Here is a 115,343-nt window from a genome sequence, read left to right as displayed (position 1 = left end):
TTTAGCGGTTGCTGGCTATTTCACCGTTATAATTTCGCTTAGTGATTACAACGGGAAATAACCTTTCGCATTTTTCTTCAGGTCATGCGCGTTTTACGCAGCGCCATGAAATCGAGCACGCCTCCCGTCAGGATCCCGACGACGGCCAGCAGGGCGCCAGCGTCCAGCAGAAGGGCTTCCAGAGGGAGCACCAGCGACGTGCTGGCATTAATAATGAGCACGACCAGCCAGAGAGCCAGGGCGACACAGCCCGTCATTAACAGACGTAACGCAAAACGGTAGGCGCGATGATATTCGGTGCGCGGCATAAAGTGTTCTGTTCGCTGGGTATATTCCAGCGTCTGACGGCAGACCAGCAGTAATAAAATCCCCGGCACCGCCGCAACCACAGAGAAGAGATAAAACGTCGGCCAGCCGTGGGCTTCCACAAACCAGCCGGCAATCGGCCCCACGTAGACGCGGCCAACGGCAGAGAGTGCCGAGAGCAGTGCGAACTGCGTGGCAGAAAACGACTTGTTGCAGAGCGTCATCAGCAGGGCGACAAATGCCGCGGTCCCCATCCCGCCACAGAGGTTTTCAAAGAACACAGCTGTAGCCATGCTGACCATATGTTTGTCGGTGATCGACAGCAGCCAGTAACCTGCGTTAGACGCCCCTTGCAGAATGCCGAAAATCAACAACGCGCGGAACAGCGTCAGGCGCTGCATTAATACACCACCGTAGAGCGCGCCGACGATGGTCGCGAACAACCCCAGCGTTTTATTCACCACACCCACCTCGCCGGCATCAAAACCGACGCCCCGGATAAGGAAGGTGGTAGTCAGGCTCATCGCAAAGGCATCGCCAAGCTTATAAAGGACGATAAGCAGCAGGATCAGCCAGGCGTTGTTACGGCCAAAGAAATCACGCAGTGGTTCGGCGACGGCCTGCTCCAGCGTACGGGGAACCGGGATAACATCGCTTGGTTCGGGCGCAAACAGCGTCGCGATAATGCAGGGGATAAGCAGGGCAGCCATCAGCCAGTACATGCCCTGCCAGCCGAGGTAACGGTCGGCCAGCCAGAGAGCCAGCCCGCCGGAGACCAGCATCCCGAGGCGATAGCCCAGCACGCTGATGGCCGCACCAGCACCGCGCTCTTCCGCCGGTAAGACGTCCGTCTTCCAGGCGTCGAACACGATATCCTGGGAAGCGGAGCAGAAGGCAATCACCACCGCGAGCGCGGCCATCCAGCGTAACTGCGAGGTGGGTTCAAGAAAACCCATCCCCGCAATGGCCAGCAGCAGCAGGACCTGGGTCATCACCAGCCAGCCACGACGACGCCCCAGGAAGGGCGGCGTGTAGCGATCCATGACCGGAGACCACAGGAACTTAAAGACATAGGCCTGGCCCACCAGCGAGAAGAAACCGATGGTTTTAAGATCGATATTCTCGACCGTCATCCATGCCTGAAGCGTGCCGGAAGTGAGCGCGAGGGGTAAACCCGAGGCAAAGCCGAGGATCAGCAGAATGGCTGATTTCGGTTGCTGGAAAATACGTAAGTATTGACTGGACATGTTCTTAGCAACTGACCCGGTAACACACCGGGTCAGCCAGCAGGATTAACGCGCGTTCTGTTTGATGAAGTCGTGAATGCTGGTGTCCTGCGCCATGTCGGAGATAGTGTCCGTCAGCACGCTGTTAACCGCATCAGCAATATTTTTATTAGACGCCTGGAACGCGCCTTCTACAGAGTAGCTCGCACGGTAATTTTTGGTCATCTTGTTGCCATTCTTCGCGGTCGCGATGATGGCGATATCCGCTTTAGTGGCGATGTTGTAGCGCACGTTACCCTGGGAGACGTCAGCGTACAGGTTGTTCACGATGATCTGCAGATCCACCGCGCCGCTTGGGCCAACCATATAACCGCGAGAGGTCATCTGTTTTTCCAGCACTTCCTGCAGCAGGAAACGCAGGTCGCGGGACGCGGTCAATGTCACCAGCTGGTTGTCGCGGGTCACCTTCGCCAGAGCCTGATCCTGACGCTGATCGGCACCGTTAATGCTCACGGTGACGCCCATCAGGCTTGGGTCCTGCTGGGGCAGGGTGATTTTAGGTGAAACATCAATGGTGGTTGGCGGGGTTGCGCAGCCTGCCAGCATAAAAAGGGCTACCAACGGGAAGAAGAGTTTTTTTAACATTTTAAGGTTCTCACGAATCGTAAGCATAGAGAGAGAAAAAATTGCCGCCATCATAACATCGCCAACGGCCAGGGGAAGTGGTCAACGCATGTAAATTCATCGCCTTGTCTGAAAACTGACCAGCTCACCCTTTTTCTCCATCGAGGAATGACAAAACGTATGAGCCACACAGTAAACTTCATTCGTTTGGATGAGAAAATAAGACGAAAGCTAAATATTTGTTGTCAAGGTGTAATGGAAACGGTAAAAGCGGCTAATATTTAAAGGGATGGGTGACATCCTGGCGTTGTCGGAGGAGTAATTTCATGATGATACGTGAGCAGATAGAAGATAAATTAAGGGCAGCGTTCAACCCTGTGTTCCTCGAAGTCGTCGACGAGAGCTATCGTCATAACGTACCGGCAGGTTCTGAAAGCCACTTCAAAGTGGTTCTGGTTAGCGATCGCTTCACGGGAGAACGTTTCCTGAACCGACACCGCTTGATCTACAGCACCTTGACGGAAGAACTCTCCACAACCGTACATGCCCTGGCGTTGCATACCTACACCATTAAGGAGTGGGAAGGCTTGCAGGATACGGTTTTTGCCTCCCCGCCTTGCCGGGGAGCAGGCACCATCGCCTGATAAATCGGATTTGCAACCGCTGGAGTTTTTCCAGTATGTTGCTTACAGATTTCCTCAAAACGGCCTCCGGGCCGTTTTGTTTTGTCTGAGTTTTGAGCGGATGGTGCGTTTTTAAGGCTAAAAATAGCCTTAAAGTGTGAAAAAAGCCGCAGCAACATGCCCCAACCGTTCTCGACTCACCTAAGTGATGCCGCTATAATGCCGCGTCTTAATGAATGTCTTCGGGATGATTCTGGCGACAGGGAATGTGAATCTGCACTAAGAGAGCATCCCGGTATAACAGACAGATTCAGAGTTGACCGAGCACTGTGATTTTTTTGAGGTAACAAGATGCAAGTTTCAGTTGAAACCACTCAAGGCCTTGGCCGCCGTGTAACGATTACTATCGCTGCTGACAGCATCGAAACTGCTGTGAAAAGCGAGCTGGTCAACGTAGCAAAAAAAGTACGTATTGACGGCTTCCGTAAGGGCAAAGTACCAATGAATGTTGTTGCTCAGCGTTATGGCGCTTCTGTGCGTCAGGATGTGCTGGGTGAGCTGATGAGCCGTAACTTTATTGATGCGATCATCAAAGAAAAAATCAATCCGGCCGGCGCGCCGAACTACGTTCCAGGCGAATACAAACTGGGCGAAGACTTCACCTACTCTGTAGAGTTCGAAGTGTATCCGGAAGTCGAGCTGAAAGGTCTGGAATCTATCGAAGTTGAAAAACCGATTGTATCCGTGACTGACGAAGACGTTGACGGCATGCTGGACACCCTGCGTAAGCAGCAGGCGAACTGGAAAGAGAAAGAAGGCGCTGTTGCCGCGGAAGACCGTGTGACCATCGACTTCACCGGTTCTGTAGACGGCGAAGAGTTCGAAGGCGGCAAAGCGTCTGACTTCGTACTGGCGATGGGCCAGGGTCGTATGATCCCAGGCTTCGAAGACGGTATCAAAGGCCACAAAGCGGGCGAAGAGTTCACCATCGATGTGACCTTCCCGGAAGAGTACCACGCTGAAAACCTGAAAGGTAAAGCGGCTAAGTTCGTTATCAACCTGAAGAAAGTTGAAGAGCGCGAACTGCCAGAACTGACTGAAGAATTCATCAAGCGTTTCGGCGTGGAAGATGGTTCTGTCGCGGGCCTGCGTACCGAAGTGCGTAAAAACATGGAGCGCGAGCTGAATGGCGCGGTGCGTAACCGTGTTAAATCTCAGGCGATCGAAGGTCTGGTGAAAGCGAACGAAATCGACGTGCCAGCTGCCCTGATCGACAGCGAAATCGACGTGCTGCGCCGTCAGGCTGCACAGCGTTTCGGTGGCAACCAGCAGCAAGCGATGGAACTGCCACGCGAACTGTTCGAAGAGCAGGCAAAACGCCGCGTTGTTGTTGGCCTGCTGCTGGGCGAAGTGATTCGTACCCACGAGCTGAAAGCTGACGAAGAGCGTGTGAAAGGCCTGATCGAAGAGATGGCTTCTGCATACGAAGATCCATCAGAAGTGATCGAGTTCTACGGTAAGAACAAAGAGCTGATGGACAACATGCGCAACGTTGCCCTGGAAGAGCAGGCTGTTGAAGCGGTACTGGCGAAAGCGAAAGTGACCGAAAAAGCGACCTCTTTCAACGAACTGATGAACCAGCAGGCGTAATTTCGCCCTAACGGTTTAAAGTTTGAACAGAAAACCCGTTGCCTTGCGGCAGCGGGTTTTTTTTATCGCAGCTTAGCCCAGGAAGAGTGCTAAAACGCCCTTTCGGTGTTAGCGTAACAACAAAAGGTTGTTATGCTTGAAATAGGGCACTGTGAACCCCATAAGTACGTAATCATGATGAATGAGACTGGCTGATAATCCGTCCGTAAGGTTACAATCAGTACAGCAGGTGTTTTCAATTTTGATCCAGGAGACGGAAATGTCATACAGTGGCGAACGAGATAACTTTGCACCCCATATGGCTCTGGTGCCAATGGTTATTGAACAGACCTCACGTGGTGAGCGTTCTTTTGATATCTATTCCCGTCTGCTCAAGGAACGCGTTATCTTTCTGACAGGCCAGGTGGAAGACCACATGGCTAACCTGATCGTGGCGCAGATGCTGTTTCTGGAAGCGGAAAACCCGGAAAAAGACATTTACCTGTACATTAACTCCCCGGGTGGCGTGATTACAGCAGGTATGTCCATTTATGACACCATGCAATTCATCAAGCCTGATGTAAGCACTATCTGTATGGGTCAGGCTGCATCTATGGGCGCGTTCCTGTTAACAGCAGGGGCTAAGGGTAAGCGTTTCTGCTTGCCGAATTCCCGCGTGATGATTCACCAGCCGCTGGGCGGTTACCAGGGGCAGGCGACGGATATTGAAATCCACGCCCGCGAAATCCTGAAAGTAAAAGCGCGCATGAATGAACTTATGGCGCAGCATACGGGTCAACCCCTCGAGCAGATCGAGCGCGATACCGAGCGCGATCGCTTCCTCTCTGCTTCAGAAGCAGTTGAGTACGGCTTAGTCGACTCCGTGTTGACCCATCGTAATTGATGCCCGCGACGCGAGTGTGCCGCTATACTAAGGTAGGGCGGCACTCTGCCTGAGAGCAGCTTGCGTCTTAGAATGGCATTTGCGTCGTCATGTGCGGCACAAAGAACTTAAAAAGAGGTTTGGACTCATGACAGATAAACGCAAAGATGGTTCGGGCAAACTGCTGTACTGCTCTTTTTGCGGCAAAAGCCAGCATGAAGTGCGTAAACTGATTGCCGGGCCGTCCGTGTATATCTGCGACGAATGTGTCGATTTATGTAACGACATCATTCGCGAAGAGATTAAAGAAGTCGCGCCACACCGCGAACGCAGCGCGCTGCCAACGCCGCATGAAATTCGTCATCACCTTGACGACTATGTAATCGGTCAGGAGCAGGCCAAGAAAGTACTGGCGGTAGCGGTATACAACCACTACAAACGTCTGCGCAACGGCGATACCAGCAATGGCGTAGAACTGGGTAAAAGTAACATTCTGCTGATCGGCCCAACCGGGTCCGGTAAAACGCTGCTGGCTGAAACCCTGGCGCGTCTGCTGGATGTACCGTTCACCATGGCGGATGCCACCACCCTGACCGAAGCCGGTTATGTGGGTGAGGACGTTGAAAACATCATCCAGAAACTGCTGCAGAAGTGCGATTACGACGTACAGAAAGCCCAGCGCGGGATCGTTTACATCGATGAGATCGACAAGATCTCCCGTAAATCAGACAACCCTTCCATCACCCGTGATGTATCAGGTGAAGGCGTACAGCAGGCACTGCTGAAGCTGATTGAAGGGACGGTTGCTGCCGTTCCGCCGCAGGGGGGACGTAAACACCCTCAGCAGGAGTTCCTGCAGGTTGATACCTCCAAGATCCTGTTCATCTGTGGCGGTGCGTTTGCCGGTCTGGATAAAGTCATCTCCCACCGTGTTGAAACCGGCTCCGGCATTGGTTTTGGCGCAACGGTGAAATCAACGTCCGAAAAACCGAACGAAGGCGAACTCCTGGCACAGGTTGAACCAGAAGATCTGATCAAGTTCGGTCTGATCCCTGAGTTCATCGGTCGTCTGCCGGTGGTGGCAACCCTGAATGAACTGAGTGAAGAGGCGCTGATCCAGATCCTGAAAGAGCCGAAAAATGCGCTGACCAAGCAGTATCAGGCGCTGTTCAATCTGGAAGGCGTTGACCTGGAATTCCGTGACGAAGCGCTGGATGCGATTGCCAAAAAAGCAATGAGCCGTAAAACCGGCGCGCGTGGCCTGCGTTCTATCGTTGAAGCGGCTCTGCTCGACACCATGTACGATCTGCCTTCAATGGAAGACGTGGAAAAAGTGGTGATTGACGAGTCCGTGATTAGCGGTCAAACCAAGCCACTGCTGATTTACGGTAAACCGGAAGCACAGCAGGCGTCTGGCGAATAATTCACCAAATCATACAAGCAGTTAATCAAAAAGGGGGGATTTTATCTCCCCTTTACTTTTTCCTTATTCATAGCGTTGAATGTGTGGGAAACATCCCCATATACTGGATACATGTTAATGGTTATGTGAAGCACAGTGACATGACCAGCTTACCTGGCGGACACTAACTAAGAGAGAGCTCTATGAATCCTGAGCGTTCTGAACGCATTGAAATCCCCGTATTGCCGTTGCGCGATGTGGTGGTTTATCCGCACATGGTCATACCCTTATTTGTAGGGCGGGAAAAATCTATCCGTTGCCTCGAAGCCGCTATGGATCATGATAAAAAAATCATGCTGGTGGCGCAGAAAGAAGCATCAACGGATGAGCCGGGTGTAAACGATCTTTTCACCGTCGGGACCGTGGCCTCTATTTTGCAGATGCTGAAGCTGCCTGACGGCACCGTGAAGGTGCTGGTAGAAGGTCTGCAGCGTGCGCGTATTACCACTCTGTCAGACGATGGCGAACACTTCTCCGCGAAGGCAGAGTACCTTGATTCGCCTGAACTGGATGAGCGCGAGCAGGAAGTGCTGGTGCGTACCGCGATTAGCCAGTTTGAAGGCTACATCAAGCTGAACAAGAAAATCCCACCAGAAGTGCTGACGTCGCTGAACAGCATTGACGATCCTGCGCGTCTGGCGGACACCATCGCAGCCCATATGCCGCTGAAGCTGGCTGACAAGCAGTCCGTGCTGGAAATGTCCGACGTTAACGAACGTCTGGAATATCTGATGGCGATGATGGAGTCTGAAATCGATCTGCTGCAGGTTGAGAAGCGTATTCGCAACCGCGTGAAAAAGCAGATGGAGAAATCTCAACGTGAGTACTATCTGAATGAGCAAATGAAAGCCATTCAGAAAGAGCTCGGCGAGATGGACGACGCGCCGGACGAAAACGAAGCGCTGAAGCGCAAGATCGATGCGGCGAAGATGCCGAAAGAGGCGAAAGAGAAAGCGGAAGCAGAACTGCAGAAGCTGAAAATGATGTCTCCGATGTCGGCGGAAGCGACCGTGGTGCGCGGCTACATTGAGTGGATGGTACAGGTTCCTTGGAACGCCCGCAGCAAGGTCAAAAAAGACCTGCGTCAGGCACAGGAAATCCTGGATACCGACCACTACGGCCTGGAACGTGTGAAAGACCGTATTCTTGAATACCTTGCGGTACAGAGCCGTGTGAACAAAATTAAAGGCCCTATTCTGTGCCTGGTAGGACCGCCGGGGGTGGGTAAAACCTCTCTGGGCCAGTCCATCGCTAAAGCGACCGGCCGTAAGTATATCCGTATGGCGCTGGGTGGCGTACGCGATGAAGCGGAAATCCGCGGTCACCGCCGTACCTACATCGGTTCTATGCCGGGTAAACTGATCCAGAAAATGGCGAAAGTGGGCGTTAAAAACCCGCTGTTCCTGCTCGATGAGATCGACAAAATGTCCTCGGACATGCGTGGCGATCCAGCCTCGGCTCTGCTGGAAGTGCTTGATCCAGAACAGAACGTGGCGTTCAGCGATCACTACCTGGAAGTGGACTACGACCTGAGCGACGTCATGTTTGTCGCGACGTCGAACTCCATGAATATTCCGGCCCCGCTGCTGGACCGTATGGAAGTGATTCGTCTCTCCGGTTATACCGAAGATGAGAAGCTGAACATTGCTAAGCAGCACCTGCTGCCGAAACAGATAGAGCGTAACGCGCTGAAAGCCAACGAGCTGACCGTAGAGGACAGCGCGATTATTGGCATTATCCGTTACTACACCCGTGAAGCGGGTGTGCGTAGCCTTGAACGTGAAATCTCTAAACTGTGTCGTAAAGCGGTGAAACAGCTGCTGCTCGATAAGAGCCTGAAACACATTGTGATTAACGGCGATAATCTGCATGCCTATCTCGGCGTTCAGCGTTTCGACTACGGTCGCGCGGACAACGAAAACCGTGTGGGCCAGGTGACTGGTCTGGCATGGACGGAAGTGGGCGGCGATCTGCTGACCATTGAAACCGCTTGTGTCCCGGGCAAAGGCAAACTGACCTACACCGGTTCTCTGGGTGAAGTGATGCAGGAGTCCATTCAGGCGGCGCTGACCGTGGTGCGCGCGCGCGCGGAAAAACTGGGCATCAACCCGGATTTCTATGAAAAACGCGACATCCACGTTCACGTTCCTGAAGGGGCAACGCCGAAAGATGGCCCAAGCGCGGGTATTGCCATGTGTACCGCGCTGGTATCCTGTCTGACCGGCAACCCGGTGCGCGCCGATGTGGCGATGACCGGTGAAATCACCCTGCGTGGTCAGGTTCTGCCAATCGGTGGGTTAAAAGAAAAACTGCTGGCGGCACATCGCGGTGGGATCAAAACCGTATTGATCCCGTACGAAAACAAACGCGATCTGGAAGAGATTCCGGACAACGTGATTGCCGATCTGCAGATCCATCCTGTTAAGCGAATTGAGGAAGTTCTTAGTCTCGCATTGCAGAATGAACCTTCCGGAATGCAGGTTGTAACCGCAAAATAGTGACCTCGCGCAAAGAGCGTCAATAAAAACAAGGCTGGTAAGTGATTTCGCACTTGCCAGCCTTTTTTTGTATAGCTAATTTAGATTGCTGATTAGGTCAGCCATCAACAACGGGTGTTGTAAGGTCATGGCAGGCCTGATATAACTGCTGCGCGGTCGCGTTGTGAAGGATTCAGACGCGATATAAATTATAAAGAGAGGAAGAGAACAGTGAATAAATCTCAACTGATTGACAAAATTGCTGCTGGTGCTGATATTTCTAAAGCTGCAGCTGGACGTGCGTTAGATGCATTAATTGCTTCTGTTACTGAATCTCTGCAGGCTGGGGACGACGTTGCACTGGTAGGCTTCGGTACTTTTGCTGTTAAAGAGCGTGCTGCCCGTACTGGCCGCAACCCTCAGACCGGTAAAGAGATCACCATCGCTGCTGCTAAAGTGCCGGGTTTCCGTGCAGGTAAAGCGCTGAAAGACGCAGTAAACTGATTGCTTTCCCGTTTCAGGGAAGCCGGATAGTACAAGGGCGCATCGTTTGATGTGCCTTTTTTGTTTGTCCAGACCTGATTTGTACGAGTTTATGCGAGTTGTGGGCTGACAATCGCCCCGTTTTCTTGTCACAATAGGCCTTCACGCGCGACGGGCAGGATTTACCGTCAGCGTCAGGTAATCAGTCACCTACAGCGGAGTGTTGTTACACCATGATGGACAGCTTACGCACGGCTGCTAACAGTCTCGTGCTCAAGATTATTTTCGGTATCATTATCGTGTCGTTCATATTGACCGGCGTGAGCAGTTACCTTATTGGCGGTGGCGCGAACTATGCCGCAAAAGTGAATGGCCAGGAGATCAGTCGTGGTCAGTTCGAGAATGCTTTTGCCGGTGAACGTAACCGTATGCAGCAACAGCTGGGCGACCAATTCTCTGAGCTGGCGGCGAACGAAGGGTATATGAAGACCCTGCGCCAACAGACGCTGAACCGTCTTATCGACGAAGCGCTGCTGGACCAGTATGCCAAAAAACTGGGCCTCGGCATCAGCGACGAGCAGGTGAAAAAAGCCATTTTCTCCACGCAAGCCTTCCAGTCTAACGGCAAATTCGATAACGCGCGTTACAACAGCATCGTCAACCAGATGGGCATGACCGCCGATCAATACGCGCAGGCGCTGCGTAACCAACTGACTACCCAGCAGCTCATCAATGCTGTTGTGGGTACTGATTTCATGCTCAAAGGTGAAACGGACGAACTGGCCGCGTTGGTAGCGCAGCAACGCGTTGTGCGTGAAGCGACCATTGACGTGAACGCCCTGGCGGCGAAACAGCAGGTAAGCGACGCTGACGTTAACGCCTGGTACGAGCAGAACAAGAATTCCTTTGTTTCTCCGGAGCAGTTCCGCGTGAGCTACATCAAGCTGGATGCGGCTGCATTGCAGGAAAGCGCGTCTGACGCGGAGATCCAGTCTTACTACGATCAGCATCAGGATCAGTTCACTCAGCCGCAGCGCAACCGCTACAGCGTGATTCAGACCAAAACCGAGGCTGATGCCAAAGCGGTACTGGATGAACTGAATAAAGGCGCAGATTTCGCGACCATTGCGAAAGCGAAATCCACCGATATTATCTCTGCGAAAAACGGTGGGGATATGGGCTGGCTGGAAGAGGCAACGACCCCTGATGAACTGAAAAATGCCGGTCTGAAAGACAAAGGCCAGTTGTCTGGTGTTGTTAAATCTTCCGTTGGTTTCCTGGTGGTTCGTCTGGACGACATCATCCCTGCGAAAACCAAACCACTGGCTGAAGTTCGTGATGACATCGCGGCGAAAGTGAAGCAGGAAAAAGCGCTGGATGCCTACTACGCACTGCAGCAGAAAGTGAGCGATGCGGCCAGCAACGACAACGAATCTCTGGCGGGTGCAGAGCAGGCGGCTGGCGTGAAAGCGGTTGAAACGGGCTGGTTTGGCCGTGATAACCTGCCGGAAGAGCTGAACTTCAAACCGGTTTCAGATGCCATCTTTAACGGTGGGCTCGTCGGCGAGAACGGCACGCCAGGCAGTAACTCTGACATCATTACCGTTGATGGCGATCGTGCGTTCGTTCTGCGCGTTAGCGAGCACAAGCCAGAAGCGGTCAAACCGCTGGCGGAAGTGAAGGATCAGGTTGTCGCCCAGGTTAAGCACAATAAAGCGGAACAGCAGGCGAAACTGGATGCTGAAAAGATTCTGGTTGATCTGAAAGCGGGCAAAGAGGACGCGTTGAAAGCGGCTGGCCTGAGCTTCGGTGAGGCGAAAACGCTGAGCCGTACGGGTCAGGATCCTGTCAGCCAGGCTGCATTTGGCCTGAGCCTGCCTGCGAAGGATAAACCGAGCTTCGGCTCCACGACTGATATGCAGGGTAACGTCGTTCTGCTGGCGCTCGATGAAGTGAAAGCCGGCACTCTGCCAGAAGCGCAGAAGAAAGCGATGGTTCAGGGCATTACCCAGAACAATGCCCAGATCGCTTTCGAAGCGATGATGAGCAACCTGCGTAAAGATGCCAAAATCAAGCTGGGTGATGTGATGACTCAGCAGCAATAATTACGTATCTGCTCGCAGATTTTCGTAACGCTCTGCAAAAACTAAAGGCCGCTTTCGCGGCCTTTTCCATTTCTGCAATCTGCCGTTTGTGCCTGTTTTCATCGATGGCTATCGTGACGGGGCTGTCAACAAACAAGGAGATACAGCATGAAACGTGGAATCAAAGCACTGTTAATTACATTGGCTATTGCCACCACCGGGATGAGCGCTGGTGCGCAGGCGGCGACGCCTGCTGCTAAACCACAGACGGTACAGAGTAAGACCGACGCCGCTGCGCCAGTGCAGGGGCAAACCAAAGCGACGGATGCCGGTAAAAATGGGGACGATGACGGTACGCGGGTGAGTATCAATTCAGCATCGGCGGAAGATCTGGCCCGCGCGATGAATGGTGTCGGCCTGAAAAAAGCGCAGGCTATCGTCAGCTATCGCGAAGAGTACGGACCTTTTAAAACCGTCGACGATCTCAAACAGGTTCCGGGGATGGGAAGCGCGCTGGTTGAACGCAACCTCTCACACCTGACGCTGTAATCTCACAATTACTTGCGCTGCGGCGATAATTTGCCAGGATAAAGAGGTCATACCAGTGATGACCTCTGATCCTATAACAACGAAAGGCTATTGCGCTATGCAGACAAAAATCAAAGTACGCGGTTTTCACCTCGACGTTTACCAGCATGTGAACAATGCACGCTATCTTGAGTTTCTTGAAGAAGCGCGCTGGGACGGGCTGGAAAACAGCGAAAGCTTTCAGTGGCTGACCGCGCATAACATCGCGTTCGTGGTCGTCAACATCAACATCAACTACCGCCGTCCGGCCGTACTGGGTGATGTGCTCACCGTGACCAGCCAGGTTCAACAGCTAAACGGGAAGAGTGGTGTCCTCAGTCAGGTTGTCACGCTGGATCCTGAAGGGCAGGTGGTGGCTGATGCGCTAATTACCTTCGTCTGTATCGATCTGAAAACGCAGAAAGCGCTGCCGCTTGAAGGGGAGTTGCGGGAAAAGCTGGAGTTGATGATCGCGTAGGAATTTTGTCTTTTATAAAAGACAAAAAGTTTTTTCAGGGATAGAATAATGGACAGGGACTACGTTGTTGAACGTTACCGGACCCGCGACGGAAAAGTGCCGTTTGAGGAGTGGGTAGCGAAGATGAAGCGAAAGGATCCGGAGTTAGCGTTTCGGATCCTTCTGCGAATTGACCGTGCTGAGAAAGGGAATTTCGGCGATTACCGATACCTCAGAGAGGGTATTTGGGAATTGAAAATTGATTGTGGTCCCGGCTATCGAATCTATTTTGCGCTTCAACATCGGAAGATCCTGTTGTTGCTGATCGGCGGTGACAAAAAGAGTCAAAAGACGGATGTTAAGCTGGCAATAGATTACTGGAATGATCATCAAAAGGATAAATCCGATGAGCAAAAGCCAACAAGAATTTTCTAGTTCCGTCAGCCATGATGAAGCCGTTGTAAAAATGCTTCGTGAAAACCCTTCCTACGCTCAGCTATACCTGCAGGTGGCGTTAGATGAGATTTATGAAGATCAGGGAATCCCTGCATATTTAATCGCGTTAAGACGCGTTATCGAAGCCCGCGGTGGCATAGGTGAAATTGCTGCCAAAGCAGGCTTGTCCCGTCAGCAGCTATACCGAACCTTGTCTGCCAATGGCAACCCAACGCTGACAACCCTGATGAAAGTGACCCGTGCTGCCGGTGTCAAACTGTTCGACAGCACGGTCAAATAGCCCTATTTAAGCCCGGTCTTTTTCTGCATTGCGGCCATCACGCCGGCTTTATCGGCAAGATAGTGATTCAACCCGTTAGCGCGCAGGTTGCAGGCGGCACACTGGCCGCAACCGTCACCTTTGATGCCGTTGTAGCAGGTGAGGGTTTCACTGCGAACCAGATCCAGCTTGCCCCAGTAGTCCGCCAGCGCCCAGGTTTCGGCTTTATCCAGCCACATCAGCGGCGTTTCAAAGCGCGTCTCTTTCGCCATGCCCAGATTGACGGCGTGGTTTAACGCTTTCACGAACTCATCGCGACAGTCCGGATAGCCGGAGAAGTCGGTCTCGCATACGCCGGTTATCACCGCTTCGGCTTGTACCTGGTAGGCATAGATTGCCGTCAGGGTCAGGAAGAGGATATTACGGCCAGGAACGAAGGTGTTCGGAATACCGCTGGCGTCAGGTTGGTAGTCCGGGACAGGAATGCTGTCGCGGGTGAGGCTGCTGACGGCCAGTTCATTTAACAGCGTAACGTCCAGCACCTTGTGCGCGCGTGCGCCCAGTTTGAGGGCCAGTTCACGGGCAACGTCGATTTCAGCGCGATGGCGCTGACCATAATCGAAAGTGACACAGTGAACTTCATCGTACTGATGAAGGGCCTGGACCAGGCAGGTAGTAGAGTCTTGTCCTCCGCTGAACACGACGACGGCACGTTTCATAAATCATCTCGACAGTTACGTAAAAACGTTATGTTACCGTCTGACCACGACGGCGACCAGCTTCTTCACGATTTGGGGGCGGGCAGCCAGGCTTCGGTAAAGTCAAACCAGCCGCGGGTGTTAAGGCGTATGCCGTTGACCCCCGGCGGGGCGCTGATCTGGTATTGATAATTGAACAGTGGGGTGATGACCGCGTTCTCCATCAGCCGGCTAAATATCGCCTTCAAGCCCGCATGCCGGTCCTGTTCATTAGCCTGGGTCTGGACCGCATCCAGCGTCGCCTGCAGATGAGCATATTGCGGCGCGCTCAGCAGGTGTGGCCAGAGGGCATCACAACGCAGCCACTGCTCAAGCGTGTATTCCGGCGCTTCACCAATCAGTCTGTCGCCCATCATGATGTCCGCGTCCGCCAGTTGCTGGCATCCGTCCCAGGTTTTCGCATCATAAAAGATAACCGTAAGCGCGCAGCCCTGCTGGGCAAGATACTGTTTTAGCTGACGCGCCATCGTGTGTAGCTCGACGGGCAAATGGTACAGCAGGGTTAACCTCTCCGGCAGAGGGACATGGGTTAAATCCGGCCACTGAGGAATTGCCCAGCCGGGCAGTAACTCCTCTGTTGGGGTAATCAGCCCTTCATTGAGCGGGAGCGTATGCAGAAGCGTTGAGAGATGAATGATATTAATGAGTCGTCGCGCCTGCATTTCACTCAGGCGTGGGCTTTGCTTCAGGGTGAGATAACAAAAGCCCAGACTGGTGCTGTTAGTGACCAGACGCAGACTCTCAAGTTCATCCGGTTCGCCAATGGCTATCTGCACAGGATGACGGCAGCTGGTACCCAGCTCAGAGTCAAATAGCGTCGGGGTGATCCAGTATTCGATAGCCTTAAGCAGCGGGTGGCTGAGATGGTACTGTTCATGGCTCTCCAGACGAACCAGATCGGGTTCATACACGCTGAGTCTGAAAGGGCCGCAGCCCGTCATGGGCTGTTCGGGATGGGCAAGGCGGCTGCAATAGGTGGCCAGGCGGTGTGCCAGCCAGTAATCCGGCTTGTGCAGAGTAAATGTCAGACACTGAGGGTGAGTGACGTCAATACGCAAGACGCTCTGGAACAGTTTACGCAGGGCAGGCAGGCCAAGAAGCGCATTCAGGCTTTGCTGAAGCTGCCCGGTTTCGACCTTATCGCCATTATGCCAGTGCAGGGTGGAGCGAATATAAAAATGCCAGCGCAGACCGTCCTCCGACACCGCCCAGTGATGGGCGAGATCGCCTGTGGGTTCACTGGAGTTGCCATGAAAACGCGTTAACCCGGAAAAAATCTGTCCTGCCAGATGTTGCTCCGCGCGACCTGGCAGAAAACCGGGATGAAGCGGATCCAGTGCACGGTAATAGGGGATACGCAGCGTCGGCGTGTCGTTTTGCCACTGCCCGCCTAAAAACGGGTGCAGCAAAGACCGCAGTTCTTCGGGGGCAAGCTGGGCCAGTTCCAGCACGTTGTGCTGCTGTCCGCGCTTCAGCGCCTCTTCCATCATCGCATTACGCAGTGACTCCGGGGCGACATGGAACGTCAGCTCTCCCCGTTTGCCGCGACCCGACTGCGCTCGCCAGCTCAGCCAGCCCGCGTCCTGGGCCTGACGCAGCAGCGTGCGGACATGTCGTTCGCTGCAAAAACAGCGGGCAGCCAGTTCGCTGATGGTGACCTGCTGCGTTGCACCCTTTGAAGGCTGCCAGAGGCGGTGATACTGATTGAGTCGGTTGAGCTGTCGCATAAGAAACCCGGAACAATAATAATCATCTATTCACTATTACTTCCGTATATCTCACACGATACTGATGCACAAGTTAACCGCATCACATTTCGGGAGTAACCATGGCTCGGCTCGCTGCATTTGATATGGACGGTACGTTGTTAATGCCGGATCACCGTTTAGGGGAGAAAACCCTGAACACGCTGAAGCGCCTGCACGAGCGTAACGTCACCCTGACCTTTGCCACTGGCCGTCATGTGCTGGAAATGCGCCATCTGCTGGGCGCCTTTTCCCTCGACGCTTTTCTGATCACCGGCAACGGGACGCGAATTCACTCTGTAGAAGGGGAGATACTGCACCGTCAGGATCTCGACCCCGAAGTGGCAGATATCGTGCTGCACAGTACCTGGGACACGCAGGCCAGCATCCACGTCTTTAACGATCGGGGCTGGTTTACCGGGCATGATATTCCGGAGTTGTTGCATGCGCATGTCTACAGCGGTTTTAGATACCAGCTTATCGATCTGCGTAAGATCCCCGCCCATGCGGTGACCAAGATCTGTTTCTGTGGCGATCATGACGATCTGTGCCGTTTACGCGTTCAGCTCAATGAGGCGCTGGGGTACCGGGCGCATCTGACCTTCTCGGCAGTGGATTGTCTGGAGGTGTTGCCTGTGGGCTGTAACAAAGGTTCAGCCCTGGCGGTACTGAGCGACTACCTGGGCTTAACGCTTCAGGATTGCATGGCGTTTGGCGATGCCATGAACGACCGGGAGATGCTGGGCAGCGTCGGCCGCGGTCTGATTATGGGGAATGCGATGGCGCAGCTAAAAGCGGCGCTTCCTCATCTGCCGGTTATAGGACACTGCCGCAACGAAGCGGTGTCCCATTTTTTGATGCATTGGCTGGACAATAACACCCTCCCATATTCCCCCGAATAGTGAGACCCTTCCAGCAAGCCAGACTTCGGTCTGGCTTTTTTTTACTTCAGCAGCTGCGCAATCTGCGCTTTCCACGGGGCGATATCGCCGATGTTGGCCTGCACCCACTCCGCATTGTAGTAGGTCTCAAGGTAGCGCTCGCCGCTGTCGCACAACAGCGTGACGACAGAACCCGTGCGGCCCGCGTCGCGCATGCGTGCGGCAAGCTGCAGTGCGCCCCACATATTTGTGCCCGTCGATGCGCCGACTTTACGACCCAGCTGCGTCTCCAGCCAGTGCGCCGTTGCCACGCTTGCGGCATCCGGCACGCGGAACATTTCATCCACCACATCCGGGATGAACGACGGCTCCACGCGCGGGCGGCCAATCCCTTCAATTTTGCTTCCCACCGGGCTGCGCAGGCTGGCATCGCGGTTTTGCCAGTAGTCGAGGAATACGGAGTTTTGCGGATCCACCACCGTCAGTTGGGTATCGTAGCCCTGACAGCGAATGTAGCGTCCGATCGTGGCTGACGTGCCGCCGGTACCGGCGCTCATGACGATATAGGAGGGAACCGGATGCGGCTCGTGAGTCATCTGGCGGAAGATACTGTCGGCAATGTTGTTATTGCCGCGCCAGTCCGTCGCGCGCTCGGCGAAAGTGAACTGGTCCATATAGTGACCGTTGAGCTCACGGGCCAGCATTTCGGAGGCGGCGTAGATTTCGCAGGCGCTTTCCACAAAGTGGCAGCGACCGCCGTAAAATTCGATCTGTTCGATTTTGCGTTTTGCGGTGCAGGACGGCATTACCGCGATAAACGGCAGACCCAACAGGCGGGCAAAATAGGCTTCGGACACCGCCGTTGAACCGGATGAGGATTCAATAATGGTGGTGCCTTCTTTAATCCAGCCGTTACATAAACCGTATAAAAACAGTGAGCGCGCCAGGCGATGCTTCAGGCTACCGGTGGGATGAGTGCTTTCATCTTTCAGATAGAGCTGTATGCCGTCAAATCCCGGCAGGGAAAGGCGAATCAGGTGCGTATCCGCTGAGCGCTGATAGTCGGCATTGATTTCGCTGATCGCATGTTTAACCCAGGTGCTATTCATCGTAGTTATCCGTTTGTCATTTTGTGCCTAGCATAGCGAAAAGCACAGAAAAAATTGTTGCTATCTGGCCTTTAAAATAGAATCAAGGGAGAAAAATTTTCTCTGTGAGGTGGGTATGCTAGATAAAATTGACCGTAAGCTCCTGTCGTTACTGCAGAGTGACTGTACCCTCTCTTTGCAGGCGCTGGCCGATGCCGTTAATCTGACCACCACGCCGTGCTGGAAGCGCCTGAAGAAGCTTGAGGATGACGGTATTCTTCTGGGACGCGTCGCCTTATTAGATCCCGAAAAACTGGGGCTTGGGTTGACGGCTTTTGTCCTGATAAAAACGCAGCATCACAGCAGCGAATGGTATTGCCGCTTTGTCACGCAGGTCTCGGAAATGCCGGAGGTGCTCGGTTTCTGGCGGATGGCCGGCGAGTACGATTACCTGATGCGCGTTCAGGTGGCCGATATGAAGCGCTATGATGACTTCTACAAACGGCTGGTGAACAGCGTACCGGGATTATCGGACGTTACCTCGAGCTTCGCCATGGAACAGATTAAATACACCACAGCGTTACCTATTGAATAACTTCGTAAAATACCTTCAGGAACAAACCGCGTGCGATTATTTGCCCAACTAAGCTGGTACTTTCGTCGGGAGTGGCAACGCTACCTCGGCGCCGTATGCCTGCTTATTATCATTGCCATTTTGCAGTTGATCCCGCCGAAAGTGGTGGGATACGTCGTGGATGGCGTCACCGAACAGCATTACACCACCGCACGGGTGCTGATGTGGGTTGGCACGCTGGTGCTGACGGCCGTCATTGTTTATCTGCTGCGCTACGTCTGGCGCGTGCTGCTGTTTGGCGCGTCCTACCAGCTAGCCGTAGAGCTGCGTGAGGATTTTTATCACCAGCTGAGCCGGCAGCATCCCGAATTTTATCTGCGCCATCGTACCGGGGATCTTATCGCGCGCGCCACTAACGATGTCGATCGCGTGGTCTTTGCCGCCGGGGAAGGGGTGCTGACGCTGGTGGACTCGCTGGTGATGGGCTGTGCGGTGCTGATCGTCATGTCCACACAGATCAGCTGGCAGTTAACCCTGCTAGCCCTGTTGCCGATGCCGCTCATGGCGCTGGCGATCAACCGCTACGGCGAACAGCTGCACGAGCGTTTCAAGCTGGCGCAGGCGGCGTTTTCGTCGCTAAACGACCGCACCCAGGAGAGCATGACCAGCATCCGGATGATCAAAGCGTTTGGCCTGGAAGACAGACAATCGGCGCTTTTCGCGGCCGATGCCGCCGACACGGGGGCGAAGAACATGCGCGTCGCGCGTATCGACGCCCGGTTTGACCCGACCATCTATATCGCGATTGGCATGGCCAACCTGCTGGCGATTGGCGGCGGAAGCTGGATGGTGGTTCAGGGGACGTTAACCCTGGGGCAACTGACCAGCTTTGCCATGTATCTGGGGTTGATGATCTGGCCGATGCTGGCGCTGGCCTGGATGTTTAACATCGTGGAGCGCGGCAGCGCTGCCTATAGCCGCATTCGCGCCATGCTGGCCGAAGCGCCGGTGGTCAATGACGGTAGCGAAGTAGTACCAGAAGGGCGCGGCGTCATGAAAGTCGACATCCGCCAGTTTGTCTATCCGCAAACGGAACATCCGGTACTGGAGAACGTCAGCTTTACCCTTCAGCCCGGCCAGATGCTGGGCATCTGTGGCCCGACAGGATCCGGCAAAAGTACCGTGCTCTCACTGCTCCAGCGCCATTTTGACGTTACGCAGGGCGATATTCGCTTCCATGATATTCCCCTGACAAGGCTGATGCTGGATGAGTGGCGAGGCCGACTGGCGGTCGTCAGCCAGACGCCGTTCCTGTTTTCAGACACCGTGGCAAACAACATTGCCCTTGGACGCCCAAGGGCGACGCAGGAAGAGATTGAGCATGTGGCGAAGTTAGCCAGCGTACATGATGACATTCTGCGCCTGCCGCAGGGCTACGAAACGGAAGTCGGGGAACGGGGCGTGATGCTGTCCGGGGGACAAAAACAGCGTATCTCGATTGCGCGTGCGCTGTTGCTGAATGCGGAAATCCTGATCCTGGATGATGCCCTTTCCGCCGTGGATGGCCGTACCGAACATCAGATCCTGCATAACCTGCGCCAGTGGGGTGACGGGCGCACGGTGATTATCAGCGCCCACCGTTTGTCGGCGCTGACGGAAGCCAGCGAAATTCTGGTATTACAACATGGGCATATTGCCCAGCGCGGGCAGCACGAAACGCTTGCGGAGCAACCAGGCTGGTATCGAGATATGTATCGCTATCAACAGCTTGAAGCGGCGCTGGACGATGCGCCAGAACACGCTGAGGAGGCGGACAATGCGTAAGCTCGGAACAATGTGGCCGACGCTGAAACGTCTGCTGGCCTATGGCTCGCCGTGGCGTAAACCGCTGGCCGTGGCCGTGCTTTTACTGTGGATTGCTGCAGTGGCTGAAGTGAGCGGCCCGCTGCTCATCAGCTACTTCATCGACAATATGGTTGCCAAAAGCTACCTGCCACTGGGGCTGGTGGTGGGCCTGGGCGTGGCCTACGTAGGTTTGCAGCTGGCGGCCGCCGGTCTCCACTATGCCCAGTCGCTGCTGTTTAACCGGGCCGCCGTGGGCGTCGTACAGCAGTTGCGCACGGACGTCATGGACGCCGCGCTTCGCCAGCCGCTCAGCGAGTTTGATATCCAGCCCGTCGGGCAGGTGATTTCGCGCGTGACCAACGACACCGAGGTGATCCGCGATCTGTACGTGACCGTGGTGGCAACCGTGTTGCGCAGCGCAGCGCTGATTGGCGCGATGCTGGTGGCGATGTTCAGCCTCGACTGGCGCATGGCGCTGGTGGCCATCACTATCTTCCCGGCAGTGCTGATCGTGATGGTTATCTATCAACGCTACAGCACGCCGATTGTGCGTCGGGTGCGCACCTACCTGGCCGATATCAATGATGGCTTCAACGAAGTGATCAACGGCATGAGCGTCATCCAGCAGTTCCGCCAGCAGGCACGTTTTGGTGAACGGATGGGGGAAGCCAGCCGTTCGCACTATATGGCGCGCATGCAGACGCTGCGGCTTGATGGGTTCCTGTTGCGCCCGCTGCTGAGCCTCTTCTCCGCGCTGGTGCTTTGCGGGCTGCTGATGCTTTTTGGCCTGACCACACAAGGGACCATTGAGGTAGGCGTGTTATACGCCTTTATCAGCTACCTTGGCCGCCTGAACGAACCCTTGATCGAGTTGACGACGCAGCAGTCGATGCTCCAGCAGGCGGTGGTGGCAGGGGAGCGAGTCTTCGAGCTGATGGACAGGCCGCGTCAGACCTACGGTAACGATGATCGTCCTCTGCAAAGCGGGGCGATTGCCTTTGATAACGTCTCGTTTGCCTACCGCGACGACCAGCTGGTGCTGCAGGATATCTCGCTTGCCGTTCCGTCACGCGGGTTCGTGGCGCTGGTGGGGCATACCGGCAGCGGTAAGAGCACGCTAGCCAGCCTGTTAATGGGGTATTACCCGGTCAGCCGCGGTGAAATTCGCCTCGACGGACGCCCGCTGGCGTCTCTCAGTCACACCGTGTTACGCAAAGGCGTTGCGATGGTGCAGCAGGATCCGGTCGTCCTGGCCGATACCTTCTACGCCAACGTAACCCTGGGGCGAGACTACACTGAGGAGCAGGTCTGGGACGTGCTGGAAAAAGTGCAGCTGGCAGCGCTGGCGCGCGGGTTTAGCGACGGCATCAGGACGAAACTGGGCGAGCAGGGCAACAATCTTTCTGTTGGACAAAAACAGCTTCTGGCGCTGGCGCGCGTGCTGATTGAAACGCCGCAGATCCTGATTCTGGATGAAGCGACGGCCAGCATTGACTCCGGCACCGAGCAGGCCATCCAGCAGGCACTGGCTGCCGTACGCGACCATACCACGCTGGTGGTGATTGCCCACCGCCTGTCCACCATCGTCGACGCGGACACGATCCTGGTGCTACATCGCGGACACGCCGTTGAGCGCGGTACGCACCGCGAACTTCTGGAGGCCAAAGGGCGTTACTGGCAGATGTACCAGCTGCAGCTGGCGGGCGAAGAGCTGGCAGCCAGCGTGCGCGATGAAGAGTCGCTTAGCGCCTGATGCACTAAAATGAGGCGATGCGCTAACAGTCATTCCTGTTGGTGCAAAACTGAAACGCACCCTGCACCGGCATGGTGCGTTTTTTTTCGCCGGTTCGTTAATCAGGACCGTGTAATGCTCATCACACCGCTGTTCCCTCCGGTTTTCATTTCTGGCACACCCCTTGCAATAGCTTCTGCGTAAGCTGCGGCCATTACCGAATTCTGACTGGAGGGGATCTATGAAGCTGGTTACGGTTGTAATCAAACCATTCAAACTCGAAGACGTGCGTGAAGCGCTGTCTTCAATGGGTATTCAGGGACTGACTGTCACCGAAGTGAAAGGCTTTGGTCGTCAGAAGGGTCATGCCGAGCTTTATCGCGGGGCGGAATACAGCGTTAACTTTCTGCCAAAAGTAAAAATTGATGTCGCGATTGCTGACGATCAGCTTGATGAAGTCATTGATGTCATTAGCAAAGCGGCCTACACCGGCAAAATTGGCGACGGCAAAATTTTCGTTGCCGAACTGCAGCGCGTCATTCGCATCCGTACCGGCGAATCTGACGAAGCGGCACTGTAATTAACGCCTGGCACACAGTGATAGGGATCGAGAAAATGAAGATAGCAACACTTAAAACGGGTCTGGGTTCGCTGGCGCTGCTGCCGGGCCTGGCGCTGGCTGCGCCTGCGGTGGCAGACAAAGCCGATAACGCATTTATGATGATCAGCACCGCGCTGGTGCTGTTCATGTCCATTCCGGGCATTGCGCTGTTCTACGGCGGCCTGATCCGTGGCAAAAACGTTCTCTCCATGCTGACGCAGGTTGCCGTGACCTTCGCACTGGTCTGCGTGCTGTGGGTGGTTTACGGGTACTCCCTCGCTTTCGGCACCGGCAACGCATTCTTCGGTAACTTTGACTGGGTGATGCTGAAGAATATTGAACTGACCGCGCTGATGGGCAGTTTCTATCAATATATTCACGTGGCGTTCCAGGGCTCGTTCGCCTGCATTACCGTCGGGCTGATTGTGGGCGCACTCGCCGAGCGTATTCGCTTCTCTGCCGTCCTGATCTTCGTGGTGGTCTGGCTGACGCTCTCCTATGTGCCGATTGCGCACATGGTCTGGGGTGGCGGTCTGCTGGCGACGCACGGTGCGCTGGACTTCGCTGGCGGTACCGTTGTGCACATTAACGCCGCGGTAGCGGGTCTGGTGGGTGCCTACCTGATTGGCAAACGCGTGGGCTTCGGTAAAGAAGCGTTCAAACCGCACAACCTGCCGATGGTCTTTACCGGTACAGCGATCCTCTACTTTGGCTGGTTTGGCTTTAACGCTGGCTCAGCAAGTGCCGCGAACGAAATTGCCGCGCTGGCCTTTGTGAACACCGTTGTGGCCACGGCGGGTGCGATCCTCTCCTGGGTATTCGGCGAGTGGGCGGTGCGCGGTAAACCTTCCCTGCTGGGTGCCTGCTCGGGTGCGATTGCCGGTCTGGTCGGTATCACTCCTGCGTGTGGGTATGTCGGTGTCGGCGGCGCGCTGCTGGTCGGCCTGGTGTCGGGTCTGGCGGGTCTGTGGGGCGTGACGGCGCTGAAACGTCTTCTGCGTGTGGATGACCCTTGCGATGTGTTTGGTGTGCACGGCGTGTGCGGCATTATCGGTTGTATCATGACCGGTATCTTCGCGGCGAAATCACTGGGTGGCGTGGGCTATGCGGAAGGCGTAACCATGGTTCATCAGGTGCTGGTGCAGCTGGAAAGTATTGCGATCACCGTTGTATGGTCTGCCGTTGTCGCTTTCATTGGCTACAAACTGGCGGACATGACGGTCGGCCTGCGCGTACCGGAAGAGCAGGAACGCGAAGGTCTGGACGTCAACAGTCACGGCGAGAATGCGTATAACGCATGATCTGAGTGTCTTGCCGGGTGGCGGCTTCGCCTTACCCGGCCTACAACAGCACTAAACGTAGGCCCGGTAAGCGTAGCGCCACCGGGCTTTTTACATCACCCTCTGTTACGCATTACCCCTTCCTGCACCGTCGAGGCGACCAGCACGCCATCCTGCGTATAAAACTCTCCACGCACAAACCCGCGCGCGCTTGATGCCGACGTGCTCTCCACGCTGTAGAGCAACCACTCGTTCATATTGAACGGACGGTGGAACCACATGGAGTGATCAATTGTCGCAACCTGCATCCCTTTTTCAAGGAAGCCCACGCCGTGCGGCTGCAGCGCCACCGGCAGGAAGTTGAAATCTGACGCATAACCCAGCAGATACTGATGAACGCGGAAGTCCTCTGGCACGGTACCGTTAGCCCGGATCCAGACCTGGCGCTTCGGTTCTGCGATGTGACCTTTCATCGGGTTGTGGAACTCGACGGGGCGGATCTCAAGCGGCTTATCGCAGAGAAACTTCTCTTTAACCTGTGGCGGAAGCAGATGCGCAAGCGCACGGGCGATATCGGTCTCTGATTGCAGCGAGTCAGGGGACGGGGCCGGAGGCATCTCTTTCTGATGTTCGTAGCCAGGCTCCGGTGCCTGGAAAGAGGCGGTCATGTAAAAGATGGGCTTTCCGTTCTGGATGGCCGCGACGCGTCGTGCGCTGAAACTGTTGCCATCTCTCAGGACTTCAACATCATACACAATCGGTTTTGCGCTATCGCCAGGACGTAAGAAGTAGCTGTGGAATGAATGCACCAGACGGTCTGCCGGGACAGTCTCCTTTGCAGCGTACAGCGCTTGTCCTACGACTTGCCCACCGAAGACCTGGCGTAAGCCTAAATCTTCGCTCTGTCCGCGAAAGAGTCCTTCCTCAATTTTTTCCAGGTTCAGTAATGTCAGCAGATTGTTCAGTGCCTGACTCATAGTTGTCCTCAATAAACGCCGTAGCGAAAGATAGGCTGAGTATAACGCAGAAATGAAAGTGGTCCGATGGGTAGATTAATCTGAATATCGGGACGATTTCAGGCATTAATCAGTGATTTGTGCCACACTTATATGCGTTATGTGATTGAAACGACATCGGATGGGATCGATCCCGCTGGTGCATTGATGATAAGGAGACTTCAATGAAACTCGTGCCCATGCTAAGTGGTGTAGCTATTGCGGTGGCGTTGTCCGCCTGTGCCGGTAAGAGCGCCCAGGTGCCAGTGCCAGCGGCAGATCCGAACGGGATCAATACCCTTTCGCAGCAATCCATTCAGCAGCCTAACGTTTCCGGTACTATCTGGATTAAACAGAAAGTGGCGTTACCGCCGGATGCGGTGTTAACGGTGACCCTGTCGGATGCTTCCCTGGCCGACGCACCATCGAAGGTTGTGGCTCAGCGTGCCGTCCGAACTGAGGGCAAACAGGCGCCGTTTAGTTTCGTGTTACCGTATAACCCATCGGACGTGCAGCCGAATGCCCGTATTCTGCTGAGTGCCGCGGTAACGATTAACGGTAAGCTGGTCTTTATCACCGATACGGTCCAGGAAGCGATCAACAACGGTGGGACAAAAATCGACCTGAACCTGGTCCCTGTGCAGCAGACTGAAGTGCCTGTCGCCCCGGCGACCGGTCAGCCGTCCCTGCCAACCCCACCCATTCAGATGTAATGAGTGTATTTCCCCTCTCCTGCGGGAGAGGGGTCAGTACACCCAGCGGTATTTCTGCAAATCGATCTGCCCCGACCCGGAAACCTGCACACCCTCTGACAGTAACGCCTGACGCTGGCGCTGAAGATCTGGCCCGGTGAGCGAGATGGCACCGTGTCGATTCACCACCCGATGCCAGGGCAACGTACTGCCTTCCGGTAGCCGTTTGAGGACACCGCCCACCTGTCGCGCCGCACGAGGGGACCCCGCCAGACGTGCCACATCACCATAAGTAGTGACATAGCCTTCCGGAACAGAGGCCACTATTTGCCATACACGCTGTGGAAAGGAGTCGTGTTCGTCCATACCTTCACCTGTGGGGATGTTCTGGGCAACCATGGTAAACGAAGATGGTCATGATTGCTGCGCCTGTTTGCGCAAGAAACCAGCATCCGGTTTCTGGCGGCTTGCAATTGGACGTTAGCACAGGGATAATGCGCCAGCGCGTTGGTTATCAACGCTCTCAATGGGGGCTCTGTTGGTTCTCCCGCAACGCTACTCTGTTCACCAGGTCAGGTCCGGAAGGAAGCAGCCAGGGCAGACGACGTGTGTGCCGGGATGTAGCTGGCAGGGCCCCCACCCATTTGTGCTCCCAATAATTCTTGTTTTCAGTGTTTACCTGGTGCTGCGCAAGTGGCCTATCAATGTCTGCTGGATGTGAGCAGCTTTATGCTGTCGATCACGAGGTGCGTTTTCCCACTAACCGTATATTTTTTCATTTATGCGTACTCAGAAATGGATAATTCTCTCAGACGTTTGTCACCTTTACTGAAAAGTGCCGTAGGAACGCCAGGTAAAGCAGGAAACTTTCAGCGCGACGTGATTATCGTGCAATACCTGTTTAATCTCATTAAGCCTATCATCCAGTATGACATCCCAGAAGATGGGATTATTATCAGAACCATCAGCCAGTTTCAGTCCATTCATTTGCGTTTCCAGCATCCCGATGGGGTTATTGAGCCAGAAGGGAAGACTTTCCGTGGATGAGTTGCTGCTGCGATGAAATATCCCCTTGTGTCTCAACAATCGTCTTTCACGTCTTCATTTTTTAGGCAACCTTCTGCCAATGAAAATAGCGTCCGTCAGCTGGTTAACAATTATCTGAGAAAAGAGCGCTACAACGTAGCAGATGAAACCCTTGAGCGAAGCAAGCTGATGGCACCTGGAATTGATGGGGCTGTATCGCTGACGGAGCAGGACTTTACTGAAGCCTGGGAAAATCTTAATCGTCGGGTAGAACTGAATATCATCAAAGCTTTTTCTATTGTGAAGTCGGGCGGACGATCTGGGTTTAATGCTTTAAATCTACCGATTATTGCGTATGAAGGGCATATTTTCTGTAAATACACCAAAAGGAAATACGATCAAACCCACCCTTTTTTGTCTTATAAATATGTAAAGAAAGCGGGTCCGGAATGGCAAAAAAACAATATCGACCAGCTTTCTGCATGGAATACCCTGGCGAAGGCTTACGCACTTGATGCCGAAGCTGCGATACTGTCGGCAATGGTAAATAAGGACTTTATAATATGGCATTCAACTATAACGGAAGCGATTTCGGTGATTATGACGTTAAAATTCGCAGAACTTATGAAAGCCTGGAGAAGGGGCGGAGATGAAAATTAAAATGATGCGCATAGTTTGCGGTTTTTCAGCCTTAATGGCGGCGTTTTCTTCGTATGCCACGACGCTACAGTCTGGCGTATATGAAGGTTTGTTACTCGCCGTCTCACCGACGGGCAATATCACCGGGTATTACTCTGAATCGGCTGAAGACAGCGTAAAACGTACCTGCACTTTCTTTCTGACAGGCCATGTTTCAGCGCAACAGCCAGACATCATCACTTCATGGTCTTCCTCTGTGCTCGCGGGCCATATTGCCGCGAATACCGCGGGTGTCACATTAGCCATTCCTGATGGGCAAAACCATGCTGGGTGTATGAATGTGCTGATGCCTGAAATTGCGACAGGTCTGGAACTGGAGAGGACGCGGCAGACACAGTGGCAAACGTTGATGAAGGTAAGCAGCCCGCGGGCTTATCTGAGCTCCACGCCTGATGCCGCGACCCGGCGTAAAGCCTGGATCGTTAAAGGAGACGTAGTAGGGGTAATACAAACCCAGGCTGGCTGGGCAGAGGTAGAGTTTGTCGCCCGTAGCGGAAAAACGACGCACGGCTGGGTGAATAGCAATGACATTCAGCCGTTAACGCCTCCTGCATCCTGATCGGTTTATTTCTCCCCCCTGAATACAATATTGCCGGGCGATGCTTTCGCATCGGCAATCTCATTAAGCTAATCCGTAACGCTATTTTCCCCGCATGACCGCACCCTATGTCACTGAAAATAAGAGTTATAGCTAGCCGTCAGGGACCCACCCATTTGTGGCTCCCGGCGTTCTTCCCCTGTTTTTTGTCTCTTTCTGAGACGTTTATCCACATTAAGACTAAGCTTATAGCATGTAATATATATTTCATCGCGCTGAAATATTATTGTCATAAACCTGTAATAATAGACTGGCATTTTAGAATCGTATGTCTTTTTTCTAACATAATTCAAAAAAATATATATCTGGATAACGTTGTTAACTTCGTGTATTAAATAAAGTACTTATTCCGAAGGGAAGTGACAAACATGGCTACTGCAGTATTAAATGTGAAGATCGATGACGCGCTAAAAGAAAGACTTCGCCACTATGCGGAACACAATAACGAGAATTTAAGCGTGACGACAGAGAAACTGCTGCTGCTGGCGTTTGAAGCAGTAGAAGAGGCGGGAGTATCGGAAGAGGATATTGATAATCAGCATACGGAAGAAGAGAGTGTTTCTCCTTTTACTCCTAAAGAAATCAAAGCTCTACGTAAACTTCTGAAGAAGAGAAAATGAAACAACAACTGTCAACTGCCAGTGACTACAAAGAGGCCTGCGATCTGTTGCGTTCAGGCTACGTGAAGCATGTACGTCTTGGCTGGAATGTCGGAAGTGATGAGTTCTTTCGTATTGCGTCTGACTGGTGTGATACGGGCGCAAAAATAAAGAAAGACGGTGAAAGCTTCGTTATTTCACTGAAAGGTTTTCCTATTCCTGCTCAGCATTAACGACTAAACGGTGAAAACTGCTGACTGCATCTGATACAGTCAGCAGTTTTTATTTTATGATCTGCTTCAAACTTTTAAATATTAAATGACGCTGCGTTTCACCGGCGGCACGTTTTTATTCAGAGCAAGCCATAGCGGTTTGATCCGCAGCAATGCCTGCTCAAGTTCTGTCGGTTCGAGCGAGAAGGGCATGCGTAAGTAGCGGTCAAACGCGCCCGATAAACCAAATCGCGTTCCGGTCCCCAGGTTAATCCCCAGAATCTCGGCTCGCGCAGCAAGCTGCGTTGCCAGCATGCCCGGGAGTTCTATCCAGTAAGAAAGCCCGCCTTCCGCTTCATGAAATGTCCACTCCGGGAAATGTTCACGCAAAAGGTCACCGCAGCGATCGCGTCGCTCCGCCAGCATCTTCCGGCGTGCGGGCAGAAACGTCTCGCTGTTGTTCATGAGCCACAGCGTCGCCAACTGCTCCAGCAGCGGCGATCCTAAATCCAGCGTGTCCCGCGTCTGGGCAAGCGTGGCGATAGTACGCGAGGAGGCGCGGATCCAGCCGAGACGCAGCCCGCCCCAGAAACTTTTTCCGGCAGAGCCCAGCGTGATGACGGTGGCCTGCGGGTTAAAGGCGGCCAGCGGCGGTGGGGGAGGCGAATCAAACCAGAGATCCACCATCGTCTCATCCACCACCAGTGCCGTACGGGTTTTTGCGGCAATATCGGTGATGGCCTGACGGGTGGCGCTATCCATACATCGCCCGGTCGGGTTATGAAAGTCTGGCATCAGATACGCCAGCCGCGGCGCTGTCTGGGCAAGCGTTGCCGCGAAGCCGTCCGTATCCCAGCCCGTTTCCGGCAGCGACACCCCCACGGGCCGACACTGTGCCCCCTGGATGGCGGCAATCGCCAGTGGATAGGTGGGATGATCAACCACGACGCGATCCCCCGGTCCGGTCATCATCCGCAGCACCAGCGCAAAGCCGCTGACGGCGCCATTCACCACCATCACTTCATCCGCACGGGTGGGAAGACCCCGCGCGGTATAGCGCGCAGCAATGGCTTCCCGCAGTGCCGGCAGCCCAAGCTGGTCGTAGCCCGTCAGCGAGAGGTGCTGCGTAATGGCCGTGAGCGCATGGGTATACGCCTGGTGGATCTCAGGTCCGGCGTTGAGGGCGGCGGTGGAGAGATCCAGTGCGGCGCTCGCCGCTGAGAGGGTGGGAACGGCGCGTGTATCCGGGAGGATCACGCGTGACCCGCTGCCGTGACGGCTTTCCAGGTAACCTTCTTCACGCAGATGGGCGAGGGCGCTGCTGATGGTCGTTCGGCTTACGTCCAGCGCAGAGGCCAGTTCGCGCTCGCCCGGCAGCCGCGTATTCAGTGCCAGCCGGCCATCAAGGATTAACAGACGCAATGCATCGGCCAACTGACGCCAGAGCGGGGTGCGGGAAGAGGTTTGCTGCCAGTGGCCTAACAGGCGTATCAGAGACTGGCTTCCGAAGCGGCGTGATGACATATGCAGTCCACTATTTGAAAACTGGACATTAATCATAGTGCCATTTTAGGTCAGGATGAAAGCCTGGTTCACTGGAGAAGCGAAAAATGGTACGTCGTCTGCTACAACTGTATGTCGGTCTGGGGCTGTATGGTCTTTCCACCGCGATGTTTATTCGTTCCGATTTAGGGGTCGATCCCTGGGATGTTTTTCACCTTGGGGTAGGGATGCAGCTGGGGATGAGTATCGGGACGGTGATCATTTTAACCGGTGCCGCGGTGCTGCTGCTGTGGATCCCCCTGCGTCAGATGCCGGGGCTCGGCACAATCAGTAACGTGATCTGTATTGGTCTGGCGGCGGATGCCAGCATGGCATTCGTCCCGGAGGTGAGTTCGTTGCCCATTCGACTCACGCTGCTGGTGGGCGGGATTGTGATGAACGCGATTGCGACCAGCATGTACATCGGAGCCGGTTTCGGCCCGGGCCCGCGCGATGGCCTGATGACCGGCATTCATGCCCGGATGGGATGGTCTATTCGCAGCGTACGGACCTCCATTGAGGTCTCTGTCCTGCTGATTGGATGCGTGCTTGGCGGCACGTTTGGAGTGGGAACCGTATTGTATGCCCTGACGATTGGCCCGCTTATCCAGCTCTGTCTGCCCTGGTTCCGTCAGAAGCCGAGGATTGAGGACATCCCCCAGCCGGAGCGGGTTGTTTAATTTGCGAAGCGCTCACATGTTTTTCAGGGCGTCGCTGTGCCAGAATAGGAACCCCGAAACACGCGATGCCAGCATGCATGAAAGCAATCACACTCTATGATGTCGCCCTCCTTGCGGGGGTTTCTTATCAGACCGTTTCCCGCGTCATTAACGACGCGGAACATGTGTCTGCCCGTACCCGGGAAAAGGTGCAGCAGGCGATGGCGGAGCTGCACTACGTGCCTAACCTTCGGGCACAGCAGCTGGCGGGGAAACGCACCCGCACGCTGGGGCTCATCACCACCGATCTGGCCCTGCACGCCCCTTCGCAAATTGTCTCGGCGGTGAAATCCCGGGCGGCAGAACAGGGGGCGAGCGTCCTCATTTCGATGGTGGAACAGCCGCACCAGTGTCAGGCTGCGCTTCAGGCGTTGCTGGCGCAGCGCGTGGAAGCGCTGCTGGTGAATGTTCCGCTTGACGATCCGCATGCCGAACAGCTCAGGGCGCTGGCATTGCCTGTCCCGGTGCTGTTTCTCGATGTATCCCCTTCAGCGCAGGTCAATAGTCTCGTCTTTAATGCCGCGGAGGGCGCACGTCTGGGCGTTGAGCATCTGCTTTCGCTGGGGCATCAGCGTATTGCCCTGCTGAGCGGGCCGGAAAGTTCGGTCTCCGCACGGGCACGTCTGGCGGGCTGGAAAGCGACGCTGGCAGGGGCGGGTCTTGACGCCGCCGCCGTGGCCTACGGTGACTGGAGCGCGGCCAGCGGATATGAGAAGGGGCATTTGCTGTTATCTGCGCCGGCATTACCGGATGCGATTCTGGTGGCCAACGATCAAATGGCCCTCGGGGTGATGCGCGCCTGCGCGGAAAAAGGGATCGCGATCCCGGGTCAGATATCCGTGGTCGGGTTCGACGATACGGCGGACAGCGCCTGGTTTTCCCCACCGTTGACGACCATTCGCCAGGCGTTTCGCGAGGCAGGCGAACGCAGCGTGGAGTGGTTGCTGGCGCCCACCGGGGACGAAGCGTGCTGGCAGGTTCAGCTGCCGGTGACGCTGGTGACCCGCCACTCCAGCGCGCGCCACGCCCCCCTGCAGGCGGAGCACGAGACGCTGGCGCAACAGCTCAGAAGCGTGGCACTACTGGCGGAGCAGCTGGCCCGCAAATAAGACTTTTGTGATCTGACTCGCTACCCCGCAAACGATCGCTTTACCGTTACCGGGTGCCAGGGCATGTTAACTAAAATTGTGAGCGCTTCGCAAAGAGGTTACTATGTCCCATACTCCATCGCTGACCCTCAGTGCCATTCTCGCCCGACGCGACTGGGAAAACCCGGGGGTTACCCAGTGGAACCGTCTGGCGGCACACACGCCGTTATACAGCTGGCGTGATGAACAATCCGCCCGGGATGACGCCGGATCTGTCAGCAAGCGCTGCCTCAACGGGATGTGGCGGTTCAGCTACTTTGCTGCCCCCGAGCTGGTTCCTCAGGCATGGGTCACCGAAGATTGCGCAGATGCTGTGGCCATGCCCGTGCCGTCTAACTGGCAGATGCAGGGATTTGACACGCCCGTCTACACCAATGTGACTTATCCGATACCGGTTAACCCGCCTTTTGTTCCGCAAGAAAATCCTACCGGTTGTTACTCGCTCACATTTGACATGGACGTCTTACAGGCCGGGCAAACCCGCATTATTTTTGACGGCGTGAACGCGGCGTTTCATTTGTGGTGCAACGGGCAGTGGATAGGGTATTCGCAGGACAGTCGACTGCCCGCTGAATTTGACCTGACAACGGCATTACGCCCCGGGCAGAACCGCCTCGCGGTCATGGTATTGCGCTGGTGCGACGGCAGTTATCTGGAAGATCAGGACATGTGGCGCATGAGCGGTATTTTCCGCGATGTGTCATTGCTGCATAAGCCTGAGACGCACATTGCGGATTACCATGTTGTTACCGACCTGAACGCGGATCTGGACCGCGCGGTGCTGAACGTGGAGGTCGCGCTGGCGGGCGCTGACTTCGCGGCGTGCGACGTGGCGATGACCTTGTGGCGCAACGGTGAGCGCTGTGCAAGCGTCACCCAACAGCCTGGCTCTGCCATTGTGGATGAACGCGGAAACTGGGCCGAGCGGTTAACGGCGGCAATCCCCGTGGTGTCCCCCGCGTTATGGAGTGCGGAAACGCCGGAACTCTATCGCCTGACGATCGCGCTTCGCGATGCGCAGGGCAACTTGCTGGAGAGTGAAGCCTGCGACGTTGGCTTCCGCCGGGTTGAAATCAGCAACGGTCTGTTGAAACTCAACGGTAAACCCCTGCTGATCCGCGGGGTTAACCGGCACGAGCATCATCCGGAAAACGGCCAGGTGATGGACGAAGCGACGATGCGTCGCGATATCGAACTGATGAAACAGCACAACTTCAACGCCGTGCGCTGCTCGCACTACCCGAACCATCCCCTGTGGTACCGGCTGTGCGATCGCTATGGCCTGTACGTTGTTGATGAAGCCAATATCGAAACCCACGGCATGGTGCCGATGAGCCGTCTTGCTGACGATCCGCGCTGGCTGCCCGCCATGAGCGAGCGCGTGACCCGCATGGTGCAGCGCGATCGTAATCACCCCTCCATTATCATCTGGTCGCTGGGCAATGAGTCCGGGCACGGCGCAAACCACGACGCACTGTATCGCTGGGTGAAATCCACGGACCCGACGCGCCCGGTACAATACGAAGGCGGTGGGGCGAATACAGCGGCGACGGATATTGTCTGTCCGATGTACGCCCGTGTCGATCAGGATCAGCCTTTCCCGGCGGTGCCGAAATGGTCGATCAAGAAATGGATCGGCATGCCGGATGAAACGCGGCCGCTGATCCTCTGCGAATACGCACATGCGATGGGTAACAGCTTCGGCGGGTTCGCGAAATACTGGCAGGCGTTTCGCAGCCATCCTCGCCTGCAGGGTGGGTTTGTCTGGGACTGGGTCGATCAGGCTTTGACGAAGAGAGACGAAAAGGGCAACGCCTTCTGGGCCTACGGCGGTGATTTTGGCGATAAACCGAATGACCGACAGTTCTGCCTGAACGGGCTGGTGTTCCCCGATCGCACACCACATCCGGCGCTGTATGAGGCGCAACGCGCACAGCAATTCTTCACCTTTATGCGGGTCAGCACCTCCCCGCTGGTGATAGAGGTGCAAAGCGGCTACCTGTTCCGTCACACCGATAACGAGGTGCTGAGATGGATGGTTGCCCGGGACGGGGAGGTGCTGGCCTCGGGCGAGGTGACGCTCGCGATGGCGCCTGAAGGCGCTCAGCGTCTGGAGATCGCCCTGCCAGAGATCAAGGCTGAACCGGGTGAAGTCTGGCTGAACGTTGAGGTTTATCAGCCGCGGGCGACGCCGTGGTCTCCTGCCAACCATCGCTGTGCCTGGGCGCAGTGGCAGCTCCCGACGCCGCTGTTTATCGCACAGTCTGACCCGGTGGGTGAGCCGCCGGTGCTGACGCAAAGCGACGCCATGCTGATCCTGACGCACCGGCAGCAGCGATGGCTTTTCGATCGTGCTTCAGGAAACCTGACGCAGTGGCTGAACAATGGCGTTGAAACGCTGCGTTCACCGCTGAGGGATAACTTTACCCGCGCGCCGCTGGATAATGATATCGGCGTAAGCGAGGCCACGCGAATTGACCCTGATGCATGGGTTGAGCGCTGGAAGGCGGCGGGAATGTACGATTTAACCCCGCGGGTGTTGCATTGTGAAGGCGAGCAGCGTGCCAATGAGGCTGTAGTGACGACACTGCATGCCTGGGAATATCGCGGAAAAGCGCTGTTCCTGAGTCGTAAGGTGTGGCGCGTGGACTGCCAGGGGAGGTTGCACGGCGATATTCAGGTGGATATTGCGTCCGATATCCCGGAACCCGCGCGCGTTGGCCTGAGCGTGCATCTCGCCGAAACGCCGGAGAACGTTCGCTGGCTGGGTCTGGGCCCGCATGAAAACTATCCGGACCGAAAACTGGCGGCACAGCAGGGGCGCTGGAGATTGCCCCTCGAGGCCATGCATACGCCGTATATCTTCCCGACGGAAAATGGCTTGCGCTGTGATACCCGCGAGCTGGTGCTGGGAACGCATCAGCTGGATGGCTGCTTCCATTTTTCGGTGAGCCGCTACAGCCAGCAGCAGCTGCGAGAGACAACCCATCAGCATCTGCTGCGTGCAGAGCCGGGATGCTGGCTCAATCTTGATGCATTCCATATGGGCGTGGGCGGCGACGACTCCTGGAGCCCCAGCGTCTCGCCGGAATTTATTCTCCAGCAACGCCAGCTGCGTTATACCTTCAGCTGGCGGCAGACGCTTAACTGACCCGTGAGAGGCGGCCACAGGGCGTGGCCGCCTGCTTACCCCAGAATCCCGCTCAGGCCGTGCAGGCTCATGTAAATCCCTACAACAGTAATCAGCGCAGCGGAGATCCACGGCGCTTTTCGGGAAAGTTCGCTAAACCCGGGCCAGCGTTTTGTCGCATGTTTGAGGCTTAAGGCGGCAATCGCGCCGGAAGCGACCAGGGTGATCGCCAGACCAATACTGAAGCTGAAGACCAGCGTCGCGCCAAGGGCAAAATGCTTGAGCTGCAGGCAGATGAGAAGAACGGTGATGGATGCCGGGCAGGGGATGAGCCCGCCGGTCAGGCCAAACACCACGATCTGTCCGGTGGTGACGTTTTGGCCGCTGAAGCGCCGGTTAATATCCTGCGCGTGGGCGCGCTGGTGAGCGTCCTGCCACTCGTCATCAACCAGCGGATGTTCGTGGTGGTGATCATGCTGGTGGTCATGGTCATGGTCGTGGTCGTGATGATGGTGGTGATGATGATGATCGTGCGGCTGGCCCTCTTTCCAGGTCCGCCACGCCATCCACAGGGCGATCAGGACGATCAAGACTCCCGATATCAGCTGGAACCAGGGCTCTGAAGTATGCGCATCCCAGCCCCGACCAAACCATAATCCGGCCATGGCAATAACCCAGACTACCGCCGTATGGGAAAGTGTGGCTGCCAGACCGAGCAGCACCGCCTGCTTCAGCGTGCCGCGGATGGCCACAATAAAGGCCGCCATCATCGTTTTTGAGTGGCCCGGCTCCAGGCCGTGTAGCGCGCCGAGCAGAATAGCACTGGGAACAAACAGCCAGGCATTGCCCTGCTGCAGAAGTGAAGCAAAATCGTTCATGGGAAATTCCGGAGTGGAGAGCGTGCTCAGATAGTACTCCCCCCCAGTAGATTAATACTACCCCCCAGTAGAAAAATACTCAGGGGGAGTAGAGCGTGATATGCTTTGAATGCCAAAGAAGAGAAGGGATCGCCCGATGTCACATACCGTTCGCGACAAGAAAATGTTATTGACCCGCCTGAAGAAAATTCAGGGGCAGAGTAACGCTCTGGAGAAAATGCTGAACAGCGATCACGAATGCGCCGAGGTGCTACAGCAGCTGGCGGCGATCCGTGGCGCGGTTAACGGCATGATGATGCAGGTGATCGAAGGGCATTTAACCGATCACGTGGTGAAAGAGCCCGAAGAAGCGCAGCGTGAAGCCGATCTTGGCGTGGTGTTGCAGGTGATCAAATCTTATCTTAAGTAGCGTGCGTTTCGAGGTTGTGTTCTGCCCAGAGAATAAATTCCGTTTTGGGCAGCGCTTTGCTGTAGTACCACCCCTGCCCATACTGCACGCCGTGTCGGTGCAGCCAGGCGAGTTGCCCTGCGGTTTCGACTCCCTCCGCGACCATCGCCAGCTTCAGCGATTTCGCCATTTCAATAATGTGCGGCGTCACGTTTTTATACTCCAGCGCATCCACGAATGATTTATCAATCTTGAGCGTGTCGACATCAAGGTCCTGCAGATAGCTCAGGCTGGAATAGCCCGTTCCAAAATCATCAATATAGACAGGATGGCCCGCCCGGCGGAATGCGGCGATAGCCGGCGCGCTAATTTGAGGATCGGCAAAGCCACGTTCGGTTAACTCAAGGTCGATCTGTCCGGGATGGACTTGCCACTTATTCAACAAGTGGCTCAGCAGCGGCGGCAGCGTGCCGGAAATCAAATCGGCGGGGGCGAGGTTAATGGAGATGTGCTGGTCGCCGTGCAGATGCAGCCAGTGGCCCATGTCTTCAAATACTTTTTCGATGACCAACTGCGTCAGCTGCGAGATGAGCCCCGTTTGCTCGGCCAGCGGCACAAAGATATCAGGAGAAAGACTGCTTCCGTCTGGCTGGGGCCAGCGCGTCAGCGCTTCTGCGCCAACAATTTTCCCGCTACACAGCGCCACGATGGGCTGATAGTGAACCACAAAATCGCGGCTGTTAATGGCGTCAAGCAGGCGATTGCGCGGCGACTGGATGCGACGCAGTATCCGCAGGACAAAAAGCGCGGCAAGCAGGCTTATCAGGATGCCGAAGGGCAGCCAGAACAGCAGCTGCCGGTGCCAGGTTTCAGCCAGCGGTTTGAGCGTCGCCCATGCGACAACGGTAAACCCCAGTTCGGGGACGGGCTTCATCACATACATCGAACCGTTGTACTGAACGCTGGTCATCTCCTGACCCTTAATCATGTCCCGGATGTGCGGATCGAGCGTATTGCTGCTGGCGAAGATGCGGCGTGTTGCACTTCCGACCAGGGCGGCATCAATCGCTATCTCACCGAAAGGGATCACATCCACCAGCGAAGCCGGATCGACCATGACCAGATAATGCCCTTTACCCAGCACAGCCATGTAATGATTAAACCCAAGATCGTTTTGGGTGGTCAGCCATGCACTGTAACCATCTTCGGTAATGCGCATCGGCGGCGGGAAAGGGGATGCATGACTGGTTTGCTCCAGGGAGGAGCAGAGCGGTTTGAGGTTGTCGATATAAATCACTTCCTGGACATATCGCCACGAGAAAGCGACCCGTCGCATCTCCCTTAACTGCAAAGGGCTACACGGCACGCCTTCAAAGGCCTGCAGGCGATCGAGCGCTTCTTTCGCCTGATCCACGACCCTGTCGGTGCGTATCAGCACGCGTGAGGCATAGTTATCCAGGGCATCGACAAATTTATCTTCCGCCTGGCGATGAGCCAGCCAGATGCTCAGGCAAATGGGGACCAGCACAGAAAAGATAAGTATGCCGGTCACCAGACTGACCAGATGTCGGGTTTTCATGCTGTCGTTTCCTTCCTCGTATGCCCGCTCCTGAGCACTGAGTTCCCTGCCTGAAGAGAAAGTTTTTACCGCGAAATGATATAGTTATAGCACGTGGGTGGCATGGTTTTCATTTTATCTCAGTGAAACCCGAAAATATCATCCTGATAGAGGGGGTTGTTTTTACAGCCTGGCCTGGATATTATTTTGTTATGTTATAACAAAACATAAGAGGTTTATGATGAAACCAGATATCCATCCCACTTATCGTACCGTGGTCTTCCACGACACCAGCGCCAATGAATATTTTAAAATTGGCTCAACCATTAGCACCGACCGCGAAATTGAGCTCGATGGTGAAACGTATCCGTACGTTACCCTTGATGTCTCATCAAAATCGCACCCGTTTTATACCGGCAAGCAGAAAACGTTCTCCACGGATGGCAGCGCAGCACGCTTCCGTAAGCGTTATGGCGGTTTTATCAATGCGAAGCGGGGCTAATCATGCAGGTACTTAACTCATTACGTAGCGCAAAACAGCGTCACCCGGATTGCCAGATAGTCAAACGCAAGGGACGCTTATATGTGATTTGCAAATCTAATCCGCGTTTTAAGGCGGTTCAGGGACGTAAAAAAAGACGCTAGACGCGTGTTTCTCGCCAGCTTTCCAGGGATCTTTTCTGTTTGCCATCGGCAGTAAAATTGTCGGTGGCAAGCCAGCCTTCAAAGGCGCTTGCCAGCGCCTGCCACTCTTTGTCGAGGATTGAAAACCAGTCGGTGTCCCGGTTATGTCCTTTTGTCACCAGCGCCTGGCGAAAACGCCCCTCAAACTGAAAACCCAGACGCAGGGCCGCTTTGCGGGACGGTTCGTTCAGACTATTGCATTTCCATTCATAACGCCGGTAACCAAGGGTATCGAAAACATACTGCATCAGCAGATATTGCGCTTCTGTTGACATAGGCGTGCGGCTTAACAGGGGAGAGAAGTGAACGTGCCCCACTTCCACAACGCCGTTTTTAGGATCGATCCGCATCAGGGCCAGCGTGCCGACCGGAGATTGGGTCTGGTTATCGATAACGGTAAAGTGCATGGGATCGGATAACTCACTCACGCTCGCGACCCATCCGGCGAACGCCTCTGCGGTGGCATCGGGCTCACGCAGCAGCCACGTCCAGCTGCGGGTATCTTCGGCCTGCGCATACGCGCAGAACAGCGCGTTAGCATGCTCCACCCGCAGCGGCTCAAGCCGGCAGTAACGACCCTGAAGTACCACCCGGGACGGATGTGGACGGGGTTGCCAGTCGATAAGCGGTTCGCCCACGGGCTGCCCAAACTGATTGATTGTATTCATCTTCATCTCCGTGACGTTGAAAAGAGTTCCAGACTAATGAATTGCTGGTTCCTTAAAAAGAACCACCAGGTTATGTTTTGATGGTGCCACGAGGAGGCGAGATGAATATTCCGGGTGATGAACTGTATACCTTGCTCAATGCAGCGCTGAAAAAACGTGGCGAGGAGACGCTCCAGCGTACGCTCTATCTGGCTTTGCGGGAGGCCATTCTGAGCGGAAGACTCCGCTCCGGCAGCCAGCTTTCCGGTTCGCGCACGCTGGCCCGGCAGCTCTCCCTTTCCCGCAATACCGTCAATGCGGCGCTGGACCAGCTCACCCTCGAAGGGTATCTGCAGCGTAATCGCCAGGGAACGCGGGTAACACTGTTTGCGCAGCGTGCTGTCCCGAGGTCATTGCCGGACCCTGCCATCACGCTTGCCAGACGGGTCAGCCTGCTGCCTGCACCGGTGCAGCGGGATACCCCGGTTCTTGCCTTTACGCCGGGGACACCCGCCATTAACTATTTCCCTCTGCCGCTATGGCGGCGGTTGTATGACCGCGTGATGCGGGAGGAGGGAAGCGCCCTGTTAGGTTACGGCGACCCCGCCGGCGAGCCGTCGCTGCGGGCAGCGATTGCCCGGCACCTTGCCTTGTCCCGCGGCATTGACTGTGACGCCAGCCAGATAGTGATCACTGAAGGCGCGCTTGAGGGCGTCAACCTGTGCACGATGCTGTTGAGCGAGCCGGGGGATATCGCCTGGGTAGAAAACCCCGGCTACAGTGGGGCAAAAAGCGCGTTTGTTAAAACCGGCCTGACGATGAGGGGCATTCCGGTGGATGACGAGGGAATGTGCTGGGAGGGACTGAATGCGCCTTCTCCCGCGTTGATTTTTACCTCACCCTCACATCAGTTTCCTTACGGGAGCGTGCTCAGTGCCCGGCGGCGTCTGGCCCTGCTGGCGCTGGCCAGAGAGCATAACGCCTGGATTATTGAGGACGACTACGACAGCGAATTCCGTTATGCCGGTGAGCCCGTACCGGCGATGCTGGGCATGGTGGCGAATGCTCCCGTGGTCTATCTGGGGACGTTCAGTAAGACGCTGTTTCCGTCGCTCAGAATGGGATTCATGGTGTTGCCGCCAGCGCTGGCGACAGCGGCTCGTCCGGCCATTGGCTCGCTATTGCGCGGAGGGCATCGCGCGGAGCAACGTACCCTGGCGCTGTTTATTGAAGAGGGTCATTATGCCCGCCATCTCGCCGCCATGCGTCGGCTCTATCGCAAACGCTACCGCCAGCTGCGGGAAGTGCTGGTTACAGAGCTTCATACCCCGCACCGCATTCTGGCGGGTGAAGGCGGCATGCATCTGACGCTGGCGATAGACGGGATTGACGACCAGAAGCTGGTGGAGCAGGCGAGGGCGTTTCAGCTGGCACCCGCTGCGTTGAGCGGGTATTACCTGGAGGCGAAGCAGGGGAAAACCGGTCTGGTGTTAGGTTACGGCAATACCTCTGCTTCGCAGTTTGCGTCGGGGATCCGACGTCTTCAGGCGCTCATTACGCAGCAGCAGGGCGGGAAAGGGTAAAAACATCGTAGAAAGAGAGCTGGCCTTTAGTGGAGACCATCTTCTGCAGCTTCTCTTTTTGCACGGTTTCCACTGCCGGAGAGTGCATGATGCTGTCGATAAGCTCCCCAGGTACGAAACGCGTGTTGTACCATTCGCCGTTGTAGCAGACCCGGAAATCGAGGACATCGATATCTTCGTAACGGTAGCGCGGGTTCACGTCAAAAAAGAAAAAGGCATTAAAGACGACAAACAGCACCACCAGCAGCCAGACGGAGTCCACCAGCGTTTCGGACTTGAGCATCACAATAAGCGTCGCCATCCAGGCGGCATACATGGCGACAAACAGGCCAGGGTGTTTGCGGATAAAGCTAATGCTAAAGCGCGGGCGATTATCGCGCTTTTCGCGGACGTTAAGATCGTCGATGGTGGCGATGAGCAGGCGCTGTATCTCGGTCATTTTTTGCCTTCATGAGAGTTGACAATACAGGGTGACCGCCAATTTTAGGGGAGCCATCAGGCTGAAAAAAGTAACAGTCTGGCGCTAAAAGACCATAACAGTTGGCTCCCCAGACCCTCACAGCGTTTTGATGATTTTTGCCGGGTTACCGCCCACGACGACGTTAGCCGGAACGTCTTTCGTCACGACGGCACCGGAGGCCACCACCACATTATCCCCTATCGTGACGCCAGGGTTAATGACCGCCCGACCACCGAGCCAGACATTATTCCCAATGGTGACGGGTTTTCCAAACTCCACGCCCCTATTACGCGCTTCCGCGTCCAGGGGATGGGTAGCCGTATAAATATGCACACCCGGTGCGAGCATGCAGTTATCGCCAATATGAATGGGGCAGACATCCAGCATCACGCAATCGAAGTTAGCGTAAAAGTTTTTGCCGAGATAAATGTTATATCCATAGTCACAGCGGAAGCTCGGTTCAATATAAGCCCCTTCGCTTTGCCCCAGAAGTTCCGCCAGAATGTTCTGGCGTTCTGTTTTTTCATCCGGCGCGGTGTGGTTATAGCGATAAATCAGATGGCGGGCTCGCAGTCGGTCGGCCCGTAACGTCTCATCACCGGGGCGGTAATGTTCACCGGCAATCATCTTCTGTTTTTCTAAGCTCATGGGAAACCTCTCTGGATGTCATTACCGCAGGGTAATCGGAACAGACCATAAGGGGAACGTTCCCGACAAGCTGGTGTGACTGTAGTCACAACATTGTTGCTGATGAACACGTTTTACACGGAGACCTGGCATACGCACAGGAGGTCTAACGGGACAGGTAAATATCGTTCAGAACGTGGCGTAGAACTCTACAGACACCTTTCAATGATTAACGGACAAATTTCCATACCGACGTTGGGATTTTGTCATAAAGCTTATTCATGGTCAGCTCAGCAAGACGATGGTCAGCGGCTGAATAAAATACCGCCAGTTCATTATCAGAAAGCTCGTATTTATTCTTTTCAATGACGCGTTCGAGGGTGTCAATTGACTGACAACGTCGCAGGCGCATCAAATAATCGATCTTAGTGAGTGGTTTATCAGACATAAATTCACCTTAGTATTAGTAATTGTAATAATTTTAACAGGAAAGACTAACCGGGTTAGCTCTGCTCACGTTGACGAAACAGCGGAATAGCCGGTTTCCCGATTTACGCCATTTTTGCAAATCCTGGGCGTTAATGCCGTAACTGCTGAACAACATAAAGGTGTCATCCAGGTATTCATCAATTTGCTCAATGAGCTTATTATCTTCATTGTACTTAATTTTATAATTAAGTGCGAAGGTTGCGATATGCTCTATCAGCTCATTCAACTGTAAATTGATGGCAGACGTTGGGTCGTTTACCCAGCCATGGTTGCTTTCATCAAGGTTGGCAAGGCAGTCATGGTACAAGGATTCGCAGAGAAATTTCAACTGCGCGATATCATGCCTTTTTGGCGAGTACTCGTCCATAGCGCATCCCCTTCTGAGTGATTTCTTACTCACCGAACATCATTGTCGGGATGGATACAACATACTTAGCCACACGGGTGCGGTGTTCCTGATAACTCTAACTATAAGCCACTCTCATCAGGATTTCATCGCGCTATTACGAAAAATTACAAATAAAACTGCAGACTGCGAGCGTTAACGCAATTGTTCCTCCAGAAGAGAACTTTTTGAACCCAATTAACACTGGCTTTTTATCGCTTCCTTACCTTTCATTGGCTTAGCGTAAACAACGAGAAAAGTTCAGTTCCGGAGTTCTCTTTGTCAGAACTTCTTATTAGGAATATTCCTAACAACTTAAGCGGGGAAATGAAATTAAAAAAATCCTGAATTCACCGATTAAGTTATCCGTTAATTATGATATGTCTAATTAAGATGGCAGAAAATAAATGGAACGACAATAAGCGTAATTTATGATTTTTTCTGAAAATGAAAAAGGCCGCGAATGCGGCCTTTTTATCATGTGGAACCGGTATCAGTGAGGTTCTACCGAATGACTGTGCTCAATATCTTCATTCTTACGGCTGAAGCGGCGGCGAACCACCACGAAGAACACCGGTACGAAGAAGATAGCCAGTACGGTCGCGGTGATCATACCGCCCATAACCCCTGTACCAACCGCGTTCTGCGCGCCGGAGCCCGCACCGGAGCTGATAACCAGCGGCAGTACGCCGAGGATAAACGCCAGGGACGTCATCAGGATAGGGCGCAGACGCATACGAACCGCCTCCAGCGTCGCCTCAATCAGACCTTTGCCTTCTTTCTCCATCAGATCTTTGGCGAATTCGACGATAAGTATCGCGTTCTTCGCCGACAAGCCAATGGTTGTCAGCAGGCCTACCTGGAAGTACACGTCGTTGGTCAGTCCACGGAACGTCGCCGCAAGCAGCGCACCGATAACCCCGAGTGGCACCACCAGCATAACCGAGAACGGAATCGACCAGCTCTCATACAGTGCCGCCAGACACAGGAAGACCACAATCAGTGAAATGGCGTACAGAGCAGGGGCCTGGTTACCGGACAGACGTTCCTGATAGGACATACCGGTCCAGTCATAGCCGATACCCGAAGGCAGTTTGCTTGCCAGCTCTTCCATCAGGTTCATGGCTTCACCGGTACTTCGGCCCGGCGCGGCCTGACCCAGAATCTCCATAGATGGCAGACCGTTATAGCGTTCCAGACGCGGTGAACCATACTCCCAGCGCGACGTAGAGAACGCCGAGAACGGCACCATCTGACCGTTGCTGCCACGCACGAACCAGTTATTGATATCGTTCGGCAACATACGGTATTGCGCTTCTGACATCACGTACACTTTCTTCACACGACCGCGGTCGATGAAGTCGTTAACGTAGCTACCGCCCCAGGCTGCACCCAGTGTGGTATTGATGTCACTGATGGACACGCCCAGCGCCTGAGCTTTCTCCTGGTCGATGTCGATTTTGAACTGCGGCGTATCTTCCAGGCCGTTTGGACGCACGCCGACCAGCAGGTCAGGATGTTTCGCGACTTCGCCAAACAACTGGTTACGCGCCTGGGTCAGTTTTTCGTGACCCAAACCGCCCTGGTCGATCAGCTGGAAGTCGAAACCGGTCGCGGTACCCAGTTCAACAATCGCTGGCAGGTTGAAGGCGAAGACCATCGCATCTTTAATCTGCGAGAAGGTGCCCATTGCACGGCCGGTAATGGCCTCAACTTTATTCTCTTTACCCGGGCGTTCCGCCCAGTCTTTCAGAGAGACGAAGGCGATACCGGTGTTCTGACCACGACCCGCAAAACCAAAGCCGTTAACCGCAAACACGGACTCAACGTTGGCTTTCTCTTTGGTGAGGTAGTAGTCCGTCACTTCATCCAGCACTTTTTGGGTACGCTCTTGTGACGCACCCGCCGGAAGCTGTGCCATCGTCAGGAACACGCCCTGGTCTTCATCCGGCAGGAACGAGCTTGGCAGACGAACGAACAGGAAAGCCATGCCTACCACGATGATGATATAGAGCAGCAGATAACGACCGGTGCTGCGCAGGATGTTACCCACGCTGTCGGTGTAGTGGTGCGTGCTCTTATCAAACATGCGGTTAAACCAGCCGAAGAATCCTTTGTGCTCGCCATGGCCGCCTTTCTGAATCGGCTTCAGCATCGTGGCACACAGCGCAGGCGTCAGGATCAACGCCACCAGCACCGACAGCGCCATCGCCGAGACGATGGTAATCGAGAACTGACGGTAAATCGCACCGGTAGAGCCCCCGAAGAAGGCCATCGGGATAAATACCGCAGACAGAACCATCGCAATACCGACCAGCGCGCCCTGGATCTGACCCATTGATTTACGGGTCGCTTCTTTCGGCGGCAGACCCTCTTCCGCCATGACACGCTCGACGTTTTCTACCACCACGATGGCGTCATCCACCAGCAAGCCGATGGCGAGCACCATTCCGAACATCGTCAGGGTGTTTATCGAGAAGCCAAAAGCCGCGAGGATGGCAAATGTCCCCAGAAGAACGACCGGAACGGCGATAGTTGGGATAAGCGTCGCACGGAAGTTTTGCAGGAACAGATACATTACCAGGAAGACCAGAATGATCGCTTCTGCCAGCGTTTTCACCACTTCGTGGATCGAGATTTTAACGAACGGCGTGGTGTCGTACGGATAAACGATCTTCAGACCTGACGGGAAGAACGGTTCCATTTTCTTCAGTTCTGCACGGATCGCCGTGGCGGTGTCCAGGGCGTTAGCGCCTGTCGCCAGTTTGATCCCCAGACCCGAAGCTGGTTTACCGTTGAACTTCGCGATGATGTCGTAGTTCTCACCGCCCAGCTCAACTTTCGCCACGTCGCGCAGGCGAACCTGCGAACCGTCCTGATTCACTTTCAGCAGAATTTTGCTGAACTCATCAGCGGAGGTCAGACGGGTTTGCGCGATGATCGAGGCGTTAAGCTGCTGGCCTTTCACCGGCGGCGTGCCGCCTAACTGGCCGGCTGCCACCTGGGCGTTCTGCGCTTTAATGGCGTTAATCACGTCAACCGGGGTCAACTGGAAGTTGTTCAGTTTGTTCGGATCCATCCAGATACGCATCGCGTACTGGGAACCGAACAGCTGCACGTCACCCACACCGGAGGTACGGCTGATGGCGTCCTTCATGTTGGCGCCCACGTAGTCGGAAATATCCTCCTGCGTCATGGTGCCGTTGGTGTTGATAACGCCGACAACCATCAGGAAGCTACTGGACGATTTCTCAACGCTCACGCCCTGCTGTTGCACTTCCTGCGGCAGCAATGGCATCGCCAGCTGCAGCTTGTTCTGCACCTGAACCTGCGCAATGTCAGCATCCGTACCTGACTCGAAGGTCAGGGTGATCTGCACGGTACCGGTGGAGTCACTGTTTGAGGACATGTACATCAGGTTATCGATACCGTTCATGTTCTGTTCGATAACCTGCGTCACGGTGTCCTGCACCGTTTTCGCATCAGCCCCTGGATAGGTTGCGGAAATTGTCACCGCCGGTGGCGCAATCGTTGGATATTGCGCGACAGGCAGCTTCAGGATCGCAAGTCCCCCAGCCAGCATGATGATAATGGCGATCACCCACGCAAATATGGGGCGATCGATAAAGAAATTAGGCATGTCTTAACGGCTCCTGTTTAAGTTAAGACTTGGTTTGTTCTGACTGGCCAGCGGCCGAAGCTTGTTGTTTATCGTCAGATTTCACTTCCTGTGCTTTAACCTGCGCGCCAGGACGAACTTTTTGCAAACCAGTAACAATCACGCGATCGCCATCTTTCAGACCTTCCGTCACCAGCCATTTATCGCCAATCGCCTGGGTTGCGGTGATATTGCGCATTTCGACTTTGTCATCTGCCCCAACAACCAGTGCGCTCGCATCGCCGCGTGGCGTACGGGTCACACCCTGCTGTGGAACCAGAAGGGCGGTAGGGTTCGTTCCTTCTTCCAGACGCGCGCGAACAAACATTCCTGGCAGCAGATTTTTGTCAGGGTTCGGGAAAATCGCACGTAAGGTGATGGAACCGGTGGTCTGGTCGACCGTCACATCAGAGAACTCCAGGGTACCTTCCTGTGGGAACTTGATACCGTCGTTGGTAATCAGCTCCACTTTGGCTTTGCCGTTTTCCTGTTTCAGGGTGCCGTTAGCCAGTTCCTGTTTCAGACGCAGGAAGTCGTTGCTGGACTGCGTAACGTCAACGTAGATCGGGTCAAGCTGCTGTACGGTCGCCAGCGCCGTGGTCTGACCGTTCTGCACCAGCGCTCCTTCCGTCACGGAAGACTTACCAATACGACCGCTGATAGGGGAGGTCACTTTGGTATAGGCCAGGTTGATGCGCGCGGTTTCAACGGCCGCTTTCGCTGCTACCACAGCCGCGTTCGCCTGCTGGGCATCCGCCAGGGCAGTATCGTAATCCTGTTGGCTGATGTACTTGGTACCGAGCAGTTTCTGGTAACGGTTCAGCGTCAACTGGGCAATTTTGGCTGCGGCTTGCGCTTTCGCCAGGTCGCCTTTCGCGCTTTCATACGATGCCTGATAGGTTGCAGGATCAATCTGATACAGAGACTCACCGGCCTGCACATCACCGCCTTCAGTAAAGTTACGTTTCAGGATAATGCCGCTAACCTGAGGACGCACTTCCGCAATGCGATAAGCACTGGTACGGCCGGGTAATTCGGTGGTGATTTGTAGAGGTTCAGATTTGAGCGTCACGACGCCTACTTCTGGCGCCTGCTGAGCTCCTTGTTGAGCCGGTTTGTCGTCACATCCTGTTAGCGCTAAGCTGCCTGAGAGCATCAGAACGACCGCCAGAGGCGTTAACCCTCTGTTTTTGTTCATATGTAAACCTCGAGTGTCCGATTTCAAATTGATCAATGGTCCTGAGTCCAAAAACCCATTGCTGCGTTTATATTATCGTCATGCTATGGTACATACATTCACAAATGTATGTAAATCTGACTCCTGTAAATTCACTCACCTATGGCACGAAAAACCAAACAACAAGCGCTGGAAACCCGACAACACATTCTGGATGTGGCAATACGTTTGTTTTCCCAGCAGGGGGTGTCATCCACCTCGCTGGCTCAAATTGCTCAGGCTGCCGGTGTGACGCGGGGAGCGATTTACTGGCATTTTAAAGACAAGTCAGATCTGTTCAGTGAAATCTGGGAGCTTTCAGAGTCCAGCATTAGCGATCTCGAGAGTGAGTATCGGGCAAAATTCCCTGACGATCCACTCTCAGTATTAAGAGAAATATTAGTATATATCCTTGAAGCGACGGTAGTTGAAGAACGTCGCAGGCTAATGATGGAAATTATCTTCCATAAATGCGAGTTCGTGGGCGAGATGGCGGTGGTGCAGCAGGCGCAGCGCAGCCTTAGCCTGGAAAGTTATGACCGTATTGAGCACAACCTGCGGCTGTGCATGGAGGCAAAACTTTTACCGGCCAATCTGTTCACCCGCCGGGCGGCTATCCTGATGCGCAGCTACATTTCCGGTCTGATGGAAAACTGGCTCTTTGCGCCGCAGTCCTTTGACCTCAAAGCGGAAGCCCGCAGCTACGTCGCGATTTTACTGGAAATGCTACAGCTCTGTCCGACCCTGCGCAGCGATGCGCCTTCGCTAACTGCCTGAGGCCTTTCCAGGATTTATCTCAGAGGATAACGTTCGCGCTATTCTGCTTCAGGCGAGCGTGATATTCTTCACGCCGGACTATTTTCGGTCATCTTCTGACATCATTCACAATTATGCTGCCCATCAATCGCTCGCAACATCCTGTTTTTGCATTGCTCTTTGCGATGCTGTTTTTCTTCGCTACGGCGCCGCTGACCTGGGCCCGCGCCGATAACAGCAATGATATCCCCTCGCGTGCCGATGTTCAGTCGCAACTCGACACCCTGAACAAACAGAAAGACCTCTCGCCTCAGGATAAGCTTACCCAGCAGGATTTAACGGAAACGCTGGAAACGCTGGATAAAATTGAGCGTGTTAAAGCCGAAACCGCCCAGCTTCGTCAGAAGGAGGCGCAGGCCCCTGAAAACATGCGTAAAGCGACGGAATCGCTGAATGCCCTGAGTGACGTCGATAACGACGACGAAACGCGCAAAACGCTCTCGACGCTCTCCCTGCGTCAGCTGGAATCGCGCGTTGCGCAGTTACTCGACGACCTGCAAACCGCGCAATCCGATCTCGCAACCTATAACAGCCAGCTGGTCTCCCTGCAGACCCAGCCCGAGCGTGTGCAAAACGCGATGTACGCCGCGTCTCAGCAGCTGCAGCAAATCCGCAACCGTCTGAATGGCACGACGGTGGGGGAAGGCACACTGCGCCCGACCCAGCAAACCCTGCTGCTGGTGCAGCAGACGTTGCTCAATGCGCAGATCGAACAGCAGCGTAAAAGCCTGGAAGGGAACACGGTGCTGCAGGATACGCTGCAGAAGCAGCGTGATTACGTCACCGCAAATATTAATCGCCTGGAACACCAGCTTCAGCTGTTGCAGGAGGCGGTTAACAGCAAGCGTCTGACGCTGACGGAAAAAACAGCCCAGGAGGCCGTCTCACCTGACGAAACCGCCCGCATCCAGGCGAACCCGCTGGTGAAACAGGAGCTTGAGGCTAACCATCAGCTTAGTCAGCGCCTGATACTGGCGACAGAAAACGGCAACTCGCTGGTTCAGCAAAATATCAAAGTTAAAAACTGGCTGGATCGTGCGCTGCAGGCGGAACGCAATATCAAAGAGCAGATCGCGGTCCTCAAAGGCAGCCTCCTGCTGTCGCGTATTCTCTACCAGCAGCAGCAGACGCTCCCGTCCGCCGATGAGCTGGAGGACATGACCAACCGCATTGCGGATTTACGTCTGGAACAATTCGACGTTAACCAGCAGCGCGATGCCCTGTTCCAGAGCGATGCCTTTGTCGCCAAAATTGAAGAGGGTCATTCCAGCGACGTGAATCCTGAAGTGCACGATGCGCTGCTTCAGGTTGTTGATATGCGTCGCGAGCTGCTGGACCAGCTCAACAAACAGCTGGGCAACCAGCTGATGATGGCCATTAACCTGCAAATCAACCAGCAGCAGCTGGTGAGCGTCTCGAAAAGCCTGCAGGAGATCCTGACCCAGCAGATTTTCTGGGTAAACAGCAACAAACCGATGGACTGGGACTGGGTGAAATCCTTCCCGGAGACGCTGAAAACGCAGATCAAGAGCATGAAAATCACCGTGAACTGGGAGAAAGCCTGGCCTGCGGTGATGATTGCCTTCCTTGCGGGGTTACCGCTGCTGCTGATCGCGGGCCTGATTCGCTGGCGTCTGGGCTGGCTGAAAAAATACCAGGCCAAACTGGCGTCTGAAGTGGGGCAACTGCGAAACGATAGCCAGCTGCATACGCCAAAAGCGATTCTGATCGACCTCATTCGTGCCCTGCCGGTATGCCTGATTATCCTGGCGGTGGGGCTGATCCTGCTTACCATGCAGCTTAACGTCAGCGATCTGCTGTGGGCGTTCAGTAAAAAACTGGCGCTGTTCTGGCTGGTGTTCGGCGTGTGCTGGAAGGTGCTGGAAAAAGATGGCGTGGCCGTGCGTCATTTCAACATGCCTGCCCAGCTGACCAGCCACTGGCGTCGTCAGATTGTGCGCATCAGCCTGGCGCTCCTGCCGCTGCACTTCTGGTCGGTTGTCTCTGAACTTTCCCCGCTGCATCTGATGGATGATGTGCTGGGCCAGCTGGTCATCCTGCTGAACCTGCTGCTGATTGCTATCCTGATGTGGCCGATGTGCCGCGACAGCTGGCGTGATAAAGAGTCCCACAATATTCGTCTGGCCACCGTGACGGTGCTGGCGATCATTCCGCTGGCGCTGATGGTGCTTACGGCGACGGGCTACTTCTATACCACGCTGCGCCTGTCCGGACGCTGGATTGAAACGGTCTATCTGGTGATCGTCTGGAACCTGCTCTACCAGACCGTGCTGCGCGGCCTGAGCGTAGCGGCCCGTCGCATTGCCTATCGCCGCGCCATCGCGCGTCGTCAGCATCAGGTGAAAGAGGGGGCCGAAGGGGCTGAGCCACAGGAAGAGCCGACCATCGCGCTGGAGCAGGTTAACCAGCAGACGCTGCGTATCACCATGCTGGTGATGATCGCGCTGTTTGCCGTGATGTTCTGGGCGATCTGGTCCGATCTTATTACCGTTTTCGCCTATCTCGACAGTATTACCCTCTGGCAATACAACGGAACCGAAGCCGGTGCGGCGGTCATGAAAAGCGTGACCATGGGTAGCCTGCTGTTTGCTCTGGTGTCGTCGGTCGTGGCCTGGGCGCTGATTCGCAACCTGCCGGGCCTGCTGGAAGTGCTGGTTCTGTCGCGTCTGAATCTGCGCCAGGGAGCCTCGTACGCCATTACCACGATCCTCAACTACGTCATCATTATTGTGGGGGCGATGACGGTCTTTGGCTCGCTTGGCGTGTCGTGGGACAAACTGCAGTGGCTGGCGGCCGCGCTCTCGGTCGGTCTGGGTTTTGGTCTGCAGGAGATCTTCGGTAACTTTGTCTCTGGCCTGATCATCCTGTTTGAACGTCCGGTGCGTATCGGCGATACCGTCACCATCGGCACTTTCTCCGGTACGGTCAGCAAGATCCGTATTCGTGCTACCACCATCACCGACTTCGATCGTAAAGAGGTGATCATCCCGAACAAAGCGTTTGTGACCGAGCGTCTGATCAACTGGTCGCTCTCCGACACGGTGACGCGCGTGGTGATCCGCCTGGGCGTGGCGTATGGATCGGATCTGGAGAAGGTGAAAGAGGTGCTGCTCAAGGCAGCGTCGGAACATCCGAAAGTGATGCACGATCCGGCCCCGGCGGTGTTCTTCACCACCTTTGGGCCGAGCACGCTGGATCACGAGCTGCGTTTATACGTGCGTGAACTGCGTGACCGCAGCTACACGGTGGATGAGCTGAACCGTTCTATCGATCGCCTGTGTCGTGAAAACGATATAAATATCGCCTTCAACCAGCTTGAGGTTCACCTGCGTAATGAAAAAGGTGATGAGCATACGGAAGTGAAGCGCGAGATTAAGGGGGACGGCCCTCATCCTAACCCTCTCCCTTGAAGGGAGAGGGAATAATCGGGTGCGGACTGCTTTTACCCTCTCTCCTCTGGGGAGAGGGTAGGGTGAGGTGAAAGTTTTCCCTCAAAATCCCGACGCACAATCTCCAGCGCCTTCAGTACCGTTTCTGCAGGGATCTCATGATTCTCCAGCAGCATAATCAAATCGACGGCCAGTTTGACCTCATCGGGTGCATTTTCCAGTGACATAAGTATGGCTCCTGTTAACGGGTCAAACGTTCAATGACGCGCTCAATCTCCTCCAGCGCCTGACGGCAGCGGACGATGCGACCTTCCAGCGCGCCGATCTCGCGCATCAATAGCTGCTGCTCTTCCAGCGTTTCGCTGTTATTCAGCCGCACTTCGCGTTCGCGCTTCATCTCAAACAGCCGGCGTTCAAACTCCTGATTTTCCAGCCGCTTTCGCTGCCATTTGCCGAGCCCCGGCGAGGCACTGTCCCAGGCGCGCAGCGGCCAGGCGGCAATTTCGCGGTGCAGGGCGGTAATCTGCTCAGTGAGATGCTCAGCGAGCCACGCCACCTGTTCAGGCTGTTCACGCTCAACGGCATGGCGCAGCTCGTCGAGGTTGGTCTGCGCTTCCGCAATATACTCCTCGATTACTGTACTGCGGGTACGAAAAAGCTGCCGGTCAAAGCGCGGCTTCAGCGTGGCGTGCCCCAGCAGAGGGATGGCCTCGGCTCGCAGGGCGCTCAGCTGTTTTTGCAGCATCTCCAGAAGCAAGGCTGTTTTCAAGGCGCTCTCCAGTGGTAAAGTAGCCGTTCAGTTTGATAACGATTCGCATTATGCAGCGCACTATTTTAATCATCATTGGCTGGCTCGCGGTAGTGCTTGGCACGCTGGGCGTGGTTTTGCCCCTACTGCCGACCACGCCGTTTATCCTGCTGGCGGCCTGGTGCTTCGCCCGCTCGTCACCGCGTTTTCACCACTGGCTGCTGTATCGCTCGTGGTTTGGTGGCTATTTGCGGCACTGGCAAAAACACCGGGCCATGCCGCCCGGTGCGAAGCCGCGCGCGATTGCGGTGATCCTCATCACCTTCGCGATGTCATTATGGCTGGTGAAAATGCTGTGGGTGCAGATCCTGTTGCTGGTCATACTCACCTGTCTGCTCATCTTCATGTGGCGGATCCCCGTGGTTGATGAAAAGCAACAAAAGCACTGAAGCCTCATCATGGCTGTTGCAATTATCACGCGCAGCCAGTAAATTCGACCGTTTTCGAGCACAGGTGCGCCTGGTCAAAGGTTAAACAATTGTTGCCTTGGCCGACTCGTTGCGCGCCGTGAGTAACACTGTTTCATTTAGGCAAAACCGATGACCGCAACTGCACAGCAGCTTGAATATCTGAAAAACAGCATCAAAAGCATCCAGGACTATCCAAAGCCTGGCATTCTTTTCCGTGATGTCACCAGCTTGCTGGAAGACCCGAAAGCGTACGCCCTCAGCATTGAACTTCTGGTCGAGCGTTATAAAAACGCCGGGATCACCAAAGTAGTAGGTACTGAAGCCCGCGGCTTCCTGTTTGGCGCACCGGTTGCGCTGGCGATGGGCGTTGGGTTTGTGCCAGTGCGTAAACCGCGCAAGCTGCCGCGTGAAACCATCGCCGAGAGCTATGAGCTGGAGTACGGCACCGATCAGCTGGAGATCCACGTTGATGCGATCAAGCCTGGCGACAAAGTGCTGGTGGTTGACGACCTGCTGGCAACCGGCGGCACTATCGAAGCAACGGTGAAGCTGATTCGTCGTCTGGGTGGCGAAGTGACCGACGCGGCCTTCATCATCAATCTGTTCGATCTCGGCGGTGAGCAGCGCCTGGAAAAACAGGGCATTACCAGCTACAGCCTGGTGCCTTTCCCGGGTCATTAATCCCGGTTTTCACAACCTCGCTCAATGGGTGAGGTTGTGATAGCATTCCCCTCCATAAATTCACCTTCCAGCGTTGCAGAGCCTGCCCATGAGTTATCAGGTGTTAGCCCGTAAATGGCGACCACAAACCTTTGCTGACGTTGTCGGTCAGGAGCATGTGCTGACGGCCCTGGCGAACGGCTTGTCGCTAGGTCGCATCCATCACGCTTATCTTTTCTCCGGCACCCGCGGCGTCGGTAAGACCTCTATTGCCCGTTTGCTGGCAAAAGGTCTCAACTGCGAAACCGGGATCACCGCCACCCCCTGCGGCGTGTGTGATAACTGCCGGGAGATCGAGCAGGGGCGTTTTGTCGATCTGATCGAGATCGACGCCGCCTCGCGCACCAAAGTTGAAGATACCCGCGACCTGCTGGACAACGTCCAGTACGCCCCGGCGCGCGGCCGCTTCAAGGTCTACCTGATCGATGAAGTGCACATGCTGTCCCGCCACAGCTTCAACGCCCTGCTGAAAACGCTGGAAGAGCCGCCTGCGCACGTGAAATTCCTGCTGGCGACCACCGATCCGCAAAAGCTGCCGGTCACGATCTTATCCCGCTGCCTGCAGTTCCATCTGAAGGCCCTGGACGTTGAGCAGATCCGCACGCAGCTTGAGCACATTCTTGACGAAGAGAAGATTGTCCACGAACCGCGCGCCCTGCAACTGCTGGCCCGCGCGGCAGACGGCAGCCTGCGTGATGCGTTAAGCCTCACCGACCAGGCGATTGCCAGCGGTGACGGCAAGCTCTCGACTGACGCGGTCAGCACCATGCTCGGTACGCTGGATGACGATCAGGCGCTTTCGCTTATTGAGGCGATGATTGCCGCCAACGGTGAACGCGTAATGTCGCAGGTGAATGCGGCAGCCGCACGGGGTATTGAATGGGAAGGGCTGCTGGTTGAGATGCTTAGCCTGCTGCACCGCGTGGCAATGCTGCAGCTTTCTCCGTCGGCCATTGGTGCGGATATGGCCGCCATTGAACAGCGGATGCGTGAGCTTGCCCGCACCGTGCCGCCTGCCGACGTGCAGCTCTACTACCAGACGCTGCTGATTGGCCGCAAAGAGCTACCTTTCGCGCCGGACCCCAGAATGGGCGTTGAAATGACGCTGCTGCGCGCGCTGGCGTTCCACCCGCGCATGCCATTGCCGGAGCCGGAAGCGCCGCGGCAGTCTTTCGCCCCGGTCGCCCCTACGGCGGTGATGTCGCCGCAGCAGGGGCCACCGCAGCCGACACCGCCGCCGCAGAACGTGCCGCTGTCGGATGCCACCAGTTCGGTGCTTGCCGCACGCAGCCAACTGCAGCGTGCCCAGGGAGTAACCAAACCAAAAAAGAGTGAACCGGCAGCGCCAGGAAGAGCGCGGCCGGTGAACAACGCCGCGCTTGAACGACTGGCCTCGGTAACGGAGCGCGTACAGTCGCGTCCGGCACCGTCCGCGCTCGAGCAGAAAGCCCCGGTGAAAGAAGAGGCTTACCGCTGGAAGGCGACCACCGTTGTCGAAACGGTCAAGGAAGTGGTTGCCACGCCGAAAGCGCTGAAAAAGGCGCTGGAGCATGAAAAAACGCCGGAGCTGGCCGCGAAGCTTGCCGAAGAGGCTATTGCGCGCGACGCCTGGGCCGCTGAGGTCAGCCAGCTTCAGTTGCCGAAGCTGGTCGAGCAGGTCGCGCTGAATGCCTGGAAAGAGCAGGACGGCAATCAGGTGCGTTTGCACCTGCGTCCGGGTCAACGCCACCTGAATTCACCCGGTGCGCAAAAGGCGCTGGCCGAGGCGCTGGCCGCTTTACAGGGTTCACCGGTTGAATTGACTATCATTGAAGATGATAATCCGGCGGTGAAAACGCCGCTGGAGTGGCGCCAGGCCATTTATGAAGAGAAGCTCGCGCAGGCGCGCGAGGCGATTATTGCGGATAACAACATTCAGACCCTGCGCCGGTTCTTCGACGCCGATCTGGATGAAGAGAGTATTCGCCCCATTTGATCGTGAGTCTGACTTACGGTTGTAATCCTTAAACGTGAAAGAAGAGAGAAGCCTATGTTTGGTGGAAAAGGCGGTCTGGGTGGCCTGATGAAGCAGGCTCAGCAGATGCAGGAAAAAATGCAGAAGATGCAGGAAGAGATCGCTCAGCTGGAAGTCACGGGTGAATCCGGTGCCGGTCTGGTCAAAGTGACCATCAACGGTGCACACAACTGCCGTCGCGTTGAAATCGACCCGAGCCTGCTCGAAGACGACAAAGAGATGCTGGAAGATCTGGTTGCTGCCGCGTTTAACGATGCTGCGCGCCGTATCGACGAAACTCAGAAAGAGAAAATGGCCTCCGTTTCCAGCGGTATGCAACTGCCGCCTGGCTTCAAGATGCCATTCTGATGCAAACCAGTCCGCTGCTCACGCAGTTAATGGAAGCACTGCGCTGCCTGCCGGGCGTTGGCCCGAAGTCAGCGCAGCGCATGGCGTTTACGCTATTGCAGCGCGACCGCAGCGGCGGGATGCGCCTGGCGCAGGCTTTAACCCGCGCCATGTCAGAGATTGGTCACTGTGCGGATTGCCGTACCTTTACCGAGCAGGATGTTTGTAACATCTGCACGAACCCGCGTCGTCAGGAAAACGGTCAGATTTGCGTGGTGGAGAGTCCGGCGGACATCTACGCCATCGAACAAACCGGGCAGTTTTCCGGCCGCTATTTCGTGCTGATGGGGCATCTCTCCCCGCTGGACGGTATTGGCCCGGACGATATCGGCCTTGACCGCCTTGAACAGCGTCTTGAGTCCGAAACGATCAAAGAGGTGATCCTCGCCACCAACCCCACGGTGGAAGGAGAAGCTACTGCCAACTACATCGCCGAGCTGTGCGCGCAGTATGGCGTTGACGCCAGCCGCATCGCCCACGGCGTGCCGGTCGGCGGCGAGCTGGAGATGGTGGACGGCACCACGTTGTCCCACTCTTTGGCAGGACGTCACAAGATTATTTTCTGACCAAACGGAGGCGGCGTTTGCCGCCTTCGCTTGAAAATTTCCCCCCTTATCCCCATCTCTCCCTCAACGTTTTAAAACCCCATTAAATGGCATTGTTGAGGTCGACATAGATGAAAGGACAAGAAACCCGCGGTTTCCAGTCAGAAGTAAAACAGCTTCTGCACCTGATGATCCATTCCCTGTATTCCAACAAAGAAATTTTTCTGCGTGAGCTGATTTCCAACGCCTCCGATGCGGCGGACAAGCTGCGCTTCCGCGCGCTGTCTAACCCGGATCTGTACGAAGGCGACGGTGAGCTGCGCGTGCGCGTCTCTTTCAATAAAGAGAACCGCACTCTGACCATCGCCGATAACGGCATCGGGATGAACCGCGACGAGGTGATCGACCACCTCGGGACCATCGCCAAATCCGGCACCAAAGCGTTCCTCGAGTCCATGGGCTCTGACCAGGCGAAAGACAGCCAGCTGATCGGTCAGTTCGGTGTGGGTTTCTACTCGGCGTTCATCGTGGCGGATAAAGTCACCGTGCGCACCCGCGCGGCGGGCGACAGCGCGGAGAATGGCGTGCTGTGGGAATCGAAAGGTGAAGGCGAATACACCGTTGATGACATCACCAAAGCGGACCGCGGAACCGAAATCACCCTGCACCTGCGTGAAGGGGAAGATGATTTCCTGAACGACTGGCGCGTACGCTCCATCATCAGCAAGTACTCCGATCACATCGCGCTGCCGGTTGAGATTGAAAAACAGGAAGAGAAAGACGGTGAAACCATCGTTTCCTGGGAGAAAATCAACAAGGCGCAGGCGCTGTGGACGCGCAACAAGGCTGAAATCAAGGACGACGAGTACAACGAGTTCTACAAGCACATCGCCCACGACTTTACCGACCCGCTGACCTGGAGCCACAACCGCGTGGAAGGTAAGCAGGAGTACACCAGCCTGCTGTACATCCCGGCGCAGGCGCCGTGGGACATGTGGAACCGCGATCACAAGCATGGCCTGAAGCTGTACGTGCAGCGCGTCTTCATCATGGACGACGCCGAGCAGTTCATGCCGTACTACCTGCGCTTTGTGCGCGGTCTGATAGATTCCAACGATCTGCCGCTGAACGTCTCCCGTGAAATTCTGCAGGACAGCACCGTCACCCGTAACTTGCGCAACGCCCTGACCAAACGTGCGCTGCAGATGCTGGAAAAACTGGCGAAAGACGATGCGGAAAAATATCAGACCTTCTGGAAACAGTTCGGTCTGGTGCTGAAAGAAGGCCCGGCTGAAGACATGGCGAACGTTGAAACCATCGCTAAACTGCTGCGCTTTGCCTCTACGCATACCGACTCCTCCGCGCAGACCGTGTCGCTGGAAGAGTACATCTCCCGCATGAAAGAAGGGCAGGAGAAGATCTACTACATCACCGCCGACAGCTACGCCGCGGCGAAGAGCAGCCCGCACCTGGAGCTGTTGCGCAAGAAAGGCATCGAAGTACTGCTGCTGTCCGACCGCATTGACGAATGGATGATGAACTACCTGACCGAGTTCGACGGTAAGGCGTTCCAGTCTGTTGCGAAGGCAGACGAGTCCATCGACAAGCTGGCAGATGAAGTGGATGAAAATGCGAAAGAAGCCGAGAAGGCGCTGGAGCCGTTCATTGAGCGCGTGAAAACGCTGCTGGGCGAGCGCGTAAAAGAGGTGCGTTTCACTCACCGTCTGACCGACACTCCGGCCATTGTCACCACTGATGCCGATGAAATGAGCACCCAGATGGCGAAGCTGTTCGCGGCTGCGGGCCAGGCGGTGCCGGAAGTGAAATATATTTTCGAGCTGAACCCGGATCATCCTCTGGTGAAACGCGCGGCGGATACCCAGGACGAAGCCCGCTTTGCTGAGTGGGTTGAGCTGCTGCTGGACCAGTCTCTGCTGGCCGAACGCGGCACGCTGGAAGATCCTAACCTGTTCATTAAACGTGTGAATGCGCTGCTGCTGGCGTAACTAAACACCTGCCCCTCACCCTGGCCCTCTCCCCAAAGGGGAGAGGGTATAATCGTCCCCTCTCCCCTTTGGGGAGAGGGTTAGGGTGAGGGGGCATTCTCGCACTATCCCAAATAATCTCCCCCCATTAACCGTTTCAGCCCTCCCGCCTTCCTTGAGCCGCACTCGTTCTGGTGGTATTGTTTAGCGCTTTTGAAAAATTGAATCGACTTTTGAGGGGATTTTCGCAATGCGTATTATTCTGCTTGGCGCTCCGGGCGCGGGTAAAGGAACTCAGGCTCAGTTCATCATGGAGAAATACGGTATTCCGCAAATCTCCACCGGTGATATGCTGCGCGCCGCTGTAAAATCTGGCTCCGAGCTGGGTAAACAAGCGAAAGACATCATGGACGCAGGCAAGCTGGTGACTGACGAGCTGGTTATTGCTCTGGTCAAAGAGCGCATTGCTCAGGAAGACTGCCGTAACGGTTTCCTGCTGGACGGTTTCCCACGCACCATTCCTCAGGCTGACGCCATGAAAGAAGCGGGCATCAACGTGGACTACGTTCTGGAGTTCGACGTACCGGACGAGCTGATCGTTGACCGTATCGTTGGCCGTCGCGTACACGCTGCGTCTGGCCGCGTTTACCACATTAAATTCAACCCACCTAAGGTTGAAGGCAAAGATGACGTGACCGGCGAAGAGCTGACCACCCGTAAAGACGATCAGGAAGAGACCGTGCGTAAGCGCCTGGTGGAATACCATCAGATGACTGCGCCGCTGATCGGCTACTACACCAAAGAAGCGCAGGCGGGTAACACCAAATACGCGAAAGTTGACGGTACCAAAGCCGTGGCTGACGTGCGTGCTGAGCTGGAAAAAATCCTCGGCTAATCGCATCTCTCTCACCCGGGCCACCGGGTGAGAAAAATTCTCATCTTACCTATTACAGCAATGGGTTTCGTTTAAACGCATTTCCGCTACAATTGACAACCATTCAAATGGTTAAGAGGCGTGAATGAGTCAGGCGAAAACCGGCATCCTGCTTGCCAATCTGGGTACTCCAGAAGCACCTACATCAGACGCGGTAAAACGCTACCTGCGACAATTTTTAAGCGACACGCGCGTCGTGGATTTTCCGCGACTGCTGTGGTGGCCGCTGCTGCGTGGCGTCATTCTGCCGATCCGTTCTCCGCGCGTCGCCAAACTCTATCAGTCCGTGTGGATGGAAGAGGGCTCGCCGCTGATGGTTTACAGCCGTCGCCAGGAAAAAGCGCTGGCAGCCCGCCTGCCGGAGATGCCCGTCGCGCTCGGCATGAGCTATGGCAAACCGTCCCTGGAAAGCGCGGTGGACTCGCTGCTGGCGCAGGGCGTGGACCATATCGTGGTGCTGGCACTCTACCCGCAGTACTCCTGCTCGACGGTGGCCGCCGTCTGGGACGAGCTGGCCCGCATTCTGGCGACCCGCCGCCGCATTCCGGGCGTGACCTTTATTCGCGACTATGCGGATAACGAGCTGTACATCAAGGCGCTTGCCAACAGCGCGCGCGCGTCGTTTGAAAAACACGGCGAGCCAGATCTGCTGCTGCTCTCCTATCACGGCATCCCGCAGCGTTTCGCCAACGAAGGGGATGATTACCCGCAGCGCTGTCGCGATACCACCCGCGAACTGGTCTCCGCCCTTGGCTTGCCGCCGGAGAAGGTGATGATGACCTTCCAGTCGCGCTTCGGCCGCGAGCCGTGGCTGACGCCGTACACCGATGAAACCCTCAAAATGCTCGGTGAGAAGGGCGTGAAGCATGTTCAGGTGATGTCGCCGGGCTTCTCGGCTGACTGCCTGGAAACGCTGGAGGAGATCGCGGTGCAAAACCGGGAATTTTTCCTTGAAGCTGGCGGTGAAAAGTACGAGTACATTCCGGCGCTTAACGATTCGCCAGAACATATCGACATGATGGTCTCGCTGGTGACGAACAGCCGCTGATCGCACTCCGGGCCGGGTTTGTGCTACCATTCCCGGCCCATATTCTTCGTACAGTTCAGACCATGAAATTTCCCGGTAAACGCAAATCCAAACACTACTTTCCCGTCGATGCCCGCGATCCGCTCCTGCAGCAAATCCAGCCTGAAAATGAAACCAGCGCGGCCTGGGTCGTCGGTATCGACCAGACGCTGGTGGACATTGAAGCGAAAGTGGATGATGAGTTTGTCGCCCGTTACGGTCTGAGCGCCGGTCACTCGCTGGTGATTGAAGATGACGTGGCCGAAGCGCTGTACCAGGAGCTGGTGCGCGAAAACCTGATTACCCATCAGTTCGCCGGTGGCACCATCGGTAATACCATGCACAACTACTCCGTGCTGGCTGACGACCGCTCTGTCCTGCTCGGCGTCATGTGCAGCAATATCGAAATCGGTGGCTACGCCTACCGTTATCTGTGCAACACCTCCAGCCGTACCGATCTGAACTATCTCCAGGGCGTTGACGGGCCGATTGGCCGCTGCTTTACGCTGATCGGCGAATCCGGTGAACGTACCTTTGCCATCAGCCCGGGCCACATGAATAAGCTGCGCGCGGAAAGCATTCCTGAAGAGGTGATCGCGGGCGCGCCGGCGCTGGTACTGACCTCCTATCTGGTGCGCTGCAAGCCGGGAGAGCCGATGCCGGAAGCCACCATGAAAGCCATTGAGTACGCCAAAAAGTACGATGTGCCGGTGGTGTTAACACTGGGCACCAAATTCGTGATTGCCGATAACCCGGAGTGGTGGCAGGCGTTCCTGAAAGAGCACGTTTCGATTCTGGCGATGAACGAAGAAGAGGCCGAAGCGCTGACCGGTGAAAGCGATCCGCTGCTGGCATCTGATAAAGCGCTGGACTGGGTGGACCTGGTGCTCTGCACCGCCGGTCCTGTCGGGTTGTATATGGCGGGCTTCACGGAAGAAGAGAGTAAACGCAAAACCCAGCATCCGCTGCTGCCGGGGGCGATTGCCGAGTTTAACCAGTATGAGTTCAGCCGCGGCATGCGTTACAAAGATTGCATTAACCCACTGCGGATCTACTCTCACATCGCGCCCTATATGGGCGGACCGGAGAAGATCATGAACACCAACGGCGCGGGCGACGGCGCGCTGGCGGCACTGCTGCACGACATTACCGCCAATGCTTACCACAAAACCAACGTACCCAATTCCAGCAAGCATAAATTCAACTGGCTGACCTACTCGTCGCTGGCGCAGGTGTGTAAATACGCGAATCGCGTCAGTTATCAGGTGCTGAACCAGCATTCGCCGCGCTTAACGCGTGGCCTGCCGGAACGGGAAGACAGCCTCGAAGAGGCGTACTGGGACAGGTAAAAGAAACCCCTCACCCTAACCCTCTCCCCATAGGGGAGAGGGAACTCTAACACCCTCTCCCCTATGGGGAGAGGGCTGGGGTGAGGGCATCAGGCCGCACAACACTTAACCCGTCACCCCTTCTTCAACCGGCGGTTTCTCCAGCAGCGTCAGCATCGTATTTGCAATCTCGCGTTCGCCCATCACCACCTTATTCGCGCCGCGCTCGGTGATATATTCCACCTCGTCGTCATAATGCGCCCGGGCGATAATCTCGATATTGGGGCACTTCTCGCGCGCAGAAGCCACAATCTCGCCCGCTTCATAGCCGTTGGGTATGGTCAGCAGCAACCAGCGGGCGCAGTCCAGATGCGCCAGGTTCATGATCTCTTCGTTCGCCGCATTGCCCAGCACCGCCCGAATGCCGCGCTCGCGAAGCTCGTCGACGCGGGTGCGTGACGTTTCAATCACCACCAGCGGAATACCCTGCGCCATCAGCTTCTCGCCAAGCAGGCTTCCCACGCGGCCAAAGCCAACCAGCAGGGCGTGGTTGCAAATATCCACCGGGATCTGCTTCTCTTCTTCGATGGCCTCTTCGAGGGTCTGCTCTTCCAGGGTTTCGGTTTTATCGAGGTATTTTTCCAGCAGGGCAAACAGCACCGGGTTCAGCATAATCGACAGAATGGCACCCGCCAGCACCAGGTTTTGCCCGGCCTGTGGCAGCAGATTCAGGGCCATGCCCAGACCGGCGAGAATAAAGGCGAACTCGCCAATCTGCGCCAGGCTGGCGGCGATGGTCAGTGCCGTACGCGGCGAGTGGCCAAACATCCGCACCAGGAAGAAGGCGGCGAGGGACTTACCAAAGATGATGATCGCCAGCGTGCCCAGCACGGCCAGCGGCTGCTGGATCAGAATAAGCGGGTCAAACAACATCCCGACGGAGACGAAGAACAGCACGGCGAAGGCGTCGCGCAGCGGCAGGGTATCGTGCGCCGCGCGATGGCTCAGCTCGGATTCGTTCAGCACCATCCCGGCGAAGAAGGCGCCCAGGGCAAAGGAGACGTCAAACAGCTCAACGGCACCAAAAGCAATGCCCAGCGCCAGCGCCAGCACGGAGAGGGTAAACAGCTCGCGTGAGCCGGTTGCCGCGCTGCGGGACATGATCCACGGTACCAGACGGCGGCCCACCAGCATCATGATGGCGATAAACGCCACCACTTTCCCGATGGTAATACTCATATCCAGCGCCAGTGACGCGAAGCCGATATTGTCTTTTTCCATCATGCCAGCCACGGCAGGCAGCAGCACCAGCGTCAGGACCATCACCAGGTCTTCAACAATCAGCCAGCCTATCGCGATTTGCCCACGCTGGCTGTCTATCAGCTGTCTCTCTTCAAGCGCACGCAGCAGCACCACGGTACTGGCGGTCGAGAGACACAGCCCAAATACGATGCCGGTCATCAACGACCAGCCCAGCACAGCCGACAGTGCCATCCCCAGCAGCGTCGCCACCCCTATCTGGGCGATCGCTCCCGGTATGGCAATCGACTTTACCGCCATCAAATCCTTCAGGGAAAAATGCAGACCGACGCCAAACATCAGCAGAATCACGCCCAATTCCGCCAGCTCAGGGGCCAGTTTGGTATCCGCCACGAACCCTGGCGTAAACGGCCCGGCCAGGACGCCCGCTAGCAGATAGCCGACAAGAGGAGAAATACGCAGTTTATTGGCAATCATGCCGAGGATAAAAGCGAGCACAAGTCCACCAACAATGGTGGTGATAAGCGGTGTGGCGTGGTGCATTCCGTCTCCTTTCGTTGTGGGTGTTCCTTTTTGGTGAAAAACCAAAAAACCGAGTAATAGTTTATGACAATTTTCACGGTTATGTTTATGAATAATTGTTGAAAATTGAGTAAAACAGCAATATGCGTGGAAAAAAGCAGATTTTGCCAAATTTTGTTTAAGAGGTAGCGCGAGTGCTTGTGCTGTAAGGGGGGAGGAGAATCCATATTTTATTTTAGTCTGGAAATCCTGACGTTTAGCGTAGTTTTAAGTGTGTTTATTGACCCCCTTAAAGAAGAATGCCCTTAAAAGGGGGTTATATTGCTTTACTGAAGACTAAGAAATGATTTTAGCGACTTCAAAATGCATGCCGTCACGATGTGAGAAGAACCCCCCCCAATAGAAACCATGCTCCGCCGCAATGCCGACCAAATTATATACACATCCTTGTTGTCCCCAGGTTGCAGGTTGCGAACCGTAAGCATTCCACTGCGCGTTAATGTCGAAGGCAGTACCAAAAGCATGGTTAGATAAAATTTGCTGGTCAGCTTTACCGCGAACAAAGCGTGGCGCATAGCTACCATCGAAGCTGAGGATCTTGTCTAGTAAACCTGCAGTGTCCCATGCTGACCACAAATTGACAAATTGCTGCTGTACGAGGTGGTGAAACAGGACTTTACCCTGGACTGGTGCGCCAGCGACCCCTTTAAGCTGGGGAATAGCAACTCTGACTATGTTCTTCTTCTCAAAGTCATTGGTAATCTTAATTTTTTCCGGATTATCATCGCTGGGGGTAGGGGCAAACTCTAGCGGACCAAACAGGTTTTGCCTTTGGGCTGTACTAGTGATGGGGGAAAAAGTGGGCTTAGCGGGAAAGTGAGTATCATGTGGAACATAATCGACAATTTCAAATCCCCTTAACCCTGCAGCACCTAACGTCTGGTTACCTACAATGCCATCGGGTTCTAGTTGATGAGTTTTCTGGAAGGCCAGGGTTGCGGCTTCTGTTTTGTCACCAAAGAGGCCATCAGTACTGACAATAAAACCCTGACCTCTGAGATAAGCCTGCCATTGTGAGACAAAAACGCCTGAGGAACCCTTGCGGATAATATTAATCATAATTAATACCTGCTGTGTTGTTAAATATGTAATTTGTTATGGGGAAATTAATTGCTGATTTCTTTCTTTATAAAGTTCTGTTGGAATGGGTAATTGCTGATTTTTTTCTAAGTAGAGATCTGTAGGCACTGAAATAGTGATTTTTTCATTGGGCTGTAAAGTCTCGCCTGATACCGAGACTCCTCCATGGGTGGGAAGATTTTTGCCTGATGCGAAGAGCTCTCCCTCAGAAGGTACAGGATGAAAGCTTGCTGATGCACTTGCTCCCCCGGGGGGGAAACTATGATCTACATCGGGGGTGTAGTGAATACTATTTGCAAAATTTTGCATTGAATTTATTTCAAGTTTAGCATTATCTTTATTAATTCCTAGTTTTGCGAACTGCTGCTCATAAATATTAGCATTGGCGCAGAGAAGAACGGAAGGGTAAAGGTCCCAGAACCCCTGACTTGCAAGGATAGCTAAATTTAACTTAATAGGGTTGGTTATTTGGGATCCAGCGTCAGAAAACATATAAGCGTGTTCATAGGCAATGTCTGTTAGTTTCTCAGCGACGGGGCAAATAGTTTCTTTATTAGTATCAGTAATGATGTTATCGGCATAGCTTAAAGGTAGCATCATAAAAAATGAGATTATGGTTGAAATGGTTAATCCTGTCTGATTCATTTTTGTGCCTCATGCTTTAGTTGTTTTCTCAACGTTTCAGGGCTCATCGCAACTGGAGTTCGCATAACAGTTTCTGGAGCATTATTACCTGAGTACTGAAAAGTCACTGGCTGCTGATAATTAAAATGGGTCGGAGCGAAAAGAGCACAAATAATAATAATGCCACCGATCAGTATACCCATTACTCCAGGGGAGTGACTTGCAATTTGCGCACTCATGGGGATTTTGTCATTGCCTGTTACCTGAACGTTGTTCACGCGTTCGCTGGTGAAGAAGGAAATTGATAAACCACCAAAGATAATTGCTGAGCCAATAAGTATGGCAAGAATACGAATCAGGCTAAAAGCTGACATACTTAATCCAGCCAGTATAAATGCACCGTCATTAATAGCAGTTCTGGATACAATTGTTGCGATCTCTTTTGTTCTAACATATGCCAGAACTGTTAAACCAAGTAATTCAAGACTCAGAATAATGCCGCAACTTGCCCAAACATACATTTGCCATTTCGGTGTTTTTAATTTTCTTTCATGACTATTTATTTCTTCTTGAGGTGAAATTTTTTCCTGGTCGGTACCGATGTCAGGAACAATGCGACCATCTGCGATGTCAGCCATAATTTCTCCAGAAAAGGAGGTGGTATAAATAGCGTAGGTGATAACGGGAAAGGACAAGCATTATTTTACATGTTTTTTAGGAATGGATGTCACCATATCTGATAGATAAAATTAATAACCATGTTTATTAGTTTTAATAAACTGAATTGTAGTCCAAGGAAAATAGTGGCCGGATAAATTGTCCTGCCACTATAACCATTATCTGGTGTGCCGGTTATCAGGCAGGAATATGGTCAACATCCCAAGAAGTGGCAGGAAAGCGCAGATTTTATAAACCAGGAAGATGCTGGTGTGATCCGCAACCATCCCCAATACCGCGGCGCCAAGGCCTCCCATACCGAAGGCGAAACCGAAAAAGAGTCCGGAAACCATACCGATACGTCCTGGCAGCAGCTCCTGGGCATAGACCAGAATGGCGGAAAACGCGGAAGCGAGGATAAAACCAATGATCACGGTTAAAATCCCCGTCCATTCAAGGCTGGCGTACGGCAAAATGAGGGTAAAGGGCGCTACGCCGAGGATAGAGCCCCAAATAACATATTTACGCCCAATCTTATCCCCTACAGGCCCGCCAATGACCGTGCCGGCGGCGACGGCGAACAGGAAGGCAAACAGATGGATCTGCGCGTTTTGTACCGATAATCCGAATTTTTGCATCAGATAAAAGGTGTAATAGCTGCTGATACTCGCCATATAGAAGTATTTCGAGAAAATCAGGACCAGCAGGACGGCCACCGCCAGGATAACCTTATTGCGAGGAAGGGGATTGATAACCTTCGCTTTAGGTTTTCCTTTATTCACGCGATGCTGAGCAGCATACCAGCGGCTGATCTGCGCCAGCACAATAATCGCCAGCAGTGCGGCCAGGACGAACCAGGCCACGTTGCCTTTACCGTAAGGGGCAATAATCACCGCGGCCAGCAGTGGGCCGAGGGAGCTACCAAAGTTGCCGCCCACCTGGAAGAGAGACTGCGCCAGACCGTGACGTCCCCCGGAAGCCATACGCGCCACGCGCGAGGACTCTGGATGGAAAACGGACGAGCCGGTACCTACCAGCGCGGCGGCAATCAGCACGGCTTCAAAGCTTCCGGCCATGGCCAGCAGCACCAGTCCGCTTAAGGTAAAGCACATGCCGATCGGCAGCGACCACGGCATTGGGTATTTGTCCGTCCAGTAGCCCACCACCGGCTGCAGCAGTGAAGAAGCCAGCTGGAAGGTCAGGGTGATCATCCCGATCTGCACGAAGGTGAGGGAGAACTCGGACTGCAGCAGCGGATAAATGGTCAGAATTAACGACTGGATCATGTCGTTGAGCAGATGCGAGAGACTGATTGCGCCTAATACTTTAAAGGAGGTGCGCGACGCCGGCGCACCCGGAACGGGCTGGGTTGATTCACTGATTGCCATAGAGAGAATTACCACGTCTTGAGTTATTAGCGATGCAGGGTGTAATTATTATCCGACTAACATACCCGCCCGGGACCTTTGAAGAAAGTCGCAATTCTGAAAACTTATTTGTCTATTCTTATTAGTCACTGTAATTTCTGCCTTTGTCTATTGGTCAGGGAGAGAGAAGATGAAGTTAATGAAGCGGGGCGTCGCGCTGGCGCTGATTGCCGCCTGGGGTCTGGTAAGCCTGCCCGCGCAGGCGTATGAAAAAGACAAAACCTATAAAATCACCATTCTGCATACCAACGATCACCACGGTCATTTCTGGCGCAGTGAATACGGCGAATATGGTCTGTCGGCGCAAAAAACGCTGGTGGACGGCATTCGTAAAGAGGTGGCAGCCCAGGGCGGCAGCGTGCTGTTACTGTCAGGAGGCGATATCAATACCGGCGTACCGGAATCTGATTTACAGGATGCCGAGCCCGATTTCCGCGGTATGAATCTCATTGGCTACGACGCGATGGCCGTCGGTAATCACGAGTTTGATAACCCGCTGAGCGTGCTGCGTCAGCAGGAAAAATGGGCCAAATTCCCCTTCCTTTCCGCCAATATTTACCAGAAAAGTACCGGTGAACGCCTGTTCAAGCCCTGGGCGCTGTTTAAGCGTCAGGATCTGAAGATCGCGGTCATTGGCTTAACCACCGACGATACGGCGAAAATTGGCAACCCCGAGTTCTTTACCGATATCGAATTCCGCAAACCGGCGGACGAAGCGAAGCTGGTGATTCAGGAGCTGCAGCAAAACGAAAAGCCGGACGTGATTATCGCCACCACCCACATGGGGCACTACGACAACGGTGAGCACGGCTCGAACGCACCGGGTGACGTGGAGATGGCGCGCAGCCTGCCAGCGGGCTCGCTGGCGATGATTGTGGGTGGTCACTCACAAGATCCGGTGTGTATGGCCTCGGAGAACAAAAAGCAGGTGGATTACGTGCCGGGTACGCCGTGCGCGCCAGACCGTCAGAACGGTATCTGGATTGTGCAGGCGCACGAGTGGGGCAAATACGTGGGCCGGGCGGACTTCGAGTTCCGTAACGGTGAGATGAAGCTGGTGCATTATCAGCTCATTCCGGTCAACCTGAAGAAAAAGGTCACCTACCCGGACGGGAAAAGTGAGCGCGTACTATACACGCCAGAGATCGCCGAAAACCAGCAAATGCTCTCCCTGCTGACGCCGTTCCAGAACAAAGGTAAGGCGCAGCTGGATGTGAAAATCGGCACGCTGAACGGGCGTCTGGAAGGGGACCGCAGTAAAGTTCGCTTCGTGCAGACCAACATGGGTCACCTGGTGCTGGCGGCGCAAATGGCACGTACCGGCGCTGACTTCGGCGTGATGAGCGGCGGCGGCATTCGTGACTCTATCGAAGGCGGCAACATCACCTATAAAGACGTCCTGAAGGTGCAGCCGTTCGGTAACGTGGTGGTCTATGCCGATATGAGCGGGAAAGAGGTCATTGACTATCTGACCGCTGTGGCGCAGATGAAACCGGATTCCGGGGCCTATCCGCAGTTTGCCAACGTCAGCTTTGTGGCGAAAGACGGCAAGCTTAACGATCTTAAGATTAAAGGTGAACCGGTCGATCCTGGCAAAACCTACCGTCTGGCGACTCTGAGTTTTAACGCCACTGGCGGCGACGGTTATCCGCATATTGATAATAAACCGGGCTACGTGAATACCGGCTTTATTGATGCGGAAGTGCTGAAGCAGTTCATCGAGCAGAATTCACCGATAGACGTGAATGCGTATGAGCCGAAAGGTGAGGTGAGCTGGCAGTAGTGTTGTGCGGCCTGATGCCCTCACCCCAACCCTCTCCCACCGGGAGAGGGCGCGAACACAAAAAACGGTAACGCCTGTTACCGTTTTGCTTTTACCTCGAAGCCGCCACCCGGCAAATTTCTCAATCCCGGCGCGCAATATCCGCAAACTTCGCGTCCAGCATTTTCGCCAGATCGCCCGCGGCCAGCTCAATATCCAGCCCGCGTTTGCCTCCGGATATAAAGATAGTGTCAAATTCCTGTGAAGGGGCATCAATCAGCGTCGGCAAACGTTTTTTCTGCCCGAGCGGGCTGATCCCACCCACCAGGTAGCCCGTGGTGCGTTGCGCAACCATCGGGTCGGCCATATCCACCTTCTTCGCCCCCAGGGCTTTGGCGACTTTCTTCAGATCCAGCTGTCCCGCCACCGGCGTAACCGCGACGGCGAGGTGCTTCATGTCGCCATTCACCGCAACCAGCAGCGTTTTATACACCTGGTCCGCGTTCAGGCCCAGCTTGCGCACCACTTCATCACCAAAGTTGGTTTCATTCGGATCGTGATCGTAAGTGTGGATCCGGAAAGAAATGTTGTTTTTTTCGAGTAATTTAACGGCGGGAGTCATAGCTATCCTTCTTACGACAGACAAATCATGCCACCAGCATACGCCTGACGTTTCTCTAAAAAATAGCACCATCTTGCGCAATAGTATTGGCAGTGATGGTCACTTTGAGCGACAATCGGCTCAACCGAAGGTCTCCTTCGGCATAATAAAAACGATGAAATTCCTCTTTGACGGGCCAATAGAAATATTGGCCATTTTTTTATTTCAGCAGCGACGGCAAATTCCCTTCTCCGTATAAATGTAACGCCCCGACCGCCACCACATAATGCCCCGCAGGTAGCGCATGCAGCGTCTGTCGCCAGGCCTGGTTGCGCGCATTCATCAGCACATCGTATAACGATTCGCTGAAGGTCGACGGTAAGGCCAGCTTACCCTCCGCAGGCGGCGCGTCCAGCCACCAGCCAATCATGGTTTGCAGCAGTCGCGCGTTGGTGTGCCAGTGGGTCAGCGTATCATCCAGCAGCATACGGCCGTCATCGGGCAGCTGTCGCAGGAGCGCAATCTGGCTGTCGGTCCCTTCCAGTTCGATGATGGGCAGACTGCGCGCCCTGGCCACATTCAGCAGCTGGTAATCAATGCCATAATCACCGCGCAGACCCAGACGCTGCGCCTGCGTGGCCTGCAGCACCATCGCAATTTGCCACAGCGGCAGGGTGTCAATCATGGAAAGCGAGACGCCCGTTTCATCCGCCACGCGCGTCAGCTCCGCAAGCTGGGTTTCATCCAGACGTTCCGCGAGCGTGAGATCGCTCTCCAGGCCGGCGAATGGCGACTCATGGCCGGAGATGTCCGCCTCAACAACCAGCGCGTCCGCATGTTTCAGCTGCTTGATCAGGCCGGGCGGCAGGGGAGACATATCCTGCGTACCCATATGAATGCTGCCTACCAGGTGCAGGTGTTGCCCGCCAGGGAGAGAGATATCCAGACCCGGCCAGGCGTAACGGCGAGGAAAGAGGGCGCGAAACGATGTTTTTATACGATTAAACAGACCCATACGCGCTCCATGAATGGAAAGGGTCATGCTAGCGCGTACGAGTACAAGGTTCAATCCTTCGGTTTAAAGCGCAGCAGCCGGTTGGCGTTGCTTACCACGGTGATGGAGGAGAGCGCCATCGCCGCACCTGCGACCACCGGATTTAGCAGCGTGGCGGTCAGCGGCCATAAAATGCCGGCCGCAATCGGGATACCGAGGGTGTTATAGATAAACGCCCCCAGCAGGTTCTGCTTCATGTTGCGCAACGTGGCTTTTGAAATGGCCAGCGCGTCGGCAACGCCCATCAGGCTATGGCGCATCAGCGTAATGGCGGCGGTTTCAATGGCCACGTCGCTCCCACCCCCCATGGCAATCCCCACGTCCGCCTGGGCCAGCGCCGGGGCATCGTTGATGCCGTCGCCGACCATCGCCACCTGACGGCCCTGACGCTGCAGGTTTTTAATGGCGTCCGCTTTGCCATCCGGCAGTACGCCCGCAATCACCTCGTCAATACCGGCCTCCCGGGCGATGGCGTTTGCCGTTGTTGGGTTATCTCCGGTCAGCATGACCAGACGGTAGCCCGCGCGATGCAGGCGCTGCAAGGCGTCCACGCTATCCTGACGAAGCGGATCGCGCACGGCCAGCAGCGCTGCGGCCTGGCCATCGACCGCAAGCAGAACCGGCGTGGCGCCCTGAGACGCCTGCGCTTTCAGTTCACTCTCCAGCGCGGAGGTATCAATACCGTTGTCATTAAGCAATGCCTGGTTGCCCAGCAGCAGCGCGTGGCCTTCGGCTTCACCGCTGACGCCCAGCCCGCGCAGGGTACGGAAGTTGCTGACCTGCGGCAGGGCAGATGCATTCGCTTTATCAAGGATGGCGCGCGCCAGCGGATGGCTGGAGCCTTGCTCCAGCGCCGCGGCGAGCCGCAGCGCGTCCGCTTCGGCAATGCCTGCGGTCGTGACGGCTACTACCTGCGGTTTGCCTTCGGTCAGCGTGCCGGTTTTATCAAACACCAGCGTGTCCAGGGTGCTGGCCCGCTGCAGCGCGTCCGCATCCCGCACCAGCACGCCAAACTCAGCGGCGCGACCTACGCCGGAGATAATCGACATCGGCGTCGCCAGGCCAAGGGCGCAAGGACAGGCGATGATCAGCACCGTGGTGGCAATCACCAGGGTATACACAATCTGCGGCGCCGGGCCGAAGAAATACCAGATAGCCGCGCTCAACAGGGCAATACCGACCACCACCGGCACAAAAATGGCAGAGATCCTGTCGGCAAGCTGGCCAATCTCCGGCTTACTGCTCTGCGCCTGGCGCACCATGCGAATAATGCGCGACAGCGTGGTGTGGCTGCCGACGGCGCTGGCGGTGAACAGCACGCTGCCGTCCTGTACCACCGTACCGGCATGAACGGCGTCACCGTCTGATTTCTGCTGGGGGATGGGCTCGCCGGTCAGCATCGCTTCATCCAGCCAGGCTTCGCCCTGCGTGATTTTACCGTCAACGGGAACGCGATCGCCCGTGGTCAGACGCAGCGTCATGCCGGGCTGAACCTCGGCCAGCGGGACGCTCTTTTCCCCGTCGTCCGTGACCACGCGCGCGGTTGGCGGGGTTAAATCGAGCAACCTTTCCAGCGCTTTCGAGGAGCGCTGACGGGCGCGGGCTTCCAGCATATGGCCTAAGTTAATCAGACCGATGATCATCGCGCTGGCTTCATAATAGAGATGCCGCGCTTCCATCGGGAACCACTGGGGCCAGACGTTCACGCTCATGGAGTAGAGCCACGCGGCACCCGTGCCGAGCGCAACCAGCGTATCCATCGTCGCGGTGCGGTTTTTCAGGCTCTTCCAGGCGCTGGTATAGAAATGACCGCCCGCGAAGACCATCACGCCCAGGGTAATGAGACCGATGACCAGCCACAGCGTGCGGTTGTCGTCGGTGACCATCATGTTGTCGCCGAGCATCCCCCACACCATCACCGGAATACCCACCAGCAGGGCGACAATCGCCTGCCAGCGGAAGCGCTTCATGGTGGCAATCGCCGTTTCCTGCTGGCGCTCGCGGCGTTCGGCATCATCTTCGATGGCCTCCGCGCCGTAGCCCGCTTTTTCAACGGCCTGTACTAAATCTGCTGCGGAGGCGCTGCCCATCACCAGCGCAGTGCGCTCCGCGAGGTTGACCCGTGCCTGGGCGACGCCCGGTACCGCCTGCAGGGCGTTTTGTACCCGGGAGACGCAGCTGGCGCAGCTCATGCCGTTGATCAGCAGCTGTTGGCTGTCATCAATATCATCCGCTGCCGGAAGCTCAGGATTGGCCGCTGTCAGTGCTTCCGACGGGGATGATGACTCTGCCAGCGGTTTAGCCTTTGGGTGGCTCAGCTCCGCCCCATAGCCGGCCTGCCTGATGGTATCGATCAACGCATCCGCGCTGGCGCTGCCGGTAACGGCGGCATGGTCGATAGTGACTTCAGCGCTTTCAACATCGGGGCGCTGTTCAAGGCTTTCTTTTACGCGTTTGACGCAGTGACCGCAGGAGAGGCCATCCAGCGTCAGGTCGATAGTGTGAGACATAGTAAAACTCCCGTATAATGATCTGGTCAGTTGTTGACCAATATCGTGCTTTTTACTGACTGTTATGAAGGTTAAACCTTCCATCAAGGGGAAGGTCAAGGGGGAAATGTGAATATCAGCGATGTGGCGAAAAAAACCGGTTTAACCAGCAAAGCGATTCGCTTTTATGAAGAGAAGGGGCTGGTGACGCCGCCGCTGCGCAGCGAAAACGGCTATCGCAGCTACACGCAACTGCATCTGGATGAACTGACGTTACTGCGCCAGGCGAGGCAGGTCGGGTTTAATCTGGAAGAGTGCGGTGAGCTGGTTAACCTGTTTAACGATCCGAAGCGTCACAGCGCAGACGTGAAAAAACGCACCCTGGAAAAAGTGGCCGAGATTGAACGCCATATCATCGAGCTACAGGCGATGCGCGAACAGCTGCTACAGCTCGCGGAATCCTGTCCGGGGGATGACAGCGCCGACTGCCCGATTATCGATAATCTTGCCGGCTGCTGCCATCGTAAGACCTCTGCTTAGCAGGCTTTAATCCGCAGGGTAATGCCTTGCACCGCAATGACCTCAACCCGCGTGCCGGCGCTGAGGTCTTCGTCGGCGACCACCGGCCACGAGCTGTCGCCCACGCGCATATGTCCACGTCCGTTCACCAGCGCGGTATCAAGCGTAAAACGCTGGCCGACAATCTGCTGTCCGCGCTGGTTGAGATGCGCGTCCACCGGTTTCTGCTCGTTAACCTGTCGGTTAAGCCAGCGCCACCACAGCCACGCGGCCACCAGCGTCAGCACGGCAAATAATGCCCCCTGCCACGCCCAGTCAAGCGGCAGAAGCCAGACGAGCAGCCCGGTAATGACCGCGGCGACACCGCTCCACAGCAGGTAGCCATTGCCGCCCAGCATCTCCGCGGCCAGCAATAACCCCCCAAGGCTTAGCCAGAAAGCGTGAGGATGTGCGACGATAAGCTCAATCATTTTTTACGCTCGTTCCCGCTGTCTTTGATCAGTTCAGCAATCCCGGCGATAGAGCCCATCAGGCTGCTGGCATCCAGCGGCATCATCACCACTTTGCTGTTAGTGGCGGAGCCGATCTCTTTCAGCGCATCGGTATATTTCTGCGCGACGAAGTAGTTCACCGCCTGGATATCACCGGCGGCAATCGCCTCGGACACCATTTGCGTTGCGCGGGCTTCCGCTTCGGCAGAACGTTCACGCGCTTCCGCCTGTAAGAACGCGGACTGACGATCGCCTTCCGCTTTCAGGATCTGCGACTGTTTTTCCCCTTCCGCCTTCAGGATCTCAGCCTGACGTATCCCTTCCGCTTCCAGAATGTAGGCACGTTTGGTTCGCTCAGCCTTCATCTGCGCGTTCATGGAGGTGATCAGTTCCTCTGGCGGGCGCACATCGCGGATCTCGATGCGGGTCACTTTAATGCCCCACGGGTTCGTCGCTTCATCAACAATGTGCAGCAGGCGGGTATTGATGCTGTCGCGCTGGGAGAGCATTTCATCCAGCTCCATCGAGCCGAGCACGGTACGGATGTTGGTCATCGTCAGGTTGACGATCGCCAGCTCCAGGTTGCTCACCTCATACGCTGCTTTTGGCGCATCAATCACCTGAATAAAGCAGACGGCGTCAATGGTGACGTTGGCGTTATCCTTCGAGATCACTTCCTGGGAAGGAATATCCAGAACCTGTTCCATCATGTTGATTTTACGGCCAATCCGGTCCATGAACGGGACAATCAGGCTTAGTCCAGGCTGGAGCGTGTTGGTATAACGACCGAAACGCTCGACGGTCCACTGATAACCCTGAGGAACAATTTTGACGCCTGCGCCCACAATAACCAGCGCAACAAAAATAAGGACTGGAACAACAATAAGCATAAAAACCTCCTGTTTTGCATGCCGTGATGAGAGAACGTGTGTGTTTATTGCTCATAAGTATATCGGCTATCCGGTTGAAATTCGCCTCTGAAAATAGACTGGAAAAAGATTATGCTACAGACGGTTCTTACAAGACGCGGTTAACGGAAGCGGAATGAACAATAAAAAAAACCTGTTACAACTCAGGGATATTGGATTTCGTGTCGGGGATAACACTATCCTTCAGCACGTTGAATTTAGTCTGTCGCCGGGCGAGTTTAAATTAATCACCGGGCCATCAGGCTGTGGCAAAAGCACCTTGCTGAAAATTGTGGCCTCGCTGCTCAGCCCCACAGAGGGGACCCTTCTCTTTGAAGGTCAGGACGTTGCGTCGCTCTCTCCGGAAAACTATCGCCAGCAGGTCTCTTATTGCGTACAGACCCCGGCGCTGTTTGGCGATACGGTCTATGACAACCTGATTTTTCCGTGGCAAATTCGCCATAAAACGCCGGAGCCGGAACGCTTTATTAACGATCTGGCCCGCTTTGGCCTGGCGCAGGAGACACTGACCCAATCCATCAATGCGCTGTCGGGCGGAGAAAAGCAGCGCGTCTCGCTGATCCGCAATCTGCAGTTTTTACCGAAGGTGTTGTTGCTGGACGAGATCACCAGCGCGCTCGATGACACCAATAAACGCAACGTCAACGAGATTATTCATCGTTACGTTCGCGAGCAGAATATTGCCGTGCTGTGGGTCACGCACGACGCTAACGAAATTAGCCATGCGGATGACGTGATTAGGCTGCAGCCGCACGGCGGGAAAATGCAGGAGGCAAACCGTGGGTGAGCATAATATTACGAACGAATCTCTGGCGTTTTCCATGGTGCTGGTGCTGATTGCGATTGTGGTCAGCTACCGGGAAAAGCTGGGCCTGGAAAAAGACATTGTGTGGAGTATCTGCCGCGCGGTGATTCAACTCATCATCGTCGGCTATGTGCTGAAATACATTTTCAACGTTAACCACGCGGTGCTTACGCTGCTGATGGTGCTCTTTATCTGCTTTAACGCGGCGTGGAATGCGAAAAAACGCAGTAAATACATTGATAAAGCGTTTATCTCGTCGTTTATCGCGATTACCACCGGCACGGCGCTCACGCTGGCGGTGCTGGTGCTCTCCGGCTCGATTGAGTTTACGCCGATGCAGGTTATCCCTATCTCCGGGATGATTGCGGGGAACGCCATGGTGGCCGTTGGGCTGTGTTACAACAACCTCGGCCAGCGTTTCAGCAGCGAACAGCAGCAGTTGCAGGAGAAATTAAGCCTGGGGGCAACGCCAAAAGTGGCCTCGGCGCGGCTGATTCGTGAGAGCATTCGTTCATCGCTGATCCCGACCGTGGATTCCGCCAAAACGGTGGGGCTGGTCAGCCTGCCGGGAATGATGTCGGGGCTGATTTTCGCCGGTATCGATCCGGTAAAAGCGATTAAGTATCAGATCATGGTGACGTTTATGCTGCTCTCCACGGCCAGCCTGTCCACCATCATTGCCTGTTACCTGACCTACCGGAAGTTCTACAACGCGCGCCACCAGCTGGTGGTGACGCAGTTGAAAAAGACAGGGTGATATGGCTTTTGTAGGCCCGGTAAGGCGAAGCCGCCACCGGGCTTTTTTGTCAGTAGAGCAGGGCGTACAGCTGACGGCGATATTTCGACGCCAGCGCATCACCGGTGCCCAGCGCGGCCAGGATCTCCTGGAACATCTTGCGCGCCTGGCCGTCTGCGGCAGCAAGGTCTTTTTGCAGATGACCAAACAGCAGCTCAAGCGCCTCTTCGTTACGTCCCACCTGATGCAGCTGCAGTGCCAGCTGGCTTGCCAGCGCCGCATCGGCCGGGTTATCGGCAACCTGCTGTTGCAGCTGCTGAATTTCCGGGGTGTCCGCGGCCTGCTTCAGCAGCTCAATTTGCGCCACCAGCCCCTGATAGCGGGTATCCTGATCCTGCAGAGGAACGGTTCTGAGGACGGCTTCTGCGTCTTCTGAACGGTGCAGGGCAATCTGCGTTTCCGCCAGCAGCAGGCCAATCTGGCTGTTCTGCTTCGACAGCTGCCACGCCTCTTTGAGCAGCGGCAGCGCCTCGTCATATTTGCCTTCCTGCATCAGCGCCATGCCTTCCTGCGCTTTCAGCTCCTCTTCGCGCGGCAACACTTTATCCAGCAGGGCACGAATGGCCTCTTCCGGCTGCGGTCCCTGGAAGCCATCCACAGGCTGACCATTCTGGAACAGATAGACGGTGGGGATCGCGCGCAAACCAAACTGAGACGCCACCATCGGCTGTGCGTCACAGTCCAGTTTGGCGAGAATGAACTGACCATTGTACTGGGCGGCAAGGCTTTCCAGCACCGGCGTCAGCTGCAGGCAGTGTTGGCTGCGTTCAGACCAGAAGTAGAACAGCACCGGTTTGGTCATCGACTGTTCAAGGGTCTGTTGCAGGTTTGCTTCGGTAATATTGACGATATTCTGTACGGACATGCGGCCTTCTCTTTTATCGGTTTACTCTTTACATGGGGATGCGCGTCGTCGCTTCAACTCAACCGTGTAAAATTTTGTCCATCATCCGGCCCGGCAGCAGACGTTTTAACCAGCCTACGGCATGGGTGACCAGCGTCACCGGATAGCGCATTTTGGGATTGTCACTCTCAAAAGCATGGCGCACTTTGGCCACCACCGCTTCGGGTCCGAGCGTAAAACGTGCGGCAATGCCGGGGTTCTCGACCGGTTTATCCGCCTGCGTCTGGTTAACGTTTTCGGTAAAGCGGGTGCGGATCGGGCCTGGTTCAATCAGGCTGACCTTAATGCCGCTGTGGCGTAGCTCCATGCGCAGGGCGTCGGACCAGGCTTCCAGCGCATATTTGCTGGCGGCATAGGCGCCGCGACCTGGGGTTGAAATCAGCCCCATCACGGATGACGTCATCACGATGCGCCCTTCACCATGCGGCAGCATCGCGGGGAGCAGGCGCATGGTGAGCTGATGTACGCCGAAGAAGTTAGTCGAAAACTGTTTCTCCAGCGTTTCGCGGGAGAGGGTATCCAGCGGACCGTACACGCCATAACCCGCATTATTAAACAGCCCGTAGAGGCGATTGCCGGTCAGGGCGATCACCTCATCCGCGGCGCGATCAACGCTCTCCGGCGAGTCCATATCCAGCAACACGCCGGTAAAGCCCAGCCCGTTCATGCGTTCGACATCGTCGGGTTTGCGGCAGGCCGCCAGCACCCAATATCCCTGGCGCTTTAATTCGAGCGCGCTTTCAAGGCCGATTCCACTGGAACATCCTGTTATTAAGACCGATTTTTGCATAACTTTACCTGTCAGGATCTCCGCTTAATCAGGAGTCATGGTTAACTAAAGGAGCCAGCCGCGTTGCCATCCAGTCGGCAATAAACGGCTGCGCATCGCGATTGGGGTGGATCCCGTCGTCCTGCATCCACTGGGGTTTGAGATAGACCTCTTCCATGAAAAATGGCAGCAGCGGAATATCAAACTCTTTGGCAAGCTTAGGGTAGATCGCGCTAAAGGCCTCATTATACCGACGACCGTAGTTGGCGGGCAGGCGAATTTGCATCAGCAGCGGCTGGGCGTTTGCCGCCCGGATGTCCTGCAAAATGGTGCGCAGGGACTGTTCCGTTTGCTGAGGCTGGAAACCGCGTAAGCCATCATTGCCGCCAAGCTCAACCAGCACCCAGCGCGGCTGATGCTGTTTGAGTAGCGCAGGCAGGCGCGACAACCCCTGCTGCGAGGTATCACCGCTGATGCTGGCGTTGATAACCGTCGTTTTGCTCTGCCATTTGTCATTGAGCAGGGCGGGCCAGGCCGCGCTGGCCGCCATACGATAGCCTGCGCTCAGGCTGTCACCGAGAACCAGTAACGTGTCCGCTGCCGCCGCGCGGAAGGTCATCAGAATCAAAAACAGGAAGGGCAAATGCCAGCGGAAAACAGTGTTGAAGTTCATCATCTTAAGAAGTCCGTCGGTCAGGGGGAACACGAGCTTTCCATCCTTACTGGAGTTGAACTCGTTGTCAAACGTGCTGAAACCATCGCGCTGATTGGCGAATCAGGCTCTGGTAAGTCCACCCTGCTGGCGATTTTGGCCGGTCTGGACGACGGCAGCAGCGGTGAGGTCCATCTTGTCGGGCAGCCGCTGCATCAGCTTGATGAAGAGGCGCGCGCCGCGCTGCGCGCACGTCACGTGGGTTTTGTCTTTCAGTCTTTCATGCTGATCCCGACCCTCAACGCGCTGGAAAACGTCGAACTCCCGGCGCTTCTGCGTGGGGAAAATAGCCGTGACAGCCGCGCTCACGCGAAGGCGCTGCTGGAACAGCTCGGTCTGGGGAAACGTCTCGACCATCTTCCCGCGCAGCTTTCCGGCGGCGAGCAGCAGCGCGTGGCGCTGGCGCGGGCGTTTAACGGCCGCCCTGAAGTGCTGTTTGCCGATGAGCCCACCGGCAACCTTGACCGTAAAACCGGCGACCGGATTGCCGACCTGCTGTTTTCACTTAACCGCGAACACGGCAGTACGCTGATCCTCGTCACCCACGATCCGCAGCTTGCCGCCCGCTGCGACCGGCGCCTGCGGCTGGTGAACGGTATGCTTCAGGAGGAGACATGATTACCCGCTGGTTCTGGCGCGAGTGGCGTTCCCCCTCGCTACTGATTGTCTGGCTGGCGCTAAGCCTGGCGGTGGCCTGCGTGCTGGCGCTCGGCAGCGTCAGCGACCGTATGGAAAAAGGGCTCAGCCAGCAGAGCCGGGAGTTTATGGCGGGAGACCGGGCGCTGCAAAGTTCGCGCGCCGTTCCGCCGGGCTGGATTGACGAAGCGCGCAGGCGGGGACTGACGGTGGGAGAACAGATAAGCTTCCAGACGATGACCTTCGCGGGCGACACGCCGCAGCTGGCGAGCGTTAAAGCCGTCGATGAGATTTACCCGATGTACGGCGAACTGCAGACCAGCCCGCCCGGGCTGAAGCCTGCGCCCGGTACGGTACTGCTGGCTCCCCGGCTGATGGCGCTGCTGAATCTGAAAACCGGTGACAGCATCGACGTCGGCGATGCCACACTGAAAATCGCCGGGGAAGTGGTGCAGGAGCCGGACTCCGGCTTTAACCCTTTCCAGCTTGCGCCACGCCTGCTGATGAACACCGCCGATGTTGCGGCAACCCATGCGGTCCAGCCGGGCAGCCGCGTCACCTGGCGCTACAAGTTTGGCGGCACGCCTGCCGAGCTTAATGACTATGAAAAATGGCTTCTGCCGCAGCTCAAACCGGAGCACCGCTGGTACGGGCTGGAGCAGGACGAGGGGGCGCTCGGTAAATCGCTGGAGCGTTCCCAGCAGTTCCTGCTGCTGTCGGCACTGTTGACCCTGCTGCTGGCGGTGGCGGCGGTCGCTGTTGCGATGGGGCACTACTGCCGCAGCCGCTATGACCTGGTGGCGATCCTCAAAACGCTCGGCGCAGGGCGCAAGCAACTTCGCAAACTGATTGTCGGCCAGTGGCTGATGCTGCTTGCCCTCTCCGCGCTAACCGGCGGGATAATGGGGCTGCTGTTTGAAAAACTGCTGATGGTAATGCTGAAACCGGTACTCCCGGCCGCATTGCCGCCGGCCAGTTTCTGGCCGTGGCTGTGGGCGATGGGCGCGATGACGGTGATCTCGGTGCTGGTGGGGCTACGACCGTACCGCCTGCTGCTCGCGACGCAGCCGCTGCGCGTGCTCCGCAACGATGTGGTGGCGAACGTCTGGCCGCTGAAGTTCTACCTGCCGGTGATTATGGCGGTGGCGGTGGGGCTGCTGGCCTGGCTGATGGGGGGCAGCACGCTGCTGTGGGCCGTGCTGGCCGGGGCGGTGGTTCTGGCATTGCTCTGCGGCGTGCTGGGCTGGATACTGCTCAACGTCCTGAAAAGGCTGACGGTAAAATCCCTGCCCGTGCGCCTGGCGGTGAACCGTCTGCTGCATCAGCCGTGGTCAACGCTGAGCCAGTTGTCGGCCTTTTCGCTGTCGTTTATGCTGCTGGCCCTGCTGCTCGTGCTGCGTGGCGATCTGCTCGACCGCTGGCAGCAGCAGCTCCCGCCGGAAAGCCCGAACTATTTCCTGATCAATATCGCCCCTGAGCAGGTCACGCCGCTGAAGGCGTTCCTGTCTGAGCACCATATCATCCCGGAGGCGTTCTATCCCATCGTTCGCGCGCGGCTCACGCAGATCAACGGCGTGCCAACGGAAGGGAACAAGGACGAGTCGCTTAACCGCGAGCTCAACCTGACGTGGCAGGAAAAACGGCCCGATCATAACCCGATCACGGCCGGCACCTGGCCGCCAAAAGCGGGAGAGGTGTCGATGGAAGAGGGGCTGGCGACGCGCCTGAACGTGAAGCCGGGAGACAGCGTCACCTTTACCGGCGATACCCAGGATTTTACCGCGAAGGTGACCAGCCTGCGTAAAGTGGACTGGGAGAGCCTGCGGCCTAATTTCTTCTTCATCTTCCCGCCGGGAGCGCTGGACGGACAGCCGCAGAGCTGGCTCACCAGCTTCCGCTGGGAAAAGGGCAACGGCATGCTCACCCAGCTAAACCGGGAGTTTCCGACGGTCAGCCTGCTGGATATTGGGGCGATTCTGAAGCAGGTAGGGCAGGTGCTGGAGCAGGTGAGCCGCGCGCTGGAGGTGATGGTGGTACTGGTGACGATTTGCGGCGTGCTGTTGCTGCTGGCCCAGGTGCAGGTGGGCATGCGCCAGCGTCATCAGGAACTGGTGGTTTACCGAACGCTGGGGGCCGGTAAGCGGCTGCTGCGGATGACGCTCTGGAGCGAGTTCGCCCTGCTGGGGCTGGTGGCCGGTCTGGTGGCGGCCATTGGCGCTGAGACGGCCCTGGCGGTGTTGCAGACAAAGGCCTTTGACTTCCCGTGGGAGCCTGACTGGCGTCTCTGGTTGACCCTGCCTCTCTGCGGTGCGGTGCTGCTTTCCCTTTGCGGCGGCTGGCTCGGCACGCGGCTGTTAAAGGGCAAGGCCCTGTTCCGTCAGTTTGTCAGTTGATTTAGCTCGGTGATAATTGCGTGTCGGATTTTAATGCCGACACGCAATGTTTAAATAGCACAAAGTGATAATGCCCACTCATTTAGTAGCACAAAACATTAAAAAACCGACCACACGGCCCGATTATTTCCAGTTAATATTCACCAGCTAAATATTTAGCAGCGTGTCTATTAAGGAAAAATAATGACTATAAAAAAATCAGCGCTGGCGGTAACGATCGGCGCGGCAGTGGCATTGACGTCCTTCGCTTCTCAGGCGGAAATCACCGTTCTTAAACAGGATCCTCAGGCGGGTAACCCGCTGAGCCGCCTGAACTTTACCGTTGGCGGCAGTATCCGTCCTCAGTTCCAGAACATGACCGGCGACGACGGTAAAAACAGCTACAAGCGTAACGGCTTTGACGGCGGTACCCGTTTCCGTTTCGCGGCTGATTACTACCTGTTTGATGACATCAGCTGGATCAGCTACTACGAGCTGGGTGTGAATATTCCCGCGCAGTTTAACTGGGATCACCACTACGCCGAAGGTGCGCACGACACCACGCGTCGTATGCTCTACACCGGTCTGAAGAGTGACACCTGGGGCACGCTGACCTTCGGTCAACAGAACAGCGTTTACTATGATGTGGTTGGCGCGAAAACCGATATCTGGGACTACGACATGATCGCTCAGGCGCCAGGTAACGGGATCAACGGCGACTACGATGGTTCTTATCGTTCACGTCAGATGCTGAAATATAAGAAAACCGTGGGTGATGCCGACATCTATGCATCTTACCTGTTTGAAGACAGCGAATACCTGCCGGGCAATGGCCTGCGCTACAAGCGTAAAGGCGGCGGTTCACTGGGTCTGGATTACCACCTGACCACCGATCTGACCTGGGGCGCCGCGTGGAACTACACCCGTGCGGACATGCGTAACCCGGACAACGGCGACAGCAAAACCTATGACCAGAACATCCTCGGTACCGCGCTGAGCTGGACGCCGGATAACTGGACCTTCTCCGCAGGCGGCGGCTGGTATCAGAACTTCCTGACCACCAAAAAAGTGTCTGTGAATGACTACTTCGCCGGTGACGCGTGGGGTATTGAATACTTCGCAGGGTACAAATTCCCAATCGGTCAGTATGCGGTTAAATCCATCCAGCCTTACTTCATGGGCGACCGTATTGAGTACGTGAACGGCCGTAACTACCAGCGCATCGATAACGGCGTGGGTATCAGCTTCCAGCTGGATTATGGTTTCCGCGTGGATTACGAACACGTGTTCACCTCCAGCACCGACAACCTGGGCGACATGAACCTGGTGCGTCTGCGTTACGACTTCTGAGTCGTCTGTTCCCCCGGTGGCGCTGCGCTTACCGGGGCTACAAAAGCACACGTAGGCCGGGTAAGGCGTAGCCGCCACCCGGCTTTATTTTTCAGCGATCAAGCCACTCAGCAATCTCTTCGTACGTCCCGCGATAGACAATCTTCTCCGCTTTCTTCTCCAGCTGATAGCCGTACATCGGGTCGTAATAGTCCTTTAACAGCGGCACAAGCCAGCTGAAGTGCGCGTCAGTGCTGCCAGTACGTTGTTGTTCGACAAGCGCGGCGTCCAGTAAGGCGGTGAATTCCGCGTACCGCTGCAACCCCAGACGGCGGCGGATGGCGAACAGGCCGTGGTGCAGATATTCACTGTATTCTTTCCAGCCCGCCTCCTCGCCGTATGCGGCTGAAAAGTCCGCCCACATATGATCGAAATACTCTTCGCGCAGGCGCTCAAGCCGAATATCGAACGGGTCCTCTACCACGACGACAGGGGCTTCAGCCATGCGGTCGCGCAGGCATTCCGGCAGATGGTTAGAGCCAATCATCCTGCCTTCATCTTCCAGCACCCAGCGCGCAGCGTCTTTTTTCAGCAGCTCGACCGCAAGGTAGTTTTCGAAGCTTGCCTGGGAAAGTTGCGGCGTCAGCGTGCGGCCAAAGGATGAACCGCGATGGTGCGCCAGTCCTTCCAGATCGATTCCCTGCGCGTGCTGCTGCACCAGCAGCGTTTTACCGTTTCCGGTACAGCCGCCGATGAGCACCATCGGTTTTTGTGACTGCTCGTGGGTCACCTGAATCGCCGTCTGACGCAGGGCCTTATAGCCGCCGCGGATCAGCGGGTAATCGACACCCGCCTCTTTCAGCCAGGCCTGCGAGATATGTGAGCGCTGGCCACCGCGCGCGCAGCAGAGAAAGCCCTCAGGATGGGCAAGGCTGGCGTCGCGCCAGGCGTTGATACGGGCCTCACGCGTGTCGCCATGCACCAGGCTATGGCCAAGCGCCAGCGCGGCCTCGGGCCCCTGGCGTTTATAGCAGGTGCCTACGGCGGCGCGTTCGTCGTCGTTCATCAATGGCAGGTTAAGGGCGGCAGGCATCGCGCCCTGGGCAAATTCGATCGGCGCGCGAACGTCGATTAAAGGGGTATCAGACGCGAGGATCGCGCGATAGTCCGTTCCATCGTTCATGGTTTTTCCAGAAGAAAACTGAGCAGCAATGGGCGGGAATTGTACGCCGGGGAAGGGGAAGGTCAACTCCCCGGCGGGGATGTCTTACCTGAGCTTTGATTGCGCCCAGACAATGCCGCTCGCGTATTCCGGCGGCAGGAGAGGGATCAGGGCTTCCAGGCTGGCACTCAGGCGGTCTGCGTCGCTGTCGTTCAGGTTCAGGTGACCCACTTTACGACCCGGACGAACCTCTTTGTCGTACCAGTGCAGATGCACCAGCGGCAGCTTCAGCCAGTCATAGTTCAGATCGGTGCCGATCAGGTTGATCATCACCGACGGGCTGTTTACCACCGGCTGCGGCAGCGGCAGGTCAGTGATGGCGCGCAGATGCAGTTCGAACTGGCTGATGGAGGCACCGTTTTGCGTCCAGTGGCCGCTGTTATGCACGCGCGGCGCGAGTTCGTTAATCAGCAGACCAGACGGCGTGACAAAACACTCCATCGCCATGACGCCCACATAACCGAGTTCGTGCATGATGGCAGAGAGCATCTCTTCCGCCTGCGCCTGCTGGTCAGCACTGGCGTGCGGGAAGGCGACGCTGGTGCGCAGAATACCGTCCTGATGCAGGTTATGCGTCAGCGGGTAAAAGACCGTACGGCCATCATGCCCGCGCGCGCCAACCAGCGACACTTCACCGCTGAAGTTAATGCCCTGTTCAACGATGCACTCGCCGTAGCACTCATCCGGCAGCGCGGCGGTGTCGTTCGCGCGCAGACGCCACTGGCCGCGGCCATCGTAGCCACCCACGCGGCGCTTCACGATCGCCAGTTCGCCCAGCATCGCGAAGACATCATTCCACTCGCTTTTATCGGACAGCAGCTGCCACGGCGCGGTCGGCAGGCCGAGCTTGTCGAACAGCTGCTTTTGCGTCAGGCGGTCGGCAATAATCGGGAACACATCGCGGTTAACAAAGGCGTTATGACGCGCCAGCTCGCGGGTCAGCGCCGTCTCCGGCCAGCGTTCGATCTCAGCGGTAATCACGCTCTGGTGGAACGGGACGGCTTCAGGTTCCGCATCCAGCCCGACGGGCCAGACGGCAATACCCAGCGGTTCGCCCGCCTGGCGCAGCATACGGCCTAGCTGACCGTTACCGAGGACGCAAACCTGCTTCATGCCGCACCCCGCGGGTCCGGATTGTCGAGCACCTCATCGGTCTGAGCTTTACGCCAGTCCGCCAGACGCTGATGCAACGCGCTGTCGTGCGTCGCCAGAATCTGCGCGGCCAGCAGGGCAGCGTTGGCGGCACCCGCTTTGCCAATCGCAAGCGTGCCGACAGGAATACCACGCGGCATCTGGACGATGGAGTAGAGGCTGTCGACACCGCTCAGCGCGGCGCTTTGTACGGGAACGCCCAGTACCGGCACCAGGGTTTTGGCGGCAATCATGCCCGGCAGATGTGCTGCGCCGCCCGCACCGGCAATGATCACCTCATAACCGTTCTCTTCGGCGCTTTCGGCGAAGCTGAACAGTTTGTCTGGTGTACGGTGCGCGGAGACCACTTCTACATGGTGCGGAACATTCAGGATGTCAAAGATTTCGGCGGCGAACTGCATGGTAGCCCAGTCGCTTTTGGACCCCATCACGATGGCGACACGCGCCGGATTATTGCGGGAAGACATGCGTCTTAAAACTCCTGTGGTGCGAAACACACTGCTTTCGAGGGCACAGAGAATAGCATGTTATACGTGTAAGGAAAACGGTTGCGTGGCTGAGAAATGGGCAAAAAGACGAGAAGCAGTTAAAACGGGAAAGCGATCAACTCCACACCTTCCGGGGTGACTTTAACCATAGACCCTTCGCTGTGCCACGCGCCTAATACCACGCGGTGGGCGGGCTCGCCGTTGGCAATAAGTGAATGCACGTCAGGCCGATGGGTATGACCGTGGATCAGCCACTGGACGCGGTGCTTTTCCATCACGTTCACCACCGCCTGCGGGTTAACGTCCATGATGGTCATGGATTTGCTGCTGTTGGCGGCCTTACTGCCCGCACGCATTTTCGCGGCGATGCGGTTGCGGATGAATAACGGCAGGGCAAGGAACAGCGTTTGGATCCACGGGGTGTGAACTTTGGCGCGAAACGCCTGATAGCCGGTATCGTCGGTGCAGAGCGTATCGCCGTGCATGATCAGCACCTTGCGGCCATAGAGGTTGAGCACCTGCTCTTCCGGCAGCAGCGTCATGCCGCTTTCGCGGGCGTAGCGCTTGCCGAGCAGGAAATCACGGTTACCGTGGATGAAGTAGCAGGGGACGCCAGAATCCACCAGCGCCTTGATGGCCGCCGCCATTTCACGGTGTAGCGGGTTCGGGTCATCGTCGCCAATCCAGGCTTCAAAGAGGTCGCCGAGGATGTACAACGCATCCGCATGTCGGGCTTCACCCGCTAAAAAACGCAGAAAACCGGCGGTGATCGCCGGTTCTTCTGTTTGCAGATGCAAATCTGCAATAAAGAGTGTCGCCACGAATTACTCGCTGACGGTCACGCTTGTAATCACAACGTCTTCTTTCGGAACGTCCTGGTGCATGCCGCTGCGGCCGGTAGAAACGGCTTTGATCTTGTCAACCACGTCCATCCCTTCAACCACTTCTGCGAAGACGCAGTAGCCCCAACCCTGCAGGCTTTCGCCGGAGAAGTTCAGGAAGTCGTTGTCAGCCACGTTGATGAAGAACTGTGCGGTCGCAGAGTGAGGCGCCTGAGTACGGGCCATCGCCAGCGTGCCACGGGTGTTTTTCAGGCCATTGTTCGCTTCGTTTTTGATCGGCTCTTTGGTGGCTTTCTGATGCATGCCAGGTTCGAAACCGCCGCCCTGAATCATAAAGCCGTTGATCACACGGTGGAAGATGGTGTTGTTGTAGAAACCTTCGCGGCAGTAGTCCAGGAAGTTTTTAACTGTTTCAGGCGCTTTGTCATCAAAGGTTTTGATTACGATATCGCCATGATTAGTGTGGAAAGTAACCATTTGTGCATCCTGTTCCGTTATTGTGGTACGTCGACCCGCGTTCGGGTCATATATAGGGGCTTGTTATAGCATAACCACAGGATGCGATCACCTTGCATTGTGTGCTGCTTCAGGTTTGAATTACGGGTAGAATAGCCGGTTTTCAACCACACACGTGTTTACATGGAATCTTCGATGTTAAAAATCTTTAATACAATGACGCGCCAAAAAGAGGAATTTAAACCTATCCATGCCGGGGAAGTCGGCATGTACGTGTGTGGAATTACGGTTTACGATCTCTGTCACATTGGCCATGGCCGCACCTTCGTCGCCTTCGATGTGGTTTCGCGCTACCTGCGTTTTCTCGGGTACAAACTGAAGTACGTGCGTAACATCACCGACATCGACGATAAAATCATTAAGCGTGCGAATGAGAACGGCGAAAGCTTTGTCGCGCTGGTCGATCGTATGATCGCCGAGATGCACAAAGACTTCGACGCCTTAAATATTCAGCGCCCGGACAGCGAGCCGCGCGCGACCCACCATATTCACGAAATTATCGAGATCACGGAAAAGCTGATTGCGCGCGGTCACGCCTATGTGGCGGACAATGGTGACGTGATGTTCTCGGTGCCGACTGACCCGACTTACGGTTCGCTTTCCCGTCAGGACCTGGACCAGCTGCAGGCCGGTGCCCGCGTTGACGTGGTTGACGTGAAGCGTAACCCAATGGACTTCGTGCTGTGGAAGATGTCCAAAGAGGGCGAACCAAGCTGGCCGTCCCCTTGGGGCGAAGGCCGTCCGGGCTGGCACAGTGAGTGCTCGGCGATGAACTGCAAACAGCTGGGCAAACACTTCGACATCCACGGCGGCGGTTCTGACCTGATGTTCCCGCACCACGAAAATGAAATCGCGCAGTCCACCTGCGCCCACGGCGGCGAGTACGTGAACTACTGGATGCACTCCGGAATGGTGATGGTTGACCGCGAGAAGATGTCTAAATCGCTGGGCAACTTCTTCACCGTGCGTGACGTGCTGAAATATTACGACGCGGAAACCGTGCGTTACTTCCTGATGTCCGGCCACTATCGCAGCCAGCTGAACTACAGCGAAGAGAACCTCAAGCAGGCGCGTTCTGCGCTGGAGCGTCTGTACACCGCGCTGCGCGGGACTGACAAATCCGTGGCGGCCGCTGGCGGCGAGGCGTTCGAAGCACGCTTTATTGAAGTGATGAACGACGACTTCAACACTCCGGAAGCGTACTCCGTGCTGTTCGATATGGCGCGCGAAGTGAACCGTCTGAAGTCAGAAGACATGGCGGCAGCGAATGCGCTGGCGTCTCACCTGCGTAAGCTCTCCTCCGTGCTTGGCCTGCTGGAGCAGGAGCCGGACGTGTTCCTGCAAAGCGGTGCGCAGGTGGATGACGGCGAAGTGGCGGAGATTGAAGCGTTGATCAAGGCACGTCTGGAAGCGCGTCAGGCGAAAGACTGGGCGGCAGCAGATGCGGCGCGTAACCGTCTGACCGAAATGGGCATTATTCTGGAAGACGGCCCGCAGGGGACCACCTGGCGTCGTAAGTAAGTCCGTAATGCCCGGTGGCGCTTACGCTTACCGGGCCTACAACATACAGTAGGCCGGGTAAGGCGTAGCCGCCACCCGGCTTTTTTTACCGTCTCTTCCACCATAACACCCCCATCAGCACCACCCCCGGCAACCACACCCACAGCAACTCAGAGATGATCACCTGATGCCCGTACGGCGTGGTATAGCGTGACAGGGCAAACGGCGCGACCTTAATCACCTGCCACGGCGCAAAGAAGCGTTCATCTGACCATGGCCACAGCCAGCCGACGCCTTTTCCGCCTGTCGTAATGGCGTCCAGCAGGCTGTGCGACAGCAATGACACGGTTAAAAACAGCCAGCACCGCGCAAGGCTTGCCCTGAACCATCGTCGGCCTATCAGGACGCACAGTATCGGCACCACGAAGGCAAACAGCAGGGAATGGGTAAAGCCGCGATGGCCAAAAACGTTGCCGTACGCGACGCCAAACCTGAACGCCAGCACGTCGGCATCCGGCAGCATGGCGAGGACAATTCCGGCAAACAGCAGGCGGGGAGGAATGACCCGGGTACCGAGACCTAAGCCCAGGCAAAGCGGAACAGCAGCGTGAGTAATAACGGTAGGCATCGTATTTATCCATGGCAAATCATGGAACTATAGCAGCCATTTCGCGGCAGTTGACCTGTGCTAAATTCTGATTTTACGCCGATTCCCGGGCTATAAGTTGCCCGGAGAGGGTAATGCGCTGCGTTTGCAGCGTCGGCTCTTTCAGCTTGCGGATAATAAGCCCCGCAGCCTGACGCCCGGTCTCGTCGCTGGCAGAGGAGACATAGGTAAACGAGGGCGAGGTGAGGTTAACGTGCAGCATATCTTCGAAACCGACCAGCGCGACCTGCTGCGTCAGAAACACATCTTTGCCCACCGTACGTCCAACCTGATGAATACCGGAGATGGAACCGATCATCGCATCCGGCGAGTGGCAGAGCAGGGCGGTGATGGTGTTGTTTTTCTCCAGCAGCTGACGGGTGGCGATGGCCGCGGCCTGTGTGTCATCGCTACAGGCGGGGGAGCTTTCGTCGCGCCAGACCAGTCCGTTTTGCATCATCGCGCTGCGAAATCCGAGCAGGCGCTGTTCGCGGATAAGACAGCCTTCACGCCCGCCAATGTAGGCGATGTTGCGGTGACCACGCTCGATAAGATAGCGCGCGGCAAGGCTCGCTGCCTGGCGGTTATCGCGCATCACCAGGTTACATTTTTCATCCAGCAGAGACTGCGAGACCACCACCAGCGGCAGTGGACACTGGCGAATCTGCTCCGGCAGGGTGGAGGCACGCGTATCGGACGCGAGATAGATCACGCCCGCCACGCCCTGTTGCTTAAAGGAGAGCAGGGTACGCTCTAAATGCTCCCGATCGTTCAGCGGCTGCCCGAGAAAAACCATATACCCCTGTTTCTCCAGCTCCTGAACAATGCTTGCCATCACCTTGATGGAAAAGCTGTCGCTAAAGTCACGGAGGATCAGGCCGATCAGGTTGGAGGTGTTGGCGCGAAGATTGGCTGCGGCGACGTTATGAACATAGCCCAGCATATTGATGGCAGCGTTGACCTTCTCGATCGTTGCCTCTGAGATTTTCCCTTTCTGGCGCAGCACCAGCGAGACGGTTGAGACCGACACGCCCGCGTGCCTGGCGACATCAATAATGCTGACTTTCTTCAAAACCGCTCCCTGAAATTAACCGATTATCAGCCAGATACGACTCGTCTCCCAGCGTACAGGAGACGCGTCGTTGAGGCATCTTATTATTTGCCGATCATGGTGGACATGGTCTGGGCAATAAACTGTGCTCTGGCACCGAAAATCACCTGAATACCGTTGTCGCCGACGAAGACCACGCCGCGCGCGCCGAGTCCGTTCAACCCGTCCCGGTCTACCGCCTCACTTTTTGCCACTTCCAGGCGCAGGCGGGTGATACAGGAGCCGACGGAGTCGATGTTATGCGCGCCGCCCAGCAGGGTAATGATCTCGGTTGCGAGCTCGGAATCTGACTTCTCATCCGCATTGGCGGTGACCTCAGTGCGGCCCGGCGTTTTCACGTCGAAACGGCGGATCACAAAGCGGAACGTGAAGTAATAGATCAGGCCCATTGGAATGCCGATGATAATGGCATTCAGGAAGTTAGTCTGGTAGCCGTTAAATGACGGCAGGATCCCAAATGACAGGTAGTCGATAAAGCCCGCGGAGAACGACTTGGCGATATGCGCATGCAGCAGATACATGGTCATGTAGGCCAGACCAGCCATGATGGCGTTAAAGACGTACAGGATCGGCGCCACGAAGATAAAGGTAAACTCAACCGGTTCGGTGATCCCCGTCAGGAAGCAGGTGAGCGCCGCGGAGAACAGAATACCGGCCGCGATTTTCTTATTTTTAGTGTGCGCTTCGTGGTACATCGCCAGGCATGCGGCGGGCAGCGCGAACAGCATCAGCGGGAATTCACCCTGCATGAACTTACCGGCGTTCTGGTAGGTGTCGCTGCTGAAGGATTTCACCCCCTCTTCCAGCATCTTGAACCAGATGGTCTGATCGCCGTGGATGACCTGGCCTGCCTGGGTGGTGTAATCCCCAAACGAATACCAGAAAGACGGGTACCAGATATGGTGCAGACCGAGCGGGATCAGCGCACGTTCCACCAGCCCAAAGATAAAGGTCGACGCTGCCTGATTATCGCCGTTAACCACCACTGAGAGCGCGTCGATACCGGCCTGAATATGCTGCCAGACGTACGGCAGCAGCAGCCCCATCAGGAACGAAAGGAACGCCGTTGCAATCGCCACGAAGCGCTTACCGGAGAAGAAGCCCAGGAACTCCGGCAACTGCATGGTGTGGAAGCGGTTATAGCACCAGGCGGCGAGAATACCGCAGATCAGGCCACCGAAGACGCCCATCTGCAGCGTCGGGATGCCGACGACCATGGCATACTTTCCGCCCTGAGAGGCCATTTCCGGCGTGATGCTCAGTACGGTGCTGATGGTGATATTGGTGACAAACACCGAAACGGCCGCAGACAGCGCCGCAATACCGGACTCCGACGCCAGACCCACGGCAGAGCCGATAGCAAACAGCATCGGCAGATTATCAAAGATAACCCCGCCCGCGTTCATCATCAGCGGCAGATGAAACTTATCGCCGAAAGCCAGCAGCAGGCCCGCAGCGGGAAGCAGTGAAATTGGCAGCATTAAGGCGCGACCAATCATCGATAACTTAGACAGCGATTTAACAAACCCTGATATCAGACTCATGCTGATGTCCCCCCGAGTAGCGCTTTTTTGGCGCTGTTATTGTAAGTAGAACGTTTTAGTAGAACGTTCTACTTATCGTGGGCAAAGCGTGAAAAACGCGCAACTGAATTTTCACTTTTCAGCAGAGGAAATCGTGATTATTTGAAGTGGATCGATAAATAACCGTGATGGTTTTGAGGGATTTTTATCCCCTCTCCCCTTTGGGGAGAGGGTCAGGGTGAGGGGACTCAGGCCGTAACGGTCACGCTCTGTCCTTCAAAGCTCACGGTCTGGCCCGCGACAATTTTGCAGCGTTTGCGGGTTTCCACCGCGCCGTCCACTAACACCAGCCCGTCGGCAATGGCGATTTTGGCCTGCGCGCCGCTTTCGCTCCAGCCTTCCAGCTTCAGCAGATCGCACAGCTCAACGTGCGGATGTTTACCTAATGAAAAAGTCGCCATCTTACGCGTCCTCTACGTCGTGATATTCTTCGCATGCCTGCAACGTATTCTGAATCAGGGTTGCTACGGTCATCGGGCCTACGCCGCCCGGAACCGGCGTGATGTAAGAGGCGCGAGCCGCGGCGTCTTCATAGACCACGTCGCCGACCACCTTGCCGTTTTCCAGACGGTTAATCCCGACGTCCACGACAATCGCCCCCTCTTTAATCCATTCGCCTGGAATAAAGCCCGGCTTACCGACGGCGACGATCAGCAGATCGGCGTTCTCGACGTGGTGACGCAGGTTTTTGGTAAAGCGGTGGGTCACGGTGGTGGTGCAGCCGGCCAGCAGCAGCTCCATGCTCATCGGACGGCCCACGATGTTGGACGCGCCGATAACCACAGCGTTCAGACCGTAGGTGTCGATGTTATAACGCTCCAGCAGCGTCACGATACCGCGCGGCGTGCACGGACGCAGACGCGGCGCGCGCTGGCACAGACGGCCGACGTTGTACGGGTGGAAACCGTCAACGTCTTTATCCGGCGCGATACGCTCCAGCACCTTCACGTTGTCGATGCCTGCAGGCAGCGGCAGCTGAACCAGAATACCGTCGATCTCTTTATCGGCATTCAGGGTGTCAATCAGTTCCAGCAGTTCTGCTTCGGTGGTGGTTTCTGGCAAATCGTAAGAGCGGGAGACGAAGCCCACCTCTTCACACGCTTTGCGTTTGCTGCCGACATAAATCTGCGATGCCGGGTTGCTACCAACCAGCACAACGGCCAGCCCGGGGGCACGCTTTCCGGCCGCTTTACGCGCCTTCACTTTTTCCGCGACCTCAGAGCGCACCTGCTGCGCAATCGTTTTACCGTCAATAATCTTTGCTGCCATCAGAGAGAAGATTCCGTCTGTAACGTTCGAAAGGGGGGATGGCCTGTATTTTGTCAGAAGCGAGCGCCGCTGTCAGTCACCCTTTGCGAGATTTCATCTGTGGGGCGTAAAAACCCTTCTTAAGGGATGGTCAATTTCTTAGGCGGGATTAGGATGTGACCTGGCGAAATGGCAGTGTTTTGACATATTTAAAAAACACTTCCTGAGCTACTTTGTCTCCTCCGAAATAAGCTTTCAATTCATCAATTGAACGTATTTCTTATTCCCGATTATTCGCGGGAAGGGTTATTTACATTTTAAAGGAATAGACATGAAACTCAGCAACATTGCTTCTACTGTTATTGCCACATTTGCCCTGGTAGCGGGTGCCGCAAATGCAGCAGATCCTGTTACCCCGGTTTCCGTAAATGGCGGTACCGTACATTTTAAAGGTGAGCTGGTTAACGCTGCTTGTTCAGTAAATACGGATTCTTCCGAGCAGACCGTTAATCTGGGTCAGTATCGTACCGCGAAATTCACTAAAGTGGGCGACACCACCTCTAATATTCCATTCAGCATCGAACTGAACGACTGCGATCCGCTGGTGGCCAAAACCGCAGCCGTTGCGTTCACCGGTCAGATCGACCCAACCGACAAAACCCTGCTGGCCGTGAGCTCCGGTAGCAACGACAACACCGCGAAAGGCGTAGGTATCGAGATCCTCGACAGCAAATCCAGCGTTCTGACACCTGACGGTGCGACCTTCTCTGCCGCGCAGACCCTGATCGAAGGGACTAACACCCTGAAATTCACCGCGCGTTATAAGTCAACGGCTGCAACCACCGAGCCAGGCCAGGCGAACGCTGACGCCACCTTCGTAATGAAATACGAGTAATTCCTCCGCACAGGGATGTTCAGGCCTCACGGACGAGGCCCGTCATACGCTAAAGCCAGGAACGAAGGATGACAAGGACTGGAACACTACTGCTGTTAACCCTTGCGATGGCTGGCCCGGTATCAGCGCATACCGTGGTGATCGACGGGGGCAAAGTGCATCTCAGAGGTGAGCTGGTGAATGGCGGCTGCGCCGTGGCGCCGGACAGCCAGAATATGCGCATCGACATGGGGCAGTACCGAACCAACTCATTTTCCGGTGTGGGCAGTTTTTCTACGGTGAACGTGCCCTTTACCGTGCGGCTGCTGGACTGCAGCGTTGATGTCTCGCGTACCGTGGGGATCCAGTTTCAGGGCGTCACGCCCGCAGAAGATCCGCAGGTTTTTCTGGCAACATCGCGGCCAGGTGAGACACCTGTCAGCAGCGGCGTGGGCCTGGCGCTCTTTGACGAACAGCAGCGTCAGATTATCCCTAATGCTCCGGCCGTCAGCTGGCTGCCGGTCGATACCCGTGAGCTCACGTTCCATTTTAGCGCCCGCTATCGGGCAATTTCCGAACATCTCGAGCCAGGCAAAATTCAGTCGGATGTCTGGTTTACGTTGATTTATCCCTGACACCTGCGAACACATTATTAAAGGTACGGTTGTGATGAATACCCGAATTAAACCAGGACTTTTTTTAGCGTTTATTTTAATGATGGTTTCTGCATGCGCGAATGCGTCCGGCGGTATTGCGCTGGGGGCCACCCGCGTTATTTACCCGGCCGATGCGAAGCAAACATCGCTGGCGATCACCAACAGCAATAAACAAGAACGCTATTTAATTAACGCGTGGATCGAAAATGCAAACGGGCAAAAAGAAAAAACCTTTGCCGTCACCCCGCCATTGTTTGTGAGCGAGCCGGACAGTGAAAACACGCTGCGTATTATTTATGCCGGGCCTGCGCTGCCTGCCGACCGCGAATCGCTCTTTTACATGAACGTGAAGGCGATCCCGTCAGTGAACAAAGCGAAAACGGAAAACAATAACGTGCTGCAGCTGGCGATCCTCTCGCGTATCAAGCTGTTTGTACGCCCGAACAACCTGGCGATGCAGCCGGAAGAGGCGCTTTCCCAGCTGCGGTTTGAGCGTGCGGGTAACCATCTAAAAGTCAGCAACGCTTCACCGTATTACATCACCCTGGTCAATCTGAAGCTGGGGGGCAAGCCGCTGGATAACCTGATGGTGGCGCCGAAAAGCGCGGCGCAGCAGGTGTTGCCAGCCGGTGCCGGCGGCACGCTCTCCTGGCAGAGCGTGAATGACTACGGTGCCATCACACCGGCGCGTAGCGTTAACCTGTGAGCAGAGTCAGGGCGATGAAAAACCACCAGAGACGTTACTGCCCGGTTGCGCTGGCGCTGATGGCGGCGCTCTGGCCACAGGCTGGCTGGAGCGAAAGTTACTTCAACCCGGCCTTTCTCTCCGACGACGCCGCCAGCGTGGCGGATTTGTCGCGTTTTGAACAAGGGCACCAGCAGGCACCCGGCGTTTATCGCGTGGATATCTGGCGTAACGATGAGTTTATCGGCACCCAGGACGTGCGTTTTGAGCAGGCCGGGGACGCGCCGCCGGTAGCAGGCGGGTTGTCGGCGTGTATTACGCGCGCGATGCTCGATCGCTTTGGCGTGAATGTGGTGGCGTTTCCCGAGCTGGCTAAGGTGCAGGGCGAGACCTGCGTGCCGTTGACCACGGCCATACCCGGCAGCGAAACGGTATTTAACTTTGCCTCGCAGCGTCTGAACGTCAGCCTGCCGCAGGTGGCGTTGCAGAACAGCGCCCGGGGCTACATTCCGCCTGAACAGTGGGATGAAGGCATCCCCGCGGCCCTGGTGAACTACAGCTTCACGGGCAACCGGGGAAGCGAAGACGACAGCTACTACCTGAACCTGCAAAGCGGCCTGAACTACGGCGCCTGGCGTTTACGAAATAATGGTGCCTGGCGCTACACGCAGACCAACGGGCAGCGCCACAACGAGTGGCAGAACATTGGCACCTGGGCGCAGCGCACCGTTATCCCGCTGAAAAGTGAACTGGTGCTGGGCGACAGCAATACCGGGAATGACGTTTTTGACAGCGTCGGTTTTCGCGGCGGGCGGCTTTTCTCGTCTGACAGCATGTACCCGGACAGCCTGCAGGGCTACGCACCTACCGTGCGCGGGATTGCCCGGACGCCCGCCAAAGTGGTGGTGCGTCAGAACGGCTACGTGATCTATCAAAGCTACGTGCAGCCGGGCGCATTTGCCATTAGCGATCTCAACCCGACCTCCTCAAGCGGTGACCTTGAGGTGACGGTCGAAGAGAAAGACGGCACCCAGCAGCGTTATACCGTGCCGTACTCCACCGTGCCGCTCCTGCAGCGTGAAGGGCGCTGGAAGTATGACCTGGTGGCCGGGGATTACCGCAGCGGCAACAGCGACCAGGATACGCCGTTCTTCACCCAGGGCACCCTGATTACCGGCCTTGCCAACGGCTACACGCTCTACGGCGGCACGCAGCTCGCGTCACGCTATACCGCGGTGGCCATCGGGGCCGGTAAAAACCTCGGTGACTGGGGAGCGGTCTCGCTCGATATTACCCATGCCCGCAGCCAGCTTGCGGACGACAGCAAACATGAGGGGCAGTCTCTGCGCTTCCTCTACGCGAAATCCCTTAACGGCTTCGGCACCAACTTCCAGCTGCTGGGCTACCGCTACTCCACAAAAGGGTTTTATACCCTGGACGATGTCGCCTGGCGCTCAATGGAAGGCTATCAGTATGCCGACAGCCAGGACGATAACGATGTGCCGGACGTGCAGAGTTACCACAACCTGACGTGGAATAAAAAAGGCCGCTTCCAGCTCAATGTTTCTCAGTCGCTGGGAGATTACGGCTCGGTGTATATCTCCGGCAGCGAGCAAACCTACTGGGGGACGGACGAGTCGAACCTCTGGTATCAGCTGGGGTACGCGGGGGGCGTGAAGGGGATCAACTACTCCGTTTCGTGGTCGTGGAACAAATCCGTCGGGATCGACGGTACCGACCGGATCGCCTCGTTTAACGTCTCCGTGCCGTTCAGCCTCTTTACCCGTCAGGGTTATCGCCGGGACAGCGCCATCGACAGGGCCTACGCCACGGCATCCGCCAGTCGAAACAGCGATGGCGACACGAGCTGGCAAACCGGGGTCAGCGGAACGTTGCTGGAGGATCGCAACCTGAACTACAGCGTGACCCAGGGACACACCAGCACCAATGGCTCAAGCGGAAGCGCCAGCGCCAACTGGCAGGCGACCTACGGCACGCTGGGCGTGGGTTACAACTACAGCCGCGATCAGCACGATCTCAACTGGCAGCTCTCCGGCGGGGTGGTCGGCCATGCTGACGGCGTGACCTTCAGCCAGCCGCTGGGCGACACCAACGTGCTGATCAAAGCCCCGGGGGCATCCGGCGTCAGCGTCGAGAACCAGACCGGCGTGAAAACCGACTGGCGAGGCTATGCAGTGATGCCGTATGCCACCGTCTACCGCTATAACCGCGTGGCGCTGGATACCAACACCATGAGTAACAACACCGATATCGAAAATAACGTGAGCAGCGTGGTGCCGACCAAAGGCGCGCTGGTGCGCGCCAGCTTTGATACCCGCATTGGCGTGCGCGCCCTGCTGACGGTGACGCGCGGCAACCAGCCCGTGCCGTTTGGCGCGGTGGTCCGCGAAACGCAAAGCGGGGTGACCAGCATGGTAGGGGATGACGGGCAGATTTACCTGAGTGGGCTGCCGCTGGAAGGCGAACTGCTGATCCAGTGGGGCGACGGGGCGCAGTCTCAGTGTCGCGCTCACTATCGCTTATCGCCTGAAAGTCAGAACCAGGCCATTACCATGGCGGGGGCCAGCTGTGATCGTTAACGGGGATCTTAAGATGCGCATTTTACGCAACGTAATGAGCTTTGCGCTGCTGTGCAGCGCGATGCCCGCCTGGGCAACGGTTTGTCAGAACGCCAATGGGGTGGCGAAGGATATCTCCTACGATCTCTCAAACGTTTTTAACAGCTCCAATAACAAGCCTGGGCAGATTGTGACCCTGGCGCAAAAGTCCGGGCTGGTCGGCGTGAATGCCATATGTCCCAGAGGGACGACAGGCAAGTCCACCATGCGTAGCTACGTCACCAGTTTGCCGATAACGACGGTGATTGATAGCTACAAGTATGTGAAGCTCAATGACTATCTTGATGGCGCGATGCAGATCCACGATGACTTCGCGGGGACGTTCTATCCGCCGGCGAACTACATCCAGATGGGGGAGCACCCTAACGTTCCAAAGAACAAGGCGTTTCCGGTTACCGACTCAAAGCTGGTCTTTCGCCTGAGAGTCACCCGACGGTTCATCAACATGGTGGTGATCCCGAAACGGACCATGTTCACCGTATATGTGACCACCACGCCATCTGACTCCCTGAATACGCCGGTGTATACCATCAGCTATAGCGGTACCATTCAGGTGCCACAAAGCTGCGCGATAAATGCCGGGCAGGTGGTGGAGTTCGATTTTGGCGATATCGGCGCGTCGTTGTTCAGCCAGGCGGGTGCCGGAAACCGTCCCCAGAAAGTCTCGCCACAAAGTAAAACCATTGCCATTAAGTGTACGAACGTGGAGGCCAATGCGTATCTGACGATGCGTATCGAGGCGGAAAAAATCGCTGGCAATGCGCTGGTTTCCGATAACCCCGATCTGGGATTTGTGGTGGCGAACGATAGCGGCACGCCTCTGACGCCTAACAACCTGAACAGCAAAATTCCGTTCCGCCTGGATGACAGTGCACAGGCGCAGGTGGGGATCCGCGTCTGGCCGGTAAGCATTACCGGGAATAAACCCGCAGAAGGCCGGTTCACCTCTCGCGGCTATCTCCGCGTGGATTACGATTAAGGGGGAGAGATGCGGAACTGGAAAGGACATGTTACTGCGCTGGCGCTGGTGATGTTTCAGACCAACGCGTGGTCAGCGACAGCACTGGGCGAGATCAATATTCAGATGTCCGGCAATATTGTCGATTTTACCTGCGTCGCGGAGGGCAGCGACAGCGACAAAACCGTCACGCTGGGCACCTGGCCCACCAAACAGCTGAGCACTACCGGGAGCCGTACGCAGCCCATGCCGTTTACCCTGAAGCTGACTGGCTGTCCGCCGGGTGCAGCCTCGATTACGTTTTCGGGCAAAGCCGACGGGAGCAATAACGGTTTGCTGGCGCTGAATGACGCCAGTACGGCAAGTCATGTCGCGGTTGAGATCAGGGATGCGGATAAAACGCGACTGGCTCTCCAGCAGGCCAGCCAGTCGGTCCCGGTTGACGCGCTGGGGAATGCGACATTGTCGTTTTATGCCAATTATATCGCCACTGCAGATAACCCTCAGCCCGGACGGGCTGATGCGGATGCGACCTTCATGATTAATTATAATTAACACTGACCGCACTCCCTGAAGCTCAGATAAGCTGCAGGGAGTGAATTCAGGTTATAGCAGTTCGTGCGCTTTGGCGTAATCAATTAATTCCACGATGCTCTGTACACCCAGCTTGGAATAAATATTGGATTTGTGCGCACTAATGGTCTTGTTGCTTAATAGTAGCTGCTCAGCAATTTCCTTATTGGATAATCCATTCGCCAGATAACGTAATACCGTGACCTCACGATTCGATAATGGCATATCTGCTGCCATTCCTTTCCCCGAACCCAGATGATTAATAAAGTTCAGCGTTTCTGACGGGAAAAATGAATAGCCCATCAGGATCATTTCTACTGCGTTGTAGATCTCACCCAAATCTTTTCGTTTACTGACAAAACCATTTGCTCCGGCGCGAATGGCGCGACCTGCGTAAAATGACTCAGATTTAGACGAGAGGAACAGAACCTTGATGTCCTTGTTTAAGTTCCTGATTCTCTTTAGCAAAGCAAAGGCATCCGTGCCCGTGAGTTCAATGTCAAGGATCACCAGATCGATAGGGTGATTGCGGATACAGTCAAGGACTTCATGGCTATCGCCAGACTTCAGCTTGACGACGATATTCTTATTTTTCTGTAGCAGGACTTCTATCGACATTCTGACGATAGGATGTTCGTCCATAATGATAACGGATGCCGGTTTCATTTTTAATGCCTCAGATTGTTAAAAGCGTTATGCAGAGTTTGTAAAACTCTCGAAATGCCGGAAGGATAAAAGTGCAGATCCCTATACCGTAGTATTTCCCTGGAAAGAGCGAAAGCATCCTTGTTGACGTAGTGAAAAGAACTATGCCTCAGCGCGGTCATCTCATTTGGCTGGTGTTGGCAAAAAGGTATTTCTTATTCATATTTGATACGCTTCTTATTATACCGTGTAAGTTTTTTCCGAAAACCCTGTAAATTAATCGCAGGGTATTGGTTTATATTATCTTCTGGATCTGAATCGCTATTTTTTTAAAATTAGCGGAAATATCCTGTTATCCCATTTACCGCATATTTTCATCTTTATGTAATAACAAAAAATAACAGATATCTCTTTGTGTTAATTTATTGTTAACAAAAACGCGCGTCATTTCAGAGGACGAACCCGCGATGATGAGGTGAAAAATTGACCTCACGGGCCGTCAAACCTTCATCTGAAAGTACCCGGGTTAACCCGGATAAACGCCTCTGTTGCACAGGAGAACATGCTACCTGCTTCGCTTCTTACTCCAGGGCGCCGCCGCTAAGCTGCTTGTTTTTACATCATTATCATCCTGTTAACGCTTTCTCCATTCACTTAACGGATGGAGGAAAGTACTGTAATTCCTTCAATTTGTGGCATTTCACAAGGTTTGCGCCCATAAATTAGGAATAGTTGTAATTTCGAATTTAATGTTAAAAATTAACATTTTTGCAACGTTAATGGTAAGTAAATTCCTAAAGCGCTTTAGGAAATAAGGGGTTAGCGCGTGGGTTAAAACGTGCAGTCTGAGAGGTTATTAAGAAGGTGTAGCAATTCCTGGCGATGGCTCAGCCCCAGTTTCAGCAGAATGCAGCTGAGACGATAGATAATGCGGCTATAGGGACGGTTCTGCATAAGGGCAATCTGACGTAGCGTCTTGCCCCGGGAGAGTTCCTGCAGGATTGGCCATTCGTTGCGGGAGAACCACTCTTTGTCGGAGCCCTGAGGGGGGCTGGTATTCAGCAGGCTATGCTGGAGGGCTGTGGCGTTCAGCTGGCGTTCGAGCACATGAAAAGGGCCCGCCGCTTTGCAGAAGAGACGGGTATCGTAGTTATCAGCCCGGACTAACAGCCAGGGGGTAAGGAAAGGCGGAAACAGGCTATGCCTTCGCAGCTGATCCAGTTTATCCAGAAGGCCCGTGGAGCGGCTTTCTATATCGACGACCAGACGGGCTGATGGCCACTGTGTCTGGGCGACAAGGGCGTCGTCCAGCGTGGCGTAGTCGCAGCAGCTGCTCAGGGGAAACTGCCCGTTGAGAAAACCGGTGCGCAGGAAGTGATCTTCCGTCACCAGAATGATAAACGGGGCATCTGTTTTGCGGGGCTGGCTGATGGACTGGCTCAAAAACTCGAGCCGGTCGAAAAAGGGGGGAGTAAAAGGTGAGCGCGTAAATCCCAGTGCATCACTTCCTGTACGCCGCCGCCGGTAACGGCGCACTGTCATTCGCATGGCCTCCCTCCTGGAAATGGCGTTTTAATCCTCCGGCCATGTCCAGGACGGCCAGTAATATCCCTGGCCGAGATCGGCGCCTGCCTCCATTGCCCAGGTACGATCGCGTTCAGTCTCAATACCTTCGATAAGCACGTGCCCGGCAAGCTGAAAGCAGCGGGAAACCAGTTGCCTCAGCGCAGGGGTGTCGCGTAAACGCCAGAATGCTTCCTTATCTATTTTGATGCCGCTTAACGGAAGCCGGCTGGATAAAAACGACTGCACCAGGATCTCATCTACGTCATCCAGCCAGACAGCGTGCCCCCGGTTTCTGAGCTGCATCAGATTCTCAATGACGCGCTGCTTCTGTGCGGCACACAGCGCCAGAAACGTTGCGGGGTCGACAATCTCAATATGGAGCGGCGCGCCAGGCAGCCTGATAAGCCGCTGAAAAGGCGCAGACTCTGTCAGGACGGTTATCGGCAGATTAATAAAAAGGTTATGACCGCGCGGCGTATTTTTTAACGCGGCAAGCTGTGCTTCAAGCAGCGATATCGACCACTCTGCAGACCGATCGCCGAAAAAGCCCTCATTGTACCGTGATTCACTGAGGACGCTGAGGACCTCCATCCCCACCTGGTGCATAGAGCGGAGGGCGACGATGGGCTCAAGCTTGATGCCGACGATCTCCTGAGAGATGTATTCTAACCGGGGGGGCGTATCGATCAGGTTGTGCGCTGTCACTCCATTGTCCTGTTGTCTGTCAGCCTCCAGGCGGCCGGGTTACCTCTCTCTAGTGTGACGAGCTGACGTTCAGGAAAACAGCAGGCGTTACTTAAATGCAACTAAGCCTTTTCGCAGCAGGAAAGTGTACGGGAGAAAGGCGGGGGAATGGAGAAAAAACAGTCATATTTACAATCAGCTAGCCCTAATCAGGGGAGAAAACGGAAAAGGCATTGACTCACCTGCCATTGACCGTATAATTCTTCGCGTTTCACCGCCGCGAAGTTCACTCTTCTCAGTGCGCCCTTAGCTCAGTTGGATAGAGCAACGGCCTTCTAAGCCGTAGGTCGTAGGTTCGAATCCTACAGGGCGTGCCATTTCATCTCCGCACGTTTTTATTCATCGAGATTACCCACGCTATGAAGGTTCTCAGCGGTGCTGGCAGATGTTTTCGGCTCGGGTAGTAAATACAAAAATTATCAGCGGGATAGGTATAATCCGCTAGCAAACGGACAAGCTTGTTGTCGCTAATTTTATCCTTAACCAGCCCCTCATAAACAAACGCAATCCCTAACCCAACTTCAGCAGCCTGAATCATTGCCGCGTCTGAATCTACAACCAAATCGCCATTAACAGATACCTCCATTTTTTCCCCTTGTGGATCGATAAACTCCCAGCGGTATAGCTGACCATCAGGAAAGCAGCGATTTATACACCTGAATTTTACCAGATCTTTTGGGGAGCCAGGCTGTCCTGCTTTTTCCAAAAATTCAGGGCTGGCAACAGGAATAAGAGTCATCTTGCCTCCAAATGGAATCGCAACCATATCCTTAGGAACATCTTGTGTATAACGTATGCCGACATCGAAACCCGCATCGATAATGTTTATTTTTTTGTCTGTGGTGAATAACGCCAGGTTAATACCCGGGTAATCATTTTTAAACTTAACGAAATGGCTTTGAAAAAAGAGATCAAGCACGATCCGGGGTAAGTTGATTCTGATGACGCCCTCTGGTTGTTCCTTATGGTCGTTAAGATTATCAATGACCCGCCTGTAGTCATTCAGGACTGGCGTCACGTCATCAAGAAACGCTTTACCGACAGCGGTCAAAGACAAGCTCCGGGTGGAACGATTTAAAAGTCTAACCCCAAGTTTTTCTTCAAGATTATTTATGGTAACCGTTAATGTTGGCGCTGAAACATTTAATTCTTTTGCGGCTTTACGAAAACTTCCATGTTTTACAATAAGAAGTAATATTTCTATATGTTGCAATTCTGGTGCGTTATTCATTGTTAATTCCCATAAAATACTGCATTAAAAATATACTAATTGTTATGCGCTAATAATGGAAGTATATATTTCCTGCGATTTATCAAAAGAGGAATATAAGATGAAAACACGTTATCTGGGAAAAGAAAAATTCCAGGTGTCAGCACTGGGATTGGGTTGTATGGGGATGAGTTTTGCCTATGGTGGCGCCGAAGAATCCGAGGCGATCAATACCATTCGTGCTGCGGTGGATTTGGGCGTCACCTTCCTTGATTCCGCAGAAGTCTACGGCCCTTATGATAATGAAATCCTGGTTGGAAAAGCGATTAAAGGCATTCGCGATAAGGTACAGATTGCGACTAAATTTGGTTTTCGCATCCTTGCCTCCGGGCAGGGGCTTGAGCGTATGGCTGGCGTTGACAGCCGCCCTGAACATATTCGCGAAGCGGTGGAAGGCTCACTTAAACGTCTCAATATTGATACTATCGATCTGCTTTATCAGCACCGCGTCGACCCGGCTGTCCCTGTTGAAGACGTCGTGGGAACAATGGCTGATTTAATCAAGGAAGGGAAAATTCGCCACATCGGACTTTCAGAAGTATCAGCCGACACGTTACGCCGGGCCTGCAAAATTTATCCCATTACCGCCGTCCAGACTGAGTATTCACTCTGGACTCGCGAGCCGGAGAAAAGCATTCTCAACGCTTGCCGCGAGTTAGGCGTTGGGTTTGTACCCTATAGCCCGTTAGGTCGCGGTTTTTTAACCGGAAAAATTACAGACAATTCAGGCTTTGGCGAGGATGATTTTCGGCGCAACCTGCCTCGCTTCCAGAAAGCAGCGATGCGGAAAAACCAACTGCTGCTCGATCAGCTGCAGGATATAGCGGATAAATACCATTGTTCTCTTGCACAACTGGCACTGGCGTGGGTGATGAGCAAAGGAGAGGATATTGTTCCCATTCCGGGGGCCCGAAAAATAGCGCATTTACAGGATAATGCAGGTGCGGTCAGCCTGAACCTTTCCGATTCTGATATTAAAATCGTTGACCATATCTTTACGCCTGAGAATATCCAGGGGCAAAGATATAACCAGAGTGATTTTAATTTAATCGATAAATAACGCCCCGCATTAAATTCTCCCGCTTCTCTGGCGGGAGAGTGGTTAACCTGTGCATTAAATATCGCAATAATAAATAGAAGGCTAAGGGATTTCCTTTCGTTCAGTCTTAAGGTTTTCTTAAGTTTTAATTGAGCTGCCTTTCCTGTCTGGATTTTTATCACTTCAAACCCAGCGAAAATGAAATTTTACACTTTTACGCTTAAACTTGATTGATACTAATTATCATTAGCGTTGTTGTATGCTTTAATCCTTTCCCACAAAGCTATGAGTGGTTACTCCCGTTGGTCTATTAAGGATATGTTCATGAATTCTCGCCTGCTGTCCTGCTTCTCGCTTGCCTTGTTGTCTTCCTCACTTTTCCTTTCCACACAATCGGTTGCTGCCGATAACAGCGAAGGTATCGTTGTCTACAACGCGCAGCATGAAAACCTGGTGAAGTCGTGGGTTGACGGTTTTACCAAAGAAACCGGCATCAAAGTGACTTTGCGTAACGGCGATGACAGCGAGTTGGGTAACCAGCTGGTTCAGGAGGGCAGCGCATCCCCGGCGGACGTATTCCTGACCGAGAACTCTCCGTCAATGGTGCTGGTGGATAATGCCAACCTGTTTGCGCCGCTGGATGCAGAGACCCTGAAGCAGGTGCCGGCAGAATACCGTCCGGCGCACGGTCGCTGGATCGGCATCGCGGCCCGCAGCACGGTGTTTGTCTATAACCCGGCAAAACTGAGCGAACAGCAGCTGCCTAAGTCGCTGATGGACCTGGCGAAACCCGAGTGGAAAGGCCGCTGGGCGGCATCACCATCAGGTGCGGATTTCCAGGCCATCGTGAGCGCAATGCTGGCGCTGAAAGGCGAGCAGGCCACGCTGGAATGGCTCAAGGCGATGAAAGCTAATTTCGTGGCCTATAAAGGCAACAGCACCGTGATGAAAGCGGTCAATGCCGGCCAGATCGATGGCGGCGTGATCTATCACTACTACCGCTTTGTCGATCAGTCCAAAACGGGCGAAAACAGCAAAAACACCCAACTCTACTACTTCAAACACCAGGATCCGGGCGCGTTTGTTAGCCTCTCTGGCGGTGGTGTGCTGGCGTCCAGCAAACATAAAGCGCAGGCGCAGGCCTTCATTAAATACATTACCGGTAAAGAAGGGCAGGAAAGTCTGCGTACCAATAATGCCTTTGAATACGCCGTGGGCGTGAACGCGGCCTCAAACCCGAAACTGGTTCCACTGAAAGATCTTGATGCCCCGAAAGTAGAGCCTTCAACGCTCAACAGTAAAAAAGTTATCGAGCTGATGACGCAAGCCGGCCTGCTGTGATCCTGAAAGTGAAGTGAAGGTCTTATGTCTGGTCTGAGTCTCGACATCGGAAAAAACAGAGTGCAGGAGCCTGCCCGCAGGCGTCCTGCACTGCCGATGGTTGCGTTAGCTGTGTTGTTTTCATTAATGGCGCTTCTGCCTTTGGGCTTTATCATTGCCATTGGCATTGAGACGGGCTGGGAAACCATAAAGGCGCTGGTCTTCCGCCCGCGTGTGGCTGAGCTGCTCAGCAACACGCTGTGGCTGACGGCCCTTGCGGTTCCACTTTGCATCGTGACGGGCGTGGCCATCGCCTGGCTCACCGAGCGCACGCAGCTTGCCGGGCGGGGGATTTGGTCCGCGCTGGCGGTCGCCCCGCTGGCCATCCCCGCGTTTGTGCAAAGCTATGCCTGGGTGAGCGTTGTCCCGTCCATGCACGGGCTCTCTGCAGGCGTGTTCCTCTCTGTCCTTGCCTACTATCCGTTTATCTATATGCCGGTTGCGGCGGTGCTGCGTCGCCTGGACCCGACGCTCGAAGACGTGGCTGCGTCACTCGGTACTCCGCCGTGGCGGGTCTTTTTCCGCGTGGTGCTGCCGCAGCTCAAACTCGCTATCTGCGGCGGTGCGCTGCTGGTGGCGCTGCATCTGCTGGCGGAATATGGCCTGTACGTGATGATTCGCTTCGACACCTTCACGACGGCCATTTATGACCAGTTTCAGTCTACCTTCAGTGGCCCGGCCGCTAACATGCTGGCGGGCGTGCTGGCCCTGTGCTGCCTGGCTATTTTAGTGCTGGAAGGCGTGACGCGCGGAAAAGCACGCTACGCGCGCATCGGTGCCGGGGCCGCCCGTGAACAGAAACGCTGGCCGCTGAAGCCTGCAGCCGCCGCGCTGGGTCAGCTGTTTTTCATCGTGTTGATTGTGCTGGCGCTGGGTGTGCCGTTAATTGTTCTCTGTCGCTGGATTTGGCTCGGCGGCGTTCAAAACTGGCTGAGCGCCGATCTCTGGCACTCGCTGCGCCAGACGCTGATGCTCGGCGTGGGCGGAGCCCTGCTGACCACGGCGTGCGTGATCCCCATCGCGTGGCTCGGTATCCGCTATCCGCGCCGCATCTTCCGGATGCTGGAAGGGTGTATCTATATCACCAGCTCGCTGCCGGGGATTGTCACGGCGCTCGCGCTGGTCACCGTCACCATTCATTACGCCCGTCCCATTTACCAGACGGAAGTTACCCTCTTCCTTGCCTACCTGCTGATGTTTATGCCCCGGGCGCTCATTAACCTGCGGGCGGGGATTGCCCAGGCGCCGGTTGAGCTGGAGAACGTGGCGCGCAGTCTTGGCAGCACGCCCGCGAAGGCGCTCTGGAGCGTCACGATGCGGCTGGCCGCGCCGGGTGCCGCGGCGGGTGCCGCGCTGGTGTTCCTCGGCGTCAGCAATGAATTGACCGCCACCCTGTTGCTCTCTCCACTGGGCACGCGCACGCTCTCCACCGGATTCTGGGCGCTGACCAGCGAAATTGACTATGTGGCAGCTGCGCCTTACGCGATGCTAATGATCCTGATTTCCCTCCCGCTGACCGCCATTCTCTATATGCAGTCGAAAAAAATTGCAGGGCTATGACATGCTTGAATTAACCGCCATTTCTAAATCGTTCGCTGATGCGCAGGTGCTCGACAACCTGAACCTGAGCGTTGCGCCGGGGAGCAGGACGGCGATCGTCGGGCCATCCGGGTCGGGTAAAACCACGCTGCTGCGGATCCTTGCCGGGTTCGAAACGCCAGATACCGGGCGCATTGTCATGCAGGGAAAAACGCTGTTCGATGAAAACCGTTTTGTGCCCGCCCACCTGCGCCGGATCGGTTTTGTTCCTCAGGAAGGGGCGCTGTTCCCGCACCTTAACGTGGCAGATAACATCGCCTGGGGGCTGGACGGCACCCGCCACGAGAAACGCCAGCGCGTTGAGGCGCTGATGGAGATGGTCTCTCTGGACAGGCAGCTTGCGACGCACTGGCCGCATGAGATTTCTGGCGGACAGCAGCAGCGCGTGGCGCTGGCTCGTGCGCTGGCCCAGCGTCCTTCACTGATGTTGCTGGACGAGCCGTTCTCAGCACTGGATACCGGCCTGCGCGCCACGACGCGCAAAGCCACGGCCGATCTGCTGGCGGAAGCAGGTGTGGCTTCGATTCTGGTCACCCACGATCAGAACGAAGCGCTCTCCTTTGCCACGCAGGTGGCCGTGATGCGCGCCGGGCGTTTCACGCAGGTGGGGACCCCTTATGAGGTTTACACCCGTCCCGTTGACGAAGAGACGGCGCTGTTTCTTGGTGATGCCGTGATCCTGCCTGCTCAGCTTGCTGCCGGTTACGCCGTGTGCGCGCTGGGTGAGGTGGCAACGGACAACACACATGCGACAGGGCAGGGCCGCGTGATGCTGCGTCCTGAGCAGCTGCGCGTGACGGCATGTGCCGCGCATGAAAGCCCGATCTCGATTCTTGATGTGGACTTTACCGGCCAGTTGTCGACGCTCACCCTTGCGTTAGTCGGGGAGCAACAACCCGTGGTTCTGAAAACCGTAAGCCAGCCAGGATGGAACCCTGGCACCGCGGTACGCATTGATATTGCTGGCACTGCGCGGGTATTCGAATATTCTTAATATTCGTTAGTAATTTCATGCAACGGGTTGTTATAAAAGAATTTTCCATGACCTATGGCATTTCCTGAGTTTCTCTACCATGCTCATAAAACCTCACCATAATGAGTGGGGCTTTTCGTTGTTGCTGATTAATCTCAAGGAAAAAAGGTTATGAAAAAGACTATTGCTGTTTTGTTGGGAACTGCGTTTTTCTTTACGACTCATGCCTTCGCTGCTGAGCTTCTGACGAAGGAGGAGTTTAAGAAAGTTGAGTCTCAGTATCAGAAAATCGGTACGGTAAACACCTCAGGTGAAGTCTCTATCGATGATGCTAAAAAAGAACTGATCGAGAAAGCTGATAAGCAAGGCGCTGATGTCCTGGTGCTCACCTCCGGGAACACCAACAATAAAATTCACGGTACGGCCAATATTTACAAGAAAAAGTAATGTCACTGCAGCCACCCCGAAATGGGGTGGCTATTCCCTTCATCGCTTACCACGCCTCCCGTATGAACGCGGTGACACTTGCTAACGCATAGATAATGCGTATAGTTCTCATTTGCATTGCAGCCAATAGATTCTAAGGCCCGCTCACGGGTCATTTTTGCGCGCACTTTCAAATGGGTTAACGATGAACAACACCAGATTACATAAAACGCTGCTGGCGCTCGCCGTCGGTGCGGCGACACATTCCGCTTACGCGGCGGATGATCAAAAAGAAGAGACTCTCGTTGTGCAGTCGGCACCGGCCAGCGACTTTACCCCCGGCGGCGACCAGCTTGTACCAGCCTTCCTTGACGGACAGGTGGCGAACGGCGGGCGTATGGGGATGCTCGGCGAGCAGAATGCCATGGACGTACCCTTTAATATCATCAGCTACACCGCAAAGCTGGTGGACGATCAGCAGGCGAAAACCATTGCCGATGTGGTCGCCAATGACGCTGGCGTACAGTACGTTCAGGGGTATGGCAACAGCGCGGAAACTTACCGCATCCGCGGCCTGAAGTTTGACGGCGATGATATGACCTTTGGCGGGCTGTCCGGCGTTCTGCCGCGTCAGGTGGTGGATGCGCAGATGGTCGAGCGGATTGAGATCTTCAAAGGGGCAAACGCCCTGATGAACGGCGCGGCAAGCTCCGGCGTGGGCGGAATGATCAACCTTGAGCCAAAACACGCCGGCGAACTCCCGCAGGCGAAAGTCGGCGTGGACTACACCTCGGATTCCCAGGTTGGCACCACGCTGGATGCGGGCCGTCGCTACGGCGACAACGACCAGTTTGGCGCGCGGGTGAATCTGGTCCATCGCGAAGGGGAAACCGGCGTACCGAACGATCGCCGCCGCACCACGCTGCTCTCCACCGGTCTGGATTACAAAGGTGACAACTTCCGCACCTCGCTGGATCTCGGCTACCAGAAGAAAACCTTCCACGGCAGCCCGACCAGCGTCAATATTTCGGCAGTGGATTTTGTGCCGGAGCCACCGAAAAACGACCGCAACATTTCCCAGAAGTGGGCCTACAGCAACATCGAGAACGAATTCGGGATGTGGCGCAGCGAATACGACATCACCGACAGCTGGACGGCGTATACCGGACTCGGCGCGCAGCACGCTCATGAAGAAGGGACCTACAGCGCACCGAAGCTGCTGGACAAAAGCGGAAAGGCCACGGTCAGCCGCCTTGATACCAATCGCATCAGCGATTCCGTCAGTGGGATGGCGGGGATCCGCGGTCACTTTACGACCGGCTTTGTGTCGCACAAGGTGAACGTGGGTTACTCCGCGATGACCAAAAACGAAAAAATCGCGTGGAAAATGTCCGCGGCAGCAGACAACCCGACCACCAATATCTACCACAACACCGGGGTTGATATGCCGGACAGCTCAAACTTCAACGGCCTGGGCGGCAAATACAGCGATCCGCTGACCAGCGGACGCACCCGCACACAGGGCTGGCTGCTGAGCGATACCCTGGGCGTGCTGGACGACAGGCTGCTGTTTACCGCCGGGGCACGTCATCAGAAAGTGGTCATTCGCGGGTATAACAAAGTGACCGGCGCAGAAAACGATGCGGATGGCTTCGACGGCAGCCGCTGGATGCCAACCTACGGCGTGGTCTATAAGCCGTGGGAGCAGATCTCTCTGTATGCTAACCATACCGAAGCGCTGCAGCCGGGTAAAAACGCCCCTGACACCGCCATTAACTACGGGCAGAGCACCGGTATCGTTCACTCTAAACAGAACGAAGTGGGCGTGAAGGCCGACTTCGGTCGCGTGGGCGGCTCTCTGGCGCTGTTCGAAATCAAAATGCCTTCCGCTATTCTCGACAGCCAGACGAAGCATTACGGCCTGGACGCCGAGCAGCGCAACCGCGGCGTGGAGCTGAATGTCTTCGGCGAGCCGATGCTGGGGATGCGCCTCAACGCCAGCGCCACCTGGCTGCAGGCGGAGCTGACCAAAACCAACAATGGTCTCAACCAGGGTAACGATGCCATTGGTGTCCCGAACTTTTACGCCGTGCTGGGCGCGGAATATGACATCAAGCCGATCGAGGGGCTGACTGCCACCGCCCGCGTAAACCACTCCGGCACGCAGTATGCCGACCTCGCGAACAGCAAAAAGCTTGACAGTTACACCACGCTGGATCTGGGGATGCGTTATCGCTTCGCGGTAAATCACAACGAAAACCAGATGACGGTACGTGCAGGCATCGACAACGTGACCAATGAAAACTACTGGGCCAGCGTGGACGATTCCGGTACCTATATTACGCAGGGCGAGCCGCGCACCTTTAAGGTCTCGGTTGGCTACACCTTCTAAGCGTTCCACCCTCGTTATCCGGGGCAGGGACGCCCCACACCGCCCTCATCGTGTTATAAAATTGTAACAAAAGCTTCTTAGACTGGTCGCCAACTCCTTACCTCTTGGCCAATGACAGGAAGCCGCTATGGGCAGACCTCTGAAATCCGTATTTAAAAAAGAACATCGCGACGAAATCAATAACCGCAGCGCTAACCCGGTATTCTCCGAGGTTGCGCAGGTGTTTCTCTCCCGCCGCCGTTTTTTACAGATGGGCGCCGTGGCGGGCGCAGCCGTTTCATTCCCCTTTCTGATCAAACCCGAAAACGCCATTGCCGCAGTAGCGAAGCCTTCCGCGCTGGCAAAAGCGGTTTCCCTGGGCTTTACCAGCATCGACGTCTCTACGGAAGATACGGTCAGGGTGCCGGAAGGCTATATTGCCCGCCCGTTTTATCGCTGGGGCGACCCGACGGGTATCAAAGATAACATGCCGGCGTTTAAGCCGGACGCCAGCAATACCACGGACGGACAGGCCGTGCAGGCAGGCATGCACCACGACGGTATGGCGTGGTTTAGTCTGCCGCAAGGGGAGCAAAACCCGGCGCATGGCCTGCTGGCGCTGAACCATGAATACATCGACAACGGGATGTTGTTTACCGACGGCACGGCGAACTGGAGTCTCGATAAAGCCCGTAAGGGACAGAACGCGATGGGCGTGTCGGTGGTGGAGGTGAAGAAAACGGGCAGCGACTGGCAGGTCATTCGTCCCTCTTCTTATGCCCGCCGTATTACCGTCAATACCCCGATGGCGCTTACCGGTCCGGCACGGCATCAGGACTTAATGAAAACCGCCGCCGATCCGCAAGGGGAGCGCGTGCTGGGCACTATGCAAAACTGCGCCAACGGACATACGCCGTGGGGCACCTATCTCACCTGCGAGGAGAACTGGTCGGATATTTTTGTCAAAAAAGCCGATCTCAACCCGCTGGAAAAACGCTACGGTATCAGCGACAGCGATGACTCCTACCGCTGGAACGAAGTGGATGAGCGATTTAACGTCGATAAAACCCCCAATGAACCCAACCGCTTCGGCTGGGTCGTGGAGATTGATCCCTACGACCCGGTCTCCACGCCGCGTAAACACACCGCCCTGGGCCGCTTCAAGCATGAAGGCGCCGCCGTCACGCTCGCCGCCGATAACCGCGTGGTGGTCTATATGGGGGATGACCAGAAGTTTGAGTACATCTATAAATTTGTCTCGGACAAAAAATACGATCCAGCAAACCGTGAAGCCAATATGCAGCTGCTGACGTCCGGTACGCTGTACGTTGCCCGCTTCAACGAGGAGGGTAGCGGCGACTGGCTGCCGCTGATCTTCGGGCAAAATGGTCTGGATCAAGACCACGGTTTTGAAAACCAGGGCGATCTGCTGATTAAAACCCGCCTCGCGGCTGACGTGGTGGGGGCAACGAAAATGGATCGCCCCGAGTGGATAGCGGTCGACCCGCACGCCAGCGGCAGCGTCTACTGTACGCTCACCAACAACAGCGATCGCGGGAAGGAGGGTAAGGCGCCGGTTGATGCCGCCAACCCGCGCGCTAATAACGTGTTTGGTCATATTATGCACTGGCACGAAGAGGGGGCCGATCCTGCCGCCACACGCTTTAAATGGGATATTCTGGTGATGGCCGGGCGTACCGACAGCGACGATCCGAAGGCCAAAGGTTCGATGCAGGGGGCGGCCTTCGGCAGCCCCGATGGCCTGTCGTTCGATCACCAGGGCGTACTGTGGATCCAGACCGACGTCTCTTCCAGCACCATTAACAAGAAAGCCTACGAGGGGATGGGCAATAACCAGATGGTGGCCACCATTCCGGGCACCAATGAGTACCGCCGTTTCCTGACCGGACCGCGCGGGTGTGAAATCACCGGGATTGCGTTTACGCCGGACAACCGGACGCTGTTCATTAACATTCAACATCCGGGGGAGGGCGGGGATGATATTACCGACCCGGCCAATCCGCGTGCCGTCTCCAACTGGCCAGATGCAAACCCGAGCGGACGCCCGCGTTCCTCAACGGTAGTGATCACCAAAGCGGACGGCGGGATCATCGGCTCATAACCTCTCATCGCCGGGTGCATAACGTGCCCCGGCGTTAAACTTGCTACCGCCAGCATGAAGTGTTAAAACGTGCCCCTTCTAAAAAAGAGACAGGGGTAGGACGTGAAAGACGCGTCATCCGCTTCAGGCAACGGTAGCGCTGAAGCTTCGTCGGAACAGAATCCGACGCTGCAACGTGGTTTGCAAAATCGACATATTCAGTTAATTGCCCTTGGCGGCGCAATCGGTACCGGGCTGTTTCTCGGCATCGGCCCTGCCATTCAGATGGCCGGTCCGGCGGTGCTGCTCGGTTACGGCATTGCCGGCATTATCGCCTTCCTG

107 protein-coding genes, 1 tRNA gene, 1 other RNA gene, 2 pseudogenes and 1 other annotated feature are annotated in these 115,343 nt (G+C 55.5%); of the genes and pseudogenes, 65 read left to right on the top strand and 46 right to left on the bottom strand.

The genetic code is table 11. From position 1 onward, the window contains the following. Positions 1-77 precede the first annotated feature (77 nt). Both ampG and LDK53_RS03070 read right to left on the bottom strand, forming a co-directional pair. On the bottom strand, positions 78-1,553 hold the full coding sequence (ampG, locus tag LDK53_RS03075) for a muropeptide MFS transporter AmpG (protein ID WP_126800431.1): 1,476 nt from the start codon (positions 1,551-1,553) through the stop codon (positions 78-80). Positions 1,554-1,598: 45 nt separating this feature from the next. Further along, complete coding sequence (locus LDK53_RS03070; protein WP_025756179.1) at positions 1,599-2,177, bottom strand: lipoprotein; 579 nt, start codon at positions 2,175-2,177, stop codon at positions 1,599-1,601. A gap of 305 nt (positions 2,178-2,482) precedes the next feature. Here LDK53_RS03070 and bolA point away from each other — a divergent pair, with 305 nt between their 5' ends. From bolA to LDK53_RS03015, 11 genes are all read left to right on the top strand, one after another. Further along, positions 2,483-2,800 (top strand): transcriptional regulator BolA, encoded by a 318-nt coding sequence (gene bolA, locus LDK53_RS03065; protein ID WP_013095855.1) that lies wholly within the window; start codon positions 2,483-2,485, stop codon positions 2,798-2,800. 330 nt (positions 2,801-3,130) lie between these two features. Then, positions 3,131-4,429 (top strand): trigger factor, encoded by a 1,299-nt coding sequence (tig, locus tag LDK53_RS03060; RefSeq protein WP_225284240.1) that lies wholly within the window; start codon positions 3,131-3,133, stop codon positions 4,427-4,429. A gap of 259 nt (positions 4,430-4,688) precedes the next feature. Beyond that, positions 4,689-5,312: an ATP-dependent Clp endopeptidase proteolytic subunit ClpP gene (clpP, locus tag LDK53_RS03055; protein WP_008503317.1), complete on the top strand. Its 624-nt coding sequence runs from the start codon at positions 4,689-4,691 to the stop codon at positions 5,310-5,312. A 127-nt stretch (positions 5,313-5,439) separates the two neighbouring features. Continuing rightward, entirely contained in the window at positions 5,440-6,714 is a 1,275-nt protein-coding gene (gene clpX / locus LDK53_RS03050; RefSeq protein WP_008503316.1) for an ATP-dependent protease ATP-binding subunit ClpX, read from the top strand. 182 nt (positions 6,715-6,896) lie between these two features. Then, the gene (gene lon / locus LDK53_RS03045; protein ID WP_023334706.1) at positions 6,897-9,251 is read left to right on the top strand and encodes an endopeptidase La; all 2,355 of its coding nucleotides are present in this window, start codon (positions 6,897-6,899) and stop codon (positions 9,249-9,251) included. Positions 9,252-9,461: 210 nt separating this feature from the next. Further along, positions 9,462-9,734, top strand: a complete 273-nt coding sequence (gene hupB, locus LDK53_RS03040) for a nucleoid-associated protein HU-beta (RefSeq protein ID WP_002444653.1) — start codon at positions 9,462-9,464, stop codon at positions 9,732-9,734. Between the two features lie 212 nt (positions 9,735-9,946). After that, positions 9,947-11,818: a peptidylprolyl isomerase gene (ppiD, locus tag LDK53_RS03035; protein ID WP_025756177.1), complete on the top strand. Its 1,872-nt coding sequence runs from the start codon at positions 9,947-9,949 to the stop codon at positions 11,816-11,818. 147 nt (positions 11,819-11,965) lie between these two features. Then, a complete protein-coding gene (locus LDK53_RS03030) occupies positions 11,966-12,346 on the top strand; it encodes a helix-hairpin-helix domain-containing protein (RefSeq protein ID WP_025756176.1) in 381 nt (126 codons plus the stop codon). Positions 12,347-12,443: 97 nt separating this feature from the next. Further along, positions 12,444-12,842 (top strand): YbgC/FadM family acyl-CoA thioesterase, encoded by a 399-nt coding sequence (locus tag LDK53_RS03025; protein ID WP_025756175.1) that lies wholly within the window; start codon positions 12,444-12,446, stop codon positions 12,840-12,842. A 48-nt stretch (positions 12,843-12,890) separates the two neighbouring features. Beyond that, positions 12,891-13,256 (top strand): type II toxin-antitoxin system RelE/ParE family toxin, encoded by a 366-nt coding sequence (locus LDK53_RS03020; protein ID WP_094918592.1) that lies wholly within the window; start codon positions 12,891-12,893, stop codon positions 13,254-13,256. Beyond that, positions 13,228-13,557, top strand: a complete 330-nt coding sequence (locus LDK53_RS03015) for an addiction module antidote protein (RefSeq protein WP_225284228.1) — start codon at positions 13,228-13,230, stop codon at positions 13,555-13,557. Before LDK53_RS03020 ends, LDK53_RS03015 begins: the two co-directional genes overlap by 29 nt. 2 nt (positions 13,558-13,559) lie before the next feature. Here the strand turns inward: LDK53_RS03015 and queC are convergent, their stop codons facing one another. After that, positions 13,560-14,255, bottom strand: a complete 696-nt coding sequence (queC, locus tag LDK53_RS03010; protein WP_025756172.1) for a 7-cyano-7-deazaguanine synthase QueC — start codon at positions 14,253-14,255, stop codon at positions 13,560-13,562. A 65-nt stretch (positions 14,256-14,320) separates the two neighbouring features. After that, positions 14,321-16,021 (bottom strand): SgrR family transcriptional regulator, encoded by a 1,701-nt coding sequence (locus LDK53_RS03005; RefSeq protein WP_225284218.1) that lies wholly within the window; start codon positions 16,019-16,021, stop codon positions 14,321-14,323. Between the two features lie 101 nt (positions 16,022-16,122). Here LDK53_RS03005 and cof point away from each other — a divergent pair, with 101 nt between their 5' ends. Further along, the gene (gene cof / locus LDK53_RS03000; RefSeq protein WP_225284216.1) at positions 16,123-16,941 is read left to right on the top strand and encodes an HMP-PP phosphatase; all 819 of its coding nucleotides are present in this window, start codon (positions 16,123-16,125) and stop codon (positions 16,939-16,941) included. 41 nt (positions 16,942-16,982) lie between these two features. Here the strand turns inward: cof and LDK53_RS02995 are convergent, their stop codons facing one another. Beyond that, positions 16,983-18,029 (bottom strand): PLP-dependent cysteine synthase family protein, encoded by a 1,047-nt coding sequence (locus tag LDK53_RS02995; RefSeq protein ID WP_225284206.1) that lies wholly within the window; start codon positions 18,027-18,029, stop codon positions 16,983-16,985. Positions 18,030-18,144: 115 nt separating this feature from the next. Here LDK53_RS02995 and LDK53_RS02990 point away from each other — a divergent pair, with 115 nt between their 5' ends. The 5 genes from LDK53_RS02990 (at position 18,145) to amtB (ending at position 24,061) form a co-directional block, all read left to right on the top strand. Continuing rightward, positions 18,145-18,603: an Lrp/AsnC family transcriptional regulator gene (locus LDK53_RS02990; RefSeq protein WP_008503307.1), complete on the top strand. Its 459-nt coding sequence runs from the start codon at positions 18,145-18,147 to the stop codon at positions 18,601-18,603. 30 nt (positions 18,604-18,633) lie between these two features. Further along, a complete protein-coding gene (locus tag LDK53_RS02985) occupies positions 18,634-20,406 on the top strand; it encodes a SmdA family multidrug ABC transporter permease/ATP-binding protein (protein WP_225284204.1) in 1,773 nt (590 codons plus the stop codon). Further along, on the top strand, positions 20,399-22,180 hold the full coding sequence (locus LDK53_RS02980; protein ID WP_225284202.1) for a SmdB family multidrug efflux ABC transporter permease/ATP-binding protein: 1,782 nt from the start codon (positions 20,399-20,401) through the stop codon (positions 22,178-22,180). Before LDK53_RS02985 ends, LDK53_RS02980 begins: the two co-directional genes overlap by 8 nt. Positions 22,181-22,400: 220 nt before the next feature. Continuing rightward, on the top strand, positions 22,401-22,739 hold the full coding sequence (glnK, locus tag LDK53_RS02975; protein WP_008503304.1) for a P-II family nitrogen regulator: 339 nt from the start codon (positions 22,401-22,403) through the stop codon (positions 22,737-22,739). A 35-nt stretch (positions 22,740-22,774) separates the two neighbouring features. Beyond that, positions 22,775-24,061 (top strand): ammonium transporter AmtB, encoded by a 1,287-nt coding sequence (amtB, locus tag LDK53_RS02970; RefSeq protein WP_025756166.1) that lies wholly within the window; start codon positions 22,775-22,777, stop codon positions 24,059-24,061. A gap of 95 nt (positions 24,062-24,156) precedes the next feature. On the opposite strand, the gene tesB is transcribed toward amtB, so the two are convergent. Then, positions 24,157-25,017, bottom strand: a complete 861-nt coding sequence (gene tesB / locus LDK53_RS02965) for an acyl-CoA thioesterase II (RefSeq protein WP_094918588.1) — start codon at positions 25,015-25,017, stop codon at positions 24,157-24,159. Between the two features lie 203 nt (positions 25,018-25,220). On the opposite strand from tesB, the gene LDK53_RS02960 reads away from it, so the two are divergent. Then, on the top strand, positions 25,221-25,748 hold the full coding sequence (locus LDK53_RS02960; RefSeq protein ID WP_225284172.1) for a YbaY family lipoprotein: 528 nt from the start codon (positions 25,221-25,223) through the stop codon (positions 25,746-25,748). A 33-nt stretch (positions 25,749-25,781) separates the two neighbouring features. Here LDK53_RS02960 and LDK53_RS02955 read toward each other — a convergent pair. Further along, positions 25,782-26,179, bottom strand: a pseudogene (locus LDK53_RS02955) (MGMT family protein). A gap of 84 nt (positions 26,180-26,263) precedes the next feature. On the opposite strand from LDK53_RS02955, the gene ffs reads away from it, so the two are divergent. The 6 genes from ffs to LDK53_RS02925 all read left to right on the top strand — a co-directional run bounded on the left by ffs (position 26,264) and on the right by LDK53_RS02925 (position 28,882). Further along, positions 26,264-26,360, top strand: an RNA gene (gene ffs / locus LDK53_RS02950) — signal recognition particle sRNA small type. Positions 26,361-26,522: 162 nt separating this feature from the next. Continuing rightward, positions 26,523-26,774, top strand: coding sequence for a hypothetical protein (locus LDK53_RS02945; protein WP_225284170.1), 252 nt, complete (start codon positions 26,523-26,525; stop codon positions 26,772-26,774). A gap of 12 nt (positions 26,775-26,786) precedes the next feature. Next, positions 26,787-27,413 (top strand): N-acetylmuramidase domain-containing protein, encoded by a 627-nt coding sequence (locus tag LDK53_RS02940; protein ID WP_225284167.1) that lies wholly within the window; start codon positions 26,787-26,789, stop codon positions 27,411-27,413. Further along, positions 27,403-28,011, top strand: coding sequence for a hypothetical protein (locus LDK53_RS02935; protein ID WP_225284161.1), 609 nt, complete (start codon positions 27,403-27,405; stop codon positions 28,009-28,011). Before LDK53_RS02940 ends, LDK53_RS02935 begins: the two co-directional genes overlap by 11 nt. Before the next feature lie 407 nt (positions 28,012-28,418). After that, positions 28,419-28,670, top strand: a complete 252-nt coding sequence (locus LDK53_RS02930; protein ID WP_025756163.1) for a hypothetical protein — start codon at positions 28,419-28,421, stop codon at positions 28,668-28,670. Beyond that, a complete protein-coding gene (locus LDK53_RS02925; protein ID WP_023334722.1) occupies positions 28,667-28,882 on the top strand; it encodes a hypothetical protein in 216 nt (71 codons plus the stop codon). Before LDK53_RS02930 ends, LDK53_RS02925 begins: the two co-directional genes overlap by 4 nt. A gap of 81 nt (positions 28,883-28,963) precedes the next feature. Here the strand turns inward: LDK53_RS02925 and LDK53_RS02920 are convergent, their stop codons facing one another. Further along, complete coding sequence (locus LDK53_RS02920) at positions 28,964-30,385, bottom strand: PLP-dependent aminotransferase family protein (RefSeq protein ID WP_225284160.1); 1,422 nt, start codon at positions 30,383-30,385, stop codon at positions 28,964-28,966. Between the two features lie 86 nt (positions 30,386-30,471). Between LDK53_RS02920 and LDK53_RS02915 the strand changes: the two genes are divergently transcribed. From LDK53_RS02915 to LDK53_RS02905, 3 genes are all read left to right on the top strand, one after another. Continuing rightward, entirely contained in the window at positions 30,472-31,083 is a 612-nt protein-coding gene (locus LDK53_RS02915) for a YczE/YyaS/YitT family protein (protein ID WP_225284157.1), read from the top strand. Positions 31,084-31,160: 77 nt separating this feature from the next. Continuing rightward, complete coding sequence (locus LDK53_RS02910) at positions 31,161-32,231, top strand: LacI family DNA-binding transcriptional regulator (protein ID WP_225284155.1); 1,071 nt, start codon at positions 31,161-31,163, stop codon at positions 32,229-32,231. 103 nt (positions 32,232-32,334) lie between these two features. Next, positions 32,335-35,421 (top strand): beta-galactosidase, encoded by a 3,087-nt coding sequence (locus LDK53_RS02905; protein WP_225284154.1) that lies wholly within the window; start codon positions 32,335-32,337, stop codon positions 35,419-35,421. A gap of 35 nt (positions 35,422-35,456) precedes the next feature. Here LDK53_RS02905 and LDK53_RS02900 read toward each other — a convergent pair whose 3' ends face one another. Continuing rightward, positions 35,457-36,278 carry a nickel/cobalt efflux protein RcnA gene (locus tag LDK53_RS02900; protein WP_225284152.1) on the bottom strand — a complete coding sequence of 274 codons (822 nt, stop codon included), beginning with the start codon at positions 36,276-36,278 and terminating at the stop codon, positions 35,457-35,459. Positions 36,279-36,414: 136 nt separating this feature from the next. Between LDK53_RS02900 and LDK53_RS02895 the strand changes: the two genes are divergently transcribed. Then, positions 36,415-36,687, top strand: a complete 273-nt coding sequence (locus LDK53_RS02895) for a metal/formaldehyde-sensitive transcriptional repressor (RefSeq protein ID WP_024906840.1) — start codon at positions 36,415-36,417, stop codon at positions 36,685-36,687. Here the strand turns inward: LDK53_RS02895 and LDK53_RS02890 are convergent. Continuing rightward, on the bottom strand, positions 36,680-38,245 hold the full coding sequence (locus LDK53_RS02890; protein WP_225284150.1) for an EAL domain-containing protein: 1,566 nt from the start codon (positions 38,243-38,245) through the stop codon (positions 36,680-36,682). The genes LDK53_RS02895 and LDK53_RS02890 overlap by 8 nt on opposite strands. A 220-nt stretch (positions 38,246-38,465) precedes the next feature. Between LDK53_RS02890 and LDK53_RS02885 the strand changes: the two genes are divergently transcribed. Beyond that, positions 38,466-38,726, top strand: coding sequence for a type B 50S ribosomal protein L31 (locus tag LDK53_RS02885; RefSeq protein ID WP_094918626.1), 261 nt, complete (start codon positions 38,466-38,468; stop codon positions 38,724-38,726). Between the two features lie 2 nt (positions 38,727-38,728). Then, positions 38,729-38,869, top strand: coding sequence for a type B 50S ribosomal protein L36 (ykgO, locus tag LDK53_RS02880; protein WP_003859006.1), 141 nt, complete (start codon positions 38,729-38,731; stop codon positions 38,867-38,869). On the opposite strand, the gene LDK53_RS02875 is transcribed toward ykgO, so the two are convergent. Further along, complete coding sequence (locus tag LDK53_RS02875; protein ID WP_225284148.1) at positions 38,866-39,576, bottom strand: GNAT family N-acetyltransferase; 711 nt, start codon at positions 39,574-39,576, stop codon at positions 38,866-38,868. The two genes, ykgO and LDK53_RS02875, sit on opposite strands and share 4 nt — an antisense overlap. A 101-nt stretch (positions 39,577-39,677) precedes the next feature. Between LDK53_RS02875 and LDK53_RS02870 the strand changes: the two genes are divergently transcribed. Then, positions 39,678-41,138: a PLP-dependent aminotransferase family protein gene (locus LDK53_RS02870; RefSeq protein WP_225284138.1), complete on the top strand. Its 1,461-nt coding sequence runs from the start codon at positions 39,678-39,680 to the stop codon at positions 41,136-41,138. Here the strand turns inward: LDK53_RS02870 and LDK53_RS02865 are convergent. From LDK53_RS02865 to acrA, 6 genes are all read right to left on the bottom strand, one after another. Further along, positions 41,110-41,577 carry a YlaC family protein gene (locus LDK53_RS02865; protein WP_225284119.1) on the bottom strand — a complete coding sequence of 156 codons (468 nt, stop codon included), beginning with the start codon at positions 41,575-41,577 and terminating at the stop codon, positions 41,110-41,112. The two genes, LDK53_RS02870 and LDK53_RS02865, sit on opposite strands and share 29 nt — an antisense overlap. A gap of 117 nt (positions 41,578-41,694) precedes the next feature. Continuing rightward, a complete protein-coding gene (gene maa / locus LDK53_RS02860) occupies positions 41,695-42,246 on the bottom strand; it encodes a maltose O-acetyltransferase (protein WP_225284117.1) in 552 nt (183 codons plus the stop codon). Between the two features lie 208 nt (positions 42,247-42,454). Beyond that, positions 42,455-42,673, bottom strand: a complete 219-nt coding sequence (locus LDK53_RS02855) for an HHA domain-containing protein (RefSeq protein WP_008499287.1) — start codon at positions 42,671-42,673, stop codon at positions 42,455-42,457. Positions 42,674-42,706: 33 nt separating this feature from the next. Then, complete coding sequence (tomB, locus tag LDK53_RS02850; RefSeq protein WP_008499288.1) at positions 42,707-43,081, bottom strand: Hha toxicity modulator TomB; 375 nt, start codon at positions 43,079-43,081, stop codon at positions 42,707-42,709. Between the two features lie 511 nt (positions 43,082-43,592). Next, on the bottom strand, positions 43,593-46,739 hold the full coding sequence (gene acrB, locus LDK53_RS02845; protein WP_047957901.1) for a multidrug efflux RND transporter permease subunit AcrB: 3,147 nt from the start codon (positions 46,737-46,739) through the stop codon (positions 43,593-43,595). A 22-nt stretch (positions 46,740-46,761) separates the two neighbouring features. Next, complete coding sequence (gene acrA / locus LDK53_RS02840) at positions 46,762-47,955, bottom strand: multidrug efflux RND transporter periplasmic adaptor subunit AcrA (protein ID WP_095449311.1); 1,194 nt, start codon at positions 47,953-47,955, stop codon at positions 46,762-46,764. A gap of 141 nt (positions 47,956-48,096) precedes the next feature. Between acrA and acrR the strand changes: the two genes are divergently transcribed. Together acrR and mscK are read left to right on the top strand one after the other, a co-directional pair. Continuing rightward, the gene (acrR, locus tag LDK53_RS02835) at positions 48,097-48,750 is read left to right on the top strand and encodes a multidrug efflux transporter transcriptional repressor AcrR (RefSeq protein WP_047957903.1); all 654 of its coding nucleotides are present in this window, start codon (positions 48,097-48,099) and stop codon (positions 48,748-48,750) included. A 113-nt stretch (positions 48,751-48,863) separates the two neighbouring features. Beyond that, on the top strand, positions 48,864-52,220 hold the full coding sequence (mscK, locus tag LDK53_RS02830) for a mechanosensitive channel MscK (RefSeq protein ID WP_225284106.1): 3,357 nt from the start codon (positions 48,864-48,866) through the stop codon (positions 52,218-52,220). A gap of 32 nt (positions 52,221-52,252) precedes the next feature. Here the strand turns inward: mscK and rsmS are convergent, their stop codons facing one another. After that, positions 52,253-52,426, bottom strand: coding sequence for a pleiotropic regulatory protein RsmS (gene rsmS / locus LDK53_RS02825; RefSeq protein ID WP_059385620.1), 174 nt, complete (start codon positions 52,424-52,426; stop codon positions 52,253-52,255). 14 nt (positions 52,427-52,440) lie between these two features. Then, on the bottom strand, positions 52,441-52,968 hold the full coding sequence (gene priC / locus LDK53_RS02820; RefSeq protein WP_225284095.1) for a primosomal replication protein N'': 528 nt from the start codon (positions 52,966-52,968) through the stop codon (positions 52,441-52,443). Positions 52,969-53,018: 50 nt separating this feature from the next. Here priC and LDK53_RS02815 point away from each other — a divergent pair, with 50 nt between their 5' ends. The 9 genes from LDK53_RS02815 (at position 53,019) to LDK53_RS02775 (ending at position 62,417) form a co-directional block, all read left to right on the top strand. Beyond that, the gene (locus LDK53_RS02815; protein WP_225284093.1) at positions 53,019-53,396 is read left to right on the top strand and encodes a DUF454 family protein; all 378 of its coding nucleotides are present in this window, start codon (positions 53,019-53,021) and stop codon (positions 53,394-53,396) included. A 150-nt stretch (positions 53,397-53,546) separates the two neighbouring features. After that, complete coding sequence (apt, locus tag LDK53_RS02810) at positions 53,547-54,098, top strand: adenine phosphoribosyltransferase (RefSeq protein WP_000127359.1); 552 nt, start codon at positions 53,547-53,549, stop codon at positions 54,096-54,098. Positions 54,099-54,186: 88 nt separating this feature from the next. Further along, positions 54,187-56,112, top strand: a complete 1,926-nt coding sequence (dnaX, locus tag LDK53_RS02805) for a DNA polymerase III subunit gamma/tau (RefSeq protein WP_225284091.1) — start codon at positions 54,187-54,189, stop codon at positions 56,110-56,112. Continuing rightward, positions 55,442-55,506: a sequence feature (DnaX frameshifting element), on the top strand. Its footprint overlaps the gene before it by 65 nt. 54 nt (positions 56,113-56,166) lie before the next feature. Continuing rightward, positions 56,167-56,499: a YbaB/EbfC family nucleoid-associated protein gene (locus LDK53_RS02800; protein ID WP_003858972.1), complete on the top strand. Its 333-nt coding sequence runs from the start codon at positions 56,167-56,169 to the stop codon at positions 56,497-56,499. Continuing rightward, positions 56,499-57,104 carry a recombination mediator RecR gene (recR, locus tag LDK53_RS02795; RefSeq protein WP_006809843.1) on the top strand — a complete coding sequence of 202 codons (606 nt, stop codon included), beginning with the start codon at positions 56,499-56,501 and terminating at the stop codon, positions 57,102-57,104. The genes LDK53_RS02800 and recR overlap by 1 nt, the downstream gene beginning before the upstream one ends. A gap of 110 nt (positions 57,105-57,214) precedes the next feature. Further along, positions 57,215-59,089 carry a molecular chaperone HtpG gene (htpG, locus tag LDK53_RS02790; protein ID WP_225284089.1) on the top strand — a complete coding sequence of 625 codons (1,875 nt, stop codon included), beginning with the start codon at positions 57,215-57,217 and terminating at the stop codon, positions 59,087-59,089. Between the two features lie 229 nt (positions 59,090-59,318). Continuing rightward, positions 59,319-59,963 carry an adenylate kinase gene (adk, locus tag LDK53_RS02785; protein WP_006809841.1) on the top strand — a complete coding sequence of 215 codons (645 nt, stop codon included), beginning with the start codon at positions 59,319-59,321 and terminating at the stop codon, positions 59,961-59,963. Positions 59,964-60,087: 124 nt separating this feature from the next. Next, positions 60,088-61,050: a ferrochelatase gene (gene hemH / locus LDK53_RS02780; protein ID WP_025756144.1), complete on the top strand. Its 963-nt coding sequence runs from the start codon at positions 60,088-60,090 to the stop codon at positions 61,048-61,050. Positions 61,051-61,112: 62 nt separating this feature from the next. Then, positions 61,113-62,417 carry an inosine/guanosine kinase gene (locus LDK53_RS02775; RefSeq protein ID WP_225284087.1) on the top strand — a complete coding sequence of 435 codons (1,305 nt, stop codon included), beginning with the start codon at positions 61,113-61,115 and terminating at the stop codon, positions 62,415-62,417. Positions 62,418-62,522: 105 nt separating this feature from the next. Here the strand turns inward: LDK53_RS02775 and ybaL are convergent, their stop codons facing one another. The 5 genes from ybaL to LDK53_RS02750 form a co-directional block, all read right to left on the bottom strand. Further along, entirely contained in the window at positions 62,523-64,199 is a 1,677-nt protein-coding gene (ybaL, locus tag LDK53_RS02770; RefSeq protein WP_094918574.1) for a YbaL family putative K(+) efflux transporter, read from the bottom strand. 315 nt (positions 64,200-64,514) lie between these two features. After that, a complete protein-coding gene (locus LDK53_RS02765) occupies positions 64,515-65,297 on the bottom strand; it encodes a M15 family metallopeptidase (RefSeq protein ID WP_225284085.1) in 783 nt (260 codons plus the stop codon). 36 nt (positions 65,298-65,333) lie between these two features. Continuing rightward, positions 65,334-65,963, bottom strand: a complete 630-nt coding sequence (locus tag LDK53_RS02760; protein ID WP_225284074.1) for a hypothetical protein — start codon at positions 65,961-65,963, stop codon at positions 65,334-65,336. Beyond that, entirely contained in the window at positions 65,960-66,580 is a 621-nt protein-coding gene (locus LDK53_RS02755) for a hypothetical protein (RefSeq protein WP_225284073.1), read from the bottom strand. Before LDK53_RS02755 ends, LDK53_RS02760 begins: the two co-directional genes overlap by 4 nt. Positions 66,581-66,778: 198 nt before the next feature. Continuing rightward, the gene (locus LDK53_RS02750) at positions 66,779-67,987 is read right to left on the bottom strand and encodes an MFS transporter (RefSeq protein ID WP_225284071.1); all 1,209 of its coding nucleotides are present in this window, start codon (positions 67,985-67,987) and stop codon (positions 66,779-66,781) included. A 169-nt stretch (positions 67,988-68,156) separates the two neighbouring features. Here LDK53_RS02750 and ushA point away from each other — a divergent pair, with 169 nt between their 5' ends. Further along, positions 68,157-69,809, top strand: coding sequence for a bifunctional UDP-sugar hydrolase/5'-nucleotidase UshA (gene ushA, locus LDK53_RS02745; protein WP_045286620.1), 1,653 nt, complete (start codon positions 68,157-68,159; stop codon positions 69,807-69,809). Positions 69,810-69,930: 121 nt separating this feature from the next. On the opposite strand, the gene ybaK is transcribed toward ushA, so the two are convergent. The 3 genes from ybaK to copA all read right to left on the bottom strand — a co-directional run bounded on the left by ybaK (position 69,931) and on the right by copA (position 73,953). Continuing rightward, entirely contained in the window at positions 69,931-70,410 is a 480-nt protein-coding gene (ybaK, locus tag LDK53_RS02740) for a Cys-tRNA(Pro)/Cys-tRNA(Cys) deacylase YbaK (protein ID WP_023343509.1), read from the bottom strand. 199 nt (positions 70,411-70,609) lie between these two features. Further along, a complete protein-coding gene (locus LDK53_RS02735; RefSeq protein WP_225284069.1) occupies positions 70,610-71,404 on the bottom strand; it encodes a TraB/GumN family protein in 795 nt (264 codons plus the stop codon). A 50-nt stretch (positions 71,405-71,454) separates the two neighbouring features. Beyond that, a complete protein-coding gene (gene copA, locus LDK53_RS02730; protein WP_225284058.1) occupies positions 71,455-73,953 on the bottom strand; it encodes a copper-exporting P-type ATPase CopA in 2,499 nt (832 codons plus the stop codon). 108 nt (positions 73,954-74,061) lie between these two features. Between copA and cueR the strand changes: the two genes are divergently transcribed. Next, complete coding sequence (gene cueR, locus LDK53_RS02725) at positions 74,062-74,472, top strand: Cu(I)-responsive transcriptional regulator (protein WP_025756136.1); 411 nt, start codon at positions 74,062-74,064, stop codon at positions 74,470-74,472. On the opposite strand, the gene LDK53_RS02720 is transcribed toward cueR, so the two are convergent. Both LDK53_RS02720 and LDK53_RS02715 read right to left on the bottom strand, forming a co-directional pair. Then, positions 74,469-74,921, bottom strand: a complete 453-nt coding sequence (locus LDK53_RS02720) for an NfeD family protein (RefSeq protein WP_025756135.1) — start codon at positions 74,919-74,921, stop codon at positions 74,469-74,471. The genes cueR and LDK53_RS02720 overlap by 4 nt on opposite strands. Beyond that, positions 74,918-75,832 carry an SPFH domain-containing protein gene (locus LDK53_RS02715; RefSeq protein ID WP_225284056.1) on the bottom strand — a complete coding sequence of 305 codons (915 nt, stop codon included), beginning with the start codon at positions 75,830-75,832 and terminating at the stop codon, positions 74,918-74,920. The genes LDK53_RS02720 and LDK53_RS02715 overlap by 4 nt, the downstream gene beginning before the upstream one ends. 154 nt (positions 75,833-75,986) lie before the next feature. On the opposite strand from LDK53_RS02715, the gene fetA reads away from it, so the two are divergent. Further along, complete coding sequence (gene fetA / locus LDK53_RS02710) at positions 75,987-76,658, top strand: iron efflux ABC transporter ATP-binding subunit FetA (protein WP_225284054.1); 672 nt, start codon at positions 75,987-75,989, stop codon at positions 76,656-76,658. Then, on the top strand, positions 76,651-77,433 hold the full coding sequence (fetB, locus tag LDK53_RS02705) for an iron efflux ABC transporter permease subunit FetB (protein ID WP_024906866.1): 783 nt from the start codon (positions 76,651-76,653) through the stop codon (positions 77,431-77,433). The genes fetA and fetB overlap by 8 nt, the downstream gene beginning before the upstream one ends. Positions 77,434-77,482: 49 nt before the next feature. Here the strand turns inward: fetB and LDK53_RS02700 are convergent, their stop codons facing one another. From LDK53_RS02700 to tesA, 3 genes are read right to left on the bottom strand one after another with little or no spacing between them, the layout of a single operon-like run. Further along, entirely contained in the window at positions 77,483-78,337 is an 855-nt protein-coding gene (locus LDK53_RS02700; protein WP_047957912.1) for a co-chaperone YbbN, read from the bottom strand. A 58-nt stretch (positions 78,338-78,395) separates the two neighbouring features. Then, entirely contained in the window at positions 78,396-79,166 is a 771-nt protein-coding gene (locus LDK53_RS02695; protein ID WP_025756132.1) for an SDR family oxidoreductase, read from the bottom strand. Between the two features lie 28 nt (positions 79,167-79,194). Next, on the bottom strand, positions 79,195-79,821 hold the full coding sequence (tesA, locus tag LDK53_RS02690; RefSeq protein WP_225284052.1) for a multifunctional acyl-CoA thioesterase I/protease I/lysophospholipase L1: 627 nt from the start codon (positions 79,819-79,821) through the stop codon (positions 79,195-79,197). Here tesA and ybbA point away from each other — a divergent pair. From ybbA to LDK53_RS02675, 3 genes are all read left to right on the top strand, one after another. Beyond that, entirely contained in the window at positions 79,789-80,475 is a 687-nt protein-coding gene (ybbA, locus tag LDK53_RS02685) for a putative ABC transporter ATP-binding protein YbbA (protein WP_225284043.1), read from the top strand. The two genes, tesA and ybbA, sit on opposite strands and share 33 nt — an antisense overlap. Further along, positions 80,472-82,886 (top strand): putative ABC transporter permease subunit YbbP, encoded by a 2,415-nt coding sequence (gene ybbP / locus LDK53_RS02680; RefSeq protein ID WP_225284041.1) that lies wholly within the window; start codon positions 80,472-80,474, stop codon positions 82,884-82,886. The genes ybbA and ybbP overlap by 4 nt, the downstream gene beginning before the upstream one ends. A 183-nt stretch (positions 82,887-83,069) precedes the next feature. Continuing rightward, positions 83,070-84,215 (top strand): porin, encoded by a 1,146-nt coding sequence (locus LDK53_RS02675; RefSeq protein ID WP_025756129.1) that lies wholly within the window; start codon positions 83,070-83,072, stop codon positions 84,213-84,215. 91 nt (positions 84,216-84,306) lie between these two features. Here LDK53_RS02675 and mnmH read toward each other — a convergent pair whose 3' ends face one another. The 5 genes from mnmH to ppiB all read right to left on the bottom strand — a co-directional run bounded on the left by mnmH (position 84,307) and on the right by ppiB (position 88,375). Next, positions 84,307-85,377: a tRNA 2-selenouridine(34) synthase MnmH gene (gene mnmH / locus LDK53_RS02670; RefSeq protein ID WP_225284039.1), complete on the bottom strand. Its 1,071-nt coding sequence runs from the start codon at positions 85,375-85,377 to the stop codon at positions 84,307-84,309. Positions 85,378-85,461: 84 nt separating this feature from the next. Then, complete coding sequence (purK, locus tag LDK53_RS02665; protein WP_225284037.1) at positions 85,462-86,529, bottom strand: 5-(carboxyamino)imidazole ribonucleotide synthase; 1,068 nt, start codon at positions 86,527-86,529, stop codon at positions 85,462-85,464. Further along, on the bottom strand, positions 86,526-87,035 hold the full coding sequence (gene purE, locus LDK53_RS02660; RefSeq protein ID WP_025756126.1) for a 5-(carboxyamino)imidazole ribonucleotide mutase: 510 nt from the start codon (positions 87,033-87,035) through the stop codon (positions 86,526-86,528). Before purE ends, purK begins: the two co-directional genes overlap by 4 nt. Before the next feature lie 119 nt (positions 87,036-87,154). Continuing rightward, positions 87,155-87,877: a UDP-2,3-diacylglucosamine diphosphatase gene (gene lpxH / locus LDK53_RS02655; RefSeq protein WP_059386526.1), complete on the bottom strand. Its 723-nt coding sequence runs from the start codon at positions 87,875-87,877 to the stop codon at positions 87,155-87,157. A gap of 3 nt (positions 87,878-87,880) precedes the next feature. Further along, entirely contained in the window at positions 87,881-88,375 is a 495-nt protein-coding gene (gene ppiB / locus LDK53_RS02650; protein WP_025756124.1) for a peptidylprolyl isomerase B, read from the bottom strand. Positions 88,376-88,549: 174 nt separating this feature from the next. Here ppiB and cysS point away from each other — a divergent pair, with 174 nt between their 5' ends. Beyond that, a complete protein-coding gene (cysS, locus tag LDK53_RS02645; protein WP_225284035.1) occupies positions 88,550-89,935 on the top strand; it encodes a cysteine--tRNA ligase in 1,386 nt (461 codons plus the stop codon). An 85-nt stretch (positions 89,936-90,020) separates the two neighbouring features. Here cysS and LDK53_RS02640 read toward each other — a convergent pair whose 3' ends face one another. From LDK53_RS02640 to folD, 5 genes are all read right to left on the bottom strand, one after another. Further along, the gene (locus LDK53_RS02640; protein ID WP_045286675.1) at positions 90,021-90,542 is read right to left on the bottom strand and encodes a metal-dependent hydrolase; all 522 of its coding nucleotides are present in this window, start codon (positions 90,540-90,542) and stop codon (positions 90,021-90,023) included. A 73-nt stretch (positions 90,543-90,615) separates the two neighbouring features. Next, the gene (gene malI / locus LDK53_RS02635; RefSeq protein WP_225284032.1) at positions 90,616-91,632 is read right to left on the bottom strand and encodes a Mal regulon transcriptional regulator MalI; all 1,017 of its coding nucleotides are present in this window, start codon (positions 91,630-91,632) and stop codon (positions 90,616-90,618) included. Between the two features lie 83 nt (positions 91,633-91,715). After that, entirely contained in the window at positions 91,716-93,215 is a 1,500-nt protein-coding gene (locus LDK53_RS02630) for a PTS transporter subunit EIIC (RefSeq protein ID WP_025756120.1), read from the bottom strand. A gap of 227 nt (positions 93,216-93,442) precedes the next feature. Then, positions 93,443-93,655 carry a ribosome-associated protein YbcJ gene (gene ybcJ, locus LDK53_RS02625; RefSeq protein ID WP_045286674.1) on the bottom strand — a complete coding sequence of 71 codons (213 nt, stop codon included), beginning with the start codon at positions 93,653-93,655 and terminating at the stop codon, positions 93,443-93,445. Between the two features lies 1 nt (position 93,656). After that, the gene (gene folD / locus LDK53_RS02620; protein WP_047957921.1) at positions 93,657-94,523 is read right to left on the bottom strand and encodes a bifunctional methylenetetrahydrofolate dehydrogenase/methenyltetrahydrofolate cyclohydrolase FolD; all 867 of its coding nucleotides are present in this window, start codon (positions 94,521-94,523) and stop codon (positions 93,657-93,659) included. 310 nt (positions 94,524-94,833) lie between these two features. Here folD and fimA point away from each other — a divergent pair, with 310 nt between their 5' ends. From fimA to sfmF, 6 genes are all read left to right on the top strand, one after another. After that, entirely contained in the window at positions 94,834-95,397 is a 564-nt protein-coding gene (gene fimA, locus LDK53_RS02615; protein ID WP_025756117.1) for a type 1 fimbrial major subunit FimA, read from the top strand. A 68-nt stretch (positions 95,398-95,465) separates the two neighbouring features. Beyond that, entirely contained in the window at positions 95,466-96,011 is a 546-nt protein-coding gene (gene fimI, locus LDK53_RS02610; RefSeq protein WP_025756116.1) for a type 1 fimbrial protein subunit FimI, read from the top strand. 34 nt (positions 96,012-96,045) lie between these two features. Then, positions 96,046-96,738 (top strand): type 1 fimbria chaperone FimC, encoded by a 693-nt coding sequence (fimC, locus tag LDK53_RS02605; protein ID WP_045286673.1) that lies wholly within the window; start codon positions 96,046-96,048, stop codon positions 96,736-96,738. A gap of 14 nt (positions 96,739-96,752) precedes the next feature. Next, complete coding sequence (locus LDK53_RS02600; protein WP_225284021.1) at positions 96,753-99,317, top strand: fimbrial biogenesis usher protein; 2,565 nt, start codon at positions 96,753-96,755, stop codon at positions 99,315-99,317. 13 nt (positions 99,318-99,330) lie between these two features. Continuing rightward, positions 99,331-100,335 (top strand): type 1 fimbria D-mannose specific adhesin FimH, encoded by a 1,005-nt coding sequence (gene fimH, locus LDK53_RS02595; RefSeq protein ID WP_059386522.1) that lies wholly within the window; start codon positions 99,331-99,333, stop codon positions 100,333-100,335. A gap of 9 nt (positions 100,336-100,344) precedes the next feature. After that, positions 100,345-100,869 (top strand): fimbria assembly protein, encoded by a 525-nt coding sequence (gene sfmF / locus LDK53_RS02590; protein WP_025756112.1) that lies wholly within the window; start codon positions 100,345-100,347, stop codon positions 100,867-100,869. Between the two features lie 51 nt (positions 100,870-100,920). Here sfmF and fimZ read toward each other — a convergent pair whose 3' ends face one another. The 3 genes from fimZ to LDK53_RS02575 form a co-directional block, all read right to left on the bottom strand. After that, positions 100,921-101,553, bottom strand: coding sequence for a fimbria biosynthesis transcriptional regulator FimZ (fimZ, locus tag LDK53_RS02585; protein ID WP_025756111.1), 633 nt, complete (start codon positions 101,551-101,553; stop codon positions 100,921-100,923). An 810-nt stretch (positions 101,554-102,363) separates the two neighbouring features. Next, on the bottom strand, positions 102,364-103,080 hold the full coding sequence (locus LDK53_RS02580; RefSeq protein ID WP_025756110.1) for a helix-turn-helix transcriptional regulator: 717 nt from the start codon (positions 103,078-103,080) through the stop codon (positions 102,364-102,366). Between the two features lie 24 nt (positions 103,081-103,104). Then, positions 103,105-103,803: an EAL domain-containing protein gene (locus LDK53_RS02575; protein ID WP_225284019.1), complete on the bottom strand. Its 699-nt coding sequence runs from the start codon at positions 103,801-103,803 to the stop codon at positions 103,105-103,107. 279 nt (positions 103,804-104,082) lie between these two features. Between LDK53_RS02575 and LDK53_RS02570 the strand changes: the two genes are divergently transcribed. Beyond that, positions 104,083-104,159 (top strand) — tRNA-Arg (locus LDK53_RS02570). Positions 104,160-104,161: 2 nt separating this feature from the next. On the opposite strand, the gene LDK53_RS02565 is transcribed toward LDK53_RS02570, so the two are convergent. Further along, positions 104,162-105,073 carry a LysR family transcriptional regulator gene (locus LDK53_RS02565; protein ID WP_225284017.1) on the bottom strand — a complete coding sequence of 304 codons (912 nt, stop codon included), beginning with the start codon at positions 105,071-105,073 and terminating at the stop codon, positions 104,162-104,164. Between the two features lie 100 nt (positions 105,074-105,173). Between LDK53_RS02565 and LDK53_RS02560 the strand changes: the two genes are divergently transcribed. The 8 genes and pseudogenes from LDK53_RS02560 to LDK53_RS02525 form a co-directional block, all read left to right on the top strand. Next, on the top strand, positions 105,174-106,172 hold the full coding sequence (locus LDK53_RS02560; protein ID WP_225284014.1) for an aldo/keto reductase: 999 nt from the start codon (positions 105,174-105,176) through the stop codon (positions 106,170-106,172). 303 nt (positions 106,173-106,475) lie between these two features. Next, on the top strand, positions 106,476-107,492 hold the full coding sequence (locus LDK53_RS02555; protein WP_047957928.1) for an iron ABC transporter substrate-binding protein: 1,017 nt from the start codon (positions 106,476-106,478) through the stop codon (positions 107,490-107,492). A 24-nt stretch (positions 107,493-107,516) separates the two neighbouring features. Beyond that, a complete protein-coding gene (locus LDK53_RS02550) occupies positions 107,517-109,091 on the top strand; it encodes an ABC transporter permease (RefSeq protein ID WP_025759519.1) in 1,575 nt (524 codons plus the stop codon). Position 109,092: 1 nt separating this feature from the next. Continuing rightward, positions 109,093-110,124: an ABC transporter ATP-binding protein gene (locus LDK53_RS02545; RefSeq protein WP_225284003.1), complete on the top strand. Its 1,032-nt coding sequence runs from the start codon at positions 109,093-109,095 to the stop codon at positions 110,122-110,124. A 150-nt stretch (positions 110,125-110,274) separates the two neighbouring features. Beyond that, positions 110,275-110,550 (top strand): DUF1471 family periplasmic protein YahO, encoded by a 276-nt coding sequence (yahO, locus tag LDK53_RS02540; protein WP_025759522.1) that lies wholly within the window; start codon positions 110,275-110,277, stop codon positions 110,548-110,550. A gap of 184 nt (positions 110,551-110,734) precedes the next feature. Beyond that, on the top strand, positions 110,735-112,921 hold the full coding sequence (locus LDK53_RS02535) for a TonB-dependent receptor (RefSeq protein WP_225284001.1): 2,187 nt from the start codon (positions 110,735-110,737) through the stop codon (positions 112,919-112,921). 127 nt (positions 112,922-113,048) lie between these two features. Then, positions 113,049-115,022, top strand: a complete 1,974-nt coding sequence (locus tag LDK53_RS02530; RefSeq protein WP_225283999.1) for a PhoX family protein — start codon at positions 113,049-113,051, stop codon at positions 115,020-115,022. Positions 115,023-115,124: 102 nt separating this feature from the next. After that, positions 115,125-115,343, top strand: a pseudogene (locus LDK53_RS02525) (aromatic amino acid transporter AroP); the annotation flags it as partial.

It is taken from the genome of Enterobacter sp. K16B, from assembly GCF_020216105.1.
Taxonomy (GTDB): domain Bacteria; phylum Pseudomonadota; class Gammaproteobacteria; order Enterobacterales; family Enterobacteriaceae; genus Enterobacter; species Enterobacter sichuanensis.
The sequence above is the reverse complement of the archived record's forward strand: the minus strand, read 5'-3'. Positions and strand labels throughout refer to the sequence as shown.

Bases quoted from the DNA above. Each gene is read 5' to 3' on its own strand.
- ampG (WP_126800431.1), bottom strand. From the start codon at position 1,553: ATGTCCAGTCAATACTTACGTATTTTCCAGCAACCGAAATCAGCCATT.
- LDK53_RS03070 (WP_025756179.1), bottom strand. From the start codon at position 2,177: ATGTTAAAAAAACTCTTCTTCCCGTTGGTAGCCCTTTTTATGCTGGCA.
- bolA (WP_013095855.1), top strand. From the start codon at position 2,483: ATGATGATACGTGAGCAGATAGAAGATAAATTAAGGGCAGCGTTCAAC.
- tig (WP_225284240.1), top strand. From the start codon at position 3,131: ATGCAAGTTTCAGTTGAAACCACTCAAGGCCTTGGCCGCCGTGTAACG.
- clpP (WP_008503317.1), top strand. From the start codon at position 4,689: ATGTCATACAGTGGCGAACGAGATAACTTTGCACCCCATATGGCTCTG.
- clpX (WP_008503316.1), top strand. From the start codon at position 5,440: ATGACAGATAAACGCAAAGATGGTTCGGGCAAACTGCTGTACTGCTCT.
- lon (WP_023334706.1), top strand. From the start codon at position 6,897: ATGAATCCTGAGCGTTCTGAACGCATTGAAATCCCCGTATTGCCGTTG.
- ppiD (WP_025756177.1), top strand. From the start codon at position 9,947: ATGATGGACAGCTTACGCACGGCTGCTAACAGTCTCGTGCTCAAGATT.
- LDK53_RS03030 (WP_025756176.1), top strand. From the start codon at position 11,966: ATGAAACGTGGAATCAAAGCACTGTTAATTACATTGGCTATTGCCACC.
- LDK53_RS03025 (WP_025756175.1), top strand. From the start codon at position 12,444: ATGCAGACAAAAATCAAAGTACGCGGTTTTCACCTCGACGTTTACCAG.
- LDK53_RS03020 (WP_094918592.1), top strand. From the start codon at position 12,891: ATGGACAGGGACTACGTTGTTGAACGTTACCGGACCCGCGACGGAAAA.
- LDK53_RS03015 (WP_225284228.1), top strand. From the start codon at position 13,228: ATGAGCAAAAGCCAACAAGAATTTTCTAGTTCCGTCAGCCATGATGAA.
- queC (WP_025756172.1), bottom strand. From the start codon at position 14,255: ATGAAACGTGCCGTCGTCGTGTTCAGCGGAGGACAAGACTCTACTACC.
- LDK53_RS03005 (WP_225284218.1), bottom strand. From the start codon at position 16,021: ATGCGACAGCTCAACCGACTCAATCAGTATCACCGCCTCTGGCAGCCT.
- cof (WP_225284216.1), top strand. From the start codon at position 16,123: ATGGCTCGGCTCGCTGCATTTGATATGGACGGTACGTTGTTAATGCCG.
- LDK53_RS02995 (WP_225284206.1), bottom strand. From the start codon at position 18,029: ATGAATAGCACCTGGGTTAAACATGCGATCAGCGAAATCAATGCCGAC.
- LDK53_RS02990 (WP_008503307.1), top strand. From the start codon at position 18,145: ATGCTAGATAAAATTGACCGTAAGCTCCTGTCGTTACTGCAGAGTGAC.
- LDK53_RS02980 (WP_225284202.1), top strand. From the start codon at position 20,399: ATGCGTAAGCTCGGAACAATGTGGCCGACGCTGAAACGTCTGCTGGCC.
- glnK (WP_008503304.1), top strand. From the start codon at position 22,401: ATGAAGCTGGTTACGGTTGTAATCAAACCATTCAAACTCGAAGACGTG.
- amtB (WP_025756166.1), top strand. From the start codon at position 22,775: ATGAAGATAGCAACACTTAAAACGGGTCTGGGTTCGCTGGCGCTGCTG.
- tesB (WP_094918588.1), bottom strand. From the start codon at position 25,017: ATGAGTCAGGCACTGAACAATCTGCTGACATTACTGAACCTGGAAAAA.
- LDK53_RS02960 (WP_225284172.1), top strand. From the start codon at position 25,221: ATGAAACTCGTGCCCATGCTAAGTGGTGTAGCTATTGCGGTGGCGTTG.
- LDK53_RS02945 (WP_225284170.1), top strand. From the start codon at position 26,523: ATGGATAATTCTCTCAGACGTTTGTCACCTTTACTGAAAAGTGCCGTA.
- LDK53_RS02940 (WP_225284167.1), top strand. From the start codon at position 26,787: ATGAAATATCCCCTTGTGTCTCAACAATCGTCTTTCACGTCTTCATTT.
- LDK53_RS02935 (WP_225284161.1), top strand. From the start codon at position 27,403: ATGAAAATTAAAATGATGCGCATAGTTTGCGGTTTTTCAGCCTTAATG.
- LDK53_RS02930 (WP_025756163.1), top strand. From the start codon at position 28,419: ATGGCTACTGCAGTATTAAATGTGAAGATCGATGACGCGCTAAAAGAA.
- LDK53_RS02925 (WP_023334722.1), top strand. From the start codon at position 28,667: ATGAAACAACAACTGTCAACTGCCAGTGACTACAAAGAGGCCTGCGAT.
- LDK53_RS02920 (WP_225284160.1), bottom strand. From the start codon at position 30,385: ATGTCATCACGCCGCTTCGGAAGCCAGTCTCTGATACGCCTGTTAGGC.
- LDK53_RS02915 (WP_225284157.1), top strand. From the start codon at position 30,472: ATGGTACGTCGTCTGCTACAACTGTATGTCGGTCTGGGGCTGTATGGT.
- LDK53_RS02910 (WP_225284155.1), top strand. From the start codon at position 31,161: ATGAAAGCAATCACACTCTATGATGTCGCCCTCCTTGCGGGGGTTTCT.
- LDK53_RS02905 (WP_225284154.1), top strand. From the start codon at position 32,335: ATGTCCCATACTCCATCGCTGACCCTCAGTGCCATTCTCGCCCGACGC.
- LDK53_RS02900 (WP_225284152.1), bottom strand. From the start codon at position 36,278: ATGAACGATTTTGCTTCACTTCTGCAGCAGGGCAATGCCTGGCTGTTT.
- LDK53_RS02895 (WP_024906840.1), top strand. From the start codon at position 36,415: ATGTCACATACCGTTCGCGACAAGAAAATGTTATTGACCCGCCTGAAG.
- LDK53_RS02890 (WP_225284150.1), bottom strand. From the start codon at position 38,245: ATGAAAACCCGACATCTGGTCAGTCTGGTGACCGGCATACTTATCTTT.
- LDK53_RS02885 (WP_094918626.1), top strand. From the start codon at position 38,466: ATGAAACCAGATATCCATCCCACTTATCGTACCGTGGTCTTCCACGAC.
- ykgO (WP_003859006.1), top strand. From the start codon at position 38,729: ATGCAGGTACTTAACTCATTACGTAGCGCAAAACAGCGTCACCCGGAT.
- LDK53_RS02875 (WP_225284148.1), bottom strand. From the start codon at position 39,576: ATGAATACAATCAATCAGTTTGGGCAGCCCGTGGGCGAACCGCTTATC.
- LDK53_RS02870 (WP_225284138.1), top strand. From the start codon at position 39,678: ATGAATATTCCGGGTGATGAACTGTATACCTTGCTCAATGCAGCGCTG.
- LDK53_RS02865 (WP_225284119.1), bottom strand. From the start codon at position 41,577: ATGACCGAGATACAGCGCCTGCTCATCGCCACCATCGACGATCTTAAC.
- maa (WP_225284117.1), bottom strand. From the start codon at position 42,246: ATGAGCTTAGAAAAACAGAAGATGATTGCCGGTGAACATTACCGCCCC.
- LDK53_RS02855 (WP_008499287.1), bottom strand. From the start codon at position 42,673: ATGTCTGATAAACCACTCACTAAGATCGATTATTTGATGCGCCTGCGA.
- tomB (WP_008499288.1), bottom strand. From the start codon at position 43,081: ATGGACGAGTACTCGCCAAAAAGGCATGATATCGCGCAGTTGAAATTT.
- acrB (WP_047957901.1), bottom strand. From the start codon at position 46,739: ATGCCTAATTTCTTTATCGATCGCCCCATATTTGCGTGGGTGATCGCC.
- acrA (WP_095449311.1), bottom strand. From the start codon at position 47,955: ATGAACAAAAACAGAGGGTTAACGCCTCTGGCGGTCGTTCTGATGCTC.
- acrR (WP_047957903.1), top strand. From the start codon at position 48,097: ATGGCACGAAAAACCAAACAACAAGCGCTGGAAACCCGACAACACATT.
- mscK (WP_225284106.1), top strand. From the start codon at position 48,864: ATGCTGCCCATCAATCGCTCGCAACATCCTGTTTTTGCATTGCTCTTT.
- rsmS (WP_059385620.1), bottom strand. From the start codon at position 52,426: ATGTCACTGGAAAATGCACCCGATGAGGTCAAACTGGCCGTCGATTTG.
- LDK53_RS02815 (WP_225284093.1), top strand. From the start codon at position 53,019: ATGCAGCGCACTATTTTAATCATCATTGGCTGGCTCGCGGTAGTGCTT.
- apt (WP_000127359.1), top strand. From the start codon at position 53,547: ATGACCGCAACTGCACAGCAGCTTGAATATCTGAAAAACAGCATCAAA.
- dnaX (WP_225284091.1), top strand. From the start codon at position 54,187: ATGAGTTATCAGGTGTTAGCCCGTAAATGGCGACCACAAACCTTTGCT.
- LDK53_RS02800 (WP_003858972.1), top strand. From the start codon at position 56,167: ATGTTTGGTGGAAAAGGCGGTCTGGGTGGCCTGATGAAGCAGGCTCAG.
- recR (WP_006809843.1), top strand. From the start codon at position 56,499: ATGCAAACCAGTCCGCTGCTCACGCAGTTAATGGAAGCACTGCGCTGC.
- htpG (WP_225284089.1), top strand. From the start codon at position 57,215: ATGAAAGGACAAGAAACCCGCGGTTTCCAGTCAGAAGTAAAACAGCTT.
- adk (WP_006809841.1), top strand. From the start codon at position 59,319: ATGCGTATTATTCTGCTTGGCGCTCCGGGCGCGGGTAAAGGAACTCAG.
- hemH (WP_025756144.1), top strand. From the start codon at position 60,088: ATGAGTCAGGCGAAAACCGGCATCCTGCTTGCCAATCTGGGTACTCCA.
- LDK53_RS02775 (WP_225284087.1), top strand. From the start codon at position 61,113: ATGAAATTTCCCGGTAAACGCAAATCCAAACACTACTTTCCCGTCGAT.
- ybaL (WP_094918574.1), bottom strand. From the start codon at position 64,199: ATGCACCACGCCACACCGCTTATCACCACCATTGTTGGTGGACTTGTG.
- LDK53_RS02765 (WP_225284085.1), bottom strand. From the start codon at position 65,297: ATGATTAATATTATCCGCAAGGGTTCCTCAGGCGTTTTTGTCTCACAA.
- LDK53_RS02760 (WP_225284074.1), bottom strand. From the start codon at position 65,963: ATGAATCAGACAGGATTAACCATTTCAACCATAATCTCATTTTTTATG.
- LDK53_RS02755 (WP_225284073.1), bottom strand. From the start codon at position 66,580: ATGGCTGACATCGCAGATGGTCGCATTGTTCCTGACATCGGTACCGAC.
- LDK53_RS02750 (WP_225284071.1), bottom strand. From the start codon at position 67,987: ATGGCAATCAGTGAATCAACCCAGCCCGTTCCGGGTGCGCCGGCGTCG.
- ushA (WP_045286620.1), top strand. From the start codon at position 68,157: ATGAAGTTAATGAAGCGGGGCGTCGCGCTGGCGCTGATTGCCGCCTGG.
- ybaK (WP_023343509.1), bottom strand. From the start codon at position 70,410: ATGACTCCCGCCGTTAAATTACTCGAAAAAAACAACATTTCTTTCCGG.
- LDK53_RS02735 (WP_225284069.1), bottom strand. From the start codon at position 71,404: ATGGGTCTGTTTAATCGTATAAAAACATCGTTTCGCGCCCTCTTTCCT.
- copA (WP_225284058.1), bottom strand. From the start codon at position 73,953: ATGTCTCACACTATCGACCTGACGCTGGATGGCCTCTCCTGCGGTCAC.
- LDK53_RS02720 (WP_025756135.1), bottom strand. From the start codon at position 74,921: ATGATTGAGCTTATCGTCGCACATCCTCACGCTTTCTGGCTAAGCCTT.
- LDK53_RS02715 (WP_225284056.1), bottom strand. From the start codon at position 75,832: ATGCTTATTGTTGTTCCAGTCCTTATTTTTGTTGCGCTGGTTATTGTG.
- fetA (WP_225284054.1), top strand. From the start codon at position 75,987: ATGAACAATAAAAAAAACCTGTTACAACTCAGGGATATTGGATTTCGT.
- LDK53_RS02700 (WP_047957912.1), bottom strand. From the start codon at position 78,337: ATGTCCGTACAGAATATCGTCAATATTACCGAAGCAAACCTGCAACAG.
- LDK53_RS02695 (WP_025756132.1), bottom strand. From the start codon at position 79,166: ATGCAAAAATCGGTCTTAATAACAGGATGTTCCAGTGGAATCGGCCTT.
- ybbA (WP_225284043.1), top strand. From the start codon at position 79,789: ATGCCAGCGGAAAACAGTGTTGAAGTTCATCATCTTAAGAAGTCCGTC.
- tesA (WP_225284052.1), bottom strand. From the start codon at position 79,821: ATGATGAACTTCAACACTGTTTTCCGCTGGCATTTGCCCTTCCTGTTT.
- ybbP (WP_225284041.1), top strand. From the start codon at position 80,472: ATGATTACCCGCTGGTTCTGGCGCGAGTGGCGTTCCCCCTCGCTACTG.
- LDK53_RS02675 (WP_025756129.1), top strand. From the start codon at position 83,070: ATGACTATAAAAAAATCAGCGCTGGCGGTAACGATCGGCGCGGCAGTG.
- mnmH (WP_225284039.1), bottom strand. From the start codon at position 85,377: ATGAACGATGGAACGGACTATCGCGCGATCCTCGCGTCTGATACCCCT.
- purK (WP_225284037.1), bottom strand. From the start codon at position 86,529: ATGAAGCAGGTTTGCGTCCTCGGTAACGGTCAGCTAGGCCGTATGCTG.
- purE (WP_025756126.1), bottom strand. From the start codon at position 87,035: ATGTCTTCCCGCAATAATCCGGCGCGTGTCGCCATCGTGATGGGGTCC.
- ppiB (WP_025756124.1), bottom strand. From the start codon at position 88,375: ATGGTTACTTTCCACACTAATCATGGCGATATCGTAATCAAAACCTTT.
- cysS (WP_225284035.1), top strand. From the start codon at position 88,550: ATGTTAAAAATCTTTAATACAATGACGCGCCAAAAAGAGGAATTTAAA.
- LDK53_RS02640 (WP_045286675.1), bottom strand. From the start codon at position 90,542: ATGCCTACCGTTATTACTCACGCTGCTGTTCCGCTTTGCCTGGGCTTA.
- LDK53_RS02630 (WP_025756120.1), bottom strand. From the start codon at position 93,215: ATGAGTCTGATATCAGGGTTTGTTAAATCGCTGTCTAAGTTATCGATG.
- ybcJ (WP_045286674.1), bottom strand. From the start codon at position 93,655: ATGGCGACTTTTTCATTAGGTAAACATCCGCACGTTGAGCTGTGCGAT.
- folD (WP_047957921.1), bottom strand. From the start codon at position 94,523: ATGGCAGCAAAGATTATTGACGGTAAAACGATTGCGCAGCAGGTGCGC.
- fimA (WP_025756117.1), top strand. From the start codon at position 94,834: ATGAAACTCAGCAACATTGCTTCTACTGTTATTGCCACATTTGCCCTG.
- fimI (WP_025756116.1), top strand. From the start codon at position 95,466: ATGACAAGGACTGGAACACTACTGCTGTTAACCCTTGCGATGGCTGGC.
- fimC (WP_045286673.1), top strand. From the start codon at position 96,046: ATGAATACCCGAATTAAACCAGGACTTTTTTTAGCGTTTATTTTAATG.
- LDK53_RS02600 (WP_225284021.1), top strand. From the start codon at position 96,753: ATGAAAAACCACCAGAGACGTTACTGCCCGGTTGCGCTGGCGCTGATG.
- fimH (WP_059386522.1), top strand. From the start codon at position 99,331: ATGCGCATTTTACGCAACGTAATGAGCTTTGCGCTGCTGTGCAGCGCG.
- sfmF (WP_025756112.1), top strand. From the start codon at position 100,345: ATGCGGAACTGGAAAGGACATGTTACTGCGCTGGCGCTGGTGATGTTT.
- fimZ (WP_025756111.1), bottom strand. From the start codon at position 101,553: ATGAAACCGGCATCCGTTATCATTATGGACGAACATCCTATCGTCAGA.
- LDK53_RS02580 (WP_025756110.1), bottom strand. From the start codon at position 103,080: ATGCGAATGACAGTGCGCCGTTACCGGCGGCGGCGTACAGGAAGTGAT.
- LDK53_RS02565 (WP_225284017.1), bottom strand. From the start codon at position 105,073: ATGAATAACGCACCAGAATTGCAACATATAGAAATATTACTTCTTATT.
- LDK53_RS02560 (WP_225284014.1), top strand. From the start codon at position 105,174: ATGAAAACACGTTATCTGGGAAAAGAAAAATTCCAGGTGTCAGCACTG.
- LDK53_RS02555 (WP_047957928.1), top strand. From the start codon at position 106,476: ATGAATTCTCGCCTGCTGTCCTGCTTCTCGCTTGCCTTGTTGTCTTCC.
- LDK53_RS02550 (WP_025759519.1), top strand. From the start codon at position 107,517: ATGTCTGGTCTGAGTCTCGACATCGGAAAAAACAGAGTGCAGGAGCCT.
- LDK53_RS02545 (WP_225284003.1), top strand. From the start codon at position 109,093: ATGCTTGAATTAACCGCCATTTCTAAATCGTTCGCTGATGCGCAGGTG.
- yahO (WP_025759522.1), top strand. From the start codon at position 110,275: ATGAAAAAGACTATTGCTGTTTTGTTGGGAACTGCGTTTTTCTTTACG.
- LDK53_RS02535 (WP_225284001.1), top strand. From the start codon at position 110,735: ATGAACAACACCAGATTACATAAAACGCTGCTGGCGCTCGCCGTCGGT.
- LDK53_RS02530 (WP_225283999.1), top strand. From the start codon at position 113,049: ATGGGCAGACCTCTGAAATCCGTATTTAAAAAAGAACATCGCGACGAA.